104 protein-coding genes and 3 pseudogenes are annotated in these 114,437 nt (G+C 69.2%); 30 read left to right on the top strand and 77 right to left on the bottom strand.

Features of this window, described 5'->3' with window-relative positions; all coding sequences use genetic code 11:
- A partial coding sequence (locus tag OU415_RS06730) for a GNAT family N-acetyltransferase (protein ID WP_270947703.1) occupies positions 1–1,614 on the bottom strand: 1,614 nt, incomplete at its 3' end.
- A gap of 155 nt (positions 1,615–1,769) precedes the next feature.
- Here OU415_RS06730 and OU415_RS06735 point away from each other — a divergent pair.
- The 6 genes from OU415_RS06735 (at position 1,770) to OU415_RS06760 (ending at position 9,054) form a co-directional block, all read left to right on the top strand.
- On the top strand, positions 1,770–3,455 hold the full coding sequence (locus OU415_RS06735; RefSeq protein ID WP_270947704.1) for an NAD(P)H-dependent oxidoreductase subunit E: 1,686 nt from the start codon (positions 1,770–1,772) through the stop codon (positions 3,453–3,455).
- Positions 3,455–6,226, top strand: coding sequence for a formate dehydrogenase subunit alpha (fdhF, locus tag OU415_RS06740; RefSeq protein ID WP_270947705.1), 2,772 nt, complete (start codon positions 3,455–3,457; stop codon positions 6,224–6,226). The genes OU415_RS06735 and fdhF overlap by 1 nt, the downstream gene beginning before the upstream one ends.
- A gap of 14 nt (positions 6,227–6,240) precedes the next feature.
- Positions 6,241–6,849: a CBS domain-containing protein gene (locus OU415_RS06745; protein WP_270947706.1), complete on the top strand. Its 609-nt coding sequence runs from the start codon at positions 6,241–6,243 to the stop codon at positions 6,847–6,849.
- Positions 6,850–6,985: 136 nt separating this feature from the next.
- On the top strand, positions 6,986–7,963 hold the full coding sequence (locus tag OU415_RS06750; RefSeq protein ID WP_270947707.1) for a DUF6192 family protein: 978 nt from the start codon (positions 6,986–6,988) through the stop codon (positions 7,961–7,963).
- 59 nt (positions 7,964–8,022) lie between these two features.
- Complete coding sequence (locus OU415_RS06755; RefSeq protein ID WP_270947708.1) at positions 8,023–8,481, top strand: hypothetical protein; 459 nt, start codon at positions 8,023–8,025, stop codon at positions 8,479–8,481.
- Positions 8,482–8,526: 45 nt separating this feature from the next.
- Positions 8,527–9,054: a hypothetical protein gene (locus OU415_RS06760; RefSeq protein WP_270947709.1), complete on the top strand. Its 528-nt coding sequence runs from the start codon at positions 8,527–8,529 to the stop codon at positions 9,052–9,054.
- 20 nt (positions 9,055–9,074) lie between these two features.
- On the opposite strand, the gene OU415_RS06765 is transcribed toward OU415_RS06760, so the two are convergent.
- The 11 genes from OU415_RS06765 to OU415_RS06815 all read right to left on the bottom strand — a co-directional run bounded on the left by OU415_RS06765 (position 9,075) and on the right by OU415_RS06815 (position 20,145).
- Positions 9,075–9,671 carry an Rv1733c family protein gene (locus OU415_RS06765; RefSeq protein ID WP_270947710.1) on the bottom strand — a complete coding sequence of 199 codons (597 nt, stop codon included), beginning with the start codon at positions 9,669–9,671 and terminating at the stop codon, positions 9,075–9,077.
- A 79-nt stretch (positions 9,672–9,750) separates the two neighbouring features.
- On the bottom strand, positions 9,751–10,380 hold the full coding sequence (locus OU415_RS06770; RefSeq protein ID WP_270947711.1) for a V-type ATP synthase subunit D: 630 nt from the start codon (positions 10,378–10,380) through the stop codon (positions 9,751–9,753).
- Between the two features lie 5 nt (positions 10,381–10,385).
- The gene (locus OU415_RS06775; protein WP_270947712.1) at positions 10,386–11,753 is read right to left on the bottom strand and encodes a V-type ATP synthase subunit B; all 1,368 of its coding nucleotides are present in this window, start codon (positions 11,751–11,753) and stop codon (positions 10,386–10,388) included.
- Positions 11,750–13,465 carry a V-type ATP synthase subunit A gene (locus tag OU415_RS06780; protein ID WP_270947870.1) on the bottom strand — a complete coding sequence of 572 codons (1,716 nt, stop codon included), beginning with the start codon at positions 13,463–13,465 and terminating at the stop codon, positions 11,750–11,752. The genes OU415_RS06775 and OU415_RS06780 overlap by 4 nt, the downstream gene beginning before the upstream one ends.
- The gene (locus OU415_RS06785; protein ID WP_270947713.1) at positions 13,462–13,953 is read right to left on the bottom strand and encodes a hypothetical protein; all 492 of its coding nucleotides are present in this window, start codon (positions 13,951–13,953) and stop codon (positions 13,462–13,464) included. The genes OU415_RS06780 and OU415_RS06785 overlap by 4 nt, the downstream gene beginning before the upstream one ends.
- 8 nt (positions 13,954–13,961) lie before the next feature.
- Complete coding sequence (locus OU415_RS06790; RefSeq protein WP_270947714.1) at positions 13,962–14,192, bottom strand: hypothetical protein; 231 nt, start codon at positions 14,190–14,192, stop codon at positions 13,962–13,964.
- Positions 14,189–14,611: an ATP synthase subunit C gene (locus OU415_RS06795; protein WP_270947715.1), complete on the bottom strand. Its 423-nt coding sequence runs from the start codon at positions 14,609–14,611 to the stop codon at positions 14,189–14,191. Before OU415_RS06795 ends, OU415_RS06790 begins: the two co-directional genes overlap by 4 nt.
- On the bottom strand, positions 14,608–15,993 hold the full coding sequence (locus OU415_RS06800; RefSeq protein ID WP_270947716.1) for a V-type ATPase 116kDa subunit family protein: 1,386 nt from the start codon (positions 15,991–15,993) through the stop codon (positions 14,608–14,610). The genes OU415_RS06795 and OU415_RS06800 overlap by 4 nt, the downstream gene beginning before the upstream one ends.
- Positions 15,980–16,891, bottom strand: coding sequence for a hypothetical protein (locus tag OU415_RS06805; protein WP_270947717.1), 912 nt, complete (start codon positions 16,889–16,891; stop codon positions 15,980–15,982). Before OU415_RS06805 ends, OU415_RS06800 begins: the two co-directional genes overlap by 14 nt.
- Positions 16,888–17,334, bottom strand: coding sequence for a hypothetical protein (locus tag OU415_RS06810; protein WP_270947718.1), 447 nt, complete (start codon positions 17,332–17,334; stop codon positions 16,888–16,890). Before OU415_RS06810 ends, OU415_RS06805 begins: the two co-directional genes overlap by 4 nt.
- 69 nt (positions 17,335–17,403) lie before the next feature.
- The gene (locus OU415_RS06815) at positions 17,404–20,145 is read right to left on the bottom strand and encodes a cation-translocating P-type ATPase (protein ID WP_270947719.1); all 2,742 of its coding nucleotides are present in this window, start codon (positions 20,143–20,145) and stop codon (positions 17,404–17,406) included.
- Between the two features lie 160 nt (positions 20,146–20,305).
- Here OU415_RS06815 and OU415_RS06820 point away from each other — a divergent pair, with 160 nt between their 5' ends.
- The 4 genes from OU415_RS06820 (at position 20,306) to OU415_RS06835 (ending at position 24,626) form a co-directional block, all read left to right on the top strand.
- Positions 20,306–20,614 (top strand): hypothetical protein, encoded by a 309-nt coding sequence (locus OU415_RS06820; protein ID WP_270947720.1) that lies wholly within the window; start codon positions 20,306–20,308, stop codon positions 20,612–20,614.
- 9 nt (positions 20,615–20,623) lie between these two features.
- Positions 20,624–21,886 carry an MgtC/SapB family protein gene (locus tag OU415_RS06825; protein ID WP_270947721.1) on the top strand — a complete coding sequence of 421 codons (1,263 nt, stop codon included), beginning with the start codon at positions 20,624–20,626 and terminating at the stop codon, positions 21,884–21,886.
- 68 nt (positions 21,887–21,954) lie between these two features.
- On the top strand, positions 21,955–22,206 hold the full coding sequence (locus tag OU415_RS06830) for an HAD family hydrolase (RefSeq protein ID WP_270947722.1): 252 nt from the start codon (positions 21,955–21,957) through the stop codon (positions 22,204–22,206).
- Positions 22,203–24,626 carry a glycoside hydrolase family 65 protein gene (locus OU415_RS06835; protein ID WP_270947723.1) on the top strand — a complete coding sequence of 808 codons (2,424 nt, stop codon included), beginning with the start codon at positions 22,203–22,205 and terminating at the stop codon, positions 24,624–24,626. Before OU415_RS06830 ends, OU415_RS06835 begins: the two co-directional genes overlap by 4 nt.
- A gap of 296 nt (positions 24,627–24,922) precedes the next feature.
- Here OU415_RS06835 and OU415_RS06840 read toward each other — a convergent pair whose 3' ends face one another.
- From OU415_RS06840 to OU415_RS06850, 3 genes are all read right to left on the bottom strand, one after another.
- Positions 24,923–25,192: a DUF1876 domain-containing protein gene (locus OU415_RS06840; RefSeq protein ID WP_270947724.1), complete on the bottom strand. Its 270-nt coding sequence runs from the start codon at positions 25,190–25,192 to the stop codon at positions 24,923–24,925.
- A gap of 14 nt (positions 25,193–25,206) precedes the next feature.
- Positions 25,207–25,473, bottom strand: coding sequence for a DUF3040 domain-containing protein (locus OU415_RS06845; protein WP_270947725.1), 267 nt, complete (start codon positions 25,471–25,473; stop codon positions 25,207–25,209).
- Positions 25,474–25,566: 93 nt separating this feature from the next.
- A complete protein-coding gene (locus tag OU415_RS06850) occupies positions 25,567–26,616 on the bottom strand; it encodes a lysylphosphatidylglycerol synthase transmembrane domain-containing protein (RefSeq protein ID WP_270947726.1) in 1,050 nt (349 codons plus the stop codon).
- Between the two features lie 146 nt (positions 26,617–26,762).
- On the opposite strand from OU415_RS06850, the gene OU415_RS06855 reads away from it, so the two are divergent.
- Both OU415_RS06855 and OU415_RS06860 read left to right on the top strand, forming a co-directional pair.
- A complete protein-coding gene (locus OU415_RS06855; protein ID WP_270947727.1) occupies positions 26,763–27,587 on the top strand; it encodes a universal stress protein in 825 nt (274 codons plus the stop codon).
- Between the two features lie 10 nt (positions 27,588–27,597).
- On the top strand, positions 27,598–28,422 hold the full coding sequence (locus OU415_RS06860) for a universal stress protein (RefSeq protein ID WP_270947728.1): 825 nt from the start codon (positions 27,598–27,600) through the stop codon (positions 28,420–28,422).
- Between the two features lie 5 nt (positions 28,423–28,427).
- On the opposite strand, the gene OU415_RS06865 is transcribed toward OU415_RS06860, so the two are convergent.
- On the bottom strand, positions 28,428–29,306 hold the full coding sequence (locus OU415_RS06865; protein ID WP_270947729.1) for a universal stress protein: 879 nt from the start codon (positions 29,304–29,306) through the stop codon (positions 28,428–28,430).
- A gap of 166 nt (positions 29,307–29,472) precedes the next feature.
- Between OU415_RS06865 and OU415_RS06870 the strand changes: the two genes are divergently transcribed.
- Entirely contained in the window at positions 29,473–30,468 is a 996-nt protein-coding gene (locus tag OU415_RS06870; RefSeq protein WP_270947730.1) for an Acg family FMN-binding oxidoreductase, read from the top strand.
- 6 nt (positions 30,469–30,474) lie between these two features.
- Here OU415_RS06870 and OU415_RS06875 read toward each other — a convergent pair whose 3' ends face one another.
- The 6 genes from OU415_RS06875 to OU415_RS06900 all read right to left on the bottom strand — a co-directional run bounded on the left by OU415_RS06875 (position 30,475) and on the right by OU415_RS06900 (position 35,770).
- Positions 30,475–31,809 carry a nicotinate phosphoribosyltransferase gene (locus OU415_RS06875; protein WP_270947731.1) on the bottom strand — a complete coding sequence of 445 codons (1,335 nt, stop codon included), beginning with the start codon at positions 31,807–31,809 and terminating at the stop codon, positions 30,475–30,477.
- Positions 31,806–32,678: a universal stress protein gene (locus tag OU415_RS06880; protein WP_270947732.1), complete on the bottom strand. Its 873-nt coding sequence runs from the start codon at positions 32,676–32,678 to the stop codon at positions 31,806–31,808. Before OU415_RS06880 ends, OU415_RS06875 begins: the two co-directional genes overlap by 4 nt.
- A 31-nt stretch (positions 32,679–32,709) precedes the next feature.
- Entirely contained in the window at positions 32,710–33,639 is a 930-nt protein-coding gene (locus tag OU415_RS06885) for a nitroreductase family protein (protein ID WP_270947733.1), read from the bottom strand.
- Positions 33,636–34,055 carry a CBS domain-containing protein gene (locus tag OU415_RS06890; protein WP_270947734.1) on the bottom strand — a complete coding sequence of 140 codons (420 nt, stop codon included), beginning with the start codon at positions 34,053–34,055 and terminating at the stop codon, positions 33,636–33,638. Before OU415_RS06890 ends, OU415_RS06885 begins: the two co-directional genes overlap by 4 nt.
- Before the next feature lie 77 nt (positions 34,056–34,132).
- A complete protein-coding gene (gene ppk2, locus OU415_RS06895) occupies positions 34,133–34,951 on the bottom strand; it encodes a polyphosphate kinase 2 (protein ID WP_270947735.1) in 819 nt (272 codons plus the stop codon).
- 12 nt (positions 34,952–34,963) lie between these two features.
- Entirely contained in the window at positions 34,964–35,770 is an 807-nt protein-coding gene (locus OU415_RS06900) for a universal stress protein (RefSeq protein WP_270947736.1), read from the bottom strand.
- 517 nt (positions 35,771–36,287) lie between these two features.
- Between OU415_RS06900 and OU415_RS06905 the strand changes: the two genes are divergently transcribed.
- Positions 36,288–36,611, top strand: coding sequence for a hypothetical protein (locus OU415_RS06905; protein ID WP_270947737.1), 324 nt, complete (start codon positions 36,288–36,290; stop codon positions 36,609–36,611).
- On the opposite strand, the gene OU415_RS06910 is transcribed toward OU415_RS06905, so the two are convergent.
- The gene (locus OU415_RS06910) at positions 36,586–37,788 is read right to left on the bottom strand and encodes a hypothetical protein (protein ID WP_270947738.1); all 1,203 of its coding nucleotides are present in this window, start codon (positions 37,786–37,788) and stop codon (positions 36,586–36,588) included. The two genes, OU415_RS06905 and OU415_RS06910, sit on opposite strands and share 26 nt — an antisense overlap.
- Before the next feature lie 498 nt (positions 37,789–38,286).
- On the opposite strand from OU415_RS06910, the gene OU415_RS06915 reads away from it, so the two are divergent.
- A complete protein-coding gene (locus OU415_RS06915) occupies positions 38,287–39,060 on the top strand; it encodes a hypothetical protein (RefSeq protein WP_270947739.1) in 774 nt (257 codons plus the stop codon).
- A 13-nt stretch (positions 39,061–39,073) separates the two neighbouring features.
- Here the strand turns inward: OU415_RS06915 and OU415_RS06920 are convergent, their stop codons facing one another.
- The 4 genes from OU415_RS06920 to OU415_RS06935 form a co-directional block, all read right to left on the bottom strand.
- On the bottom strand, positions 39,074–41,290 hold the full coding sequence (locus OU415_RS06920; protein WP_270947740.1) for a tetratricopeptide repeat protein: 2,217 nt from the start codon (positions 41,288–41,290) through the stop codon (positions 39,074–39,076).
- A 166-nt stretch (positions 41,291–41,456) separates the two neighbouring features.
- Entirely contained in the window at positions 41,457–42,089 is a 633-nt protein-coding gene (locus tag OU415_RS06925) for a DUF6879 family protein (protein WP_270947741.1), read from the bottom strand.
- Positions 42,082–42,351, bottom strand: coding sequence for a hypothetical protein (locus tag OU415_RS06930; RefSeq protein ID WP_270947742.1), 270 nt, complete (start codon positions 42,349–42,351; stop codon positions 42,082–42,084). The genes OU415_RS06925 and OU415_RS06930 overlap by 8 nt, the downstream gene beginning before the upstream one ends.
- Before the next feature lie 218 nt (positions 42,352–42,569).
- Entirely contained in the window at positions 42,570–43,292 is a 723-nt protein-coding gene (locus OU415_RS06935; RefSeq protein ID WP_270947743.1) for a spermidine synthase family protein, read from the bottom strand.
- Positions 43,293–43,525: 233 nt separating this feature from the next.
- Between OU415_RS06935 and OU415_RS06940 the strand changes: the two genes are divergently transcribed.
- The 5 genes and pseudogenes from OU415_RS06940 (at position 43,526) to OU415_RS06955 (ending at position 48,752) form a co-directional block, all read left to right on the top strand.
- Positions 43,526–43,996 (top strand): carboxymuconolactone decarboxylase family protein, encoded by a 471-nt coding sequence (locus OU415_RS06940; protein WP_270947744.1) that lies wholly within the window; start codon positions 43,526–43,528, stop codon positions 43,994–43,996.
- Positions 43,997–44,110: 114 nt separating this feature from the next.
- Complete coding sequence (locus tag OU415_RS06945) at positions 44,111–45,034, top strand: RNA polymerase sigma-70 factor (protein WP_270947745.1); 924 nt, start codon at positions 44,111–44,113, stop codon at positions 45,032–45,034.
- Between the two features lie 139 nt (positions 45,035–45,173).
- A pseudogene (locus OU415_RS38295) lies at positions 45,174–45,689 on the top strand (WD40 repeat domain-containing protein); the annotation flags it as partial.
- 41 nt (positions 45,690–45,730) lie between these two features.
- Positions 45,731–46,234: pseudogene (locus tag OU415_RS06950) on the top strand (WD40 repeat domain-containing protein); the annotation flags it as partial.
- Positions 46,235–46,430: 196 nt separating this feature from the next.
- Entirely contained in the window at positions 46,431–48,752 is a 2,322-nt protein-coding gene (locus OU415_RS06955) for a transketolase-like TK C-terminal-containing protein (RefSeq protein ID WP_270947746.1), read from the top strand.
- An 11-nt stretch (positions 48,753–48,763) separates the two neighbouring features.
- Here OU415_RS06955 and OU415_RS06960 read toward each other — a convergent pair whose 3' ends face one another.
- From OU415_RS06960 to OU415_RS06975, 4 genes are read right to left on the bottom strand one after another with little or no spacing between them, the layout of a single operon-like run.
- Positions 48,764–49,528 (bottom strand): DUF3224 domain-containing protein, encoded by a 765-nt coding sequence (locus tag OU415_RS06960; protein WP_270947747.1) that lies wholly within the window; start codon positions 49,526–49,528, stop codon positions 48,764–48,766.
- A 13-nt stretch (positions 49,529–49,541) separates the two neighbouring features.
- A complete protein-coding gene (locus tag OU415_RS06965) occupies positions 49,542–50,408 on the bottom strand; it encodes a Vgb family protein (protein WP_270947748.1) in 867 nt (288 codons plus the stop codon).
- Positions 50,405–51,031 (bottom strand): CatB-related O-acetyltransferase, encoded by a 627-nt coding sequence (locus tag OU415_RS06970; protein ID WP_408641816.1) that lies wholly within the window; start codon positions 51,029–51,031, stop codon positions 50,405–50,407. Before OU415_RS06970 ends, OU415_RS06965 begins: the two co-directional genes overlap by 4 nt.
- A complete protein-coding gene (locus OU415_RS06975; protein WP_270947750.1) occupies positions 51,028–51,423 on the bottom strand; it encodes a nuclear transport factor 2 family protein in 396 nt (131 codons plus the stop codon). Before OU415_RS06975 ends, OU415_RS06970 begins: the two co-directional genes overlap by 4 nt.
- Positions 51,424–51,539: 116 nt before the next feature.
- Here OU415_RS06975 and OU415_RS06980 point away from each other — a divergent pair, with 116 nt between their 5' ends.
- Positions 51,540–54,239, top strand: a complete 2,700-nt coding sequence (locus OU415_RS06980) for an AAA family ATPase (RefSeq protein WP_270947751.1) — start codon at positions 51,540–51,542, stop codon at positions 54,237–54,239.
- A gap of 374 nt (positions 54,240–54,613) precedes the next feature.
- On the opposite strand, the gene OU415_RS06985 is transcribed toward OU415_RS06980, so the two are convergent.
- The gene (locus tag OU415_RS06985) at positions 54,614–55,192 is read right to left on the bottom strand and encodes a DUF4232 domain-containing protein (protein WP_270947752.1); all 579 of its coding nucleotides are present in this window, start codon (positions 55,190–55,192) and stop codon (positions 54,614–54,616) included.
- A gap of 186 nt (positions 55,193–55,378) precedes the next feature.
- Here OU415_RS06985 and OU415_RS06990 point away from each other — a divergent pair, with 186 nt between their 5' ends.
- Complete coding sequence (locus OU415_RS06990; protein ID WP_270947753.1) at positions 55,379–56,206, top strand: universal stress protein; 828 nt, start codon at positions 55,379–55,381, stop codon at positions 56,204–56,206.
- A gap of 5 nt (positions 56,207–56,211) precedes the next feature.
- On the opposite strand, the gene OU415_RS06995 is transcribed toward OU415_RS06990, so the two are convergent.
- Both OU415_RS06995 and OU415_RS07000 read right to left on the bottom strand, forming a co-directional pair.
- On the bottom strand, positions 56,212–57,111 hold the full coding sequence (locus OU415_RS06995; protein WP_270947754.1) for a universal stress protein: 900 nt from the start codon (positions 57,109–57,111) through the stop codon (positions 56,212–56,214).
- A gap of 101 nt (positions 57,112–57,212) precedes the next feature.
- Entirely contained in the window at positions 57,213–57,671 is a 459-nt protein-coding gene (locus tag OU415_RS07000; RefSeq protein ID WP_270947755.1) for a PPOX class F420-dependent oxidoreductase, read from the bottom strand.
- A 241-nt stretch (positions 57,672–57,912) separates the two neighbouring features.
- On the opposite strand from OU415_RS07000, the gene OU415_RS07005 reads away from it, so the two are divergent.
- Positions 57,913–58,461, top strand: a complete 549-nt coding sequence (locus tag OU415_RS07005) for a DUF1062 domain-containing protein (protein WP_270947756.1) — start codon at positions 57,913–57,915, stop codon at positions 58,459–58,461.
- A 69-nt stretch (positions 58,462–58,530) separates the two neighbouring features.
- Here OU415_RS07005 and OU415_RS07010 read toward each other — a convergent pair whose 3' ends face one another.
- A complete protein-coding gene (locus OU415_RS07010; RefSeq protein ID WP_270947757.1) occupies positions 58,531–58,776 on the bottom strand; it encodes an SHOCT domain-containing protein in 246 nt (81 codons plus the stop codon).
- A gap of 365 nt (positions 58,777–59,141) precedes the next feature.
- On the opposite strand from OU415_RS07010, the gene OU415_RS07015 reads away from it, so the two are divergent.
- Positions 59,142–60,374: a M20 metallopeptidase family protein gene (locus tag OU415_RS07015; protein WP_270947758.1), complete on the top strand. Its 1,233-nt coding sequence runs from the start codon at positions 59,142–59,144 to the stop codon at positions 60,372–60,374.
- A gap of 111 nt (positions 60,375–60,485) precedes the next feature.
- On the opposite strand, the gene OU415_RS07020 is transcribed toward OU415_RS07015, so the two are convergent.
- The 6 genes from OU415_RS07020 to OU415_RS07045 form a co-directional block, all read right to left on the bottom strand.
- Positions 60,486–61,454 (bottom strand): 3-hydroxyacyl-CoA dehydrogenase NAD-binding domain-containing protein, encoded by a 969-nt coding sequence (locus tag OU415_RS07020; protein WP_270947759.1) that lies wholly within the window; start codon positions 61,452–61,454, stop codon positions 60,486–60,488.
- Complete coding sequence (locus tag OU415_RS07025) at positions 61,451–62,557, bottom strand: NAD/NADP-dependent octopine/nopaline dehydrogenase family protein (protein WP_270947760.1); 1,107 nt, start codon at positions 62,555–62,557, stop codon at positions 61,451–61,453. The genes OU415_RS07020 and OU415_RS07025 overlap by 4 nt, the downstream gene beginning before the upstream one ends.
- Before the next feature lie 27 nt (positions 62,558–62,584).
- Complete coding sequence (locus OU415_RS07030) at positions 62,585–63,955, bottom strand: spinster family MFS transporter (protein ID WP_270947761.1); 1,371 nt, start codon at positions 63,953–63,955, stop codon at positions 62,585–62,587.
- A gap of 378 nt (positions 63,956–64,333) precedes the next feature.
- Complete coding sequence (locus tag OU415_RS07035) at positions 64,334–64,651, bottom strand: hypothetical protein (RefSeq protein WP_270947762.1); 318 nt, start codon at positions 64,649–64,651, stop codon at positions 64,334–64,336.
- A 609-nt stretch (positions 64,652–65,260) separates the two neighbouring features.
- Positions 65,261–67,378: an ATP-binding protein gene (locus tag OU415_RS07040; protein WP_270947763.1), complete on the bottom strand. Its 2,118-nt coding sequence runs from the start codon at positions 67,376–67,378 to the stop codon at positions 65,261–65,263.
- Between the two features lie 272 nt (positions 67,379–67,650).
- Positions 67,651–67,797: a hypothetical protein gene (locus OU415_RS07045; protein ID WP_270947764.1), complete on the bottom strand. Its 147-nt coding sequence runs from the start codon at positions 67,795–67,797 to the stop codon at positions 67,651–67,653.
- Positions 67,798–68,248: 451 nt separating this feature from the next.
- On the opposite strand from OU415_RS07045, the gene OU415_RS07050 reads away from it, so the two are divergent.
- On the top strand, positions 68,249–69,034 hold the full coding sequence (locus OU415_RS07050) for a hypothetical protein (RefSeq protein WP_270947765.1): 786 nt from the start codon (positions 68,249–68,251) through the stop codon (positions 69,032–69,034).
- Here OU415_RS07050 and OU415_RS07055 read toward each other — a convergent pair.
- Positions 69,028–69,675 (bottom strand): SEFIR domain-containing protein, encoded by a 648-nt coding sequence (locus tag OU415_RS07055; RefSeq protein WP_270947766.1) that lies wholly within the window; start codon positions 69,673–69,675, stop codon positions 69,028–69,030. The genes OU415_RS07050 and OU415_RS07055 overlap by 7 nt on opposite strands.
- A 102-nt stretch (positions 69,676–69,777) precedes the next feature.
- Between OU415_RS07055 and OU415_RS07060 the strand changes: the two genes are divergently transcribed.
- The 3 genes from OU415_RS07060 (at position 69,778) to OU415_RS07070 (ending at position 75,283) form a co-directional block, all read left to right on the top strand.
- A complete protein-coding gene (locus tag OU415_RS07060; protein WP_270947767.1) occupies positions 69,778–71,172 on the top strand; it encodes an SEFIR domain-containing protein in 1,395 nt (464 codons plus the stop codon).
- Positions 71,173–71,258: 86 nt separating this feature from the next.
- Complete coding sequence (locus tag OU415_RS07065) at positions 71,259–74,072, top strand: DEAD/DEAH box helicase (protein WP_270947768.1); 2,814 nt, start codon at positions 71,259–71,261, stop codon at positions 74,070–74,072.
- A 26-nt stretch (positions 74,073–74,098) separates the two neighbouring features.
- A complete protein-coding gene (locus OU415_RS07070) occupies positions 74,099–75,283 on the top strand; it encodes a hypothetical protein (protein WP_270947769.1) in 1,185 nt (394 codons plus the stop codon).
- Between the two features lie 52 nt (positions 75,284–75,335).
- Here OU415_RS07070 and OU415_RS07075 read toward each other — a convergent pair whose 3' ends face one another.
- From OU415_RS07075 to OU415_RS07120, 10 genes are all read right to left on the bottom strand, one after another.
- On the bottom strand, positions 75,336–75,833 hold the full coding sequence (locus OU415_RS07075; protein ID WP_270947770.1) for an acetone carboxylase subunit gamma: 498 nt from the start codon (positions 75,831–75,833) through the stop codon (positions 75,336–75,338).
- Positions 75,834–75,865: 32 nt separating this feature from the next.
- Complete coding sequence (locus OU415_RS07080) at positions 75,866–78,076, bottom strand: hydantoinase B/oxoprolinase family protein (protein ID WP_270947771.1); 2,211 nt, start codon at positions 78,074–78,076, stop codon at positions 75,866–75,868.
- A 32-nt stretch (positions 78,077–78,108) separates the two neighbouring features.
- Positions 78,109–80,247 (bottom strand): hydantoinase/oxoprolinase family protein, encoded by a 2,139-nt coding sequence (locus tag OU415_RS07085; protein ID WP_270947772.1) that lies wholly within the window; start codon positions 80,245–80,247, stop codon positions 78,109–78,111.
- Between the two features lie 392 nt (positions 80,248–80,639).
- Positions 80,640–81,161 carry an Lrp/AsnC family transcriptional regulator gene (locus OU415_RS07090; RefSeq protein ID WP_270947773.1) on the bottom strand — a complete coding sequence of 174 codons (522 nt, stop codon included), beginning with the start codon at positions 81,159–81,161 and terminating at the stop codon, positions 80,640–80,642.
- A 36-nt stretch (positions 81,162–81,197) separates the two neighbouring features.
- Positions 81,198–82,040: a mycofactocin-coupled SDR family oxidoreductase gene (locus tag OU415_RS07095; RefSeq protein ID WP_270947774.1), complete on the bottom strand. Its 843-nt coding sequence runs from the start codon at positions 82,038–82,040 to the stop codon at positions 81,198–81,200.
- 27 nt (positions 82,041–82,067) lie between these two features.
- The gene (locus OU415_RS07100; protein ID WP_270947775.1) at positions 82,068–83,525 is read right to left on the bottom strand and encodes an APC family permease; all 1,458 of its coding nucleotides are present in this window, start codon (positions 83,523–83,525) and stop codon (positions 82,068–82,070) included.
- A 192-nt stretch (positions 83,526–83,717) separates the two neighbouring features.
- On the bottom strand, positions 83,718–84,707 hold the full coding sequence (locus OU415_RS07105; RefSeq protein ID WP_270947776.1) for an ornithine cyclodeaminase family protein: 990 nt from the start codon (positions 84,705–84,707) through the stop codon (positions 83,718–83,720).
- Positions 84,708–84,765: 58 nt separating this feature from the next.
- A complete protein-coding gene (locus OU415_RS07110) occupies positions 84,766–86,727 on the bottom strand; it encodes an oxidoreductase (RefSeq protein WP_270947777.1) in 1,962 nt (653 codons plus the stop codon).
- Positions 86,728–86,769: 42 nt separating this feature from the next.
- Positions 86,770–88,140, bottom strand: a complete 1,371-nt coding sequence (locus tag OU415_RS07115; protein WP_270947778.1) for an MFS transporter — start codon at positions 88,138–88,140, stop codon at positions 86,770–86,772.
- Positions 88,141–88,225: 85 nt separating this feature from the next.
- Entirely contained in the window at positions 88,226–90,286 is a 2,061-nt protein-coding gene (locus OU415_RS07120) for an NADH:flavin oxidoreductase (RefSeq protein ID WP_270947779.1), read from the bottom strand.
- Positions 90,287–90,427: 141 nt separating this feature from the next.
- On the opposite strand from OU415_RS07120, the gene OU415_RS07125 reads away from it, so the two are divergent.
- Complete coding sequence (locus OU415_RS07125) at positions 90,428–92,101, top strand: GntR family transcriptional regulator (RefSeq protein ID WP_270947780.1); 1,674 nt, start codon at positions 90,428–90,430, stop codon at positions 92,099–92,101.
- Positions 92,102–92,128: 27 nt separating this feature from the next.
- Here the strand turns inward: OU415_RS07125 and OU415_RS07130 are convergent.
- Positions 92,129–92,388: pseudogene (locus tag OU415_RS07130) on the bottom strand (galactonate dehydratase); the annotation flags it as partial.
- Between the two features lie 49 nt (positions 92,389–92,437).
- Between OU415_RS07130 and hypF the strand changes: the two are divergent.
- Positions 92,438–94,705 carry a carbamoyltransferase HypF gene (gene hypF / locus OU415_RS07135; protein ID WP_270947781.1) on the top strand — a complete coding sequence of 756 codons (2,268 nt, stop codon included), beginning with the start codon at positions 92,438–92,440 and terminating at the stop codon, positions 94,703–94,705.
- A gap of 55 nt (positions 94,706–94,760) precedes the next feature.
- Here hypF and hypB read toward each other — a convergent pair whose 3' ends face one another.
- From hypB to lanL, 24 genes are all read right to left on the bottom strand, one after another.
- Positions 94,761–95,447, bottom strand: coding sequence for a hydrogenase nickel incorporation protein HypB (gene hypB, locus OU415_RS07140; protein ID WP_270947782.1), 687 nt, complete (start codon positions 95,445–95,447; stop codon positions 94,761–94,763).
- Complete coding sequence (locus OU415_RS07145; protein ID WP_270947783.1) at positions 95,448–95,777, bottom strand: hydrogenase maturation nickel metallochaperone HypA/HybF; 330 nt, start codon at positions 95,775–95,777, stop codon at positions 95,448–95,450. It lies immediately after the preceding gene.
- 2 nt (positions 95,778–95,779) lie between these two features.
- Positions 95,780–96,877, bottom strand: coding sequence for a hydrogenase expression/formation protein HypE (hypE, locus tag OU415_RS07150; protein ID WP_270947784.1), 1,098 nt, complete (start codon positions 96,875–96,877; stop codon positions 95,780–95,782).
- On the bottom strand, positions 96,874–98,001 hold the full coding sequence (gene hypD, locus OU415_RS07155) for a hydrogenase formation protein HypD (RefSeq protein WP_270947785.1): 1,128 nt from the start codon (positions 97,999–98,001) through the stop codon (positions 96,874–96,876). Before hypD ends, hypE begins: the two co-directional genes overlap by 4 nt.
- 11 nt (positions 98,002–98,012) lie before the next feature.
- Positions 98,013–98,282 carry a HypC/HybG/HupF family hydrogenase formation chaperone gene (locus OU415_RS07160; RefSeq protein ID WP_270947786.1) on the bottom strand — a complete coding sequence of 90 codons (270 nt, stop codon included), beginning with the start codon at positions 98,280–98,282 and terminating at the stop codon, positions 98,013–98,015.
- Complete coding sequence (locus OU415_RS07165; RefSeq protein ID WP_270947787.1) at positions 98,260–98,958, bottom strand: D-sedoheptulose-7-phosphate isomerase; 699 nt, start codon at positions 98,956–98,958, stop codon at positions 98,260–98,262. Before OU415_RS07165 ends, OU415_RS07160 begins: the two co-directional genes overlap by 23 nt.
- On the bottom strand, positions 98,955–99,170 hold the full coding sequence (locus OU415_RS07170; RefSeq protein ID WP_270947788.1) for a hydrogenase assembly protein HupF: 216 nt from the start codon (positions 99,168–99,170) through the stop codon (positions 98,955–98,957). Before OU415_RS07170 ends, OU415_RS07165 begins: the two co-directional genes overlap by 4 nt.
- On the bottom strand, positions 99,167–99,787 hold the full coding sequence (locus tag OU415_RS07175; protein ID WP_270947789.1) for a D-sedoheptulose-7-phosphate isomerase: 621 nt from the start codon (positions 99,785–99,787) through the stop codon (positions 99,167–99,169). Before OU415_RS07175 ends, OU415_RS07170 begins: the two co-directional genes overlap by 4 nt.
- Before the next feature lie 89 nt (positions 99,788–99,876).
- Complete coding sequence (locus OU415_RS07180) at positions 99,877–100,008, bottom strand: DUF6893 family small protein (protein ID WP_270947790.1); 132 nt, start codon at positions 100,006–100,008, stop codon at positions 99,877–99,879.
- Positions 99,998–100,609, bottom strand: a complete 612-nt coding sequence (locus OU415_RS07185; RefSeq protein WP_270947791.1) for a hypothetical protein — start codon at positions 100,607–100,609, stop codon at positions 99,998–100,000. Before OU415_RS07185 ends, OU415_RS07180 begins: the two co-directional genes overlap by 11 nt.
- The gene (locus tag OU415_RS07190; RefSeq protein WP_270947792.1) at positions 100,606–101,244 is read right to left on the bottom strand and encodes a DUF6084 family protein; all 639 of its coding nucleotides are present in this window, start codon (positions 101,242–101,244) and stop codon (positions 100,606–100,608) included. The genes OU415_RS07185 and OU415_RS07190 overlap by 4 nt, the downstream gene beginning before the upstream one ends.
- Positions 101,241–101,444, bottom strand: coding sequence for a hypothetical protein (locus OU415_RS07195; protein WP_270947793.1), 204 nt, complete (start codon positions 101,442–101,444; stop codon positions 101,241–101,243). The genes OU415_RS07190 and OU415_RS07195 overlap by 4 nt, the downstream gene beginning before the upstream one ends.
- Positions 101,428–102,063: a DUF5947 family protein gene (locus OU415_RS07200; RefSeq protein ID WP_270947872.1), complete on the bottom strand. Its 636-nt coding sequence runs from the start codon at positions 102,061–102,063 to the stop codon at positions 101,428–101,430. Before OU415_RS07200 ends, OU415_RS07195 begins: the two co-directional genes overlap by 17 nt.
- Positions 102,064–102,068: 5 nt before the next feature.
- Positions 102,069–102,587, bottom strand: a complete 519-nt coding sequence (locus OU415_RS07205; RefSeq protein WP_270947794.1) for a nitrogen fixation protein NifU — start codon at positions 102,585–102,587, stop codon at positions 102,069–102,071.
- A gap of 2 nt (positions 102,588–102,589) precedes the next feature.
- Positions 102,590–104,359 (bottom strand): nickel-dependent hydrogenase large subunit, encoded by a 1,770-nt coding sequence (locus tag OU415_RS07210; protein ID WP_270947795.1) that lies wholly within the window; start codon positions 104,357–104,359, stop codon positions 102,590–102,592.
- Between the two features lie 22 nt (positions 104,360–104,381).
- A complete protein-coding gene (locus tag OU415_RS07215) occupies positions 104,382–105,419 on the bottom strand; it encodes an NADH-quinone oxidoreductase subunit B family protein (protein ID WP_270947796.1) in 1,038 nt (345 codons plus the stop codon).
- A gap of 121 nt (positions 105,420–105,540) precedes the next feature.
- Positions 105,541–106,038: a hydrogenase maturation protease gene (locus tag OU415_RS07220; protein WP_270947797.1), complete on the bottom strand. Its 498-nt coding sequence runs from the start codon at positions 106,036–106,038 to the stop codon at positions 105,541–105,543.
- A complete protein-coding gene (locus OU415_RS07225) occupies positions 106,035–106,922 on the bottom strand; it encodes a hypothetical protein (RefSeq protein ID WP_270947798.1) in 888 nt (295 codons plus the stop codon). Before OU415_RS07225 ends, OU415_RS07220 begins: the two co-directional genes overlap by 4 nt.
- Before the next feature lie 373 nt (positions 106,923–107,295).
- Positions 107,296–108,033 (bottom strand): AfsR/SARP family transcriptional regulator, encoded by a 738-nt coding sequence (locus OU415_RS07230; protein WP_270947799.1) that lies wholly within the window; start codon positions 108,031–108,033, stop codon positions 107,296–107,298.
- Positions 108,034–108,401: 368 nt separating this feature from the next.
- The gene (locus OU415_RS07235) at positions 108,402–109,121 is read right to left on the bottom strand and encodes an AfsR/SARP family transcriptional regulator (protein WP_270947800.1); all 720 of its coding nucleotides are present in this window, start codon (positions 109,119–109,121) and stop codon (positions 108,402–108,404) included.
- 285 nt (positions 109,122–109,406) lie between these two features.
- Positions 109,407–109,643 (bottom strand): hypothetical protein, encoded by a 237-nt coding sequence (locus OU415_RS07240; RefSeq protein WP_270947801.1) that lies wholly within the window; start codon positions 109,641–109,643, stop codon positions 109,407–109,409.
- Positions 109,644–109,665: 22 nt separating this feature from the next.
- Positions 109,666–110,967, bottom strand: coding sequence for a S8 family serine peptidase (locus OU415_RS07245; protein ID WP_270947802.1), 1,302 nt, complete (start codon positions 110,965–110,967; stop codon positions 109,666–109,668).
- A gap of 142 nt (positions 110,968–111,109) precedes the next feature.
- Entirely contained in the window at positions 111,110–111,448 is a 339-nt protein-coding gene (locus tag OU415_RS07250) for a hypothetical protein (RefSeq protein WP_270947803.1), read from the bottom strand.
- Between the two features lie 106 nt (positions 111,449–111,554).
- Complete coding sequence (gene lanL, locus OU415_RS07255) at positions 111,555–114,320, bottom strand: class IV lanthionine synthetase LanL (protein WP_270947804.1); 2,766 nt, start codon at positions 114,318–114,320, stop codon at positions 111,555–111,557.
- Positions 114,321–114,437: the final 117 nt, after the last annotated feature.

Genomic DNA, 114,437 nt, shown 5'->3' on the forward strand with positions numbered 1-114,437 from the left:
CGCGCTGGCCTGCTCCGGCAGCAAGTCCTCGAGTTCTCGTTGCGCCTGCGGGAATTCCGCGAACTCGAGGCCGGCCCGCACGCAGGCGTCCGCGGCGAGCACGCCGAGCCCGCCCGCGTTGCTGACCACGGCCACCCGCGGCCCCGCGGGCAGCGGTTGCCAACTCAGCAGGCCGAGCACCGCGACGAGTTCTTCCAGGTCGTCCACCCCGATCGCACCTGTCTGCCGCAGCAGCGCATCCCGGGTGCTGCTGGGCGTGGCGGTCGCCGCGGTGTGCGAAAGGGCGGCGCGCTGCGCCACCGGACTGGTGCCGCTGCGCAGCACCACCAACGGCTTGGACCGGCCGATGCGCCGCGCCAGCCACGAGAACTTGCGGGGGTTCCCGAAGGACTCCAGGTAGAGGACACCGACCTCGGTGCGCTCGTCGCGCTCCCACCACAGCAGCGCGTCGTTGCCGCTCACGTCGTACTTGTCCCCTGTGGACACCAGGGTGGACACGCCCAGCCCAGCAGCGCTGAGCCGCTCCAGCAGCGCGATCCCCACGCCACCGGACTGCGTGACCACTCCCACCCCACCACCCGGGATCCCGGCTGCGCTGAACGTCGCGTCCAACCGGACCTGCGGGTCGGAGTTGACCAGCCCGAGGCAGTTCGGCCCCACCAGCCGCATTCCCCAGCGGCGCAAAGCGGTGAGCAGCCCGTTGGCGATCTCCGGCCGACCGGTGATCCCGGAAGCCACCACCACGAGCGCGCGCACTCCGCACCGACCGCACTCCTCGGCAACGGCGGGCACGCTCTCCGCGGGCACGCACAGCACGGCGAGTTCCGGGGGTTCCGAGATGTCGGCCACCGAGCGCACCGCGGTCACGCCGTGGACCTCGCCGCCGCTGCGGTTGACCGCGTGCACAGGTCCGGCGTATCCGCCGCGAATGATGTTGTGCAGCACGGCGTTACCGACCGATGTGGGCCGGTGCCCGGCGCCGATGACGACCACCGAGGCCGGGCTGAGCACTCGCCGCAGGCTGGCGACGTCCGCGATCCGCTCGCGGTCGCCGACCTTGGCCTGGTACGGCTCGCCGGCGTCCAGCTCGACCTCCACCTGGTAGGTCGAGCCGTCCAGGTGCGTCTTGTGCGGCAGGCCGCTGTCCCGCAACACCTGGAGCATGGCCGAGTTCTCCGCCAGCACCTCGGCGACGAACGTCCGGACGCCGCGCTGCCGACCCGCCGCGACCAGGTGCTCCAGCAGCAGGGTCGCCACTCCGCGCGCGTGGCGGGCGTGCTCGACCACGAACGCCACCTCGGCCGCTTCCGGGAGCAGGAGTTCGAAGTGGCCGACGCCGATCAGCCGCTCCCCCTCGAACGCACCCAACGCCACCACGTGCGCGCCACCGGGCTCCACCAGTCCACGCAGGAACTTGTTGATGCTGGTCTCCGACGGCGCACCGAAGAACCGCAGGTAGCGGTCCTCGGCCGGGAGCGCGGTGTGCAGGCGTTCGAGCTCGGCGAGATCGTCACGTGCCAGCGACCGAACGGTGACGACGCTGCCGTCGGCCAGCACCGCGCGCACGACCTGCGCGTCCGCCCGGGGGTTCGCCCCGCTTCCTGCCGTTGGCACCGGACCGGCTCCTCTCACCCGAGACCGCTCGGGGGAAGCACGCTCCACCTCGGTTGCGACGATAGGGCCCATTTGCCCTTCCAGCACGGTGGCGGAGTTGCCAGCGTGGTCGATGCCGGGGTGCACCCTGGTGCCCCGGCACCGAAGGGGGACCCGTGGGGCGAGACGCGTTCGCCGAATGGGGGCAGCGGTTCGGCCACGACGAGACCGACGTCCTCGGGCAGCTGCACGCGGCGGCGGGGCGGCACGAGCGGATCAGCCAGGACGACCTGCGCGGCATCGCCGACGAGTTCCGGCGCCCGGTCGCCGCCGTCACCGGTTCCGCCGGGTTCTACGCGGACTTCACCGGCCCGCGCGGTGCTCGCCACGTCAGGGTCTGCGCGGGCACCTCGTGCTTCGTCTCGTCCGGTGGCTCGCCCACGGCGGCTGCCGAAGCGGCGCTGGGCGTGCGAGCCGGGCAGGCCAGCGCCGACGGCTCGGTGTCGTTGGCCGAGGTCCGCTGCCTGGGCTGCTGCCACGCCTCACCGGCAGCCCTCGACGGAGACACCCCGGTCACCGGTCCCGGCCTGGGCGAGAAGTTGCGCGGCGACGGGCATCCGGCCAGTTCTGGCGCTGCGGTCCCCTTCCACGTTGCGAGCCGCACAGCCGTCGCGCTCGCGGGGCTGACCGAGGTGGAGGGCTCGTGGCAGGTGTGGCCGCGGGTCGTCAGCACCGGGATCCCGGCCTCGGTTCGCGCCGAAGTCGCACTCGCCGGCCTGCGCGGCAGGGGCGGTGCGGAGTTCCCGGTCGCGGACAAGTGGCGCGCCGCCTCCCGCGGTCCCGCACCGCGGTTCGTGGTGGCCAACGGCGACGAGGGCGATCCCGGCTCGTTCTGCGACCGGCTGCTGATGGAAAGCGATCCGGCCCGCGTCCTGGAAGGGCTCGCCATCGCCGGGTTCGCCATCGGTGCGAACCGCGGCGTGGTGTTCGTCCGGTCCGAGTACCCGCTCGCCGTGGTGCGGATGCGGGAAGCCGTCGAAACCGCCCGCGCCGCAGGGCATTTCGGGCTGGGCGTGCACGGCTCGCCGTTCGACTTCGACGTCGAGGTCGTGCAGGGCGCGGGCTCCTACGTCGCCGGCGAGGAAACGGCGCTGCTGCACGCCGTGCAGGGCTTCCGCGGCAGTGTCCGGCCCCGGCCGCCCTACCCGACCGAGTCCGGCCTCGGCGGGCATCCCACCGCGGTCAACAACGTCGAAACGCTCGCGGCGGTGCCGTGGGTGCTGCGGCACGGCGGCGCGGCGTACGCCCAGCTCGGCAGCGGGGTCGAGACCGGCACCAAGCTGGTGTGCCTGAGCCAGCGGTTCCGCCGCCCCGGCGTGTACGAGGTCGAGTTCGGCGTTCCGCTGCGCTACCTCGTCGAAGCCCTCGGCGGTGGCCTCGAGGACGGATATCGGCTGCGCGCCCTGCAGGTCGGCGGGCCGCTCGGCGGTTTCCTGTCCCCCGACGACCTGGACGTCCCGCTGCTCGCCGAGGCCCTCGCCGATGCCGGTGTGGCGCTGGGGCACGGGAGCCTCGTCGCCGTCGACGACCGGATCACCGCGCCGGAGCTGCTGCGCCACGTGTGGCGCTTCGCCGACGCCGAGAGCTGCGGAGCCTGCACCCCGTGCCGCGTCGGCACCCGCCGCGGCCGCGAGCTCGCCGAGCGCTTCCCGACCGGATCGGAGCAAGTCCTGTCGCAGCACGAGAACCTGCTGGACGTGATGGGCGTCGGAAGCCTGTGCGCGTTCGGCCGGAGCGTTCCCGGCGCGGTGCGCAGCCTGCTCCGCGTCTACCGCGATGAGCTCTGCTCGGGAGCACGCTGATGCGCGTGATGGTCGGGCGGACGGCTGTGGACGTCGCAGACGGTGCCACAGTCCTTGAAGCCGTGCGCGCCAGCGGCGTCGACCTGCCCAGCCTCTGCCACGACGACAGGTTGTCGCCGCGCGGTTCCTGCCGCACCTGCCTCGTGCGCGCAGCAAGCCGGATCGTCGCCTCCTGCACCACGCCCGCGGCCGAGGGGATGCACGTCGAGCTCGACGACCCCGCAGCTCAGCAGGCCGCCAAGGCCGCGGTCGAGCTGATGGTCTCCGAACTCCCCGCGAGAGCGCTGGAAATCCCGGCCGAACGCAGCGAACTGGTCCGGGCCTGCACGTACTTCGGCATCACCGCAGGCAGCTTCGCAGGCGCCGGGCACGACCGGGGCACCGACCATTCACACCCGTACGTCAAGCTCGACCGCGACCTGTGCATCGCCTGCGGGCGCTGCGTGGCGATGTGCGCCGAAGTCCAGGGCACCTTCGCACTGGAGCTCACCGGACGCGGCTTCGATACCGTCGTGGCAGCGGGTGACGGCGGGCCGTGGGTCTCCTCGCCCTGCGTGGGGTGCGGCGGCTGCGTCGACAGCTGCCCGACCGGCGCGCTGTCCGAACCCGGACTGCTCGACCTCACCCCCATCACCACGACGACAACGACCACCTGCGGTTACTGCGGCGTCGGCTGCACCCTCGACGTCCACACCCGCGACGGCACCATCGCCGCCATCACCCCCACGCACGGCGCCCCGGTCAACCGCGGACACGCCTGCATCAAGGGCCGCTTCGCGCACACCTTCACCAGGGCCGACGACCGCCTGATCGCACCGCTGGTGCGACGCGACGGCCACCTCGTCGAAACGAGCTGGCAGGAAGCCCTCACCGAGGTCGCCCGGCGGCTGGCGGGGATCCGGGACCGGCACGGCCCCGACTCCATCGCGATGATCTCCTCCGCACGCGCCACCAACGAGGAGAACTACCTGGCCCAGAAGTTCGTCCGCACGGTCATCGGCACCAACAACATCGACAACTGCTCGCGCCTGTGCCACGCCCCCTCCGCCGCCGGACTGACCGCCTCCTTCGGGCTCGCCGGCGGCACCAACCCGCTCGACGACCTCGACCGCGCGGACTGCGTGCTGCTCGCCGGCGCGAACCCCACCGAGGCGCACCCAGTCGTCGGCGCCCGGATCAAGCAGCAGGTTCTGGCCGGAGCCCGGCTCGTCGTGATCGACCCCCGCCGCACCGAGCTCGCCGCACTGGCCGACGTCCACCTGCAGGCCCGGCCCGGATCCAACGTCGCCGTCTTCAACGCGCTGGCGCACCAACTGATCGAAGACGACCTGCTGGCGCACGACTTCCTGACCGAACGCACCACCGGGCTCGACGACCTCACCGACCTGCTCCAGGACTACGCGCCGGGCACCGTCGCCAACCTCGCGGATGTTCGATCAGCTGATCTGATAGATGCCGCTAGGACTTTCGGCCGGGCAGAGCACCCCGTCATCATCTATGGACTAGGCGTCACCGAACACGCCCACGGCACCGACGGCGTGCGCACCCTAGCCAACCTCGCCATCCTGCGGGGCGCGGTCGGAACCCCCGGCTGCTGCGGAATCCTCCCGCTGCGCGGGCAGAACAACGTCCAAGGCGCATCGGACATGGGCGCGCTCCCGGACGTCCTACCCGGCTACCAGCCCGTCACCGATCCCGTGCTCCGCGACCGCTTCGGCGCGGCTTGGGGACGTCCGGTTCCGGAACGCCCCGGTCTGCGCATCCCGCAGATGTTCGACGCTGCGATCACGGGCGAGGTGCGTGCCCTGCACGTCATCGGCGAGGACATCGCAGCCAGCGACCCGAACGCCGGCCACGTCCGCGCCGCACTGCAAGCCTCTGAGCTCGTGGTCTGCCACGAGCTCTTCCGCTCCCAGACCGCCGAACACGCCGACGTCGTCCTGCCCGCGGCGTCGTTCCTGGAGAAGGACGGCACCTTCGTCAACTTCGACCGCCGCTTCCAACGGGTCCGGCCTGCCCTCGCACCACCTGGAAGCGCTGCCACCGACTTCGACATCTTGAACCGCCTCGCCAGCGCAATGGGCGCAGACCTCGGGTTGCCCGAACCTGCCGACGCGATGGCCGAATGCGCCTCCCTAACAGCGGTTTTCGCCGGTATCTCCCACGAACGACTCGACGCAGAAGGCCCGTTGCACTGGCCGTGCCGCGCATCCGACGAACCAGGCGAAGCCGTCCTCCACCTGAACGGGTTCGCCACCCCAGACGGCCGGGCCGCGCTCGCCGCGCGCCCCTACCTCCCACCAGGCGAACAACCCGATGCGCAGTTCCCGCACTTGCTGGTCACCGGCCGACGGCTGGTCCACTACAACACCGGATCCATGACCCGCCGCACCGACAACACCGCACTGGTACCAGCCGAAACCCTCGAAATCCACCCCGCCGACGCCGCGCAGCTGGGCGTGGCGGAAGGCGCGGCCGTGACCATCACCAGTCGCCGGGGCCGCACCACCCTGACCGCCCACCTCAGCCGGGACGTCGTACCAGGGCAGGTCTTCGCGGCGTTCCACTTCCCCGACGCAGCGCTGAACGACCTCACCTCGCACCACACCGACACCGTCACCGGCTGCCCCGAGTACAAGGTCACCGCAGTGCGCGTCCAACCCGCCGGGCAGCAGCCTTCCGCATCGTCCATCGAGGCCGATCGCCCCTCCCCATCACCCAGCGATACCGGCACAGTGGACATCGCAGGCTCCCGCAGCGGCGACCGTTGAGCGCGGGAGGGCAGATGCAAGCCCAGGACATCATGTCGCGGCCGGTGATCACCGTCCACGACTTCGGCTCGGTCCGGACCGCGGCCGCGGTTCTGGTAGAGCACGGCTTCACCGCGTTGCCGGTGACTGCTGAAGACAAGCGTCTCATCGGCATCGTCACCGAGGCCGACCTGATCCGAGGCGCGATTCCGCACGATGCCCGCAGCGCGGTCCACGACGAGCCGCGCGGCGCACCGCCAGCCGTCGTCGACCAAGTCATGACGCGGAAGGTCCGCACGGCTGCGCCGGACACCGACTGCGCCGACATCGCCGAGATGATGCTCAAACACGCCCTGCGCGCCGTACCCGTCGTGCAGAACCGCGTCGTCGTCGGCATCGTCACCAGACGCGACCTCATGCGTGGACTCACCCTGGACGACACCGAGATCGGCCGCATCATCCGCCGCAACCTCGATCGCTGCGGTGGGTTCGAAGACTGGGCAGTGAAGGTGCGCAACGGTGCGGTCGTGATCACGGACCCGGTCAACGCCCCGTCCCGCCACCACATCGCACGCGCGCTGGCGCTAGCAGCCCCGGGGGCACGCCAGGTAACTGTGCTCGAAGCCCCCGCTGCCAGTCCCTAACCACCGCATTCCGGGAGGTGACTGGAAAACCGAAGAGATCTGCTCGCTTGCATAGGGCCCTGACCTGCACATTTGCTTGTGCTCATGGGCTGAGCGCGACAGACTAGATACGCACGGGACTGCAACCCTTCCGGGCATGCTTGATCTTGCGTGCGCGGATTTTGATGCCTGGGGAGGCATCATGACGAAGCCGAAGATCACCAGCCCATTTCCCAAGCGCTTCACTGATCGCGACTGGGGTAGGTATGTCAGGCAGGGGAAAGAGCTGGTTCAGGAAGAGACCCGTATCCAGTTCCGCCTGGGTGACCTCACGCTGAAGATGGTCCCGTCCCGCGGCTCGGGCGGGAACCAGGGGGTCTTCGCCGTGATGGACCGCTACGCCGATGCCATCGGAATCAACGTCCACACGCTGCTGGAGTACCGGTCCATCGCGCTGCGATGGCCGCCGGAAAAGCGCAATCCCGATGTCTCCTGGGCGATCCACAGGTCGTTGGAAGCTCTCGACAACAGATTCGAACTGATCTACGAGCCGCCGGAAGGAATCCCGTACTGGACCGAGGACGCCGCGTTGCGGCAGGCTGGGCGCCTTCCGCACCGGCCGTTAACCAAGGACGAGAAGCTGGACCGCGTCCGGGTGCTGCTCGAACAGGACGAGTACGCCGCCGAGGCCGTCGGCAGCATCCTGCAGAACCGCAGCAACGTCGCCCACCAAGTGATGGCTGATCCCGCCACCCAGCGCGCCGTGTACCGGGCGCACCACGAGCAGCGCCGGCAAGCCGCCGAGGCAGCGCACGCCGCCGCACATGAACACGAACACGACGACTCCGACGACATCGCCCGGCAGGTCCGCAGACGGGAGTCTGCTGTGGACTACACCCGGGCCTCCCACGAGGTTCTTGAACTGATCGGAATCGGCACCACTTACCTCGTCGAGCTGCAGCGCCTCATCCCGTACATGCATGTCTCCGAGTTCACCGAGCAGGAAGTCCGGGCCATCCTGGACAACCACCGTCGCATCCGCGTGGCTCTGGACTGGGCCGACAGCGCGGTCACCACCGGCGACACGTCGATGGACGAAGCACTGGAGCGACTGCTTTCCCAAGGCGATGACTAGTCATGACCCGCCCTACAACCCGCTCGAACACCACAAAGAAGCACTCACGGGCCGCACCAGTGCCCACTCAGCACCTGGCAGGGCTGGCTTGGCAGGTCTGCGAGGCTGCGGGGGAAGACGTCCTGGTTCCGCGCGAGAAGATCATGGGTGATATCGGCGCGACCTACAACCAGTTCACCCGCCTGAAGGCCTACATCTGGGATTTCATCGCACGCGAGAAGGGCAAAGTCTTCATCGCCTTCCGCGGTGCCTACATCGTCACCACCGACCCGGCCAAGGTCGCCGAGAACATCAAGTGGAAGCTGACCCGGATCCGCACCGAGCTCAAACGGATGCTCACAGGGTCGATTGAGCCGTTCGGCGACCAGGTCGCCCAGTACGAGGTGCTCAAGCTCTACCAGGACGACATCAGCTACATGCTGCGGCAAGCCGAGCGAATGGAACTGGCAGCCCGCGGCCTGCCTGAGCCCGTCAAGATCCCCCAACGCAAGCGCCCGACCAAGAGCCGACGTCGATAAGGCTCGACAGCCGCTGACTGAGCCGAAGGAGAAGAACTCGATCTCATGGCCGCTTCGCGCCGTGCGGGCCCAGCCAGTGCACGGGCGGTGCACCGGGCACTGGCTGAACTGGGTGCTGCCCCGATCGCCGATCCCGTAGCACGCCCGCACGGCCCACGGCCCCGTGACGCTGCCCTGCTGCTGGGTGTGTTGGCGGCCAAGATCGACCTCGATGCGTCCGTGCGCGCCGACCCCAATGACGACCCACCTGATGGGTTCACCGACTTCCTGATGGGCTACCACAATCTGATCGGAGATGTTCAGGGCGGCGACACGCGGCTACGACTGCTCGCACTTCGCTCGGTCCGCACTGCCTTCGACCTGACCATGGCCGGAGAAAACGACCCACTGGAATGCATGGCCTCGGATGCGGCGATGCTGACCGCCAACCTCATCAACGCCTACCGGCTCCAGCAGCGCACGGCGAACGACCCCGCCCTGTCCTCAATCCTGGATTCAGCCGGCCACTTCCTGCATGACCTCACCTGTGCCCTCGACGACTACCGAGGCTCGCAGGCGGCAGGGCTTGGGTAGCTGATCAAGACGTCCGCGGCTCAGAACTGCTGGCGGCGGGTCCACTTCGGTCCGACGACTTCCCACTCCCTGCCCCAGGAACGGGATGCCAGTGCCTCTCCTACAGCTCGGACGCAGGTGACGAGCACGATGCACAGCACCTCTCCCGACACCAAAGCTCCGAATGCCGACATGGTGGCCGCCCCGCGGATCTGCCGTTCGCTCAGCGGAGGTGCCGAGAGCCGATCCGAGGTGTCGACCCACAGCTGGACCGCGCTGCCCACGTCGGCGCTCGGTGCCACCGCGGCCGTCGCGAAGTGCGGAGTTCCGTCCGCCCCCGTCCAGCGCACCTCGGCCGAGTAGTGCTGGGGCTTGACGTCGGGGGCGGTCCCGACTGCGTCGGCAATGTGAGGTTTGAGCACGGTCGCGTTGACCGGGTGCCGCGTGGCAGCGGCGGCTGCGGCAGCGCGCGAGGCCGCGTCGTACGACGTCTCCCCCACTACGACCGCCACCACCGGGACACCGAAGATGGCGAAGAGGACCAGTCCGAGAACCAACGTGGCGACGACCTTGTCCAAGCGGCGCCGCAACGGATTCGACGTCAGCCCCATCGACCGCGCACACCGGCGAAGATTCATCGGATGCTCCTGGAACGGACTGATTCCAGGCTGTTCGATTCGCGGTTCCCGCTTAAGAGTCCTTCGGCCCAGCAAACCGTCAGCTCGGCTCAGAACCGGGCGGTCGCCCTTCGTCGCGTGCCCACCTCCGCAACAAGACTTCCGACCGTTCCTGCTCTTCGAGTGCGAAGTCCGCGGCGATCAGGGCGGTTCGCAGCTTCGGGATCCAGTGCCGCCGCAGCATGCGCACCCGCTGCCGGGTCGTGGCGATCTCGGCGCGGACGAGCCGCAGCGCCGTGCGGTCGGCGGCGTGCCGCAGCGCGACGTCGAGCGCGGTGTCGTGCGCTTCTGCCGCTTCGATCATCGCCGGACCGCACGGGACCGAGGTGCGCTCGTGGGACGGCGGGGTGCGGCTGACGCCGACCGGGTAGCGCACCCCCATCGACGCCGTCCAGTGCACGGACACGTCCACCGGCGATCCCGGATCCGCCAGGCGCAGCCCGCCTTGGCCACCGAGCAGGACTGCGCGGAGCAACCAGTCTTCGGCCGCCGCAGCCGACCGCGCCCAGTCCCGGCCGCTGGCTTCCGCGCGGGCCGCCAACTGGTGCTCCTCCTGCTGCAGGGCCCGCAACTTCTGGTCCAGCAGGGCAGCGCCGCGTTCGGCGACCTCCAGCCGGCGGCGCAGCCGCAAGCGGCCTGCGCGCCCCGGCGGAATCCTGATCTCGGCCATCCCGATCACCCGGCTCGGTGGAGGTCGACGAGTTCGCGCGGCAGCATGGTCAGCTCGCGGACCGGGAGGTGCAGGAGCACCCGCCAGGCGCGGTCGAGCGTGTCGTCGAAGCTGCGGGACTCGTCCGGGCGCTGGGCGACCAGGTCGCGCCGGAACGCCTCCTCGAACTCGAGGTAGGCCCGGTCGGTCCGGCTCAACGCCGTCGCTCCGATCAGGTCGGAGAGCTCCCGCACCTGCCGGGCCCGCGCGAGCGCCGCGACGAGCTGCGCGGCCACCGGCAGGTGGTCCGCGCGGGTCCGGTCCGGGCCCGCTCCAGCGCGCATGAGCCGGGACAGCGAGGACAGCGGGTCGACCGGCGGGTAACCGCTCCGCTCTCGCGACAGCACGACCTGGCCTTCGGTGATGTAGCCGGTCAGGTCGGGCACGGGGTGGGTGATGTCGCCGCCCGGCATGGTGAGCACGGGCAGCACCGTGACCGACCCCGCCCGGCCCCGGATCCGGCCGCACCGCTCGTAGATCGCGGCCAGGTCGCTGTAGAGGTAACCGGGGTAGGCGCGGCGCCCCGGGATCTCGCCCCGCGCCGCGGAGATCTCGCGGAGGGCCTCGGCGTAGCTGGTCATGTCGCTGAGCACGACGAGCACGTGCCGGCCCGCGTCGAAGGCCAGTTCCTCGGCGATGGTCAGCGCCAGCCTCGGGGTGAGGATCCGCTCGATCACCGGCTCGTCGGCGGTGTTGACCAGCAGCACGAGCTCACCGGCGGCGGACCGGCGGGCCAGGGAGTCTCGGACGTGCGCGACGTCGCCGTGGGTCAGGCCCATGCCTGCGAACACCACCGAGAACGGCTCGCCCACGGCGGTGGCCTGCGCCGCGATCTGCGTCGCCAGCTCCAGGTGCGGCAGGCCCGGCGGGGAGAACACCGGCAGCTTCTGCCCGCGCACCAGCGTGGTCAAGGCGTCCACTGCGGACAGACCGGTGAGCACGGGTTCGGCCGGGGGTTCGCGGTGCACCGGGTTGATCGGCGCTCCCGACACCTCGGCCAGCCGTGCGCCGAACACCGGCGGTCCGCCGTCGACGGGGTCGCCGCGGCCGTTGCAGACGCGCCCCAGCCAGCCCGGCCCGACCGGGATGCGCAGCGGTTCACCGGTGAACTCCACCTGGGTTCCGGCGGTGTCCATCCCGGCGGTGCCCTCCAGCACCTCGACGACGGCCAGGTCCCGGTCGGCCTCCAGCACGAGGCCGTGCCGGACCTCCCCGGTGGCCAGCCGGATCCGCGCGAACTCGTCCCAGCCGACGCCGCGCACCCCGGTGACGACCACCAGCGGGCCGCGCAGCTCGCGGATCCCGGTGTACTCGACGCGCGGCCCGGCGGTCACGGCGCCAACTCCTGCAGCTGGGCGAGCACCGCACCGCACCGGCGCTCGGCTTCCGCCGCGTCGTGCGGGCCGACCTCTTCCCGCACGCGCGCCAGGGGCGTGAAGTCGAACTCCTCGACCGATTCGGCGGTGACCCCCGCCCCCACCAGGTGCTGGCACTCGTCGGCGACCGCCAGCACACCTTCCACCAGCGCCACCGCCTTCTCCGGCGGGCAGAACGAGTCCGATGTGGACAATGCGTTCTGCTGCAGGACCGCTTCGCGCAGCAACCGCCCGCCGAGCAGCACCACCCGCTCCCGCTCCGGCAGCGCACCGACCCCGACGAGCTCGGCGAACTCGGCCAGCCGATCGGACTCGGCGAGCAGGTCCACCACCCGGGCGCGGCGCCGGGACCAGCCCGGATCACCGGACCGCTCCTGGTGGCGCGCCACGAGTTCGGCATCCCGGGAGAACGACTCCGACCACGACACCGCCGGGTAGTGCCGCGCGTAGGCCAGATCCCGGTCGAGCGCCCACCGGCACCGCACGAACCGCTCGGTGTGGACGGTCACCGGCTCCGTGACGTCCCCGCCCGGCGGGGACACCGCGCCCAGGATGGTCACCGACCCCGCCGATCCGCCGAGCGCATCGACGGCTCCGGCCCGCTCGTAGAACGCCGCCAGCGCCGACGCCAGATCGGCGGGGTACCCCTCCTCCGCGGGTAGCGCCCCGGTGCGGGAGGCGAACTCGCGCAGCGCTTCGGCCCAGCGGGAGGTGGAGTCGGCGATGACCACGACGTCGTGGCCCATGTCGCGGAAGTGCTCGGCGACGGTGACCCCGGTGTAGATGCTGGCTTCCCGAGCCATCATCGGCATGTTCGAGGTGTTGGCGATGACCACCGTGCGATCGGCGAGCCGCCCGCCGGTGCGCGGATCGTCGAGCGCGAACAGCTCGGCGACGATCTCGGCCATCTCGTTGCCGCGCTCCCCGCAACCGACGTAGACGATCACGTCGGCGTCGCACCACTTGGCCACCTGCTGCAGCAGCACGGTCTTGCCGGTGCCGAAACCTCCCGGAACCCCAGCTGTGCTGCCACGCGCGACGGGGAACAGCACGTCCAGCACGCGCTGTCCCGTGTGCAGGGGCCCGACCTCCTCACGCCTCCCCCGGTGCGGGCGCGGACGGCGCACCGGCCAGTCGGTCCACAAGCCCACCGGTGTCTCGTCGACCTTCGCGATCACAGCGTCCTGCGGCTGCTCGCCCTCAGCCAGTTCCTGCACCGCGCCGGCGATGCCCGGCGGCACAAGCACTCGGTACTCCGGCGGCCCGACGTCCCGCACGACGCCGAGCACATCTCCCGCTGCCACGTGGTCGCCCACCGCCGTTCGCGGCTCGAACTGCCACGTTCTCGTCGCCTCCGGCTGGCCTGCTCCCGCGACCAGGAACGTAGGTGCTGTGGATAGGGGGCGCAGCAGGCCGTCGAAGACGTTGCCGAGCAAGCCGGGGCCGAGGTGGGCGACCAGCGGGGTTCCCCTCGGCAGCACCGGTCCGCCGGGTGCGAGCCCACCGGTGTACTCGTAGGCCTGCACGGTGACGACGCCGTCGCGGACCGCCACGACCTCGCCCGGCAGGCCTGCGGGGCCGAGCGCGACCAGCTCCGACATCGCGACCGGCCCCAGCCCGTCGACCTCCACCAGGGGCCCGGCGACCCGCCTGACCCGCCCGGCGCTCATGGCGTCCACAGCCGTTCCACGTCGGCCCCCAGTTCCTCGACCGCGCGCGCCGCGGCCGTCCGGAAGCTGAGATCCACCAGTCGCCCCGGCACCCGCCCGATCACGCCGCCACCGGGTGCGTCGACCACCTCCGCCTCGCTGCCGAGAGCCGATCGCACCCTGCCCCGCAACCGATCCCGCAGCGCCTGGTCGTCCAGCTGGGAGAGCCGGGCGGTGACCTCACCGATCAGTTCCTCGAAGACCTCGCGCTGCGCGGCCAGCTCGACCGCACGCTCGGACCGACGGCGCCGGGCCTCTTCCGCGCTGCGTGCGGCTGCGGCGTCCTCGCGACCCCGCGCAACCGCTTCGTCGACGGCGGCGCTGCTGGCCTCCCGAGCCTCGGCGATCAAGGTTTCGGCTTCCCGGCGTGCGACACGCAGTTCCGCGTCGGCCTCGCGCTGGGCTCGCGCGATCACGCCATCGCGCAGCGGAACCAGTGCATTCCGCATCGGGGCGGTCATGGCGGCAGCACCACGACGAGGGGTGATGCGCGCCCGTCCAGCCGCTCGCTGAGGGCCTCGGCAGCGGTCGGCGTCAAGATCACCACCGCGACGCCGGCGTCCAGCTCCTCCCACGACCGCTGCACCGCCCTCGCGTCGTCCGCCGCCAGGACGACGACTCCGGCGAGGCACCAGCCCTGCACCCTGAGCCGCTCCCCGATCGCCACCACGGTGCCCACGGCGGTCACGCCTTGCCGATGAGGATGACCGACACGATCAACCCGTAGATGGCGATCCCCTCGGCCAGCCCGACGATGACCATGGCCCTGCCGAACAGCTCGGGCCGTTCGCTGAGCGCGGCCAACGCCGCCGCACCGGTGTAGGCCACGGCGATCGACGCGCCGATCGACGAACCCGCGACCGAGATCGCCGCGCCGAGCAGTGCCGCCCAGTTCCCGCCCGCAGGATCCGGCGGAACCGCGGCGGGAACGGCCTCCGCGGCACCGCCCGTCACCACCGCGATCAGCACCACGAGGGCCGCCAACAGCAGAACCACGTCCAGTGCGAGGAAGACCCCCAGCACCGCACGACCCTTGCGCCGCAGCAGGAGCAGCGCCCCCAGCACCGCCACCAGGAACACGGGCAACCCCAGCAACCAGGCGATCACGGCTCCTCCTCCGGAAACTCCACCACCGGCACGTGCCAGGGCTGGAAAGGCCTGCCCTCGACGGCGAAAACGCGCGAGAACAGCTCGTAGAACTCCAGCCGCAGGGCCTGGATCCCGGCCACCAGCGCCTCCAGCGCGAAGGCGAGGGCGTTTCCCGCCGCGAAGAGACCGATCGCCGCCAACACCCCCAGCGGACCCGCTCCGAACAACGCGGTGGTGCCCTGCCACACCAACCAGCCCAGCGCGGCGTGGGTGAGCCCGAAAGCGGCCAGCCGCGCGAAGGAAACCAGGTTCGAACCGACGCGGACAACGGCGTCGAACGCCTGCACACCCGATTGGAGCGCGCCCGCTGCCCCGCCGCTCGTCGTCGCGTAGTACCCGGCACCGGCCAGCAGAACTCCCACGACCGCAACACCTCCCCCCACCGCAGCCAGCACGCCGCTGGACAGGTAGAGCCCGCCTGCCACGCACCCGATGCCGAGGAGCAGCGCCGCTCCAGCGATCCCCGACGAGGCGTAGACAGCGAGCTGCGGACCGCCCTCGCGCCACCGGTTGACGATCGCGACCGCGTACGCCGCTGCGAGCAGCACCGCGCCGACAGCGACCGCCGAGGTCAGCAACCGGATCGGCTCGGCCAGCGGTGCCAGCCACAGCACGGGCACCACTCCGGTCGGGCCGAAGAACTCCCCGTACAGCAGGCCGAACACGGCACCGGTGGCACCGGCACCGGTCACGAACGGCCACACGTGACGCCACTTCGCCAGCCGACTCGGCCGCCCGAACGCCAGCAGCACTCCGGCCAGCACCAGCAGTAGGCCGTGCCCGAGATCGCCGAACATCATCCCGAACATCAGCACGTAGGCGACCCCGGCCGGCAACGTCGGATCAACGTCGGGATACGCCACGGTGCCGTAGGTCCGCACCACGCCGGAGAACGACCGCCGCACCGCACCGCCCGCGCGCAGCGACGTCGGTGGATCAACACCGCGCGGAGCGGGAAGCGGCACCACCGCGCCACCGATCGCCGCCAGGTCTTCGGCCAGTCCGGGCAGATCCGGGCGCGCGCACCACCCGGCCAGCCCAGCCACCGAGCCACGTCGAACCGCGATAGCCGAGTGGCCTTCGAGCTCTGCCTCACCGGCCAGGAGATCCGCCCTGCCAGTCCGTTCCAGGAGGTCCAGGTCGGGCCGCTGCGCCGCCAACTTCGGCGCGACCTCGCCCCCTCCCGCGCGATGCAGCCGCTGCTCCGCCTCCCCGCCCGGCTCGAACTGGACCACCCCGGCTCCAGCCACGCGCACCAGCACCTCGCGGAGCGAATCAGCCGGCGCGAGAACGGCCACTCGCTGCATCCGGACCGGCAGCACCGCCTCACGCCAGGACATCGAAGGCCTCCAACGGTCGACCACCTCGAGCCGAGATCTCCAGCGCAGCCCGCACCTTCCGGGCATCCACCCCCAGCAACACCGCGCACCCGACCACAACGTCCGGCCCGAACCCGGTCGTCCGCAACAGCTTGAGGGCGTCCCGGGCCACTCGGTCCCACCAGCGGACCTCCGCCCGCCACAGCTCACCCGGACCGTCCACATCGGACAGAACCCATCGCGCGTCGCCGCGCAGCCGGGCCCGCAGGTCGGCGAACGAAGCGGATCCGACGGCATCGGCGCCGAGCAGGACGGCAGCTCGGCGGACGGCCGGTTCCGCCAGCGGCTGTTCGGCGAGGAAGCGCTCGCGGGCGAAAAGCAGCGCGGCGCCACCAGCTGCCCAGTCCTGCGCTCGCGGCACGCGCTCGGCCACCCGCACCGCCCACGCGAACTGCACTCCCACGGCGATCGTCCGGGGATCCGATCCACCGGGATCACCCCACGGCGACGCGGCGAGCTCCTCCCGCATCTGCTCCGGGCTCGCCGCCCGAGCCAACCTCGGCCACGACACGGCCAGCGAACCCAGCAGGTACGGCGGAGTCCCCGGCTGCTGGACCTGCTCCACGACGTTGGCCACCTCGAACCAGCCCGCCAGCGCCCGCACCGACTCCGCACCTTCGCGGGGCAACCAACCCGCCAGCACGCGCAGGTGCCACAGCACCGTCGCAGCCACTGCCCGCTGGGCGTCCTCCAGCGATTGGCCGGGACGAATCCCGCGCTGGTACGGCCCTGCCGCGAGCTGCTGCAACACCTCCTCCAACGAAGCGCGCGACGCCAGTTCCCGCGCACCACCCGCTCCCACGCGGCGGCTGAGCATCGACCTGGCCCGCACGCACCCGGCGCTCCACGCCGCACTCATGGCGTGGTCTCCGGCGATTCGCCGAGAGCCGTCAGCGCCACGGCCACGGCTCGATCGGCCATCGCCGGCATGCGTTCACGGGCAAGCGCCTTCAACTCGTCCGCAGCGCGGTCCGCCGATGCGGCAGTGCGCACCGATTCCGCCGCGGACTGCCGGTACGCCTCGGACACGACCGCTGCACGCGCCTCGGCCGCCCGCATCCCGGAATCGGCGACGATCGCGTCCGCCTGCTCCCGCGCCCGCTGCCGAACCAGCTCGGCCTCCTGCCGCCCCGCCGCGCGGATCCGCTCCGCCTCGGCCTCGGTGTCCGCCAGCAGTTCGAACACCGGTGCCAGCTCAGCGGCCAACTCCGCCACGCGATCGGCAGGCACTCCTCTACGGGCCGCAGCGCCGGGCGTGCCCGCTGGGCGGAAGCGCTCGAAGAACCGGCGAAGTCGCAGCATCCCGCGTCCCCCTCACACGCGGTCTGAATGCACCGATGGTCGCGCAGACCACCCACCCGCGCACACCGTTCATCCACCTCGGCCGGCGCCTTCGTCCACGGGCCGGTTGCGGCGCAGGAAGTACTTGCGCAGCTCGTCGGCTCCCCAGACCACAACGGGGAAGGCGATCAGCAGCAGGAGGTCCTCAGGTGGGAGCGGTGCGGTGCCGAGCAGCGCCTGCAGCGGCGGGGCGTAGACGAACACGGCGACGATGACGATCTCCCCCGCGATCGCGGCCAGCAGGTAGGGGTTGGACAGCACACCGACCGAACGCAGCGAGGCGCTCTGGGTGCGAACGGCGAACGCGGTGCCGATCTGACCGGCGACCATGCCGAGGAAGGCCATCGTCGTCGCCTGCTGGTACGCGTGGTGCAGCGGTCGTCCCGGGTCGACGGCGGCACCGGGATGCCAACCCGCTTTTACCAGCACGTAGAAGAAGCCGCCCAGCTGCAGGACCGCGACGACGAGCCCGAGGAACAGCCACGCGCGCAGGAGCATCGGAGGGCGGATCACCCCTTCCACCCGGGGTCGGGGCGCCCGCTGCATGATCCCCGGCTCAGCGGGCTCGCGGCTGAGCGCCAGCGCTGGCAGCGTCTCGCTGCCCACGTCGAAGGCGAGTATCTGCAGGATCGTCAGGGGAAGCGGGATCGCACCGCCGCTGAGCGCGAAGACCAGGAACGGCACGGTCTCCGGTGTGGCGTGGGCGAAGATGTAAATGATGAACTTGCGGACGTTGTCGTAGATCCTCCGCCCAGCCCGGACCGCAGCGACGATCGACGCGAAGTTGTCGTCGGTCAGCACCATCGTCGCGGCCTCCCGCGCGACGTCGGTGCCGGAACGCCCCATCGCCACTCCGATGTCGGCCCGGCGCAGCGCCGGGGCGTCGTTGACCCCGTCACCGGTCATGGCGACCACGTGCCCTTGTTCGCGCAACGCGTTGGCGACGTGCAACTTCGCTTCCGGGGATGCGCGGGCGAAGATGACCTCCGGTTCGCCGCGCAGCAAGGAGTCCAGCTCGACGTCGTGCAGCTCGGCGCTGACGACCGCGGGGTGCTCGCCGGTGATGCCCACGCGTCGGGCGATCGCCGCAGCCGTCTTCGGGTGGTCGCCGGTGATCACGATGATGCGGATACCGGCCGTGCGGCAGTGCGCGACCGCCTCGGCGACACCGGCGCGCGGTGGATCCAGCATGGCGACCAGGCCGACGAAGCAGAGCTCGCGCTCGGCGTCCCCGCGCCGGTGCGGCGGTCGCTTCCCCGCCGGTAGCGCGCGTTGCGCCAGCGCCAGGACCCGGAGCCCGCCGGAGGCGAAACGATCGACCTGACCGGTGATGCGGGATCGCTCGGCAGCATCGAGCGGGGCTTCGCTCCCCCGTTCGTCCAGCCACGAAGTGCACAGCGGGACGAGTGCTTCCGGTGCGCCCTTGGCGTGCACGGCCAGGCCGCCGTCGTGCACGTCGATGGTCGACATGAGCTTCAGCTCGGGGTCGAAGTGGAACTGCCAGCGGCGCATCGCTTCGCGCTCGGCCACCTCGGTGTTCACCCCCACCTCGTGTGCCGCCTCGAGGAGCGCGACCTCGGTCGGATCCCCGCTCGGCTGCTCGCCGTCGGACAACCGGGCGTTGTTGCACGCCGCAGCGACGCGGCCGAGGGCACGCACCGCGGAGTCGGGCTCCCGCCGGCCCGCGTCGAGGTCGACCTGACCGGCAGCCGTCCAGACCGCGGTGGGGTGCATCCGGTTCTCGGTCAGCGTTCCGGTCTTGTCGGTGCAGATGACATCGGTCGAGCCCAGGGTTTCCACCGCGGACAGCCGCTTCACCAACGCCCCGTACGACGACGCCAAAGCACGCACCGCGACAGCCAGAGCGAGCGTGATGACCGGCAGCAGGCCCTCCGGCACCATCCCGGCCAGCAGCCCCGCAGCGAAGACGAGCGAATTGACCAGCGACAGGTGCGCACCGAGCGTGGCCAACGGGATGAACGCCAGGACCAGCGCCACCGACACCGCCGCGATCAACCACGCCACCCGGCGGACCTGCCGCTCCAGCGGACTCAGCTCCTGCTCCACGCGCTCGGACAGCGCGGCGATCCGCCCCAGCTCGGTGTGCGCGCCGGTCGCGTAGACCACGCCGTGCGCCTCGCCCCCGGTGCAGTTGGTCCCGCTGAAGACCAGATCGTGCGCCGCGAGCACCGGAACGTCGACGTCGAGCATGGACGCCGAGCGCAACGCGGGCACCGATTCGCCCGTCAACGCCGCCATGTCCACCTCGACAGCGCCCGCCAGCAGCCGGATGTCGGCGGCGACGCGATCCCCTTCCGCGATGACCACGATGTCGCCCGGCACCAGTTCCGCGGCGTCGACCTCCCGGGGCGAACCGTCGCGCACCGCCCGGGCCTGCAACGGCAAGTACTTCGCCAGGGCTTCGACGGCCCGCTCGGCCTCCACCTCCTGCACGAAGGCGAACGCGGCGTTGAGCACGATGATCAGGAGCACCGCCACCGCGACGACCTGCGAACCCACGACCCAGAGCAGAACCGCAGCGAGCCACAGCAGCAGCGCCAGCGGGTGGGTGAACTGGCGCGCCAGCTCCCCCGGCCACCGCAGCCCGCCCCGCCGTTGCAGCTCGTTCCGCCCGTACTGCACGAGGCGGCGCTGCGCTTCCGCGCTCGTCAGCCCCCTGCGCGAACTGCGCAAGTCACGCAGGAGCAACTGCGCGGCCTCCTCCGGATCCAAATCAGGTGGCCGCACCCACGAATCGCGTTGGCTCCTCATCAATCCCCGACCAACCGCTCTCGACGAACCGAGCTCCGTGTCCATGCTCACCACGAGCCCTCCCCGGGCCCAGAGCCGAACGCCACCACACCGCCTGGCGCATCCACCGTGCTGGGCGAGACTGGAAAGGCTCGTTGGACCGCACACCGGGGTGTCCTCGATGGCTGGATTCGAATCTCTGTACCGGCACGGTTTCGCACGGGTCGCCGCAGGCGTGCCCGTGGTCGGCGGTGCCGACCCCGAGCTCAACGCCGACCGCACCATCGAGCTGGCACGACGCGCGGCCGCCGACCACGCGGTGCTCGCGCTCTTCCCCGCCCAGAGCAGCCAGTTCAAGCGCTCGGCACTGCCCAACGGCCCCAAGATCGGCTCCGGTGGCGCGCTGTCACCGCGCGGCGACTGGCGCGCCCCCAGCGACGCCACCGCCCGCGCGTGGCTCGACGAACTGGACCGCGACGTCCCCGGCTGACGGTGCCCGGTGGACACCACGACCGCCCTGCTGCACTTCGCCACCGCGCTGGCGATCGGGCTGATGCTGGGCTTGGAGCGCGAGCACAGCACCGCCGGTCAGCCGGTGCGCCCGGCGGGATCGCGGACGTTCTCGCTGCTGGGCGTGGCCGGTGCGGTGGCCGCAGCCATCGGCCCGGCGGCGCTGATCACCACTCTCGCCGCGGCGAGCGCGCTGGTCATCGCCTGGTACCTGCTGGCCGCGCGGGCCGAAGGCGCGGACCTGGGTGCGACGACCGAAGTCGCGGCCATCGCCACCGTGCTGCTCGGCGCGCTGGCCTGGACCCGGCCGACCTGGGCGGTGCCGATCGCCGTCGGCGTCGTCGCACTGCTGGCCGCCAAGCGCCCGCTGCACCGGTTCGCGACGCGGCTGGTCAGCGACCAGGACATCGGCGACGCGATCCGGTTGTTCGTGGTGGCGTTCGTGATCTACCCGCTGCTGCCGGACCAGCCGCTCGGCCCCTACGGCGCGCTCAACCCGTCCCGGATCTGGTTGCTGGTCATCGCGATCACCGTCATCGGCTGGGCCGGGTACGTGGCCGTGCGCGAACTCGGCGAACGCCACGGGCTGCTGGTCGTCGGCTTCCTCGGCGGGTTCGTGTCCGCCTCGGCCACCACCGTCGTGCTGGCCAGGCGCACCGAGAGCGGGGTGCGGACGGCGGTCCTGCCCGCGGTGCTCGCCGCGAGCGTGGCCACGCTGGTGCAGCTCGTGCTGCTGACCGCCGTGGCCAACCCCCAGGTCGCCGTCCGGCTCATCCCCGCGACGATCGCCGGTTCCGCAGTCCTGCTCGCCGAGGTCGGCCTGCTGCTGCGCTTCGCTCGACCCGCCGAGCAGGGCTCCAGCCAGGACAAGAGCGGGGAACAACCCCGCTCCGCGTTCCAGCGACCGCTCTCGCTGCGGATCACCCTGTCGCTGACCCTGCTGCTGGTGCTGCTCCTGCTGGCCACGCGCGCGGCCGCCGACCTGATCGGTCCGCAGGGCGTGATCGCCGCAGCGTTCGTGGGCGGGCTCGCCGACACCCACACCGCAGCGGTCGCCGCGGCGTCGCTGGCCGGCACCGTCATCCCGGTGCACACCGCAGTGCTCGGCGTCAGCGCAGCGCTGCTGAGCAACACGCTGATCAAACTCGTCCTCGCCGCAGTTGCCGGCGGTCCGCGCTTCGCGCTCCGGTTGGCCGCGCTGCTCCTGCTGCCCGCCGCCGCGGTGGCCACGGGGATCGTCGTGACCGGTTGACCGCTCGGTGGGAGCGGGAGCGGAAGTGGGTACTCCGCGAGCACGCCGATTCCAGGTGTGGAGCAGTCATGGTCGCAACCAGCATCGATCCGAACCTCCACCGCGCCGTGCTGTTCGGCATGGACGGGGTGCTGACCGACACCGCGCGGCTGCACTCCGCAGCGTGGAAGGGCCTGTTCGACCAATACCTGGCCGAGCGCGCCCCGAACCCGGCGGAGGACCACCACCCGTTCACCGACGACGACTACCTCCACCACGTCCACGGCACGCCCCCGCTGCTGGAGCTGCTCTCCCGCATCGCGCCCCCGGAAGCGCGATGAACTCCTGGCAGTTCGGCTTCCAGGACTTCGACCCCGACGACGAGGGACGTCGCGAAGCCCTGTGCACGCTGGGCAACGGCTACTTCGCCACCCGCGGCGCCGCACCGGAATCCACCGCCGACGACGTGCACTACCCAGGGACCTACATCGCAGGCTGCTACGACCGGCTCACCACCGACGTCGCCGACCGGGAAGTGGAGGACGAATCGCTGGTCAACATGCCGAACTGGCTGCTCCTGACCTTCCGGATCGACGACGGCCCCTGGTTCGACCTGACGCACGTCGACGTGCTCGACCACGAGCAGGAACTCGACCTCGAACGCGCGATCCTGGTGCGCCGCTTGCGCTTCCGCGACGAGCGCGGTCGCACCACGAGGTACGTGCAGCGCCGGTTCGTGCACATGGCCGAGCAGCACCTCGCCGGACTGGACACCACGCTGGTCGCCGAGGACTGGTCCGGCAGCGTCACGTTCCGCAGCGGCATCGACGGGCACGTGACCAACAGCGGTGTCGCCCGCTACCGCACGCTCAACACCCAGCACCTCACCGACCACCACTCGTACGAGTCCACATCGGACACCGTGGTGCTGCACGCGCGGACGTCCCAGTCGCGCGTCCGCGTCGCCGAAGCCGGGCGCGCGCGGGTGTTCGTGGACGGCGAACCGGTCGACGCCGAACGCTCGCTGATCCAGCAGAACGACCTGATCGCCCACTCCGTCACCGTCCACGTCGAGCGGGGATCCGAGGTCCGCGTCGAGAAGATCGCCTCGGTGCACACCTCCCGGGACGCGGCCTCGACCGAACCCGTCGTCGAAGCCGTGGACGAGGTGCGCTGCGCTCCGGGCTTCGACGAGCTGTGCCGGTCGCACGCCCTGGCGTGGTCCCGGCTGCACCGGGAATTCCACTGCGGACTGTCGATGAGCGAGGACGCGCAGCGGTCGGTGCGGCTGCACCTGTTCCACCTGCTGCAGACGATCTCGCCCCACAGCAGCGATCTCGACGTCGGCGTGCCCGCGCGCGGACTGCACGGCGAGGCCTACCGCGGGCACGTGTTCTGGGACGAGCTGTTCGTGCTGCCCACCCTCACCCTGCGCCGTCCGCTGCTGGCCCGATCGCTGCTGATGTACCGCTACCGCAGGCTCGACCGGGCGCGCCGAGCCGCCGCCGCAGCCGGGCTGCCCGGCGCGATGTTCCCGTGGCAGAGCGGCAGCAACGGCCGGGAGGAGAGCCAGCGGGTGCACCTCAACCCGCGTTCCGGGCGCTGGCTGCCCGACCGCACTTACCTGCAGCGGCACGTCGGCATCGCCATCGCGCACAACATCCACCACTACCACCGGGCCACCGGCGACGACGAGTTCCTCGGCGAGTTCGGCGCGGAGGTGCTGCTGGAGATCACCCGGTTCTTCGCCGCGCTGACCCACTACGACCGCAGCCGGGACCGCTACGTCATCCGCGGCGTGGTCGGCCCGGACGAGTACCACACGGGCTACCCGGACCACGAGCGTCCCGGCATCGACAACAACGCCTACACCAACATCATGACGGCCTGGCTGTGCCGCACCGCCGCGCAGGTCCTGCGCGAGCTGCCCGCCGAGCGGCGCCACGAGCTCATCGAGCAGCTCGAGCTGCGCCACGGCGAGGTCGACCGGTGGAAGCGGATCGCGCAGCGGATGTTCGTGCCGTTCCACGGCGACGGCATCATCAGCCAGTTCGAGGGCTACGACCGGCTCGCCGAGCTCGACTGGGACGGCTACCGGCAGCGCTACGGCGACATCCAGCGCCTGGACCGCATCCTCGAGGCGGAGGGCGACGACCCCAACCGCTACCAGGCGTCCAAGCAGGCCGACGTGCTGATGCTGTTCTACCTGCTGTCGGCCGACGAGCTGGCCGAACTGCTCGGCGGACTCGGATACCCGATGCCCGCCGACACGATCCCGAACAACATCCAGTACTACTTGCAGCGCACCAGCCACGGCTCGACCTTGAGCGCCGTCGTGCACGCCTGGGTGCTCGCCCGCAGCCGCCGGCACCAGGCGCTGGAGTTCTTCGACCACGTGCTCGCCGCCGACATCCACGACACCCAGCGCGGCACCACCAGCGAGGGCATCCACCTCGCCGCCATGGCCGGAAGCGTCGACCTGCTTCAGCGCTGCTTCGCCGGCATCGAAGTCCTCGACGGCGCGCTGCGCCTCAACCCGCTGTGGCCGACCGAACTCGGCGACCTGGAGCTGACCATCCGCTACCGCGGTCAACCCCTGAACATCACCGTCACCGGCCGCACCGCAACCGTGCGCACCGCCCCCGGCCCCGCCCAGCAACCCATCACCTGCGCCTGCGGCCCCCGAACCGTCCAACTCGGCCCCGGCGAAACAGCACACTTCTCCCTGGAACAACACCCCTGGAAACCCGATTCCTCCTGACACCCCGCCCTCGAACGCAGGACGAAAAATGCCCACCACAACCGCAGGTTTCAGTCGCGACTGATAACAGTTTCAATTGAAACTGCGGACCCACCCGGACACGGCACCGGCGTGTCAGACCCCGACATGCCGGGACCTGTGGACAGGTTCCGGGTCCTGTGGAGAACTTCCGCAAATTCAATGGAAATCGGAGGTCCAATTTCCATTGAATTTGCACGAGTACGGCCGGTGACCGCGGAGCACGACCGGCACGCACGACGAGGCCGGAGGTAGTTCTGAGCGAGTTCGAGCTGGCGTCAGCTGTGCAGGTGCGCTGGTTCGCCGGTCAGCTGCTCCACGTCGTCCGTCGCTGCTCGCAGCAGGTGGTGGGCCAGCTCGAACAACGCACGCGCCGCAGCCAGTTCAGCCCCGATCTCCGGCACGTTGGTGTCGTCGGGATTGCGCTTGGCCACGCCCCTGCCCTGCAGATCGGTCGCGTCCCGCGTGCGCAACCGAGCTTTCGCGACCGTGCGGTCGTCCCCCTCGGTGAGGTCGATGTCGACCGTCCAGCGCTCCGTCTCGAGCATCGCGCACCGCCCCCTCACTCCGAGCGAACTCGTCGACCGGAGCACGCGAACAGCACTGCGGCGAGAGCCCCGGCGATCAGGAACGCCGCACCTTCGCCCAGGAGGAGGGCGATCAGCGCGAGGAAGGCCGCCACCGCTCCGAGCGCCCGGGCCAGCGTCAACCACGCCAGGACGCGCGTCAGCAGGTGGGATCGGGTCATCCTGCGCGAGAACTCCGGGTCCTCCGAGGACAACCGCTGCTCGATCGCGTCGAAGAGCCGCCGTTCGTGGCGCCGCAGCATGGGACACCTCCAGGCCGACGAGCACGAGAACCTTGCGTCACCAGCATCCCCGGCCGGCGAGCACGCCGACCAGAGCCGATGTGCCCGGACGGCTCAGCCGCCGATGCGGTGCGGCACCGGATCATCGACCCGGTGCCGCGCGCCGCTGTCGGGCGCGAGGTGGATCTGGACCCCGTAGACGCCCCAGCCCAGCGCGGCGAGCAGGAGCCAGTTGATGGACCGGTAGACCAGGACCGTCGCCAGCGCCGGGGCGATCGGTGTTCCCGACGCGAGCAGCACGCCCAGCAGCCCCGCCTCGGCGAGTCCCGCACCACCGGGGAAGACCTGGAGCGCGATCGCTCCCTGCACCGCGAGGTAGCCCGCCACCAGCGTCGACCACGGCACCGGATGCCCCAGCGCCGCAACGCTCGCGCACAGGCTGAGGTAGTCCACGATCCAGCTCAGCGCGGCGAACGAGACGATGGCCGCCCACTGCCGCCCGCTCGGGCGCAGCATCGCGATCCGGTCCGACAACCGCCGCGCGACCGCGTCCGGATCCTTCGCCCAAGAAGTCGTCCGCCCGGGCATCGCGCGAACCAGCCGGGCGCAGCCCCGCAAGCAGCGGTGCAGCGCGGACGAGCGCACGAGCACCACCCAGCACGCGCAGGAAGTGATCAACAGCCCTGCGGCCAGCAAGCCGGCGAGCAGCGGCGACATCACCCCGGTTCCCCCGGCGCCGGCGAGGCCGAGCAGCGCCAGCACCGCCGTCGCGACGACTCCGCAGAGCACCACCGACCAGGTGCCCAGCGCGAGGTCGACGCCGCGTTTTCGCAGCTGGACCGCTGCGTAGGCGAAACCCGCCGCATTGCCGACCGCGGGCAGGGTCGTCGACAGCGCGTTCTCCGCGAAGTTGATCGCCTGCACGGTCCGGACCGGCAGCACGACACCGCCCGCCAGCAGCAGTCGGCGGTGCAGTTCTCCGTAGGCCACCAGGGAAGCGACGGACAACGCGATCGCCACGCCGAACCAGATCCAGCTCAGGTGTGCGAGCTCCCCGCCCAGCCGGCCGGCTTCCGCGGCGAGGGCCGGGAACTGCCACCCCAGCACACCCAACCCGCACAGCACCACGGTCCACTGCGCGATCGTGCGAATCCGGTTCCGCATCCGCGCTCCCCGTGCCCCGGTGCCGCCACATCGACATCCCACGGTGAACTGCGGGCGGTTCTCGACGTCAGAGTCCAACGGCCCGTGTGCCGACGCCGGTCCGGGTACCCGAGGTGGCACCGGTTCGTCGGCAGCAGGGGGACGGCATGCATTCGCGTGGACAGGTGGTCGTCGGGGTGGACGGATCCCCGGAATCGCTGATCGCTGCCGCGTGGGCAGCCGACGAGGCCGAGCTGGGGCGCACCGGGCAGGTGCAGTTCGTGATGGTGAGCGGCGATCGGCTGGCCGACGACGAAGCGTGGGAGACCGTCGGCCCGATCGCGAACCGCTTCACGCCGCAGCTGCCGGGGCTGGAGGTGACGGCGAGGGTCGCGCACGGCGACCCAGCGGACGTGCTGGTCCAGCTCTCCGATGACGCGCAGCTGATCGCGGTCGGCTCGCGCGGGCGCAGCGCCCTGGCCGCGACGCTGCTCGGATCGGTCAGCGCCAAGGTGGCCACGCACTCCCGGTGCCCGGTAGTGGTCGTCCGCAAGCACCGCCGCAACGGGCCGGTGGTGGTCGGTCTGGACAACTCCCCGCACAGCCAGGCCGCACTGCGGTACGCGTTCGACGCCGCGGCCAGGTACGAGTGCGAACTCGTGGCCGTGCAGGTGTGGGAGCACGCTGAGCCCGCACCGATCGTGCCGCCCTTGGAGCACGAGCTGGTCGACCTGCGCGACGAAGCGCTGCGCGGCCTGGCCGAACAGCTGTCCGGTTGCACCGAGGCCTATCCGAACGTGCCGGTCCGCAAGGTCGCGCAACGAGGGCACCCGGTGGCTGAACTCGCTGCCGCCGCTGAGGAAGCGCGTCTGCTGGTCGTCGGGCACCGCGGTCGCGGCGGCTTCGCCGGGCTCCTGCTGGGCTCGGTGGCGATGGGCGCGCTGCACCACGCGCAATGCCCGGTCGCCATCGTCCGAGACGCGAAAGAGTGAGGAGTTCACCATGTCCGCTGCTGTCGTGGTGGGCGTCGACGGTTCCGAGAGCTCCGATCGCGCAGCCGAATGGGCTGCCGCGGAAGCGGATCGCCGACGCGCCCCGCTGCACGTCGTGATCGCCAACGACGACCCGGTGCGCGCGGAGCACGCCGAGGACGCCGTGCGCCGAGCCGAGGCGAAGTGCCGCACCACCCACCCAAGCTTGGAAGTGACCTCGGAAGTCGTGGCGGGACACCCGGTGGAGGTGCTGTTGCGCCAAAGCTCCGCAGCGCAGCTCATGGTTCTGGGAGCCCGTGGGCTGGGTGGTTTCGCCGACGCACTGCTGGGCGGGGTCAGCCTCGGCGTCGCCACCCGCGCGTCCTGCCCGGTCGTCGTCGTGCGCAAGGACGTCCCGGTGACCGTCGGCCCGGTGGTGGTCGGTGTGGACAGCTCGTCGTGCGGCCGCGTCGCGCTGGAATTCGCCTTCGCCGCCGCGGCCCGGCTCGGGGCGGATCTGGTCGTGCTGCAGGCGTGGCACGAGGAAAGCCTGCTCGCCGCGCCGCTCTCACCGACCGACCGCGACGAAGTGGAGCGCAACATCCGCCTGTCGCTGAACCGCGAAACCGCGCACCTCCGCGAAGAACACCCGGAAGTCGCGATCCGCGAAGTCGTGCAGCACGGGCACCCGGTGGCAGCGCTGACCAACGCCGCCCGCGACGCGCGCTTGCTCGTCGTGGGGCACCGCGGCGGCGGTGGCTTCGACGGGCTGTTCCTCGGTTCGGTGGCGGCGGGCGTGCTGCACCACGCTCCGTGCCCGGTAGCGATCGTCCGCAACGCAGCAGCGGATTCCTGAAGCGCTCACCCGGCGTGCACGACCGCGACCGGGCACCGGGCCCGGTTGACGACCGCGTGGCTCACCGAGCCCAGCAGCACGCGGCGGACGAACCCCCTGCCGTGGCTGCCCACGACCACCAGCGCCGCATCCTGCCCTTCCCGGAGCAGGGCATCAGCAGGCTTCTCCGGGCTCACCGCGCGCCGCACCTTCACGTCGGGATAGTGCTCGCGCCACCCGGCCAGACATGAGGCGAGCACCTCCATGGCTTCCTCGCGAATCTCGCTCCACGGCAGCTCCCAGTGCTCCACCCGCGCGAACGGATCCAACGGCAGATCGCTCCACGCGTGCACCGCGACCAGGACGTTTCCGTGCCGCGAGGCGAAGTCGTAGGCGAACCCGATGGCCTCGCGGCTCGCCGCCGACCCGTCCACACCCACCACGACGGGCTGGGAATCCGGCTGCGCGCGCACGCCTCGGACCACCACCACGGGAGCCCCAGTCCGGCGGGTCAACAGCTCCGCCGACGTCGAGCCCAGCACCCCCATCTCCACCTCGATGCGCGGGCCGCCCAGCACCAGCAGTTCGGCACCACCGGCCAGCTCCGCCAACGTCTCGGCCGGATCCCCGAACCGCAGGTCGTCGCGCACCTCGAGGCCCGCGTCGATCTCCCTGCAGTCGGCGACCAGCTCGCCGAGCTCCCGCCGCAGCAGGTCCTGCAACGGCTCCAGCACATCGCCCTCGCCCGGCACGACGATCGGAACGTGGTCCTCGAACGGCCAGGTCAGCACGTGCACCAGCTGCAACGGCAAGCGGCGGCCGGACGCCTCGCGGGCCGCCCACCGCACCGCGCGGCGGGACGATTCCGTCAGGTCGTACCCCACCACCACCGGTTTGCGGACCATCCCGAACACCCCCTCCCCCACACTGTCCAGGCTGCGCCGACAGCCCGGTGCCGGATCCAGAGCCCTTGGTCACCCGTGCAGCTCCAGCGGAGGTCGTTGGGCCCTCCCGGCACGCGTGCGCAACAGGCATGGTGACGACATGGAGCCCTCGGACCAGGATGTGCGGATGCCGGCGTTCCCCGCCGCTTTCGGTCTGACGTCCGGTCAGGTCGAGCAGGCGGTCCGGCTGGCCGGGATGGCACCGTCGCTGCACAACAGCCAGCCGTGGCGGTTCCGGATCATGCCGCACCTGATCGAGCTGCACGCGGACCCGAAGTACCGGCTGCCCGCAGCCGACCCCGAGGAGCGGGAGCTGCGGTTGGCGTGCGGGGCCGCCCTGTTCAACTTCCGGCTCGCCTTGGCGCAGGCGGGAATCCGGCCGCTGGTGACCTTGCTGCCGCACCTGCGCGCCGCTACCGCGCTGGCGGAGATCCGCAGCGGCGGGCACGAGGAGCCGCGACCCGCCGACGTCCAGCTGTGCGAAGCGATCCCCCGGCGGCACAGCCACCGGCAACCGTTCCGGAACACCCCGGTCTCGGCTGAGGACAAGCACCTGCTCGTCCGCGCCGCGCAGGGCGAGCACACCTGGTTGCACGTGATGCGGGCGGACCAGCTGGACGTGCTCGAAGGGCTGGTGCACCGGGCCAACCGCGCGCAGATGGCCGACGAGCGGTTCCGGGCCGAGCTGGCGACGTGGGTCGGTCGCGGCGATGACAGCGCCGAAGGCGTGCCGCTGTCGGCAGCCGGGCCCAAGCCCGAACCCCAGGACCAGTGGGTGCACCGCGATTTCACCGGCGGGCTGACCGCGCGCGAGCCGGGGACGAAGTTCGAATCGCACCCGCTGCTGGTGCTGCTGTGCAGCCGCACCGGCGGTCCGGAAGCCGAGCTGCGGTCCGGGCAGGCCCTGCAGCGGTTGTGGTTGACCGCGACCGCACGAGGACTGGCCGCTTCGATGATCTCGCAGGTCCTCGAAGTGCCGGAAACCCGCCAGTCGGTCCAAGAACTGCTGGGCGAGCAGGCCGCACCGCAGGCACTGCTGCGGATCGGGCACGGGGCCGCCACTGCTGCCTCGCCCCGGCGCGAACCCGCCGACCTGCTCATCGACAGCGCTTCGGAGCGTTGACCACCGTCAAAGCACGCTGCTGAGCCCGTACTTCGCCTTGAGCGAGCCCTGCACCTCCCCGGCGAGCCTCACCAGCGCCGGGGACCAGCGCACCTCGACGGGCGCGGGATCGGTGAGCGACCGGGCCGCTTCGGGCAGCCACCGCAGGTCGCGCTCGAACCGACCGCGAGCCGCCGAGACCGGCTCGGTCTCGCCCATCCGCTCACCACCGCGCATGACCGGGACGAGGAGCGGTTCGCGACCGGCCGGGGGATCTTCCGCGCGCAGGGCGAGCAGGTCGGGCTGGCCGGTCTCGCCGCGGTAGACCTGCTTGGCGGCGGGCGCGGTCCGCTTGCCCGCGGACAGCTTCATCACCGGAGATCCCTCGTACTCCACCAGTTTGAACGCGCTGTCCAGCGACGGCGCGTCCGCGGAAACGCCCATGCGGGTGCCGACACCGAACACGTCGATCGGCGCCGCCGCGAGGTCGGCCAACTCGTGTTCGTCCAGCCCGCCGCTGGCCATGATCCGGGCGTGCGTCATCCCCGCCTCGTCGAACATCCGGCGGGCTTCCACGGCCAGCGCACCGAGATCCCCGGAGTCCAACCGGATCCCGATGTCGCTGCCCGCGGGCAGTTCCCGGGCGACTTCGATCGCGGTGCGCACCCCGTGAGGGGTGTCGTAGGTGTCGACCAAGAACACCGCTGTGTCGGGGAAATCAGCCGCGAACGCGCGAAAAGCGGTGCGTTCGTCGGGGAATGCCTCGACGTAGGAGTGCGCCATCGTGCCTGCGGCCAGGATCCCGAACTCGCGTGCCGCCGCCACGTAGCTTGTGCCTGCGAACCCGGCGATGGCCGAAGCGCGCGCGACCGCCCGCGCCGCTTCCAGACCGTGCGTGCGCCGCGCGGCGAAGTCGATCAAATCCGCCTCCGGGGCGGCAAGGTGGCACCTCGCGGCTTTCGCCGCCACCGCCGTCTGGAACGTGGTGAAGTTCAGCAGCGCGGTCTCCACCAACTGCGCCTCCGGAAGTGGCGCGGTGACCTCCAGCAGCGGTTCATCAGCGAAGACCACCCGGCCTTCCGGGACCGCCCGCACGTCGCCGGTGAACCGCAGCCGCCCCAGCGCGGCCAGATCGGCCTCCGGCAGGCGCGTGACATCTCCCAGGTAGGCCAGCTCCGCGTCGTCGAAGTGCAGGTCCTGCAAGAAGTCCAGGCAGTCGGCCAGCCCCGCGGCCACCAGGAAACCCCGCTGGGGCGGCAGCTTCCGGGCGAACAGGCTGAACGTGGCCGGGCCGAGCATGCCCCGGCGCAGGTAGCTGGCCGCCATCCGGATCTCGTAGAGATCGGCGCACGAACCCGTCATGAGCTCGCCTCGCGCTCACCGCGGTTCCGGGGCTCGTCGGCCGCCCGCCCCTCGGGGAAGGCGAGGTCCTCGCCGTGGTGGGTTTCGCCGACGACGGCCACCGGGCAGTCCGCGTGGTGCAGGGTGCCGTGCGCGACGGTCCCGAACCCCAGCGCCGTGCTGCGGTGCCCGAGGACCAGCATCTGGGCCGAAGCGGACGCACGGCTCAGCTCGCCGGCGGGGTCGCCGTAGCGCACGTCGACGGCCAGCGGTACCGCCGGGTACTTGGTCGACCAATCGGCCAGGGACGCCGCCAGGTCATCGCGCATCTTGTCCACTGTGGATGGTGACGGGGGCTCGGGCTGCTGGTGCCGCCCGAGGATCGGCGGCCACACGTGCACCGCGAGCAGCGAGGTCTGCCGGATCACGGCCTCCGCGAAGGCGAACTGGACGGCACCGTCCTTCTCGGCACAACCCGCGACGCCGAGCACCACCGGGCCGAACGCGAAGCTGGTCCGGTGCCGCGGAACGACCACGACCGGGCAACTGGCCCGTTCCGCCACCGCCCGGCTCACCGAGCCGAGCAGCGTCTCGGCCACCGCGCCGCGGCCGCGCGAGCCCACGACCAGCAACTGCGCGTCGGCGGACTGCCGGATCAACGCGTCCGGGGCGAACCCGGCCAGCACCTCCTCGGTCACGTCCATGCCGGGGTGCGAGCGGCGGCACTCCTCGACGACGCTGCGCACCATCGCCCAGTCCGCCGAGGTCGCCGCGCCCGACGCAGCGACGACCCACAACGGCGCATCGCGCAGCACCGCTTCGGTCGCCGCCCACATCGCGGCGCTCACCGATTCCTCGGACCCGTCGATTCCCACGAGCACGCGTCGCATTCGCCCTCCCCGCCCGTCGGCCGCGCGGCCGTCACCGTCTGGCGGGACGCCCGACCCTCATCAGCACCTGCGGCGCCTCGGCGAACCCGAGCCCGGCCGCCAGCTCGGACCGCACTTCCGCCAGGTGCAGCGGTTGAGTCATCACGGAAGCGACCAGTCCGCGGCCGGTCGCCTCCAGCCACGCTTGTTCCACGGCCGCACCCGCGCGGACCTGGTCCACCGGCCCGTCGGTCTGGACGCCCACGACGAGCACCGCTTCCCGCTGCATGCGCGCCGCCAGCGCGGACTCGTCGGGCAGGTGGGTGCGGCCGGTGGTCAGCCCCACCGCCGCCAACCCCCGCTCCCCGAACGCGTCGCGGCGCAGGCCGTCACCGGCCTCCGTCGTCCACGACGACAGCTCCCGCTGGTACTCGGCGTTGCCCCGGAAGACGCGTGCCGCGTAGGTCAGCAACCTCGCGACGGCCAGGGTCTCGTCCGCGCCGGAGATCCAACGCCCGGTGACGCCGGGTGCCGCGACCGCCTCCAGCAGCGCATCCCGGGTGCTCTCCGGGAGCTCCGAGCCGTCGAAGGCCTCCCGGTAGCTCCGGCGTTCCAGGACCGCCTCGCTCCGGCGGCGCTCCACCTCGCTCGGCTCGGCGCGCCCGGTCGCGGTGACCGCGGCCAGCACCAAGCCCGCGTCGGAGCCGAGCTTCTCCTCGACGGCCCAGCCCAGACCACGCACCGCCAGCACCAGGTTCGCCAACGCCGCGCCGCAGGAGATCCGGCGATCCCGGCCGCCGGGATCGTGCTGTGCCAGCAGGGTTGGGCGTTCGCGCAGCTCAGCGGTCCGGTCGCGCAGCTCGAGCGACCACGGGCGGCTGTTGTGCACCGAGGGCGCGTTGTGGACCGCACGGTTGATGACCGCCGACTCCTCCGCCGACCACCCGCGGTGTCCTCCGGCGTCGCCTGGAACAGCACTCATCTGCCTCCCCCTTCGACTTCCACCGGCGCTGCGCGGCCCTGCGCGATGCTCCGGACGAGGTCGACAGCGGTGAGCACTCCGCAGACGTGCCCGTCCCGCACCACCAGGACCGCGTCGGTGCGCGCATCGATCATGCGCTGCGCAGCCACTTCGATGCCGTCGGTCGCCTCCACCCTCGGACCGGGTACCACGCACAACGAGCCGACGGTCGCCGCCGCCTTCGGGTACCGGGCGGCGATGCCCTGCAGCAGCTCGGCCGCGCTGACCAGCCCCACCACGTCGTCGTCGGCCACCACGGCGAGGTGGTGGACCTCCCGCGCGTACATCTCGTACAGCGCCGCCATCGCGTCCAGCTCGGGCCGAACAGCGACGACGGGGGTGCTCGCGAGGTCCGATGAGCTCGTTCGATCGATCATGTCCCACCTCGAAGGCCTCGCCTTGACCATCCCGCGCCCACCCCGGCCACGACCAGGGAAGTTGGTCACGAACGCGCTCAGAGCGAGGCGGCGTGGTCCGGGACGTAGCGGTACGTCTCGCGGGCCGGCCGCCGGTACCCGGTGGGAGGCGGCCGGGGCGGGAGCTCCAGCGCAGGGACCGGCACCTCCCGGAAGGGGATGCTCGACACCAGGTGCGCGATCATGTTGATCCGGGCGCGCCGCTTGTCCTCGCTCTCCACCAGGAACCACGGGGCCTCGGCGGTGTCGGTGGCGGCGAGCATCTGGTCCCTGGCCCGCGAGTACTCCTCCCACCGCACGACCGATTCCAGGTCCACCCGGGAGAGCTTCCACCGCCGCATCGGGTCCGCCACCCGCTTGTGCAGGCGCCGCTCCTGCTCGGCCTGGCTGATCGAGAACCAGTACTTGCGCAGCAGCATCCCGTCCTCGACGAGCATCCGCTCGAAGATCGGGCACTGCCGCAGGAACCGCTGGTGCTCCTCGTCGGTGCAGAAGCCCATCACGTGCTCGACGCCGGCGCGGTTGTACCAGCTGCGGTCGAACAGCACGATCTCACCGGCGGCCGGCAGCTCGGCGACGTACCGCTGGAAGTACCACTGGGTCCGCTCCCGCTCCGTCGGCACCGGCAGCGCGGCGATCCGCGCAACCCGCGGGTTGAGGTACTCCGCGACGCGCTTGACCGTGCTGCCCTTCCCCGCCGCGTCGCGCCCCTCGAATAGCACGACCAGGCGCGCACCTTCCGCCCGAACCCACTCCTGCACTTTCACCAGTTCCGCTTGCAGCCGGAACAGCTCGCGCTCGTAGCTGGCCCGCGGCAAGCGCTTCAGCTCCGCAGATCCACCACCGGCCGTGCTCATCCTCGTGCGCCCTCAAGCCGCTGGATTCCTGGCGATGAGCACCGGGCACGGCGCTATGTGCAGCAGGGCTCGGCTGGTCGAACCGAGCAGCATCCCGGTCATGCCGCCCCTGCCCCGGCTGCCCACCACGATCAGCTGCGCCGCCTTGGCGTGCTCGACCAGGTACCGCACCGGCCGGTTGCGCTCGACGACCCGCCGCACCTCGACGTCCGGATGCTCCGCCTGCCACCCGGCCAGGCGTTCGGCGAGCACTTCCCGCTCGGACTCGGCGATGACGGCCCAAGCCCGGTCGTCGACCGCCGCCCAGGGCGCGGGTTCTACGTCCATCCACACGTGCACCGCTACCAGCGGAACCCGACGCACGGCTGCCTCGGCGAAAGCCACGGCCACCGCCGCCTCCCCCACCCGGGACCCGTCGACGCCGAGCAGGATCGGCTTCCCCGGATCAGGCACCGGACCTCGCACGACGACCACCGGGCACTCCGCGCGCATCGCGACCGCATCAGCGGTGGACCCCACCGGCAACCCGCTCCGCCCACCAACACCCCGGATCCCCACTGCGACCCGCCGAGCTCGCGCGGACTCCTCGACGAGCACGGCTTGCGGAACCCCGCGCCGCAATTCCGGGATCACCTCGACATCAGCGGCCCCGGTAGCGACCCGGCAGGCCGCGGGCAGCGGATCCTCCCCCACCGAGCCGGATTCGACGTGGATCAACCGGAGCGGCACCCGGTGCAGCGCGGAATCCACCGCGGCCCACTGAACCGCGGCCAACGCGGAGTCCGAACCGTCCACTCCCACCACATTGGCCTCGCGCATGCACACCTCTCCCCGGCACGGCGCGAACGCACCAGCGCCCCCACCCACTCTTCGACGCCCCGCAGCACCGGTCCAGAGGCAATGGTCACCGGACAGCCCGTTGACCGGGTTCGGGTCACCTGCCGAGGCCCGTGGGAGTAGGTTGTTGCGAGCAACGCGGTGCGGTCGGGTCGTGCCTCCACCCGTACTCGGCTCCCGCCATGAACGGACCAACAGGCCAATGCGGTCGAACGAGGTTAGTTACGTGACGAGTGGCCAGCCGAGCTTGTTCCCGTCGAACGTCGGTGCGCCGACGGGCCTCGCTCCGACCCTCATCTCCTCCTCCGATGCGCAGAAGGCTGCCGAGCTGCTCGGCTGGGGGCAGTGTGTAGCGCCGCGGATGACGTTGCTCGGCGTTCAGGCATACCCCGTGGTCGAGATCAGCGAGCGAGCTCACGATCTTCGTCAACGGTCGGGGCAACCCCCAGTGCTCGACCACGATGTACTCGCGATGTGGCAATGGCCTGAAGCAGCGCCGATGCGCGCCCCCGAAGTCGTCAAGCTGTGCGGGGTGCTCAGCAGCGCTCGATCCTGGCGGTCGGCCCTGTCCGGAGCTTCCAGGCTGCGGGGGTTCTGCAGCACAGCGGTGATCGCGACGTCTCCCCTGGCCCAGGAAGAAGAATGCCAGCTCGAGTGCAAGCTCCAGGGTGTCGGCATGCTGGCCGCAGATTCCGGCGGGCAGCTGCGCGTGGTGGAACCGGCTCGGCGTGGGCGGAGCCCGCAGGCCCGGCGGCGAACGTTGGACCGGTGGGTCGAAGAGCTCGTCTACCAGGAGCTCATCCGCGCGGGAGCTCTTGCATAGCCCCCTCCGGCTCTAGGAACTCGGCACCCACGGCCCGCCAGGACTCCAAGAACCTGGGAATGGTCCAGTTGCCATTCACGCTTCTTCCGATGTCGAGGTGGTAGAAGCCCGCCACGCTGCACTGCTCGATCCAGCTGTTCCGGCGCTGGTTCGGAGTCAAGGAGGAGAACCGCAACCTCTCGTGGACGTTGATGAGGATCTCCAGCGAGTGGCTGTAGGCCGCAGCTTGCTTCTCTCCGCGGTCGAGGATCGTCGCGAAGTGGTCCATCATCCGCCCGTTGCACGTGTGGCAGTCGCACTCCCACCGTTCCACCTGGTCAGGAGTGAGCTGCACCGCGGTGGCCACCTTGTCCGCCCCCACGTAGGAAAGGCAGTGCTCGATCAGCACCGAAACCTGCGCAGGACGAAATCGGCCGTTCTCGTTCGAGACGGGGTAGAGGTGGCGAAGCCCTGACGTCGTTCCCGCGGCTGCCGCCAGCGCACCGAAGCACAACGCCCCCACAGCCGAGACATCACTGCGCAGCAGGAGCACCGGGCTTCCGGACGCCAGCAATGTCAGCAAGCCGCGCAGAACTTTCTGCACGCCGAGCGGGTCGCCCGGGTGCTCCAGCACGAGCGCGACCGCAACACCCGATGTCCGGATCTCTTCCTCGAGCAGGGTCAACCAGGCGCGCTCCCCCAACCAGCTCCTGTGCAGCGGCAAGCAAGCGATGACAGCTTCACCCAGCTCTCGGGAACGCGCCAGTATGCTGCGCAACCCGGTCACGTCACCTTCGCCGACATAACCGGAGTCGGTGAGCACCGGCAGGTCCAGCTTCCGCTGTGACAAGATCCACTGATTGTCGAACGGCTCACTGGCCGGATATCGCCCGTTGCCCTTGTAGCGGGCCGCATCGCACAACAGCGGTTTCTCGAACCCGTGTTTCCGGAGAGCACGAGCGGCCACCGGCGCATCGGAACCCGTGAGAACGAGCCCCGCCCCGCGCCTGTCTGCAACAAGACTGGATGCTTCCCGGGCTTCGGCCGTGTCGCACTGGATCAGCAGCGTGTCTCGGAAGGCGTCCATCCAGTCGGACTTCTCGGTCGAGATGGCTGCGCCGGCCCGCTCGTCCAGCAGCGGTAAGCGTTGCGGAGAAGTCGTGGAATCCTGCGCCGATCCTCCATCCGTGCCCGACATGGATCCCCTCCCACAGTCACGCTGCAGGGCGCCCCCGCAAGAAGACCGCCGATGGCTGCCACGCTTCTCGCTGCACGGAGACCTGCGGAAACCCAGAACTCGCCGCGCCAGCCTTCAGCCGACCAGGACGAACCGCCAAGCTTCCATCTCCGCATCTGACCGCAGAGTACCGGTTATCCACAACGCAATCCGGTGTTGAATCTGGGAAATCCCAGCCACAGCCCGACAAGGATCTCGGGATGAAAACGCCGTCTTCCCAGCTAGACGAACGGATCAGAACTCGAGCGCCCAGCGCTGTAGCCGCCAACGCGACAGGCAGGAAGAAACCCCATAACGCCCGTTCGGCCTAGAACCGAACTGCATTTCAACCAAGTCCCGCAACACGAGCGTCAGCGCTGTTCCCTCCGCTCGTCAGCGACAACATCCGCACCAAACCCTTGAAAGATCTGCTTGACTCGAATGGCCGAACTTCACGCGAACTGGTTGAGACCCTCCTCCATGACCTCCAAGCTGGGCTGCTGTCAGCTCATGCGTGTCAGCGCGGGAAGGAGACGCGTGGCGGGTCGTCGAATCGGCGGCGCGGGCGGAGGTTCGGATCCAGCTCCGCGCAAGGGAAATGCCGCAAGCCTCGTAGTTGCCGGCACGCTCGCTTTCGCTGTCGCGTCGGGAAGCGGCGCGCTGAGCACAGGCTCGGCCGTCACAGCGGAGTCTGCGGCCGGCGAATCGGCGGTAGGCGAATCGACGAATGCGGTGACGCGGAACACCGCGTCGCGAAATCTCAAGGCGCGCAAGACAGATGCCAAGCGATCGGTTCGCCGGGGACAGGCGGAAGACGCATGGCGACGAATGGGATTGCGCAGGTTGCGGCAGTCCGACAAGGTTCCGGCAGCCGATTGCATTGCGCACTCGTTCGGGGAGGTCCGTGAGTTTCTGGTCCGCAATCCGTGCAGATCGCTGGACAGGATCGTCTTCGCCGTCGGCGATGATCGGGGAAACGCAGCGGTCGTTTCCGTGGCATGGGTCGAGTTCCGCAATCGCAGTACGGTTCGGAAGTTTCAACGACTGGAGGATCGCCACGGCACGGGCGACATCAAGGCGTTGGGCAGTTCTCTTCTCGCGATGAGAGATATCGAGTTCACCGGCCACCACTACAGCACAGAACCGAGGGGAACCGCCCTCACCATCGCGGAAGCTGAAACGATCTCCGGTACCTACAGCGCCGACGACCTCGACGCCATTGCCGAAGTCGCAGCCTTGCTCCCCAGGCCGTGACAGCGACTGCCTCTCACATGAGGCGCTGAAGGCGATTTCGCAGCGCGATGGATCGCGGGTCGCCGAACTCAGCCAGAGAGCCGAAAGCCTCCCGCGCATGTTGCTCGCAAGTTCTGCTATCGGCTCCAGCGCTGATGAGCGCGTTCGTCAAGTGGAAAAGCGACACTGCGAGCCTCCACCGGTGACCGGTTTGCCGGTTCAGCGAGACAGCGCGCCGATGGAAGTTCACGGCTTCCTCCGGCTGCCCGAGTTCCTGGTAGGTTTTGCCTGCCTCGTCGAGCGCCTGTGCTTCCCTGCCCCGGTCGCCGAGCCGTTGCTGGATCGTCGCAGCACGTTGGCACGGCACGAGTGCGTCTCCGAGCTTTCCAGAAGCACGTTGGACACGGCAGTATTCCAGGAGCCAGTGCGCCTCGGCCGCCTCGTTTCCGTGATCGCGAGCCAAACCGAGCGCGCGATCGATGTTCTCCGCAGCCCGATCAGTCCTGCCCTGTTCACGTTCCAGCCGGCTGGTCAGGTAGTGCGCGTTGCCCTCACCCGCGTAGTCCCGTTCCCGCCGGAGGATCTCCAAAGCCGCACCCAGCAGGTCCGACGCTGCACCGTATTCGGTCAGTTCGAGGCACACTTCAGCAAGATTGCCCAGCACGAGTGCCCGCCAGTACGCGTTCTCGGGTTGTGTCAGCAGCGCAAGCGCATCGCTGAACGTCAAACGGGCATCGGCTAGTTTCCAGCGTCTCAGGTGCAGCAGGCCCAAGCCGTTGAGCGCGATCGCCTCTCCCAGTGAATCGCCGAGTTCTCGCCGGAGGGACAGCGTTGCGACGTGGTACTCCTCGGCCTCGTCGGGTCGCTGCGACTGCGTGTAGGCCATGGCCAGGCTGTCGAGCAGCTCGACCTCACCCGCCTTCTCACCCGCAGCCCGCGCCGAGGCCAGGCCAACGTGTCCCGTCGACAGCCAGTCCCCGAACGGGTTGAAGTTCATGTACACGCCGCGCAGCGTCGCTGGCAGCTGCCACGCGATCCGATGCAGTCCTGCTTCGGCCGCTGCGGAGGTCGCCGCCACGAGGTTCGACCGTTCTGCTTCGTACCAGCGCAAAGCATCGTCGGCATTCGCCAGCACGGGGAGATCGATGTCAGGTACCTGCCCCAGCGGCATCTGCGGCTCGTGCGGACTGAGCAGCGCACGCACCCGGTCAGCGGTGAACAAATACCAGTCCAGTGCCCGCCGAAGTGCTTCCGCGCGAGCTTCAGCGGTTTCTTCCTGCCTCGCCTGTTCAGTCGCGTAGCTCCTCAGCAGATCGTGCACCTGATAGCGATCATGGGCGATCTGCTCCACGAGGTGAGCATCAGCGAGCACCTCGAGCCTCTGCCGTGCTTGGCTGAACGTCATGGCGGCCAAAGCTGCTGCGGAGGAGACGCTGAACTCAGGTGCCGGATGCACTCCCAGCAGTCTGAACAGCGCAGCAGCATCCTCGGGCAAGGCTCTGTAGGACCAGGCGAAAACACTGCGGACAGCATCTGCCTCGTCCTCGTCATCGGTCGACAGAGCATCCCACAGCCCCGACTCATCACGGAGATCCTCGATCAGCTCATGCATCGCCATGCGCGGGCGCCGCGCAGCCCGCTCCGCAGCGATCCGCAACGCCAGAGGCAAACGGGCGCAAAGTCCGGCCAACTCGGTCAGCTCGGCCTCGGAAACCGCGGGCCGGTATTCCGCTGTGATACCACGCAGCAACGCCACGGCCTCGTCTTCTGCCAGCACACCAAGAGTCACGCGGTGCGCTCCTTCGCGAAAAACCAGCCCTGACAAGTGATTCCGACTTGTCACGACAACCAGGCACCCCGCTGTTCCAGGAAGCAGCGGACGCACCTGACCAGCAGTGGCGGCATTGTCCAAAATGATCAACACTTGCCGCCCCGCCAGCAAGGACCGGTACAGCGCAGCCCTGTCGTCCAGTTCCGGCGGAATCTCACCAGCCGGGACTCCCAGGGCCCGCAAGAACCGATCGAGCACCTGCTCCGCAGTGGCCCGCGGCCCGGGATCATAACCGCGGAGATTCGCGTACAACTGACCATCGGGGAACTGCCCACTCACCTGATGCGCCCAGTGCAAAGCCAGCGACGTCTTGCCGACCCCAGCTGTCCCAGCGATCACGCACACGGCCACCACCAGCGGTTCCGCGGAATTCCCGGCCAAAGCTCTGTCGAGCCGACGCAACTCCTCCGTGCGATTCACGAACGTACGCACATCGGCGGGGAGTTGCCGCGGTCTGATCTGACCAGGTCTCGACGCAGCACCGTGGAAATGAACCCCGCCATGCACGCTGCCGGCTTGAACGACATCGCCTGCCGAACCGGACAGCTCTGACGACGTACGACCAGGCTGTTCGTCCTCACCACCGCTAGCGGCTCTGGCAGACATCTGAGAACTCCAGAACAGGAGGTGGCAGCGCAACGACCTCTCGCTGGAAGAACCGACCGATATCCTCGCCCCGGTGAAAGAGTTCTCGGAAAATCTTCTTGCAGCGCAATGCGACTGCCTCATCCTCGTACCGGACCGCACCGGCCAGCACGCCACCATCGGTGTAGACGATCTCGTAAACTGTTTCCTGACCAACCGTCAGGATTTCCGGTAGCGGCGCCTCGCTTTCGAGCGAGGCCACCTGATCAGAACCGACGACGCGGATCTGCTCCCCGCACTCGGCGCGGACAACCAGACTATGCAACTCCCACTGGAGATATGGCGTCAGCGGTACTTCAACGACCCTTATCCGAAGAAGCTCCACACCGAGCTGATCAGCCTCCCGGACCTCTTCGGCGAACTCGTCCCGCTGACTCTCCACGATCCGGAGCGACTCGCGCCAACCGTGCTCGACCAGGGCATCCCAGCTGGGATTTCCAGGTTCGCGAAAGCTCTGCCGACGCTCCAGCTTCCACGATGCGTACCCGCCGGACGCAGCGAATCTCGTACCGAAATCACGCTGGTACTCAGACAGGCCGAGCCGCACACCCAGCCCTGAAGCCCCCTCAAGCATCCGGAATATCTTCCTTCGCCGCTACGACCATGTTGCGCGGGAGCACAACAAGCCGCTCATCCTCGGCGATCGTCACGCCCTCAGGCAATCGTGACGCATAAGACGACGTCAGATCACGCCCTATGAACGCCACATCACCGTTGTCGAGCTCCCAGATGTCAGGGCATCCGGTACGCCCGGTCGTGTCCCCGAGCTCCGCCGCCGACTTGCCCAACCTGCGCGAGAACGACGCGGACGAATCCGCCTCCCATGGCCTGCTCACAGCCACACCCCCACATCTCGATCCCGAGATCAAGAGTTCAACTATATCGAACCCGCGCCTTCCGAACATGCCCTTACCGGGCGAAGCATCAACGGGAAATCCTGGGCACACGCCACTCGGCATTGCTCCGGTCAGCGTGAGGATTTCACCCTTTCAAGCGAAGGCGAACGCGACACAAGGAGCTGTTCACAGCAACCTCAGTCCTCTCGGAGAGCTGGTCAGGGCGCGGTGAGTCGGGCGACGTAGACCGTGTTGGCGGACGTTCCGCCGCCGTAGGGGTTGTCGAAGGGGACCACGTGGGCTTCTGCCGTTTCGAAGACCTCGGCGAGCGCTGCGGTGAAGTCCTCGTCCGGCGAGTCGTCCGACCACAGCGCGAACACCCCGCCCGGGTGGAGGTGGCCTGCGAGGCGCCGGAGTCCTGCGGGCGTGTAGAAATCGGCGTGGCCGGAGTCCAGGGTGTGGCGCGGCGAGTGGTCGATGTCGACCAGGATCGCGTGGAACCGCCTTCCGGGTTCCTCCGGGTCGAACCCGGAATCCGCAGCGGCCATGGCGAAGAAATCACCCTCCACGAAGCGGTTCCGCGGGTCCGCGGTCAACGACTCGGCCAGCGGCAGCAAGCCGCGCTGATGCCATCCGATGACCTCGCCAAGCCTTTCGACGACGGTCGACGAGCGCACCCGCGGATCGTCGAGAACGGCGCGCGCGGTGCAACCGAGCCCGAGCCCACCGACCACGACGTCGAAATCGCCGCCGGACAGCTCGGCCAGGCCCAGCTGCGCGAGCTCCTCCTCGGCAACGGAGAACAGGCTCGACATCAAGTACTCGTCGTCGAGTTTGACCTCGTAGACGTCCACGTCGAGCAGCGGATCCCGCCGGCGGCGCAGGCTGATCACACCGATCGGCGTCTCCTGCCAATCGATCTCCTCGAACCGAACGCCCATCTCGCCCACTCCATCCCAGATCCACCCGCAACAGCGCCGGGTGCCGTTCAGCCGGCTCGCTCCGCCGGAACCGATCCCGGAAGCACATCACACCTGCGAGCCCCCGGCCGGAACCGGGCCGACACGCTCGCCCGCGCGGCGGGGAGACGCGGGTCACGTTCGGTGATGTCACAAGGCGTCCGGTCATCTCGTCTCGGGTGGTGTACGCACCGGATTCCGCGGAGGAGCACACCATGGACGCTCGACTCGACTACCTCTCCAGCCCGACCGCCGGGAAGATCATCAAGTACGTAATGTCGGCGGGCAAGGCGCTCAAGGAATCGCCGCTGCCGACCACGACCATGGAGCTCGTCGCGCTGCGGGTCAGCCAGATCAACGGCTGCGCCGTCTGCATCGACATGCACACCAAGGACGCCGCCGCGGCCGGGGAGAGCGCGGTGCGGTTGAGCCTGGTCGCGGCGTGGCGGGAGGCCACCGTGTTCACCGGACCCGAGCGCGCCGCGCTGGAGCTGGCGGAGGCGGGCACCCGCATCGCGGACGGAGCCGGGGTCAGCGACGAGGTGTGGGCTCGCGCCGCCGAGCACTACGACGAGGAGCAGTTGACCGCACTCGTCATCACGATCTCCTTCATGAGCATGGTGAACCGGCTGAACGTCATCACCCAGCAGCCCGCCGGTTCCTACGAACCCGGCCAGTTCCACTGACCGGCACGGCCAGCGGTCCGACTGCCGGCGGGCGTTGCCCGTCCCGCCGGCAGTGCGGATGATCAGCACCTGCCCCGGCGAGCGCGGCCGGGGCTTCGAGCGAACGGAGTCGTGGTGACCAAGGTCGAGGAATTCGAGGAGCTGCGGCCGCTGCTGTTCTCGATCGCCTACCGGATCCTGGGCAGCGTGGGCGAAGCCGAGGACGCCGTGCAGGAGACGTGGCTGCGCTTCGACGCCTCGTCGACGAAGCCCACGTCGACCAAGGCGTTCCTGTCGGCCGCGGTCACCCGGATCTCGATCGACGTGCTGCGCTCCGCGCGGGTGCGGCGGGAGGAGTACGTCGGACCGTGGTTCCCTGAGCCGCTGCTCGACGAGCCGTACCAGGATCCGGGCCGGTCGGCGGAGCTGGCCGACTCGGTGTCGATGGCGGCGCTGCTGCTCCTGGAGCGGCTCAGCCCGCTGGAGCGAGCCGTGTTCGTGCTGCGGGAGGTGTTCGCCTTCGGGTTCGACGAGATCGCCGAGGCGGTCGGGCGGTCGGAGGCCGCGTGCCGACAACTGCTGGTGCGGGCACGGCGGCACATGCAGGACGGCCGACCGCGGTTCGCCGCGGACCGCAGGCAGCGGCAGGAACTGGCGGCGCGCTTCTTCGCCGCGCTGGAGAACGGCGACATCGACGAGCTGCAGGACCTGCTGGCCGCCGACGCGCAACTGGTCGGCGACGGCGGTGGGAAGACCCCGCAGCTGGCCCGGACCATCGTGAGCGCGGCGAAGGTGGCCCGGTTGCTGGGGACCGCCTTCCCCCTGCTCGCCCAGATCGACGTGACCTCCGAGCTGCACGAGATCAACGGCCAGCCCGGTGCCGTCTTCCGCGACCGGGACGGCAAGGTCCTCAACGCCATGGTCCTCGACGTGCTCGACGGCAAGATCCAGACCATCCGCAGCGTGAGCAACCCCGACAAGCTCGACCACATCGGGCCGGTCGCGGACGCGTGGGCGCTCGACCGGGAACTGCGGCAGACGCGCAGGCACTGGAGCTGACCCGGCACGGACCGGTTCGCGCTATGGTGCGGCAGTCCGCTGTTGATGTCGGGGGCTAGGACGTGGCGCCGCTGCACGCACGACGTTCTCGGCGCCGACGTGCCGGGCTCTCCGCTCTGGGAGGAGGTCTGGTTCCACCGTGGTCGATGAGCGGGCCAGCACGCCACCAGACACCCGGAGCCCGGCTCTTCTGCGAGTCCTCACCGGCCACACCGACTGGGTCGGATCCGTGGCGATCAGCCCCGATGGAACCTGGCTCGCCGGCGCTGGCGGAGACCACGCGGTGCGGCTCTGGAACACCGACGGAACCGAACGCACCATCCTCACCGGACACACCGATTCGGTCTACACCGTGGCGATCAGCCCCGACGGAACTTGGCTAGCCACCGCCAGTTTCGACGGGACAGTGCGGCTCTGGAGCGCCAACGGCACCGAACGCGCCAGCTTCCCCGGCCGCACCGACCAGGTCCGGCCGGTGGCGATCAGCCCAGACAGCACCTGGCTCGCCACCACCGGCTCGGATCACGCCGTCCGGCTCTGGAACGCCGACGGCACCGAACGCGCCGTTCTCACCGGCCATACCGGGGCCGTGACGTCCGCGGCGATCAGCCCGGACGGAACCTGGCTGGCCACCACCAGCGAGGACGAGACAACGCGACTTTGGAACGCCGACGGAACTGAACGGCCACCCTCCCCGACCACGCAGATCAGGTCGTCGGAGAAGTTGCGATCAGTCCTGACGGCACCTGGCTCGCCACCACCAGTTCCGACCAGACCGTCCGGCTCTGCAACGCCGACGGAACCGAACGCGCCGTCCTCACCGGCCACACCGGCTGGGTCGACTCCGTGGCGATCAGCCCCGACGGAACTTGGCTCGTCACCACCAGTTCCGACCAGACCGTCCGGCTCTGCAACGCCGACGGAACCGAACCCGCCGTCCTCACCGGCCATGCGGATCTGGTCGACTCCGTGGCCATCAGCCCAGACAGCACCTGGCTGGCCACCACCAGCAGGGACCGAACCGTCCGGCTCTGGAACACCGACGGAACCGAACGCACCACCCTCACCGGCCACGCGGACTGGGTCGGGGAAGTGGCGATCAGCCCCGACGGAACCTGGCTCGCCACCGCCAGCGGAGACCACACGGTGCGACGCTGGAATGCTGAAACCCGGTCGTCGACACCAAGCGATGGGCGCTGATCGCTCCGATGGCCCGCCGTGGTCATCCATCGCGTTGTTCCGGGTCAGCCTTCGACTTCCGACCAGCAACGACGCGTCGAGGACTCCCGAACGGTGGTAGTCGCCGGTTATGCTCGGCGCGCCTGGGTCCGCCCTGGTTCGCGTCGTCAGCATCGCCGCTGGTGAGCGGTGCTCGTGTTGGGAGGCTTGCCACATCATGACCCGTGCGGAATCCACTGCGACGACGTCGACCGAGTTCGGTGTGCTGCGGGAGATCGAGCAGAACGTGCTGTGGCTGTCGAGCGCGCTCGTGCACCACGCCAACCGCGTGCGGCCGAACCCGTCCGGCTTGAAGGTCGGCGGCCACCAGGCGTCGTGCGCGTCGATGGTGTCGATCATGACGGCGCTGTGGTTCCGCCACCTGCGCCGGCAGGACCGGGTTTCGGTGAAGCCGCACGCCTCCCCCGTCCTGCACGGCATCAACTACCTGCTGGGCGAGCTGGACGAGTCCTACTTGACGACGCTGCGCGAATTCGGCGGCCTGCAGAGCTATCCGAGCCGGACCAAGGACCCGGACCCCGTCGACTACTCGACGGGTTCGGTGGGAATCGGTGCCACCGCGACGATCTGGGGAGCGCTCGCCCGGCGTTACGTCGACAGCAACGTCGCTCCCGTCGACAGCGGTCGCCAGTACGCCCTCGTCGGCGACGCCGAACTGGACGAGGGGGCGGTGTGGGAGGCGATCCTCGATCCGGGCACCGCCGAGCTGGGCGAGCTGGTGTGGATCGTGGACCTCAACCGCCAGTCGCTGGACCGCGTGGTGCCCAACATCGCGGCCGGTCGTCTGGCCGGCATGTTCGACGCCGCGGGATGGCAGGTCCTCACCCTGAAGTACGGCCAACTGCTGGAGTCGCTGTTCGCCCGCGCGGGCGGGGACGCATTGCGCGAGCGCATCGACTCGATGCCCAACCCCGAGTACCAGCGGCTCCTGCGCTGCTCCGCCGAGCAGCTCCGGGAACGACTGCCGGGTCGGGGAGCCGGGGCCGACCGGATCGCCGCGCTGATCGACGAGATCGACGACCAGACGCTGGCGGCGGCGATCCGCAACCTCGGCGGCCACGACCTCGAAGCGCTCGACGGAGCGCTTTCGTCCATTGAGGACCATCGGCCCACGGTCATCTTCGCCTACACGGTCAAGGGTTACGGCCTGCCCACGCAGGGACATCCGCAGAACCACTCGTCGCTGCTGACCACCGAGCAGATGCAGGAACTCGCCGATCGCATCGGCACGGACCTGGAGCACCCGTGGCAGCGCTTCGCCGAGGACTCCGAGGCGGGTTTGCTCTGCGCCCGCACCAGCGCACGCCTGCGGCGGGAGAACCCGCCCCTGACCGAGGTTCCCGAGCTCCCGGCCGACATCGGGCGGACTCCCAGCGGCGTCGCCACGACCCAGGCGGCGCTGGGCCGCGTCCTGCTCGACCTGACCCGGGAGGCACCGGAGGCAGCGGGGCGGATCGTGACCGTCAGCCCGGACGTCAGTTCCACCACGAACCTCGGTGGCTGGGTGAACAAGGCGGGCGTCTGGTCGGCCGCCGAGCGGGTGAACTGGTTCGCCGACGACGCGGAGACGATCCTGCACTGGCGCGAACGGCCGGGCGGCCAGCACGTCGAGCTCGGCATCGCGGAGACGAACCTGGTCGGACTGCTCGGCGAGCTCGGCGCGACCTGGAGCCGGTGGGGACAGCCGCTGCTGCCGATCGGCGTGATGTACGACCCGTTCGTCGAACGCGCCCTGGAACCGTGGTCGTTCGGCATCTACGCGGGCGGGCAGTCGATCCTGATCGGCACCCCCTCCGGGGTCACGCTCGCCCCCGAAGGCGGCGCGCACCAGTCCATCACCACTCCGTCCATCGGCGTCGAGCAGCCGGGATGCGTCACCTACGAACCGGCGTTCGCCATCGACGTCGAGTGGTCGCTGCTGGCGAGCCTGGCCCTGCTGGGCAAGCCGGGTGGGAGCTCGGCGTACCTGCGGCTGTCCACCCGGCCCGTCGAGCAGTCCCTCGCCGCTGTTCCGACCGACCCGGCGGCCCGGGAGCGCCGACGCAAGCAGGTCGTCGCCGGCGGGTACGTGCTGCGTCGCTCCCCCGAGGCGCGCGTGACCATCGCGTCGATGGGCGCGACGATGACCGAAGCGCTCGCCGCGGCCGACCGCCTGCGCCAGATCGGCATCGAAGCCGACGTCGTGTGCGTGACCAGCCCGGGCTTGCTCTTCGAAGCCCTGCGCGCACGGCAGGGGCGCTCGGAGCACCCGAGCTGGATCCTCGACCAGATCTTCCCGGCGTCCGCGGCGAAACCGCTGGTCACCGTGCTCGACGGCCACCCGCACACGCTCGCCTTCCTGGCGACGATCAACCAGGTGCCCAGCCGCACCCTCGGTGTGACCGGCTTCGGCCAGTCCGGAAGCCTCGAAGACGTCTACCGCCACCACGGCATCGACACCGACAGCATCATCCACGCAGCCCTCGACCTCGTGGACTGACCACCGAACGCTCAGGAGAAGGCGTAGGTGAGGGTCAGGACTTCGGGGCGGGCTTCGGTGGCGCGACCGGACAGTCCGGCGAGTTCGCCCGTGCCCGAGTGCGGGACCACGGTGCCGAAGGTGCTCTGGTCGTCGCCGTCGGCCAGACCTCCGTGCTGGATCACGAAAGTGCCCTGGCGGCCTTCGAGGGTCCCGGTGATGAGCTCGGATGCGACGTAGCCGGCACCTGCGGTGCCCTGCGCGGTGAGCACCTCGGCGACCCCGGTTCCTTCCAGCGCTCCCCGGTAGGTCTTGCGGATGAGGATCCTGGTCAGCTTCGGGCCCTCGTCCGGCTCGTGGTGCGGTTGCTCGTCCCAGCTGTCGATGTCGAACTCCGCCTGGATCGTTCGGGGAGCGGGTTCGGTGCTCCACTCGACCAGTTGCAGCACGACGCCGTTGGGGTCGGTGACCTGGAAGAGCCGTTCGCCCCAGGGTTCCTCGCGCAGCGGCATGGTGATGTTGGCGCCTGCGGTGCGCAAGCGTTCCTGCTCTTCCTCGATCCCGGTCACCGTGAAGGCCAGGATCAGGCCGGACGCGCGCTGGTCGCGCTGGGCTTCGGGCAGGACGTCGGTCCCGCGTTGCAGCAGCACTACGTCGGCTGCTGCGCCGTCGCGGGTCAGCGAGACGAATCCCTCGGCGGCGTGCGCTTGTTCGTAGCCGAAGTGGGTGGTGAGGAAGTCGCGGGAAGCGGCCACGTCGTCGACGGTGAGCGAGGTGGTGGTTGCGGTGATGTTCAAGGTCGTTCCTCCGTCAGGGGGTGATGCGGGCGAGGGCACCGTGTTCCAGTGCCGTCCACAGTGCACTGTCGGGGCCGAGGGCGATGCCGTGCGGCTCGGAGCCGGGGGTGGGCAGGTCGTGGGTGGCGATCGCGCCGTCGGTGGTGATGGAGCCGACCCGGTTGCCGCCCCACTCGGTGAACCACAGCGCGCTGTCGCCGCCGGGAGCGATGGCGTGCGGGCGGCTGGTCCGGTCCGGCAGCGGGAATTCCGTCACCTGGCCGTCGACGGTGATCCGGCCGATCTGCCCGGCGGCGATCTCGACGAACCACAGCGCTCCGTCCGGCCCGGCGGCGATCCCGACCGGTGCAGCCGCTTCGGTCGGGATCGGGTGGACGGTGACCGCGCCGTCCTGGCCGATCCGGCCGATCGCGTTGGCCTGGTTCAGGGTGAACCCCATCCCGCCGTCCGGTCCGGCGGTGATCGCGGACGGGAACGCACCGGTCGTCGGGAGCGGGAACTCCGCCACCTCGCCGTCGGTGGTGATCCGCCCGATGCGGTCGGCGGCGGTCTCGGTGAACCACAACGCGCCGTCGGGGCCTGCTGCGATGCCGTACGGCCCGCACTCCGGCAGCGGGAACTCGGTGACCGCACCGCCGGTGGTGATCCGGCCGATCCGGTGTGCCTTGTACTCGGTGAACCACAACGCGTCGTCCGGCCCGGCGACGATGATCGTCGGCCCGGACTCCGGATCCAGCTGGTAGCTGGTCGGCTGCTCGCCGGGGACGAGCCGCCCGATCTGACCACTGTGGACGAGCGTGTACCACAGGGCGCCGTCGGGGCCGGTGGTGATCGCGTACGGGCCGTTGCCGGGCACGGCGTGTTCCTCAACTGCGGTCATCGGATCCCCTCCGCGATGCGGGCGATGTCGGCCGGGGTCCCGGCCATGATGGTGCGGGCGTGTTCGGTGACCAGCTCGACCGGCCAGTCCCACCAGGCGGCGCGCAACAGCCGGTCGATGTCGGCGTCGGTGAAGCGCTGCCGGATCACGCGCGCCGGGTTGCCGCCGACGATCGCGTACGGCGGCACGTCGGCGGTGACCACCGCTCCCGCGGCGATGATGGCGCCGTCCCCGATCGTCACGCCGGGCATCACCGTGGCCCGGTAGCCGAACCAGACGTCGTTGCCGACCGCGGTGTCGCCCCGGCTGGGCATGCCGGTGACGATGTCGAGCGTCTTCTCCGCCCACTCGCCGCCGAACATGGTGAACGGGAAGGTCGACACGCCCATCGTCGGATGCTCGGCGCCCGCCATCAGGAACCGGGTGCCGGCGGCGATCGCGCAGTACTTGCCGATGATCAGCCGTTCCGGCCCGTAGGCGTAGAGCACGTTGCGGTGCTCGAACTCGGTCGCACCGTCCGGATCGTCGTAGTAGGTGTACTCGCCCACCGCGATCGTCGGTGAGCTGATCAGCGGTTTGAGGAACACCACCCGCTCGTGCGCGGGCAGCGGGTGGCGGGTCATCGGGTCAGGTGCCAACGTGCAACTCCTGGTTCGGGTGCGGGAACGGGGTCGAGGAAGCCGTAGACGCGGCGCAGGCGGGCGTGCTCGGTGACCAGGACGGCGAACCCGATGATCACGGGCAGACCGTCGACCGGCGCGAGCTCCCAGGTGAGGCGCGCGATGTGGTGGTGGCCGTCGACGCTGCCGGCCAGCCGGTACACCAGGTCCGGGAACTGCCGTTGGGCCGTGGCCACCACGTCCTCGACGGCACCGCGGCCCTCGGCCGTCACGATCGGGTCGACGTAGCCGGCGTCCTCGGCCCAGAGCTCCCGGACGAGCGCCCGGCGTCTGACCGGATCGCGCTCGTTCCACGTGGCCAGGTACCGCCTGGCCAACTCGTCGAGATCGGACATCGCCCCTCCTGCCGCTGTGCTCGGTGATCACGCTACGGCCGGGGACGCGGTGCGGAATCCGTCACAGCCAGGCAATCCGGCCCGGGATCGCCGGTCGGGTTAAGTACTGTCACCGGGTGTTGCGCGGACGGGATGCCGAGATATCGGTCATCGACCGGCTGCTGGCGGACTGCCGGGCCGGTCGCAGCGGGAGCCTGCTCATCACCGGGGAACCGGGCATCGGCAAGACCGCACTGCTGGAGCACGCGGCGTCGGCCGCCGACGGGCTGCGGATCGTGCGCAGCACCGGGATCGAATCCGAGGCGCACCTGCCGTTCGCCGGCCTGCACCTGCTGCTGCGACCGGCCCTCGACGGCACCGACGCGCTCCCCTCGCCGCAAGCGCGTGCCCTGCGCGGGGCGTTCGGGCTCTCTCCGGCCGAGCCCGGCGACCGCATGCTCGTCGGTCTCGCCGTGCTCTCCCTGCTCGCCGAATTCGCCGACGGCGGGCCCGTCCTGTGCCTCGTCGACGACGCGCAGTGGCTGGACCGGGCGTCGGCCGAGGCCCTGCTGTTCGCCGCACGGCGGCTCGACGCCGAGGGAATCGCGCTGGTCATCGCGGCCCGGCCGGGATTCGCCGCGCCCGGACTCGCCCAGCTGCCGCTGACCGGGCTCGACGCGCCCGCCGCCGCCGAGCTGCTGGCCGAGCACGCCGCCGCGCTTTCCCCCACCGACCGGTACCGGGTGCTGGCCGAGGCACAGGGCAATCCGCTCGCTCTCCTCGAGCTACCGGCCGCGCTCGCCACCGATCGACCGGTCAGCGGTCAGGCCCTGCCCATGACCGACGCGGTCCAGGCGGCGTTCCTCGACCAGGTGCGGCAGCTCCCCGAACCCAGCCAGCACCTGCTGCTCGTCGCGGCCGCCGAGGACACCGGTGATCGCGACGTCGTCCTGCGCGCGGCCACCGCGCTCAGCTGCCGACCGGCGGACCTGGTGCCCGCGGAGGCGGCAGGACTGATCCGGGTGGACAACCGCACCGTGCACTTCCGCCACCCCCTGGTGCGGTCCGCCGTCTACCAGTCGGCGCCGGTGAGCCTCCGCCTCGTCGTGCACACCGCCCTCGCCAAAGCCCTGACCGAGCCGGACGACGCCGACCGGCGCGCCTGGCACCACGCCGTGGTGGCCACGGGGCCTGACGAGCAGGTCGCTGCGGAGCTGGAGCGCACCGCTCAGCGGGCCGCCGCGCGCAGCGGTTACGCGGCCGCGTCGGCGGCCTACGAGCGGGCCGCGCAGCTGACGCCCTCCGGTGCGGACCACTCCCGCCGGCTAGTGCTCGCCGCCGAAGCGGCCGCCGAGGAAGGTGCCGTCGAGCGCATGGCCGAACTCGCCGGTGCGAGCACCGACGACCCGACCCTGACCGTCCGCGCCATCCGGGTCCGCGCTGCGGCGGCGTTCCACCGCAGCTCGCTCCGCACGGCCCGCGAGCTGCTGACCGAAGCAGCCGCACTCGCGCAAGCCGACGACCTGGCGCTGGCCACCCACCTGATGCTCGACGCAGTGCACACCGCCTGGTACCTCGGAGAAAACGAGATCGCGGACAGCGCTGACCGGCTGGTCGCTCTACCGCTGCCGCCCGACGACCCGCTCACCCACGTCGCCAGGCTGCTGACCTGGGTTGTGCGGACCTCGATCGGGCAGGCAGACCCGGGCTCCCTCGCGGAGCGGATCGCGGACGCCCGGCGGACCGGGTTCGGCGGTCCGCACGACACGATCCTGGTCGGCGCCACCAGCCTGCAGGCCGCCGGCCAGGACACCGAGGCGTACCAGGTGACCCTCGAACTCCTCGCCCAGTGCCGCGACCAGGGCTGGATCGGCCGGACACCGCCGGTGCTGGTGTGCCTCGCCCGGGCTTCGACGTTCCTGAGCCGGCACACCGACGCCTGGGACGAGGCGACGCAGGCGCTGCAGATCGCGCAGGAGCTCGGACATCGCCAGTGGATCGCCGAGACCAGCGGTGTGCTGGCCTACCTGGCCGCGGTCGCAGGTGACGAGCAGCGCTGCCACTCCTTCGCCGACGAGGCGCTCACCGCACCCGAACCCGGCGCACCCCCGCCCGGCATGTCCTGGGCGCAGTGGGCGCTGGCGCTGCTCGACCTCGGCAACGCCCGGTGGGAATCCGCCCTCACCCGGCTGACCGCCCTGCACACCGGGCCGGTGCGGCACCAGCTTCCCGGCCTGCGCAGCATCCCCGACCTGATCGAGGCGGCAGCGCGGCTCGGTCGAACGGCCGACGCCCGCGAGCCGCTCGCCCGGCTCACCGACTGGGCGCACCACGCCGAACAGCCGTGGATCGACGCGCACGTCCAGCGCTGCCGCGCGCTGCTCGCACCCGACGCGAATGCGGCGGAGCTGTACGAGACCGCGCTGCGGTCCCACCCCGACGACCGGCAGTTCGAACGCGCGCGAACCGCCCTGCTCTACGGCGAATGGCTGCGCCGCGCTCGCCGCAAGTCCGAAGCCAGGACCCAGCTCCGCAGCGCGTTCGAGACGTTCCGCAGGCTCGGCGCCGCACCGTGGGCGGAACGAGCCCGCGCCGAACTCGATGCGACCGGAGACGTCGTGCCGGCAACCGAGGACGGAGCGCTGGCGGCGCTCACCCCGCAGGAGCGCAAGATCATCCGGTTGGCCGCGCGCGGACTGTCCAATAGGGACATCGCCGCGCAGCTGTTCCTCAGCCCCCGCACCGTCGGATACCACCTGTACAAGGCATTTCCCAAGCTCGGCGTCACCGCGCGGACCGAGCTCGCCGCCCTCGAACTCGCCGACACCTCACCATGACCGGAGCTCCTGACACGCCAGCTGGGTGCCTGCAACGAGCAAGCACCCAGCTGGCGCAGATCCTTCGCGCATCGATCTGAACTGCTACGTCAGGACTCCGAAACTCCAGTCTTCACAACGGTTTCATTGAGTTCTTTTCGTCCTGTCCGGACTGCGAGTGCGAAGCACGACCGGCACCGCGCGACGAGGGCCGCATGCGCCGTCAGGCGCATAACCCACCCTCGCAACCGGCACCGCCGCGGGTTCTCAGCGTTCGCCTGGCGAGGACGGCCCGACTGCCGTGTATTGGCATACATAAAGTCGGGCACCCGGAGACCAGGCGGGCGCTGAGGTTCCGCCACCCGCACCGCCACGCAAAACGAGGATGGAAAACCTCACTTCATCAGGTCGTCCGGGTTGGTCGCCAGCGAGGTGACCTGCAGCTGCTTCCCGGTGATCTCCACCGGTCCGTCGCCGACGATGTTCACGTTCTGCTCCTCTGACATGTCCGGCAGCGAGGACTGGAACCCGGTCAGCACGTACGAGTTCGGGTCACCCTTGTCACCCGGGACCACGAAGATGCCCGCGTACACCACGTCACCCGGCTTGAGCGTGAACTCCTTGGGCACGTCGGGAATCCGCACGTCCTCCACCGGCAGCTGCTCGATCGGCGAATTCGTCATGTCCACCCCGTGCAGGTTGGGCACACCGCCGTTGATCGTGCACACCTTGTCCGACCGATTCCCGTAGGTCACCAGGAAACTGCCGGGCCAACCCTCCACAGGGGACGCCGAAGCGATGAAATCGGCCTCCGAGCAGTTCGACGTACCGATGTCCCCGGTCAAAGCCGTGCCGGCATTGCCCGCGTCCGGCGCCGACGGCAGCGCCGAGGCAGCTCCGCAACCGGTGATCAGCAACGCTCCCCCGAGGACACCGGCGGCGGCCATGGCAATGCGGTGGTGCTTGAGCATCATGCTCCCCTTTTCCCCAGTCGTACCAGCGGTTCCCTCACCGCTTCCTCACTGGCAAAGACGCACCGCGGCCAACGGGGTTGCTCCCCCGGCCGAATTCTTCGGAAACCGCCCCTGCACGGGGCTCATGCACCGGGCTCGATCCGGGTACCCGGAGTGGACTGGTACGTCCGCGGCGAGGGGGCCGGCATGGGATCGAGTGGACGGGTGGTCGTCGGCGTGGACGGTTCTCCGACGTCGCTGGCGGTCGCCATGTGGGCTGTTGACGAGGCCGAGCTCCGCAACGCCGAGCAGGTGCGGTTCGTGGTGGTGATCGGCGACCGGCGCGCTGCCGACGAGGCGTGGCAAGCCGTCGGGGCTGTCGAGGACCGCTTCGCCAGCAACCGGTCGGACCTGGAGATCACCTCGGAGGTCGCGCACGGCGCCCCCGCTGACGTGCTGATCGAGCGCTCCGACGACGCGGAGCTGATCGTGGTCGGCTCGCGCGGGCGCAGCGCCCTGGCCGCGACGCTGCTGGGTTCGGTCAGCGCCAAGGTGGCTGCGCACGCGCGGTGCCCGGTCGTCGTGGTCCGGGAGCACCGCAGCAGCGGGCCGGTGGTGGTCGGCCTGGACAACTCCCCGCACAGCCAGGCCGCTCTGCGGTACGCGTTCGACTCCGCGGCCCGGTACGGGTGCGAGCTCGTGGCCGTGCAGGTGTGGGAGTTCCCGGAGTCCGCACCGGTCGTGCCGCCCATGGGGCACGAGCTGGCCGAACTGCGGGACGAAGCGCTGCGGGCCCTGTCCGAGCAGCTGGCGGGCTGGGCCGACTCCCACCCGAACGTGCCGGTTCGCAAGGTCGCGCCACGCGGACACCCGGTGGAGGAGCTGGCCGCTGCTGCGGGAGACGCCCGCCTGCTGGTCGTCGGGCACCGCGGTCGCGGCGGCTTCACCGGGCTCCTGCTGGGCTCAGTCGCGGCGGGCGTGCTGCACCACGCGCAGTGCCCGGTGGCCGTCGTCCGCAACGCGACGGGTTCGTGAACGGCTCACACGGCGCGCAGCACTGCAGCCGGGCACTGCGCCCGGTTGACGACCGCGTGGCTCACCGAACCCAGCAGCGCGCGGCGAACAGGTCCCCTGCCGTGGCTGCCGACCACCACCAACGCCGCGTCCTGCGCCTCCCGGAGCAGTGCATCCGCAGGCTTCTCCGGGCTCACCACGCGCCGCACCTTCACGTCGGGATAGTGCTCGCTCCACCCGGCCAGGCACGAAGCAAGCACTTCCATGGCTTCCTCCCGCACCTCGCCCCACGGCAGTTCCCAGTGCTCGATCCACGTGAACGGGTCCAGCGGCAGGTCGCTCCACGCGTGCACCGCGACCAGCTCCTCACCGTGGCGCGCGGCGAAGTCGTAGGCGAACGCGATGGCCTCCCGGCTGTGCGCCGACCCGTCGACGCCCACCACCACCGCCCCGGAGTTCGGTTCCTCGCGAACACCGCGGACCACCACCACGGGGGCTCCGGTGCGACGCGTCAGCAGCTCCGCCGATGTCGAGCCCAGCGCGCCCAGCTCCACCTCGATGCGCGGGCCGCCGAGCACCAGCAGCTCGGCGTCCTCCGCCAGCTCGGCCAGGTCCTCGGCGGGATCCCCGTACTTCATCTCGTCGCGCACCTCGAGCTCCGGGGCGATCTCCCGGCAGCCTTCCACCAGCGCACCCAGCTCCCGCCGCAGGACGTCCTGCAACGGCGGCCCCTCGCCCGGCACGACGATCCGAACGTGCTCGTCGCCCTCCACGACGACCCGCACGTGCTCCTCGAGCGGCCAGGTGAGCACGAGCGCCAGGAGCAGCGGCAGACGGCGGCTGGAGGCTTCCCGCGCCGCCCACCACACCGCCCGGCGGGACGATTCCGTCAGGTCGTACCCCACCACCACCGGCTTGCGGACCATCCCGACCGCCCCCTCCCCCGTACCGGATCTCGTCCAGCCTGCGGCATGCGCCGCACCCGGGATCAGGGCACTTCGTCACCAAGGACGTTCGAACGGTCGCCCTAGCTGTCGATGTCGAGTGCCGTGCCGTACAGCCGGTCCACCTTCAACCGGATGACCACCCGGCGCTCGGCAACGAGCTGCTCCAGGAACGCGTCTTCGTCCTCCGGCTTGGCGGCTGCCGGGATCATCTCGAGCAGTTCCCGCCCGACTGCGTCGCCGGGAGCGGTAGTGGGCTCGGAAACCTCGGCGTCACCTTCGGCGACGGCGAACGACCACACGTCGCCGCCCCGCACATGCAGCGCCACACGCGGGTCGCGCCGCAGATGCCCGACCTTGACCCGGTCCGCCGTCGTCGAGAACCGCGCGATGCGGGCCTCGGGATCCCAGCTGTACGCCATGGTGGTCAGATGGGGGTGGCCACTGCGCTTGACGGTGGCGAGCGTGCCGAACTGCTGCTCGCCGAGCAGGCCCGAGAGGGCTGCGTCGGACAGCTTGCGAGGCGTCGGTCCTTGAGTCATGCCGTGATCAACCTCGACGGCCGCCCAGCAATTCCCCGGCTGCAGAGCGAGGAGCCGCACGGAAAAACCAGTGGACCACCTCCGCTGCGCGCCGCTACAGTGCCGCCGGACCGAGTCGTCGAGCCGAGGACGTGCCGTTGTACATCGCGTGAGACCTCCCGAGAGCTGATTTGTCGCGCGTCGCGCAAGTGCGCCGCGCTTCTCCTTGCTGCGGATTTCTCACGGAAAAAGGTGTACTCCTGTGCTCACCAATTGGGTGGTGGCCCCCACCTGCCTGCCGCTCGTCCGCCGTCGTTGCCACGCGTGCGCGTTCGAGCGCTTCCGGGCGAACGGAAAGTTCCGCGTCAACGCGAACCAGAAGCTCCTCGATGCCTGGCTCCTGGTGCTCTGCACCGCTTGCGGGGACACGGCGAAGCTGACGGTCCTGGAGCGGGTGAACGTGCGCTCCGTACGACCTGAGCTGCTGGACCGGATGCACGACAACGATCCCGGTCTGGCCGCCGAGCTGCTCCAGGATCCGGTCGTGCAGCGCCGCAATCGCGTCGGCCTCGACTGGGACGGCGCCTGGCGCCTCGACACCAGCGGCGCGGATCAGCCGGAGGACGAGGCGATCGACGTCGCGGTCCGCTTCGCGGCGCGGATCCCCGTCCGGCCGGTGCGGCTGATCGCCGAAGGTTTCGGCTTCTCGCGAACCGAGGTCGAGAGGCTGATCGACGAGGGGAATCTCGTTTCGGCAACCCGCCTGAGCGGAAAGCGCTCCGGCGACTTCACCTTCCTGCTCAAGCGCTGACCCCTCCGCGGGCTGGGGTCCGTCCGACAGGGCGGGCCCCAGCCCGAACGCGCGGTCGGACCCCGCCGGTCATCTCTTGCGCCGGTGCTCGACCAACGTCTCCAGCCGGCGCCGGTACTCCTCCTCGTCGATCTCCCCACGAGCGAACCGCTCGGCCAGCACCTCCTCGGCGCGCGTGGAACCCGACTCGGACCGCGCAGTGCGCTGCAAATAACGCACCAACGCGACGATCGCAACGATCAGCAGCACCCAGAACAGCACCATGCCGATGATCGACATCAGCCCCCAGAGCGCCCAACCGCCTCCGTAATGCATCGCAACCTCTCCCCACACCCCGGCTGTCCCATCGCATTCTCCACCCGCACCACACCACCACCCCAGAGCAAATGGTCACCACCGAGCAACAACTGCGGCCTCCGCGGCAGAAGCGGGATCGACCGCTGCCCTTCTCAGGCTCCCGACGCTGACGATCCGCCTGTGCGGGCTGCGGCTCAAGCGCGTCGACCGTCGCAGGACGATCGGCTCCACAATGGACTTCGAGCGGCGAGAACGCACAAGACAAGCCCGTGATCGCGCTCCGAGCGGTGTCACGGGGGTTGAGCTGGGTTCCGATGCTAAAAAGACACGTCCTCCCCCACGTCCCCGAACGCCCCACCCCGACCGACCTGGAAGATGCTGGAATGACCGCACTCGCGCACCAGGAGCCGCAGAGCTCCGACCGCCTCACCGCCGACCTGATCGCGCTGCGCCGCGAGCTCCACCAGGTTCCCGAGATCGGCCTCGACCTGCCCCGGACGCAGGGTCTCGTCCTCGAAGCGCTCCGCGGGCTCGATCTCGAGATCTCCACCGGCACGAACGCAACCTCGGTCACCGCAGTGCTGCGCGGAGGCTCCGGCACATCCCAGCGCCCTTCCGTGCTGCTGCGCGGTGACATGGACGCGCTGCCGCTGTCCGAGCGGACGGGCCTGCCGTTCGCCTCCCGCAACGGCGCCATGCACGCGTGCGGGCACGACCTCCACGTGGCGGGCCTCGTCGGCGCGGCCAGGCTGCTGTCGGCCGCGCGAGCGCAGCTCGAAGGGGACGTGATCTTCATGTTCCAGCCCGGAGAGGAGGGTTTCGACGGCGCCCAGCTCATGATCGACGAGGGCGTCCTGGACGCCGCCGGTTCCCGGCCGTGCGGCGCGTACGGCCTCCACGTCACCTCCGACGCACCGGCCGGGCTGTTCACCAACCGCCCGGGCTCCTACATGGCCGCGTTCTGCCAGCTCGACGTCGTCGTCAACGGCCGCGGCGGCCACGGCTCCCGCCCGTTCCAGACCCGTGACCCGATCCAGGTCGGGGCCGAGATCATCGGAGCGGTCCAGACCTACATCACGCGCCGCTTCAACGTCTTCGACCCGGTCGTCCTCACCGTCGGCGAGTTCCACGGCGGCACGGCACCGAACGTGATCCCGGACAGCGCCGAGTTCAAGGCGGGCATCCGCTGCTTCAGCCCGGAGGTCGAGGACCGCCTGGAGCGCGAGCTGCCCGACCTCGTCAACGGCATCGCCGAAGCCCACGGTCTCAGCGCGACCGCGAAGTTCCAGCGCGTGCTCCCGGCCACGATCAACGACCCCCACCACGCCGAGTTCTGGGCATCGACGGCGAAGGACCTCTTCGGCGATAACCGCTTCGAAACCCTGCCCCACCCGAAGACGGGTTCCGAGGACTTCTCCCGAGTCCTCGACGAAATCCCGGGCTCCTACGGCCACCTCGGCGTCGGTCCAACGGACATCGCCCCCGAGGACTGGGCCCCGCTCCACTCATCACGAGCCGTCTTCGACGACACCGTCCTCCCGGACCACGCCCGCTTCCTCGCCACCCTCGCCGAACGACGCCTCGCAACCGAGGCAGCGGAACGGCCGATCTCCTAGCGTCGTGCTGCATCAGCGCTGGTCCAGGGCCGTGAGCACTTCTTGGTGCTATGGCGCCAGAAAGTGCTCACGGCACCCCAACCTCGACTGCCGCACCTGGCCCGTCGTTGGTCAGTCCTCCGGTCGGGTCGGGATCGGGGTTCCGTTGCGGAGTTCTGGTTCTCGGAGGCGGAAGATCTCTTCGAACTCGCGCATTCGGGCTGTTCGGTAGTCCGGGACTCCGTCGGGGTCGTAGTGGTAGAAGCCGGTGCCGTCCTGGAGGCCTCGGCGGTGGGCCGTCATGTTCTGCTCGATCACGTCCGGGTGCTGGAACCGGTCTCCGAGCTGCGACTTCAGGTAGCGGGACGCGTAGTAGAGGATGTCGCCGCCGCCCCAGTCGATGAACTCCAGGGGCCCGAGCACCGAGAAGCGCGGGCCGAGGCCCGCTCGGACCGCCAGGTCGATGTCCGCCGCGGTGGCCACGCCCTCCTCGACCATGCGGGCGGCCTCGTTCATCACCAGCGCCTGCAGGCGGGGCACGATGTAGCCCGCCGAGGCACCGCACACCACCGGGACCTTGCCGATGCGCTCGAGCAGCCCGGTCAGCGTCGCTACCGCGTCCGGGTCGGTGTCGTCGCTGCGGCTGACCTCGACCAGCGGCATCAGGTCGGCGGGGTTGAGCCAGTGGGCGTTGACCACGCGGCCCGGTCGGTCGACCAGCTCGGCGATCTCGGTGACCAGGAACGTCGAGGTGGTGGAGGCGATCACCGCGGACTCGCCGACCTGGGTGCAGACCCAGGCCAGCGCGTCGCGCTTGACCTCGATGACCTCCGGCACCGCCTCGAACACCACGGTCGCGTCGGCCAGCTTCGCCGACTCCCGGTCGCACACCGTCAGCCCCGCCAGCGCCGCGTCGTCGCCGAGCTTGGTGCGCAGCTGCTCCGCCAACCGCTCGCGGACGCGTTCGCCGTAGGCGCGGCGCTCGTCGTCGGTGCGTTCCTTGACGTCGGCCAGCACCACCGGCATGCCGACCGCCAGGCAGGCCAGCGCGATGCCCTCGCCCATCCGGCCGGCACCGACCACCGCGATCTCGTCGGTCACGACTTGAACCCCTCCTCCAGCAGCTGCGCCAGGTCGTCGCGGGACAGCTCCGCCAGCCCCAAGCCCTCCAGCGTGCGGCCCTCCGCGTAGAGGTCGCGGCCGGTGATCGCCGAGGCCATGCTCAGCAGGCCTTGCGCGACCGGGGTCGGCACCCCCGCCCACCGGCCGACCGACACCAGCAGGGACAGGCCCAGCCGGGTGTCCTCCAGCATGTAACGGTGGCTGAGCAGGTCGATCTTCTCCCGCCAGTCGCCGCTGTCGGTCAGCTTCTCGTGCGCGGCGCGGCCGTACATCCACTCCTCGCCGTCGACCGCGTAGTGGTCGGCCAGCGGGAAGTGCGGGGCGCCGTAGCCGAGCGCCTCGCGCAGCGCGATGCGCTCGGCGTCCAGCGCGTCGGTGACCCGGCGGATCGAGGGCTGGGTGCCTTCGTTGTGGATGTCCCAGGCGTCGAAGTGCTCCAGCGGACCGGCGTTCATCATGATCAGCGGCGGGTGGATGATCGGCCCGGCGTTCATCAGGGCTCCGCTGAGCCCGTCCTCCGAGGTCTCCACGCTCGGGTAGGCCTCGCGCAGCACGCCGAACGCCTCTTCGGCCAGCCGGCTCGGGAACACCCCGGTCGGCAGGCGGGTCGCGTACCCGCTGACCACCACTTCGGTGCTGCCGTGCTTGCGGGCCAGGTACGGCAGCGTGCCCGTTTCGGCGAAGGCGACGTCGGCGGAGTTGCCCGCGTCGACCATCGCCTTGCCGAACAGCACGGAACCGAGGGTTCCCGGCGGCAGGAAGACCACCTGGCCGTCGCTGAGCAGCGGAGCGAGCCGCTCGACCAGGTCCTCGTGGGTGGTGGAGGGCAGCGGGATGACGATCAGCGCGGCGCCGCGCACCGCCTCGGCGAGGTCGGTGACCGGCCGGATCGCGCCGTCCGCGTCGCCCACCGGCACCTGCCGGGTGCCGCGGTGGTCGCGGACGGTGATGGCGCCTGCCGCGCTGAGGGCCTGGTGCGCCGCTGCGTCGCGTCGCCACCACTGCACGTCGTGGCCGTTCTCGGCGAGTTCCGCTGCTGCGGCCCAGCAACCGTGCCCGCCTCCGAGGACTGCGATTCTCAACTCGTCGGACCCTTCTCGTGTCGGAATTCAGCTGGCTGCCACGACGTCGCGCTGCTCCGCGAGCAGCTTTTCACGCGAGAGGCTGCGCCGGAAGTGCTTGCACCCGCGCCACAGGAGCAGGACGGTCACCACCGATGCCAGGCCGTAGACGAGGGACAGCGACGAACCGACCATCTTCTCGTCCCCGAAGACCCGGTCGGTGACCAGCGCGACCAGGGCGGTGCCCAGCGCGAGGCCGATCAGGTTGGAGATCAGCAGGAACATCGCCGACACCTGGGCGCGCATCTGGTTGGGGCTGAGCACCTGCATGGCGGCGGTCGAGGCGGGCATCGGGAACGAGGCGAAGAACATCGCCACCGCCAGCAGCACCAGCGACGCCCACAGGTTCCCCACCTGCGTGAACGCGATGACCGGAACCGTCATGCCCACCGCGCCGATCACCCCGGCGCGCATCGCGGCGTCCGAGTGCCCGCGCTTGGACAGCAGGTCGACCAGGTAGCCGCCGAAGAGCACCCCGCTGCCGTTGGCCACCAGCACGACGACACCCAGCAGGTAGCCGGTCTCGGTCGGGCTCAGCCCGAAGGCGCGCATGTAGAACGCGGGGGTCCACGCCATCATCCCCAGCAGCACCAGGGCGTAGAGGGAGAATCCCAGGTAGTGCATCGCGAAGGTCTTGCGGTGGCTCCACAGGAACGCGAACACGTTGCGCAGCGCGACCTTCTGCACGCCGCCGTCGGCGTTGTGCTTGAGCCCCCTGCGCCCCGGGTCGCGCACGGTCAGGAACACCAGCAGCGCCAGCAGGAGCCCGGGCAGCCCGACGATCAGGAACGTCAGCTGCCAGGCCCGCACCTCGCCGACCAGCGGCAGCGCGACGGCGTCGACCGACTTGAGCAGGTTGATGACGTAACCGCCGATGATGAACGCGGCCGCACCGCCGATGAACGAGCCCAGCGAGTAGATGCCGTAGGCCCGTCCGAGCTTGCTCTTCGGGAACATGTCGCTGAACATCGAGTACGCCGCGGGGGACAGCGCGGCTTCGCCGACGCCCACTCCGATCCGCGCCAGGAACATGTGCACGAATCCCTTGCTGAGGCCGGAAAGCGCGGTGGCCAGGCTCCAGAAGGCGACACCGATCGAGATGATCAGCGGGCGGGAGCGCTTGTCGGCGAGGAGCGCGATCGGCAACCCCATGAACGAGTACAGCAGGGAGAACGCCAGCCCGTTGAGCAGGCTGAACTGGGTGTCGGTGAGGTCCAGGTCGCGCTTGATCGGCTCGATCATCAGCGACAGGATCTGCCGGTCGACGAAGGAGAAGACGTAGGCGATCATGCAGACCACCACCACGTACCACTGGTAGCGGTACGATTTTCGCGTCTCGGGCAACAATTCGTCGGTCATCGGCAATGCGCCCTCTGCAATCCAGTGGTCTCGTCAGGCCTGCCGAAATCGGCGAACACCCGAGCCGGCGAACGGCGGCGTGCCGGGTACGCTAATTTTCGGGTGACCCCGACAACAACTGGTGCTTCCCTGCCCGAGACGCAGGAACTCCCCCACTCGGCTAAGGAAATCCCCTACCCCGGCCGGCGGAGGAATCGGAGAGCGAATCGCTGGATGTGCAGAACAACCGAGCAACGCGAAGCCGCGGTTCAGGACGAGGACTGAACCGCGGCTTCGCTTCGGTGGGCTGCACCTGGATGAGCTGCCCGGTCCGGCGATCTGGTCGCCGGGCCGAGCAGCCGCTGCCACTGTGCTGACTCAGTGGCGGTCAGTGCGACCTCAGTCGTCGAATTCCCAAGCACCGGCGTTCAGCTCGGTGGAGCTGGTGTTGTCCTGGTCGACCCAGTTCACCGCGTTCTGCTCGCCCTTGCTGCCCACGCTCCACTGGTAGATCGGCGAAACGTTGGAGTTCGACTGCTCGGTGCTGGCGTCCTGGTCCTGCACCTGGCTCTGGCTCTCGCCGTGACACTTCTTGGAGTGGCAGGGCTTGCCGCCGTCCCCGTTGTGGCCGCCGTCGGCAAAAGCCATGGCAGGAGCACCGAACAGAAGCGGCAGGCCCAGGGCGGTGACGGCGATGACGCGCTTGGCAGAACGCATTCGAAAAACCCTTTCATAAATAATTTTTCGAGCAGCAGAATCCGCGCCGCAATGCAGCACGCATCGACCACGCGGACTCCTACCTGGGAATCGAGAAATCCCGCAGCAGCGGAACCAGGTCAAAACCTATCGCGCCCAGAACGACGCGCAAATCGGAAATGCCCGTTCTCACCTCATGTGGTGACCACCAATCCCTGAATATTCCAAAGGGCATTTCGCTGTGGTGACCGTCGGCCGGGTCAGTTCGCTCGCGGTCCGCAGTTGCAACCCTGCAGCCCGGTGCGACGCGTTCCGACGATCGGAGTGCGTTCGCCGTAGCGGTGGACGGGTTGATCACTATGAGTCAGCCGGGAAGCGGATGTGTCCGATCTGCGCGCGAACCACGCCAACGCGGCTGGTCGACCGGATCAGACCTGCACAGCTAGCGTCCCCCGCACAGGTAGGTCCAGGTCCTGTCCAGCGAGGTGGAGGTGCGGCAGTGGTCGAGGCCAAGCCGGTCAGGTCGAGAACTCGGCCCAACCTGGACACGGGTTGGAACGCCGCACCACGGGCGCAGGTGATATCAGCGTGTTCGGTTAGTTCGCGGGCCGGGATACTGTCGAACGCGCTTTAGCGGGGGGCTTCGCTGCGTTGCTGTGGGACTGCTGTCGCATGCAACGCTGCCCTCTCGTCATCGAGCAGGCGAGCCTCCGATGCCCCCAAAGCGGTGTAACGAGCGAACGCCTCTTCCCAATGCTCTTCAGCCTCCGAGATTCGGCCCCGACCGGCGGCGATGCGGCCTAGGCCGTGGTGAGCGCGGGCGCACTCGAAGCGGCTGCCGCACTCGTCGCTGAGCACCGCGGCCCTTTCGTGCGCCTGTTTGGCCTCAACTTGGTTGCCAACCTGGTGGTGTGCCTCGCCGAGGCAGTTGAACGCTATCGCCGAATCCAACGGCAACCCGAGATCACCGAACAGGTCCAACGCGCGCCCCAGCCTCGAGACGGCAGCACCGAAGCGCTCCAAATCGATCTCGATGCGAGCCATCCTGCGCAGGGTGATCGCAACGTTCCTCCTTGCCCCGGTCTGCTCGTAGCAGGCCAGCGCACGCTCGAGCTCCTGCAGGGCCGACTCGTTGTCACCGAGGTGGTGCAGGACTCCTGCACGGTTGGCGAGCGCATTGCTCACACCGTGGATGTCACCAACGGACTCGAAGAGCTTGCGCGCCTTCTCGTAGTGGTCGGCTGCAGCATCAAGCTGTCCTTGCTCCAGTAGCGCCAGTCCGAGGTTGTTCCGGGTTTGCGCCTCGGCGTAGTGGTGACCGTTACGTTGGGTGGCTTCAAGAGCCAGCTCATGCGTTTCTGTCCAGTCCTTCCACTGCTTGCTGAGGAAGTAGTAGCCGCGCAGCGTGTAGGCCAGCAGCCACAGGCGCGAATCCAGAACCGGATCCGCCACCCGGAATATCGCCGTCGTGTTGGGTCGTTCGGCATCCAGCCACGCCAGGGCCTTGTCGTGGTCATCGAACGCCGGCGAGGCACGCACCGCGCCCTCCAGCGGAATCCGGTAACGATGCGGTGTGATGACCCGGTCCGCCTTGTCAGCAGTGTGCAAGTAGTAGTCGAACAGCCGCTGCACGGCAGAGCGGCGATCGTTGTCGCTGTCATGCTGCTCCGCGATCTCCTCAGCGTACGACCGCAAGAGGTCGTGCACATCGAACCGACCGCTGCCCGGATCCTGAACGAGGTGCGCTCGGACCAAGGAATCAATCGCGCGCCCGGCTGCTCGGGGCGTGATGTCCAGCAATGCGGCCAACGCATAAGCGTCAAAGTCATGCCCCGGATACACGCCCAACGAACGAAAAGCCCTTGCAGCATCACCAGGAAGCTGCTCGTAGGACCAGGAGAACACCGTCCGCGCGGACGTCGACGGATCATCATCGCCCAAGACATCCAGCTGGATCTCCCGGTCCGTCAGATCCGCGGCGAGGTCAGCCAGCGACATCGAAGGCCGCAGACGCGCTGCTTGCCCCGCCACCCGCAAGGCCAACGGCAACCGTGCGCAAGACCTGATCACGGAATCAGCAGCGGCCGGCTCCTCATCAACACGCGCGCCGACCAGCGTGCGAAACAGCTCCAACGCCGCCGCGGCGGTCAACAGATCGACCCGGACGAGGGCAGCACCCTCGCCAACGATCAGACCCGACAACACACGACGACTCGTGACCAACGCGCAGCAAGACGACGAGCCCGGCAACAAGGGACGTACCTGGTTCTCAGCGCACGCGTTGTCCAGCACCACGAGAACGCGCCGCCCAGCAAGGAGGCTCCGATACAGCGCAGCGCGTTCAGTCAGCCCATCTGGGATCTCCTCCGCCGGTGTTCCCAGGGCACGCAGGAATCCGGCCAGCACCTCGCCAGGATCCAACGGACGATTCGGGCCATAGCCGCGCAAGTCGACGTACAGCTGGCCGTCCGGGAAGTCCGCACTCACCTGATGGGCCCAGTGCACCGCGAGCGCCGTCTTCCCGACACCCGCAGTTCCACACACCAACGTGATCCGCGGACCCGCCTGCGATGTACCTGACTGCCCGGAAAAACCAGCGCTCAACTCCTCCAACTGCTCGCTGCGCCCCACGAAACCACCCGGGGCAGGTGGCAGCTGCTGCGGAACCGGCAAGCTGGGAAACGTCTGAAAGTGCACGTCACCGACTATGGTGCCCGCCTGAACCACAGTGCCGACCGAACCCGACACCTCATTGCGTGCTCCCCCGGCGACGACTGAGCGGTCCGCCGTCCCATGCATGCGTCCCCCACCCCTCGAACATGATCATCCATGTCCATGACAACACACCGAGCCTGCCCTGGATACCGCTTAACGAAGAATCCAAACCTCGTCACAAACCAGTTGCGCCCAGCTAAAGGAACCTACTGGATGATCATTTAGGACCGCTGATCGCCCGGAGCAGTGAAAACCCTCGAATGTGACGAGGAGCTGCTCTATCCGAGTGAAGATCGCAGAAAACCTTAGCCGAGCCCGGGTGAACCGCAGACCATCACCCACGTGGCAACAACACCGAAGCCCGTGCCGTGCAGCGCAGTCGGGTCCTCGCCCGAGCCGCCGCAGGCCTGCGACACCAGCGCCCCGGTCAGCACTCCGGCGTTGCAGGTCAAGCAGGTTTCCTGCCCCGCCATTGCGCCGCCAACGTCTTTAGGTGTCGTTGATTCGGTCATCTAGAACCGGGAGATGGGCTAACTGATCGAGAGTCTGGATCAGTTGATCAGTTCACCCTGCGCCGAAATCGGCCCGCAGCTGAATGACCGCCACTGCACAGCACTCGGGCTGCTCTCCTCATTGCTGCCTGGATGAAATTCACCCCCTCGGCGCATTCCGTTTCCGAGAGCAGTTCCGCCGTGTGCCAAGACGAAACCTGCATTGGGATTTGCCGACATCATCAGCAACCCGTGATCACTGGGAGGGATAGTGGGAAGCGCTGAGGACTGCGAAGCGGAGCTGAAGCGGCTTCGCAGGAATCGCGGGCTGTGCCTGGCACGAGCGGGTGAGATCGGCGACGCTCTCCGCGCTGCATGCGGAGTGACCCCCGACGACACACCGGCAAGTACCGTGCAGAAGGTCATCGAGGCAATATCTCGACAGGCCCTGTTGCTGGGGCGTGAACAACGGCAGGCCGCGCTAACGGCGTTAGGGCTCAGTGGCCCCGGATCCCGTTTCCTCAAGGACCGGCAAGCCTGGATCGCGCAGAACATCGACCGTGACATTCGCACCGCTCGACGCCGTATCGACGAAGGATGCGCAGAGCTGGCATTGCTGCTCGCCGAAGGCGGCGAGACGGCGACAACACCGACAGGTTCTTGGCACACCGAGCGGATGCGAGTGCTGCTCGCGCTCGACCAACCGAGGCCCGAGGCATTCGTGTTCCGCAGAGTGGTGGCCTGCAATGAATCTCTCGACGAACTCGACCTCGCAACCACGCTGACCGCTTCGGGCCAGCTGGCTGTCCACGGCGCGGATGATGTCAACGTCGATGTGTTCGCCGGTGGGACACTACTGCGCACGCGGAACGGATCAAGCAAGCAGACCGGGCTTGCGCTCCGCCCGCCCGAACCGTTGCGGCGCGGGCAGAAGCACGAGATCGCGTTACGGGTTCGCACGGCGGAAATGCTGCCCCACTACGTGTGCGTACCGAAGAGCGCCTGCGCGGAGTTCACTCTCACGGTTCGCTTCGGCACACGGACTCCGCGCACAGTCGCGCTGTTGGAGAAGGTCTTCCAGAACGACCTGCGATCGGTGACCGGCACACCGCTCGAAACGGATGCCGCCGGCGAGGTGCACGTGCGCTTCCGGAACCTCCAGCCGGAGTTCGCCTACGGCATCCGGTGGGATCAGTAGCGCTGCTCCCAGGACTCCCAGCCCGGGGAGCCGGGACCGGACTTTGGCCGCAACACCACCGGCTTCCCCAGTTCCGGCTTGACGTGCTTCTGTTGCCCGGTCAACGTGCGGTACAGCTTGTCGACGCCTTCTCTCGTGATCTCCGGGACGCGGTAGTGGTGCGCACCGGACGGTTGGAGGAAGTCGGGGATCTCCTCCATCGTGTGCCCGGGAAGCAGGACCGGGAGGATGCGTCGGGTCCACTCACTCCGGGCTTGCTGGAGCTTTTCCCGCAAGAGAGCGATTTCCCACTGCCCGCCCCGATTCTCATCGTCAGTGCCATACCCGTCGCCGATGAGCCGGAACCGCGGCGAAGCGATCACCAGCGTGTAGTCCGAGTTCCTGATGTAGTGCTCGGCCCACTCGCCGAGCTTGTGGCGGTACGGCTCGATCCAGAAGTCGTTCACCGAGTCGATCCCCATACCTGCCAGCAACTGCGCGAACTCCAACACCTGTTCGCGGTGTTCTTCGTCCTCGTGGATGTACGAGATGAAGACGGTGGGTGTGGGTATCTGCATTTCTCCCTCGTCACGCGACTCGCCTGGGACCTTGACCAGCCACCATGACAGCACGGTCAATGACCATTCAGCCACCCTCTGCACTGGCCAAATCCTGGACAATCCGGCCTCTTCTACACCACTGCTGGATCCGGTGTGGCACGTTCTTCACCGGTATCCGGTCATGGAAGTGGGGGATGGCGGTTCGTGCCAAATCCGGAGGAATCCGCGCGAAGTCCTCGCGTCTACGTCTTCCACGCGAACGACTCGGAGCAGCACGTCGCCCGGGTAATCGAATTCGCCACGATGCTGCGCGTGCGCGCGGGTATCGACGCGAACTTGCCGGAATGGAGCCCACCGCAGCGGACCGATCAGGTCATCGCCGAGAAGAGGCGGTTCGACGAAGCGGAATTCGTCCTGATCGTGGCATCGCCCGAGATGAGGCGTCTCATGGACTCCACGCAGCCGGGAAATCCCAGGGTGACGACCGGAGCCTTCCTCACCCGGGACGACCTCGCGAGAGACCTCTCCACATCGCTCAAGCAGAAGTTGCCGGTCGTCCTGCCCGGCACGACCACTACCGACATCCCGCGCATGCTGGCCTCGTACTCCACGGACAAATACCAGATCAGCACTATCGACATCGCCGACAACGAAGTGCAGAAACTCCTGCGCGCGTTGCGCGACAGCCCCCTGCACGACAAGCCGCCTCTAGGACCGCGCTACCCGATTGCCCGGGATCCGGAGCAACACACCAGCACGAGCGCGGACCCGCCTGCGGCGGAGGTGTTGCTCCTCGCCGGGGAAAAGATCGTTCTGGACGGCCGGACGTTCATCGTGCACGACGGGGTTGAAAACCCCGGCGGCAAGGGCGGTCCGGAAATCCTGCGCCAAGCGCGGGCCCTGCTCATCGGCGAGCCGAACGAACCAGTTTGGCTGCGGCAGGCCGAGCGGAAGACCCATTGCGCAGGTGAGATCTGCGCAGCGCTGGCCGAAGAACATGATCTGCTCGCCGAAATCAGCCAGGAGCAGCAAGCCGTGCCGCGCCCGCTCGCCCTCCTCGACGAAGGCCGGACGCGGACCCTCGTGCACTCCTGGCCCCGTTCATGGCGCCGGCGCTTCGAGACCCTCGCCGAGTACATCCCGAATCCAGACGAGCTCGACGCGATCACAGTGCGCCGGACGCTGGCTGCCCTGGCCGGGCTCGCTGCCCCGTTGGAGTCGCTGCACCACCGCGGGCGCAACCACCGCGAACTGGCTCCGGGAAGCATCGTCCGGATCGACGACGTGCACCTCGCACTGCGTGATCTCGGCGGCGCGGCGCGCCCACCGGTTCCGGGCGAACCCGCCCCTTACCCCGCCCCCGAGCAGACGCTCCGCGCACACGGCGCCATCGGCCCCTGGACCGACGTCTTCCAGCTGGCTGCCGTCGCCTACCACCAGATCAGCGGACACCGCCCTCACGACAGCAATCCCCTGCCAGCGCGGGTGGTCTGCCCGGTCGCACCGGAGGACGCTCGTGCGTCGATCGACGCAGCCCTCGATCCCGTTCCAGCCAACCGCCCGACGGTCGCCGAACTGGCCGCCGCCTTCCGGAAGTGATCAGCATGCTGCGAGAAGTCCCGATCGGGTCGATCCACTTGGTCCCCAGCAACTGGTTGGAGATCGACAGGTCGAAATCCCCGCTCATGCCAGCGGGTCCCGAGCAGATCTCCAAGGACCTGTCCCGCCGCACTGATGGTGTTCCCGCCACCGTGTCGATGAAGCAGGGCAAGAAGGAATACCTGCACCTGTACACCTACGGCTACGTCCTGAAGCTCCGCCCGGACGACAGAGGCGACTTCTTCTGGATCAGCTACGTCGATCCGTTCAAGCTCCCGGACCATTCGAAACTCGCCCGGGCCTGCCTGCTAGTGCACTCCCGCTGGCGGGTTGTGACGCACAAGAGCGAACTCCCGGACAAGCGCATCAAGTCCTGGCCGGTACTGCGCGACGAGTGGCAGCGGCTCCAGCACGAACTGGCCGACCAGGAGGACATAGCCCGCTTGGACCCCCAGCACTCGCAGTACCTCGACACGATCGACGCCTTCAACGAGATCTCCCGCGACGTCGATGCCCAGAGCAACTCGGGCCGGGGCGGATTCGCCTACCAGAGCGTGCGTTCAGCCGACGAGGGCGGTTCCACCACTGGGAGCACCTACGCCTTCACCATCGTCGGGCGTGCTCCGAAGCAGAACGACTACGTGCAGATCGGCGATGACTCCGACCAGCGCGGACGGGTGTTGCGGGTGGCCCGCCGCGAGGCGGTCGTGCGATTCGACGGGTTGCTCGATTGGAATCGGCTGCCCGAGGAAGGCGAGCTGTTTCCAGCGCCCTCGGACATCGTGCACGCCAAGCGCCACGATGCGGCGAAAGCGCTGCGCAATCGGCAAACGCAACACCGCTCCCTGCTGAAAGTGCTGGTCGAGCACCAGATGCGTCCGATGCGCAAGGTTGATTACCAGCCCGCGCAGAAACTCGACCCGTCCCAGGAACGCGCCTTCCGCAGCGCCCTGAGCGTCGACGACCTAATGATCGTTCTCGGGCCACCCGGCACGGGGAAGACCCGCGTCATCACGGAGATGGCCGGCGCCCTCGGACGATCCGGCGGCGGGAAGACCCTGGTCACCTCGTACTCGAACAAGGCAGTGGACAACGTTCTGCACCGGATCCCGGGCGATGTGATCGCGATCCGCCTCGGCGACCCGTTGAAGGTCGATGCGAACGTCCAGGACCGTCTGCTGGACGTCTATGCGAACGATCTGCGGGGCGAGCTCGAGATGCGCAGCCAGCTGCTCCTGGAACGGTACGAGGAGCTTCCTATTGCGCTCGGTCGGCACCAGGTGCTGGGCGAGCAGATCGAGCGCTGGGGGCAGTCCCGGGGAGAGCTCGCATCGTGCAAGGCGGAACTGGACCGGTGCCGCCGCTCGGCCGGTGGTCCTGCGCACGCCCGCGTGCACCAGCTGTCCCAGCAGGCCCGCAGCCAGCAGCAACGGGCTGGCCACGTGCAGCGCCAGCTGAACGAGCTCGTCCAGCGCGCGGAGCACACCCGGTCCGGGACAGGCTGGTGGTCCCGAGTGGTCGGCGGCTTCCGCGAACGCCGGATCGCGAAGCGGCGGCGTCGCCTCGATGCCGTGTCCCAGCACCTGGGCGAGACCCGCGAACAGCTCCGGCTCGCCCACGACGAGCTCGAGGCGGTGCTCCGGGATGTTCCTGAAGTGCAAGCAGCGCAACGGAAGTACGCGGCGACTGCGGAGCAGAACTCCCAGAACCGGACCGCCGCGCTGAAGGAGTACTCCACGCTGCGACACGCACTGCTCGACATCGAACCGCTGCCGGTGGTATCCGATAGCGGGGAGGACGCGACGATGTACCGGCAGGTCGGAGAGCTGCACACGGGCGTGCACAAGCGCATCGGGATCTTGCAATCCCGCGCTCGGTTGGTCACCGAGTGGCACGAGGCGGTCTCCTCCTGCCCGACCCAGCAGATCCGGCCGGAGCTGATCCGCTATGCCGACGTCATCGGTACGACCTGCATCGGCGCCGCCACCCAGAAGGACATCTCCGCGGAGGAGTTCGACCTGGTCATCGTCGACGAGGCCGGTCAGGCGCAGACCTCTGACGTGCTGATCCCGCTGATCCGCGGTCGGCGCGCCGTTCTGGTCGGCGACCACATGCAGTTGCCCCCGGTGAGCGATAAGAAGGTGGAGGCGGCGATCGAACAGCACGAGAACTCCGAGACGCTGCTCACGTTGTCCCAGAAGAGCCTCCTGGAAACCCTAGTAAAGGCACTGCCTGCCGAGCACGTGGTGCAACTGCGGACACAACGCCGGATGCCGGTGGAGATCGCGAAGTTCATCTCCGGGTTCTTCTACGACGGAACCCTGCAATCTGCAGTGGAGCCACGCCGGGAAGACGCGCTCTTCCGCACACCGCTGGTGTTCGTGGACACCTCGGCGCTGCCCGAACAAAGGCGCCACGAGCGGCCGGTTAACGACGAGGAGAAGGGATGCGTCAACCACGCCGAAGCGGAGATGCTCAATAGGCTAGCCGAGCACTACCAGACGAGCGAAGCCGAGTGGGCGCTGATCGTGCCGTACCGGGCCCAGCTTAGCCGCCTCAAAGAGTTGGCGGAGTGGGCTCCGAACCAGGAGACGGTGGACACTAACCTGGGTACGGTCGACGCGTTCCAGGGCGGCGAGCGCGACGTGGTGCTGTACGGGTTCACGCGCAGCAACAAGCATGGCGAGATCGGGTTCCTCGACGAACTCCGGCGGCTGAACGTCGCGTTCACCCGCGCCAAGCAACGCCTCATCCTCGTGGGAGACCTGAAGATGCTGCTTGCCAGCAGGGACCCCGGCTTCCGCGCCCTGATGGCCGAGTTGCACGGCGCACTGGGCAGCGGCGGAGAAATCATCAGCTACCAAGCCATGGCCGACCGACTCACCGCACTGGGATCATGACTCGACGAGACCGCACGCAGCACAGGATGAACATCGCGAAGCGCCGCGCGCTGGAGAAAGCGGCATACCGCGAGGGCGTCTACCCCACCCGTGTATTCCCCGTCCTGTTCCCGGTGCACGAGATCGAGGTCCGGGCAACCATCAGGACAGGACGTGACTACGCGCTCATCGACAAGTTCCTCGAGCGGTCCATCGCCGAGGGAGGGATCACAACGATCCCCCACCTCGCTGAGTTCCTTCGCCTGGACCCCGTTCTCGTGGACCGCGCCGTCCGGGTGCTGCGCCGCATCGGGCACCTGGATCCGCACGGCGACCAGCTCGTGCTCACCGACCTCGCCCGCGAGTCGTTGAAGGCCAACACCTGCTACGAGATCCGTCACGAAGATCGGCGCAAGATCTACTTCGACGGGTACACCTCGCAACCGATGCACCGCCGCTACTACCAGAGCTCCAGCCCCTTCTTGGCTCCGGCGGAGGCCACGGCCCTGCGCGACATGCGGTTTACCCAGTTGAGCTCGTTCAGACCGTTCCGGCGGGAGGCGCTGACCGCTCTGGCGCGCAACCCCGACCGCGAGAAGTTCAACCTCCCGATGGCGGTGGAGAACCCGCAGGAGGTCCAGCCGGAGTGCGTTTTCCTCCCGCTCTACCTCGTGCGCGCGGTCACGCGCGGTGGGCACGAGCGCTACCTGGCCTACAGCGAAACCAACGGGAGCGAACTCGACGAGGAGCTCAGCGCTTTGTGCACCGAGCTGCCGGAGATCGATTCCACGCTGCAGAACGAGAGACGCCCGGTTTCTGAGCAACGAGCGCTCGTCGAGAGCTGGCTGGCCCGGAAAGCCCCCGCCGGGCGGGTTCCCTTCCAGCATCCGGACGGATCCTGGCAGGCCGATTTCGAAGCCGGGGACTTCCAACCGGACGGTTCGCGCAGAGTCGGGGATGTAGGCTCGTTCGTCGATCTCGGCGACGTCGTGGTCCGGGTGTGGTGCCAGGACCACGCTGTACGACGACGCGCCGTGCTGGAACGCGCCAAATCCCTGCTCGGGAATTTCCGGTACCGATCGCAGAACCGCGCGGACCGGCTCCGCCTGATCGGAGATCAGCTGGAGTTCCCCGGACTCGACGAAAGCAGGCTGCGCGCACTGGCCGTCGAGGACGGCCAGCACGACTTGGTCCAGCAACTCGAGCGGCTGCTCGACCACCCAGACCGCTGACACCCGGGCAGCACCCGAGCCCCCGCCCGTGCCGGGCGGGGGTCTGCCGGTGTCAGCGTTGTTCGGGTAGTGGGCGGTTGAGCCAGTCGGTGTAGAAGGTTTCGAGGTCCGGGAGGAAGTCGAAGACGATCGGGAAGCCCGGGGGTGCTGCTTCCACCTCGAGCAGGGTCGTGCAGCCCGGGCAGAGGAACTCCCGGATCTCCATCCACTCCGGGTCGCAGGCGAGGCGGCCCGGGTAGATCTCCTCGATGCTCTCCCGGTCGCCGCGGACCCGGATCAGCGCGTCGAGCTTCCAGTTCTGCCGGTAGTCGCCGAATTCCTGGCCGCAGTCGCACTTGACGATCCGGCCGTGCTCGGCCTGCACGATGTAGAGGTGCTCGCCGATCGGCAGCAGGATCTCCTCGGGCCAGTCGACGCGTTCCTGCAGGATCGCGCGGTAGACCTCGAAGCGGTCGTCGTCCTTGTAGGAACTCATGATCGTCCTGGTCGCCGGCCAGGGCAGGCTTCCGTCGATGAGGTCCGCGACAGTGGTCTTGTCGTAGCTGGGCATGAGCTCTCCCAATCCGGTGGGGCGGGCGCGGGTCAGCGGTCGGAGCGCGGGGCGAACTCGAAATCCGCTGGTAGTGACCAGAACTCGCGCATCTCGGCGGCGAACCGGTCGGACATCGTCATGCTGTCCCGGTACATCTCGCGCACCTCGACGGCGAAGTCCTGGTCCACGACCCGCTGGCGCTGCTGCGCGATCCAGTCCCGCGCCGGCACCGCGTTCGCCGACCGGTCCTCGCGGATCCGGCGGCGCCGGGCCGCGGTCCGCTCCGCGTCCACCTCGCAGCTGCGCGCACCGGACTGCACTACGACGCCGTACACCGCTTCTGCCGACTGCGCCGTCACGTAGCCGTTGGCGACATCGCGGGCCACCGAGTCCGCGTCCCGTTCGAGCGGGTCGCCGTAGCCGCCACCGCCGTTGTAGGAGTGGGCGAACACGTCGCCGTCGCGCAGGGGTTCGGCCAGGTACGGCCCCTCCACCACGTTCGGCGACCCCGGGAGCAGCTTCTCGATGTCCGTCTCATGTGGATCGTCGCCCAGCGAGTGCGGCAGCGGGGCGCGGTTCGCGGCCAGGTCCTTGATGTTCGCGTCGTGCGAGGCGTAGTGCAGCTGCACGGTCGGCGCCGGGTAGCCGCCGCACATGCCCGCGTTGTCGAACACCCGGCTGGAGTGCTCGGAGGTGGCGATGATGAGCTGCGGCGTCTGGTTCACCACCCACAGCGACTCGAACCCGGTGCCGCCGCGATACCGCCCGTAGCCACCGGAGTTCGGGCTGATGGTCCGTCCCAAGTAGACCATCGGCATGTCCTGCTCCCAGATCTCCATGTTGCCCATGTCGGATTCCGGGTTCCAGCCCACGTAGGCGGTGTCCAGGCCGTCCTTGATCGCCAGCGCCCCGCTGCCCGCGGCAGCGCACTCGAACAGGGCGATGCCGAACATGCTGCCGTACTGGCTCTGCCCGCCCATCTCGATCATCGGGCTGTTGACCTGGCCGACGAACACCTCCTCCTTGAAGCCGCGGCCCAGGAACCCGCGGCTGAGCATCCGCTGGAAGCAGCCGAAGGCGGGCAGCAGCAGCGCCCACGAGGTGGCCGTCGCCGCCGTCTCCACCTGCGGATTCGTCCAGGTCCCCGGTGGCAGGTTCATGCCGGTGGCCAGCCACGCCCCGTCGTTGACCTTGCCGTCGAAGTTCATGTGCTGGGTCAGCGTCACGAACAGCCCGCCGTCCATCCCGGCCGGCGTGCAGTTCATCGAGTGGTAGCCCCAGGAGTTGGTGCCGTCGAAGTCCAGGTGCAGCTCGCCGGCGGCGGAGATCTCCATCTCCATCGGGATCGCGTACAGCCAGTTCTTGTTGCCCAGCGGCAGCACGCCCTGCTTGCCCTCGGTGACGTGGCCGAAGAACGTGTGCCCGCGGTAGCGGCCGGGGACGGTGAGCTGGCGGACCCGGGCGAGCTGCGCGCGGCGGCCCTCCTCGATGAACTCCTTGGTGGCCTGCTTGTAGTAGTCCACCCCGATCTGGTCGACCAGCTCCAGGAGCTGCTCGCGGACCTCCAGGCAGGCCGCCACCTTCGCCTTCTCGTCGAGCACCCAGTAGATCGGCATCCGCAGGTTGCGCTCGAGGCGGATCAGGTAGTCGCGGCGCAGCTCGTCGTTCTCGCCGACCTTCTCCGCGCAGACCATCAGGCCCTCGGTGAAGCGCTCCTGGGACAGCGCGACGTCACCGCCCGGGGTGATGCCGCCGACCTCCAGCTCGTGGCAGACCGCCGCGACCCAGCCGATCAGCTCGTCCTCGTGGAAGATCGGGATCACGTCGATCACGTCCGGCGCCTGCACGGTGCCGATGAACGCGTCGTTGTTGGCGAAGATGTCGCCGGGCCGGATCTTCGGCGAGTCCTCGTAGTCGTTCTGGATCATCCACTTGATGAACCGGCTCGCGGTGTGGACGTGCACCATGATCCCGGTGGACAGCGCGATCGCATCGCCTTCCGGCGTGTAGATGGCGACCACGCTCTCGCCGACCTCGCGCACCCCCGGTGAGGCGGAGATCCGCCGGGCCATCTCCCGGGCGGAGACCACCATCGAGCGGAGCTTGATGTGCAGGCTCTCGTACTTCATCGGGTCCTGGTCGCGGAGCTCCAGCTTCTCCACGCCCGAGTAGCAGCCGGTCTCCTCGAACAGCCGCTCGCCGTCGAGCAGCTTGTCCTTCAACGTCTTCGCAGCGGTCTCGGTCTTCTCAGCAGCAGACATCGAGTCTTCCTCGTTCTCGCCGAAGGGTTCGCTCACGCGTGCTCGTAGTGCAGGATCGTCCACTCGTCGACCCGCACCCGGTCCCCGGCGGGGATGACGAGGGTGGTCGCGGGGTGCTCGATCACGGCCGGGCCGGCGATCTCGTTGCCGGGGCGCAGCAGGTCCATCTCCCACAGCGCCGCGTCGTGCCACTGCCGCCCGTAGTACATGGACCGGGTGCCCTTGGACGCCTCGCTCGGCGGGGTCTTGCCCTCCAGGGGCTTCCGGGTCAGCTGCGGCTTGATCTTGTCGACCTTCGCCAGCAGGCCGAGCTCGGTGATGCTGTGCCCGGCTTCGCTGTACTGCGCGACCGGCCGGTTGATCGCGGTGTAGAGCCGCTCGAACTCCGCGACCATCGCGTCGAGATCGCCGTCCGAGCCGATCTCCTGCAGCTTCAGCGGAACTTCGACGTCCTCCAGCTGGCCGGTGTAGCGCATCATCGCGAACATCTGCAGCTCCACGTCGGCGGGATCGTGGCCTTCCTCGGCCATCTCCCGCCGGGCCGCGTCCTGCAGCGCCTGCCACACGGCGTTGATCTCGGCGGCCACTCCCCCGCGGTGCTGCTCGTCGCCGTCGGGCGGCAGCGCCAGCTGCACCGAGCGGCTGTAGCGCCGCAGGTAGTCCGCGGTGGTGCAGCCGAACGCCGAGAACGCGGCGGCGAACGGGAAGGTGAGGATGCTCTTGAAGCCCAGCCCGCGGCTGTACTCGGCCATGTGCAGCGGCCCGGAGCCGCCGTAGGCCATCAGCGAGTACTCGGTGGGGTCGACGGCGCGGGCCGAGACCATCTGCCGGATGGCTTCCCTGGCGTCCATCTCCAGGAGGTTCGCCATGCCTTCGGCGGCCTCGTACAAGTCGATGCCGAGCGGGTCCGCGACCTTCTCCTTCAGCACCTGCTTGGCCTTCTCGACGTTGAGCTTGACCTTGCCGCCGAGGAAGTAGTCGGGGTTGAGCCGCCCCATCACGACGTCGCAGTCGCAGACGGTGGGCTCGGTGCCGCCCATGTCGAAGGCGACCGGGCCGGGTGTGGAACCGGCGCTCTCCGGGCCGAGGCTGACCTTCTTGGTCAGCGGGTCGACCTTGATGATGGTGCCCGCGCCCGCGCCGATGGTGTCCATCGCGATGGTCGGCAGGTTCAGCTTGAACCGGGCGAGCGTGGGCTCGTTGTCGATCGGGACGTTGCCCCTGGTGATGGCGCTGATGTCGAAGCTGGTGCCGCCCATGTCGCTGACCACCACGGAGTCCGCGCCGATGATGTCGCCGACGTACTTGGCGCCCAGGATTCCGCCCACCGGGCCGGAGATCATGGTTTCGTGCAGCCTCGGGTAGCGCACGCCGGCCAGCCCGCCGTAGGACAGCACGGTCTGCACGCCGTAGCGGAAACCCTGGTCCTGGCAGGCCTTTTCCACGCCGATCAGCTGCTCGCGGCTGCGGTCGGCGGCGTAGGCCTCGATGACGACGCTGTTGAGCCGGGACTGCTCGCGGACCACCGGCCGCACCGCCGAGGAGAGGTAGATCGGCAGCTCCGCCCCGTGCTCGGCGAGCGCGGTTCGCGCGATCTCCGCGATCTTCCGCTCGTGGGCATCGTCCACATAGGAGAACACGCAGCACACGCAGATCGCCTCGACGCCCTGCTCGAGCAGGTCTTCGACGGCGCTGACCACTTCGTGCTCGTAGACCGGCGCGACTTCGTTGCCGAACTGGTCGATGCGTTCGGTCACGCCGTGGACGAGGTTGCGCGGTACAAGCGGTTCCGGGTGCTCGTGGGTGACCGCGTGCAGCCGGTCCGGGTAGGAGTACCCGGCCCAGGCCTGCAGGCCGCGCCCCATCAGCACGGCGTCTTCCATGCCGCGGGTGACCAGCAGCCCGACGCGCCGCCCGGTGCGGGACAGCAGCGAGTTGAGCATGCCGGTCCCGGAGTACAGCACGACCGCCAGCTGCTCGAAGGTCTCGCGGGAGGCCAGGCTCCACTGCTCGGCGGCGTCGGCGGCGGATTCCAGGAAACCGATGGATTCGTCGTGCGGTGTGGTGGAGGCCTTGCCCACCGCGAAGTGCCCGTGCTCGTCGACGAGGAGGGTGTCGGTCATGGTCCCGCCCGCATCGATGCCCAGCACGAGAGGTCGGAATTCGTTCACAGGCTTTCCCCTTCAGGTGTGCGCCGACCCGGCAACCCCAAGATCTACGCACTGCGCAGTCGATTAAAGGTTCAGCTATGCAACGCGTAGAAGCGTCCCCAAATCCCTACGCATAGTCAACCCCCACGCCCCCGCCGCCCCCACACCCGCACACCACGGCCGGGTTCCGTCGCCAGGGTGATCCGCCGGTCCGCAGTTTCAATTGAAACTGTGATCCGCCGTGGCTGGGATTTGCAGTTTCAATTGAAACTGCGGTTCCCGGTCACCCGATCGGGCCGGTACCGGCGACCAGGTACGAGCTGGGGGCGGGCGGGAGTTCGAACGGGTGCGAAAAAAAGGGGCACCTCCGACCGGGTTGTCCGGTCGGAGGTGCCCCCTGGTTCCGGGGTGGGTCAGTCGGTGGGGGTTGCCGGGGTGCCGCCCGCGAAGTTCGGGTACACATAGGACACCTTGTGCATCTTGATCTCCTGGAAGGTCTCCGCGCTGGTCACACCGTCGACCTCGGGCAGCCGCTCGTGCAGGATCTGCCACAGGTGCTCGTGGTCGCGGCAGACCAGCTGGACGTAGAGATCCGCGTGGCCGGTGCAGGAGGAGATGTAGGTGATCTCGTCCCACGGCATGAGCGCGTCGATGACCGCCTGCTGCCGTCCGATCTGCACCTTGAGCAGGGTGAACGCCATGACGCTGTAGCCGAGCTTGGCCGGGTCGGCGATCGCGGCGATGGTCAGCACGCCGTCGGCCTGCATGCGGTTGGCGCGACCGCGCACGGTGCCCTCGGACACCCCGAGCTCCCGGGCGATCTCGCGGTAGGACGCCCGGCCGTTGAGCTGCAGCAGACTCAGGATCTTGCTGTCGGTCGAGTCCAGCAGCCGCTGGCGGGGCTTGCGCGGAGGAGCGTCGTTTTCCTGTCCCACAAGCGGATCGTAGCTCAACGCGACCACCGGGCGCTGTCACAGCGCGGCGGATCCTCCGTCCACCGGGAAGTTCACGCCGGTGACGAACCTTCCTTCGTCGGAGGACAGGAAGAGCACCGCGTTGGACACGTCGACCGGTTCCACCCACGGTTGCGGCAGCGCCAGCAGGGTCGAGGACGCCTCGGCGAACTCCGCTCCGGTCGGGTTCTCCAGGTCCGGCCGGAAAAGCCGCCACACCGCGTCGTTCTGGATCATGTCGGTGTTGCAGTTCGTCGGCGACACCGCGTTCACCCGCACCGAGTGCGGCGCCAGTTCCATCGCCAGCGTCCGCATCAGGCCGATGACCCCGTGCTTGGACGCCACGTAGTGCCCGAACCGCGCGAAGCCCTTGACCCCGGCGTCCGACGAGGTGATCACGATGGAGCCGCCGCGACCACCCGCCACCAGGTGCGGGATGCTCGCCTTGCACGTGTTGAACACCCCGGTGAGGTTCACGTCGATCACGTCGCGCCAATCTGCTTCGGCGATGTCGCGGACCTCGTCGCCGAACTGGAAGATCCCCGCGTTGGCCGCGACGATGTCCAGCCGCCCGAACTCCTCCACCGCCGCGGACAGCCCGCGCTCCAAAGCCGCGTAGTCGCGCACATCGGCGTGGAAGGTGATGATCCGGCGGCCGAGCTTTTCCACCAGGCGAACGGTTTCCGCGAGGTCGTCCTCGGTCGCGGGACGGTAGAAGTCGGAGGTCCGGCCGACCTCGCCGCAGACGTCGGCCGCGACGACGTCCGCGCCCTCTTCGGCGAGCCGCACGGCGTGGCTGCGCCCCTGCCCGCGCGCCGCCCCGGTGATGAACGCGACCTTGCCCTCGACTCGACCAGCCATCTCGGCTCCCCTCTCGTGCGGTTGCGGTCAATCCCGGACCCGCCACTCGATCCGCGACTTGTCCTGCACGCGCTGGCGGTAGTACCAGAGCACGCAGGCGATCATCAGGATGCCGATCCCGACGAGCGTTTCGGTCGCGCCGCCGTAGCCGGTCAGGCTCGGGTTCAGGGTGCCGACGGCGATCGCGAACACGTTGACGACGAACAGCACGACGGCAATCACCGTCCACGGTGCGCCGAGCCGGATCGGCCGCGGCAGGTCCGGCTGGTCCCGGCGCAGGAGGACGAAGGCGCCGACCGCCAGCGTGACCGCGGCGAGGTAGCCGAGGTTGCTGGCCAGCAGGATCGCGATGGGTTCACCGAGCAGGATCAGCACCGCGATGTTGATCAGCATGTCGGTGGTCAGCGCGCGGCCGGGCACCCCGTAGCGGTTGAGCACGCCGAGCTGCCTGATCGTGCCCCCGGAGCGCGAGATGCCGTACAACGACCGGCCGCCGTCGGCGGTGGCGGTCATCATCGCGATGACGAACGCGGCCATGATCGGCAGCTGGCCGATCCACGAGTACTCGCCCAGGATGCGGTCGAACGCGATTCCGATGTAGTTGACCGGGTTCTCGGCGATCACCCCTTCGCCCAGCACGCCCACCGTCACGTACGGCACGACGAAGTAGAGGCCGAGGATGAAAGCTCCGGAGATCCGCAGGGCTTTCGCGGTGTCGCGCACCGGATTCCGGTACTCGGCGGCGAAACTGGCGCACACCTCGGTGCCGTAGGTGGTCCAGGCGGTGATGAAGAACCAGACCACGATCTCCTTCCACCCGAACGGCGAGCTCGTCCCGGAGAAGGTCAGCCGAGTGGTGTCGAAACCCGCGCCGCCGACCAGGAACGGGCCGATCACCAGCACCAGCAGCCCGCCGACCAGCAGCGTCCCGGTCACCTTGGCCACCCCGGCGGCGACCTTGATGCCGAAGTAGTTCAGCGCCCACGCGGCCAGGATCGCGCCGATCGCGATCAGGTAGGGCAGCCCGAGCTCGTGGCCGATCGGCAGCTGGATCGCGAAGTCCACGTCCGGGAAGAACGCCTGCGTGATCATCTTGCCGAGCACGACGCCCTCCACCGACAGCGAGAGCGACCAGCCCATCCAGTAGCCGAACGCCGCGATCGCGCCCAGCGGGGCGAAGTGCCGCTTCCAGCCCTCGTAGGCGTAGACGGAGATCCCGCCGGCGCGGTCCGGGAACATCGCGGCCATCTCGGCGAAGAGGTTGTTCTGCAACCAGGCCAGCAGGCAGGCCACCACCCAGATGGCGATGGCGGTCCACCCGCCGATGGCGCCGATCGTGTAGCCGAGCGTCAGGAAGAGCCCGATCACCATGTTGAGCGAGAAGGTGACGCCGTCGCGCCAGGTCAACCGGCGCACCATCGAAGGCGCTTTGCCCGGTTCCTGCTGCAGGCCGTCGTCCAAGCTGGGGCTACCCGCCGAACTCATCGGAATTCTCCTCCAGAGTTACTGCGGCCAGGACGAGGTGTCGAATCCCCGCCCCTCTTGCGGCGTTGCGCAAGCAGCCTGGGCGCTCGTCTACGCAAAGTCAAGGTCTAATCGGCATTACACTACGCAAAACAAATCAAATCTCCTGCACATTGCGCATTTACGCACACATGCGCGGAACGCCGGGCGGCTCTACCACCGCAGCCGGGTGCCCGTACCCGTCTGGCGGGCGCGATCGAGCACGGCCCATGCCGCCGCAGCGTCCTGCACCCCGATGCCGACGCTGTTGTAGAACACGATGTCCTCGGGCCCGCTTCGAGCGGTGGCCCGGCCGACGAGGACGTCCCCGAGCGCGATGACATCGGCGCTGGTGCAGTACCCCGCGCGCACCGCCTCGATGACCGGACCTCCGTAGGCGACTCCGGTCTCCGGCTCGTCGAGGACGATCGCGTTCGCCCGCCGGAGCACTGCTCGGTCGACCTCGATCCTGGTCGGTTCGAAGGACCCGACGCCGAGCACGGTGCAGCCCGGAGCGAGCCAGTCACCGCGCACGACAGGTTCCGTGCTGAGCGTGCAAGTGGCGACGATGCGCGCGCCGGTCACGGCGTCCTCGGCGGTGGGTACCGCTTCGACCGGCAAGCTCAGCTCGTCGCTCAACTGCTCGGCCGCCGCGGTGCAGCGCTCCAGCGACGGGCTCCACATGCGGACCGTCCGCAAGGGACGGACGCGGGCTATCGCTCGCACATGCGCCTGCCCCTGGACTCCGCTCCCCAGCACCGCGAGCTCGCCCGCGTCGTCGACGGCCAGCGCATCCGCGGCGACCGCGCTCGCCCCGGCTGTCCGGTTCGTCGTCACCGCCCTGCCGTCCATGATCGCGACCGGCTGCCCGGTTTCGGGATCGAGGGCGGTCAGCATCGCGGAAACGCTGGGCAGTCCGCGCTGCTGGTTTCCGGGATTGAGACTGCCGAACTTGCACACCGCCCCGGTGCTCGCGGACATCCTCGACGCGTAGCAGAAGACGACGGAGTCGTCGTGCCGGCTCGGATCCATGACCTTGCCCGGCACGTCGGCCAGTCCGTTGCCGAGCGCGGTGAAGGCGGCGCGCTGCGACTCGATCGCCGTGCCGACGTCGAACAGCGCGTCCACCTCGTCGGCCGACAGGTGCAGGACCTCGTGTGGCACAGCTAATCTCCTTGACTGGCGAGAAGAACGTTCAGCCGGGCACAGGATCAGGAGTGCATCACCGGAGCGCAGCGGGGAGGGCGCGAACGGCTTCGGCTGCCTCGGTGACGGCATCCGCGATGCGCCGCGGCCGCAGCGCATCGCCGACCACGATAGGCGCGACCCCCGCACTTCGGAGCGCGCTCTCCAGCGCGTTGTTCCCCGCGGAGCCAGCAAGGCCGACCAGCGCGTCGACCCCGTCCACGGCATTGCGGCGCTCACCGAAGGTTCCGAGTAGTTCGAGCCGCCGTCCGACAACACGCACCGGGCGAGCCCGCTCGATGATCTCGACGCCGAGTTCTCCGAGCTGCCGCAACATGGGGTAGAGCGTGGTGATGCCTTCTCCTTCGCCCGCGTGGACGCAACTGGTCACCAGGACGACGCGCGGGCAGCTTTCGGCAAGCCGCTCGGCGACCAGCATCGCGTCCAGCTTCCCGAGATCGTCGTGGACGACGACGGTGCCCGCGGTGATCCCGTCCAGTGCCGCGAACGCATCGAGCTGCGGGACCCCGGAGTCGCCCGGGACAGTCGTCACCACGGGAAGTGATCCGGTGGCCACCAGGACGTGATCTGGCTGGTCGGCGAGGATGCTCGGCGCGTCGGCCTCAACACCCAGCCGCACGGTGACTCCGAGCCGGTCGAGTTCCCGCTCCCACCACTCGAGCAACCGCCGGAATTCCTGCCGGCTGGGCGTGGTGGACCATCGGCGCAGCTGCCCGCCAAGCAGGTGCTCCCGCTCGTAGAGCGTCACTTCGCAACCACGCAACGCCAGTCTTCTGGCTGCCTCCAGCCCTGCGGGACCGCCGCCGACGACGACCGCGGATCGTCCAGCACCAGTGTCGGGCGGTGGCGGGACGGCCTCGAGGCCGATGTCGGGATTTGCCACGCAAGCCACGGGTTGGTGGTCGAGGAGGCGATTGATGCAGAGGTTCGCGCCCACGCAAGGTCGGATCGTCTCGGTCTTCCCGGCGCGGGCTTTCGCGAGGAGGTCCGGATCGGCGACGTGCGCGCGGACCATGCCGACCAGGTCCGCGTCGCCGTCGGCCAAGATGTCTTCCGCGAGTTCGGGAGTGGTGATCCTGCCCACGGCGGCGACCGGGATGTCGACCGCTGCCCGGACGGCGCGGGCGAGGTGCCGGAAGAGCCCGTGCGGTGCAGGAGTCGGCGGCCAGTGGTCGACCCTGGCGAGGCGTCGGGTGTTGTTTCCCGCGATGACGCTGAGGTAGTCGACTTGTCCGGTCGCCGCCAGGCCCGCTGCGATCGACGCGGCTCGGTCCGGTCCGATGCCGCCTTCGACGAGTTCGTCGCCGGAGATCCGGACTCCGACGATCAGGTCGGGTCCGCAGGCTTCTCGCACCGCAGCGAGCACGAGCAGCGCGAGCCGGAGCCGGCCCTGCGGATCACCGCCGAACTCGTCGGATCGGGTGTTGGTGTACGGGGACAGGAAGTTCCCGAGCAGAAGACCGTGTGCCATCGTGATCTCGACGCCGTCGAGGCCACCGGTGCGGCACCGTGCTGCTGCCGCGCCGAACTGGCCGACGATCTCGTGCAGGTCTTCGGATGTCGCCGGGCGGGCGATCTCGCCGGTGAGCTCGGAGCGATACCAATCGGGCGCCACGACGTCGCCTCCGGAAAGCTCGGTCGCCCCGGCATGGGCGAGTTGCGCGAGGATCGTCCCGCCCTCGTCGTGGACTGCTGCGGCCAGCCGCTGGTATCCGGGGATGATCCGGTCGTCGTAGTTGGACAACACGTTGTCCGCGCCCCACAACGGCGACGGACTCACCGGAGTGGCACCGGTGATCTGCATCCCGACGCCCGCGTGAGCCCGCGCGCGGTGATAGCCGACGTAGCGATCGCCGGGGACTTGGCCCAGGGCGAGTCCTGGTTGGTGCGCCGGGACGTAGACGCGGCTGCGCAGCCGGCGGCTTCCAAGATCGATCGGTTCGAAGATGCGGCTCAGCGTTCGCCTACCCGTGGGCATGGAGCTCTCCTCGCCGTGGAGTCGGATGGTGGTCGGTGCGCGTCAGCTGGCTCGAGTCGTTTCAGCTGGCTGCGGGACTGCCGCGCCCCCGCTGACATCCACCAGGCGCCGGCCGCGCGTCTCGGGTGCCATTGCGGCCGACACCACGAACCCGACGAGCGTGATCGCGGCCATGATCAGCATGGTGGCTCCCACGCCGATCCGGTCCAAGCCGATGGGCAGCAGGTAGGTGCCGATCGCGGCCCCCACGCGACTGACCGCCGTGCCGATTCCCACTGCCGTAGCGCGGATCTCGGTCGGGAACAGTTCCGTGGGGTAGATGAACTCGAGGATGCTGGGCCCGCCGGAGAACAGCGCGTAAGCGCAGAAGCAGACCAGCACCACACCCACCGGAGCAGACGGCGCGAATCCCAGCACCGCGAGCGGCACGGTCATGAGCGCGAAGGACCACACCACCAGCGGCCGACGCCCCCGCGTCTCGATCAACCGCAGTGCCGGTACGCACCCGAGCAGGAAGAGAAGGCTGATCAAGGCCGACCCGATGATCGACGCGTTGCCGCCGGACAGCTTGAAAGCCTCCAGGATCGTGGGGCCGAAGCTGTAGATGGCGAACAGGGGCACGATCTGCAGCAGCCAGAACAAGCAGACGAACACCATGCGCTTGAGGTAGTCACCGCGGAAGACGTCGAACACGCCGATTCCGCGCGCCTGCTCGTCGGAGGCCAACTCCCCGATGGCTTCGGGGGTCGCGGCATCCCCGTAGACGCGGCGCAGCACGGCGTGCGCTTCGTCCGCTCGGCCGCGGTTGATCAGCCAGCGCGGGGATTCCGGCGTGCCGATGCGGGCGAGGGTGAAGATGATCGCCGGCACCGCCGCACTTCCCAGCGCCCAGCGCCACGCTTCGTCACCGAGCAGGCTGATCAGCGCGTAGCCGACGAGGTACGCGGCGGTGGCCCCGACGAACCAGGCCATGATGAGCATGCCCATCACCCGGCCTCGTTGCGTCCGCGGCAACCACTCGGAGAGCAGCGAGCTGCCGATGGCGTAGTCGGCGCCCAAAGCGATTCCGATGACCACCCGCAGCAGCACCACTTGGGTCGGGTCGGTGACGAACGTCGAGGCGATCGACGCCACGGCGATCGCGATGAAGTGCAGGGTGAACAGGAGCTGCCGCCCGATCCGGTCGGTGAGACGGCCGAAGATGAGACCACCGATGAAGAGTCCGACCAGGGCGGCCGCGCCGACCAGACCTTCCTCGCTCGCCGTCATGCCCAGGTCCTTGCTCATCCCGAGCACGACCACGCCGATGATGCTGAGCAGATAGCCGTCGATGAACTGACCGCCGGAGGTCAGCAGGAACATCTTCTTGTGGAACCGACCGAACGGGGCATCGTCGATGATCGCGGTGCTCATGGAACTTCTCCTTGCTGCCGAACGACGAGTCCGGCTGGTGCAGGGAATTTCGCGCCTGACCGGAGGTGGATCGCGAGCTTGGGGTTCAGAGGGCGAAGCACAACCGGAACGCGTCGAGCACGGCGGAGTGCACGTTCCTGCTGTTGACGGCATCGCCGATCCGGAAGAGCTGGAACCGGCCGTCCGCGTTGGGCCCCAGCGGCTGTTCGGCGAGTTCCAGCAGGTCGTGGAGGGCGATTTCGCCGAGGTTCGAGGAATGCGGCAGGAGTTCGTGGTAGAGCTCGGCATTCGGCAGGGTGCCGTGCTCGACCACCACGTGATCCACGACCCGCGTGCACGTTCGATCCGCCGAGTCGCTGACGAAAGTGGCTTTCAGCCTGCCGTTTTCGCGTTCCACCCCGACCAGTCGGCGCATCAGGGTGATGCGCACGTCGTTGCTCGCCATGGTCCGCAGGTAGGGCGGGGCGTTCACGCTGCCGACGTCGACTGCCACCGTCCGCTCCGGACTCGCCCACTCCACGTCGGCTCCGGCCTGCACGAGTGCCTCCACGGCGTCCAGGCCGGGGTGCGCACCGTGGTCGTCGTAGACCAGCACGGAACCTCCCGGCCGCACCGCACCGGAGAGCACGTCCCAGGTGTCGTGCACGAGCTCGCTCCCGAACCGCAGGAACGAGGTGTTCGGCAACCCACCGGTCGCCACCAGCACGACGTCCGGATCCGCGTCGAGCACTTCGCGAGCCTCGACCAGGTGGTTGAGCTTGATCTGCACGCCCAGCCGCTCGCACTCGGCGACCCGCCAGTCGACGATGCCGATCAGGTTCTCCCGCCGAGGCGCCATCGCTGCCAGCCGCAACTGCCCGCCCGGCTGGTCGGCGGCCTCGTAGAGCGTCACGTCGTGCCCGCGCTCGGCGAGCACCCGTGCGGCCTCCAGCCCCGCCACGCCCGCGCCGATCACGACGGCCGCCTTGCGGTTCTCGGCGACCGGAACGTCGTGCGGCAAGCGGAGTTCCCGCCCGGTGGAAGCGTTGTGCACGCAGTACGAGGGCTCCCCCGTGTACAGCGAGTCGATGCACACGCTCGCACCGACGCACGGCCTGATCCGGTCCTCCTCCCCTCGCCGCAGCTTGGCGACGAGGTGCGGGTCGGCCAGCTGCGCGCGGGTCATCCCGACCAGGTCGAGCTGCCCGTCGGCGATGGCGTGCCGGGCGGTCGCCACGTCGGAGATCCCGGCGGCGTGCATCACCGGCACCGCCACCTGCTGCCGGACGAGACCGGCGAAGGACAGGTGGGGAGCGGACGGCTCGCCCATCGGCGGAATGACTCGGGACAGACCGGCTTCGGTGACGATGTGCCCCCGGATGACGCTGATGAAGTCGATACCCGCTTCGGTGATGCGACGGGCGATCTCCAGCGCCTCGTCCAGCTCCAGGCCGCCGGGACGCAGCTCGTCGAAGGACATCCGGATGCCCAGGACGTAGTCCGGGCCCACCGCCTCGCGGATGGCCGTGATCACCTCGATCGGGAAGCGGAGCCGGTTGTCCAACGAGCCGCCGTAGGAATCCGTCCGCTTGTTCAGGTCCGGCGACCAGAAGCTGTCCAGCAGGTGCCCGTAGGCCTCCAGCTCGACGCCGTCGAGGCCACCGGCCTGGCTGCGGACCGCCGCAGCCGCGAAGTCGGCCGCGATCCGGCGGAGGTCGTGCGGTTCGGCTTCCTTGGTGAACGACCGGTGCGCGGGTTCGCGGAGATTGCTGACCGAGACCGTGGGCAGCCACGGCCCGGAGAAGTGGCTGGTGCGGTGACCGAGGTGGGTCAGCTGCGTCATGACGGCCGCCCCCTCGGCGTGCACCTCGTCGGACAGCCGCCGCAGCCAGGGCACGATTCCGTCGTCGTACATGCTCAGATTGCCGAACGACGGCGGACTGTCAACGCTGACGGCGGCACTCCCGCCGATCATCGTGAGCGCTACTCCGCCGCGGGCCTTCTCCACGTGGTAGGCGCGATACCGGTCGGTCGGCATACCGCCCTCGCCGTACGCGGGTTCGTGCGAGGTGCTGACGATCCGGTTGCGCAGCGTCAGGTTCTTGAGCCGGAACGTGGTTAGCAGGGGGTCGTCCGAGTTCGTCTCGCCATCGCTGATCGGGTGCATGCAGGCCAGCTCCTCCACGTCCGCCGCGTCAAGCGCAGATGGCGAGCAAGTATGCGAACAAGCGAAATTGTTGACAACAGTCTGTCGAACAATCGGCTCAAATAGCCGATTCTGAGTCATGGTGAGCCCTACACTTGGGCGATGGCTGGTCGTCCTCGGTGCCGGCTGACGGTGACCGCAGCTGAGCGCGCAACACTCGTCCAGTGGACGCAGGGCAGGAACACGCCCCAGGCACTGGCTCTGCGCGCGCGAATCGTGCTGGCCTGCGAGAAGTACCCGACGATCTCCGAGGCCGCGCGCAGCCTCGGCCTGTCCCGCGATGCGGTCGGGTTGTGGCGATCCCGTTTCCTCGAATGCCGCCTGGACGGCCTGCACGACCAGGTCCGCACCGGACGACCGAAGGCGGATGGCGCGGACCTGGTCGTGCAAACCCTGCTGACCCGCCCGCTCTCGGCAACGGCCTGGTCGACCCGGTCCCTGGCGGCGGCAACCGGTTTGAGCCAGAGCTCCGTGAGCCGGATCTGCCGCTCGCTCTGGCCCAGGCCCACCGCGCCGATTCCTGCTGCCGCGGAACCGTTCCGCCATCTCGCCGGGGTGCACCTCGATCCGGTCGTCCGCGTGCTCGCCCTGTGCCCCGGCAGCGATTCCCCGGCCCCCGCCCGCACGGACGAGGTGCCGAGCAGGGCCGCGATCGTGCGGAACAGCGTGCAGACCATGTTCGCCGCGACCACGACCATCGCCTCCGGCCAGACCGGCGCGACGAGCGGGCTGTCGCGGTTCCTGACCGCGCTCGACCGCGCCGTTCCAGCAGGTCACGCCATCGTTCTGATCATCGGCTCCAGTGACGCGGGGCTGGCGACCGAACGGTTGCTCCGGCGGCGGTCCCGGTGCCGAATCGTCCGGGCGGCTGCGGAATCCGACTGGCGCGCCTACGTCGAGCAGGCACTCGATTCCCCCACCCTCGCACTCGACGACATCGCCGGGCTGCGGTCGGAGCTGCACGCCTGGGCCCACCGCAAGGACCAGCAATTCACCTGGATCACCGAATGGGGGTGGATTAATGGGTCACATGCGCAGAAGGTCCGTGGCGGGGACGAGCCGCACGCAGGAAGCGGGCAACGGCTAGCGGATCAGGTCGCTCAAGCGCTGCGCGAGGCGATCGTGGGCGGCCAGTTCCAACCGGGCGAGCGAATCAAGGAAGCGCCGCTGGCGGATCGGCTCGGAATCTCTCGCGGACCGATTCGGGACGCGTTGCGGGTGCTGGCCGAGGACGGACTCCTGGAGCTGTTGCCCAACCGCGGCGCCGCGATCCCGCAGATGCAGGCGACCGACGTGCTGGAGACCTACGCGGCGCGCACCGCGCTGGGAGGGCTGCTGGTGCGGCGGTTGGCGACCCGCGAACCCGCTGCTCTGATCCCGCTCGCGACCGCGCTGGCGAACGTCCGCGCAACGGCGCGCGGCGGCAGCTTGGACGAGGCAGCGGAGGCCGATCTGGCGTTCCAGGACGCCATGGCCGATGCCGCTGGGCTGCCGCGCACGGCATTGCACTTCAACCGGCTCGCGATGCAGCTGCGCATGTTCATCTCGATCCTCGGCCTGGACTACGCGTACTCCCCCGATCGCATCGTCCGCGACAACACCGCGATCTTCGAGGCGCTGCGGAACCGGTCGCCGGAGGACGCCGCCCTGCTGTGGCGGGCCAAGCTGGAACACGCCGTCCGATACATGGTCGCCCAGCTGCCCGAGGAGGACTTCGATCTGGAGCTGTGGCTGACCATCAGCGCGCCAGCAGCGCCCGCCAGCAGACGAACCTGAGAGGTCACCGCCGCCCGCGTTCATCTACGCCTGGTCGATGCCGGCCACCGCGCTGGACAGGACCGGACCACCCCGGTAGAAGCCGCCCCTGGTCAGGACCTGCCAGTGGTCCTCGATCCGCGGCGGGTCCCGACCGATCAGGTAGTCCGACAGCTCCTGCACTCAGGTGGCGACCGTGGCAGCGCGGCCTTCGACGACGGGTTCACCCAGCCGGTGATGCCCTCGTCCGTTTCGATCTTCAGGAACAGCCAGCGGGGCGGGACGGCGCTTGTCGAGCTGCCAGGCATCGGGGAAACAGCGAATGCGACTGGGGATTCGCCGGTCGAGACTGGTGCGGTGGACGACTCCGTCAGGAAACGCGTTCGGGTTGCGGGAATCGTGCAGGGCGTCGGTTTCCGCCCCTTCGTCTACTCGCTGGCGACCGACCTGGGTTTGAGCGGACACGTCGGCAACGACGTGCACGGCGTGTTCATCGAGGTGGCGGGCGCGGCGCCGGAGGTGCGGCAATTCCTCCGCAGGCTCCGGGAGGAGGCCCCGCCGCTGGCCGACGTCGCGCGGATCTCGGTCACCGATGCCGCCGGCCCGCCGGAAGCGGGGTTTCGGATCGTCGAGAGCGACGCTGCCGGGCAGCGGGCGACCATGATCGCCAGCGACGCCGCGACGTGCGCCGACTGCGCGGACGAGATCGCCGATCCCGGGGACCGGCGGTTCGGCTACCCGTTCACCAACTGCACCAACTGCGGACCGCGGTTCACCATCGTGCGGGACGTGCCGTACGACCGCCCGAACACCACGATGTCCGGATTCGCGTTGTGCCCCCGATGCGAAGAGGAGTACCACGATCCGGCGAACCGCCGTTTCCACGCCCAGCCGGTGTGCTGCCCCGACTGCGGTCCGCGGCTGCGGTTCACCGACCGCGATGGCCTGCCCCGGCAGGGTGATCCCCTGGAAGAAGCGGCAGCGGCCTTGACGCGCGGCGAAGTGATCGCGGTGAAGGGGCTGGGCGGCTACCACCTGGCCGTCGACGCGACCAGCGGTGATGCGGCGGCGATGCTGCGCAAGCGCAAGCACCGCGAGGACAAGCCCTTCGCGGTCATGGTCGCATCGGTCGACCAGGCGCGTGCGCTGTGCTCGATCGACGACGCCGAGCAGGCGTTGCTCACCTCCAGGCACCGGCCCATCGTGCTGCTCGACCGGCTACCCGGGGCCCCGATCGCACCGGGCGTCGCGCCCGGGAACCGCCAGCTCGGCGTCCTGCTGCCCTACACCCCGCTGCACCACCTGCTGCTCCGCCGATTCCCCCACCCCATCGTCCTGACCAGCGGGAACATCTCCGATGAGCCGATCGCCTACCTGGACGACGACGCGTTGGAGCAGCTGGGCGAGGTCGCCACCGCCTTCCTGGCGCACGACCGGCCGATCCACATCCGCACCGACGACTCCGTGACCCGGGTCTTCGACGGGCGCCCGATGCTGGTGCGGCGGTCCCGGGGCTACGTCCCGGAACCGGTGGTGCTGCCGTGGTCGTTCCCCCGACCGGTGCTGGCCTGCGGCGCCGAGCTGAAGAACACCTTCGCCGTCGGCAAGGACGAACACGTCATCCCGTCCCACCACATCGGCGACCTGGAGAACTACGCGACGCTGCGGTCGTTCACCAGCGGAATCGCGCACTTCCAGCAGCTCTTCGACATCGAGCCGCAGGTCGTCGCCCACGACCTGCACCCGGAGTACCTGTCGACGAAGTACGCCGTGGCGCTCGACGACGTCGAGCTGATCGGAGTGCAGCACCACCACGCCCACATCGCGTCCTGCCTGGCCGACAACGGCGAGCAGGGCCCGGTGCTCGGGGTGGCGTTCGACGGGACTGGCTACGGCACCGACGGCTCGATCTGGGGCGGGGAGTTCCTGGTCGCAGACCTGACCGGCTTCCGGCGGCTGGGCCACCTGGAGGCGGTTCCGCTGCCGGGGGCGACGACGGCCATCAAGCAGCCCTGGCGGACAGCGGTCTCCTACCTGGCCGAGAGCGACCTCCTGCGCGCTGACCTCGAAGTGCTGCAGCGCAATCCGAAGTGGACGGAAGTGGCCGCGCTGGCGCGCGACGGCCACCACGCGCCGCCGGCCTCCAGCGCCGGGCGGCTGTTCGACGCCGTGGCGGCGATCGTCGGAGTGCGGGATGCGATCAACTACGAGGGCCAGGCGGCGATCGAGTTGGAACAGCTGGCCGCCGACGGCGAACCGGGGTGCTACCCGGTGTCGATCAGCGGCGGTCCGGTGCTGCGGGTGCGCGGGGCGGACCTGGTCCGTTCGGTCGTGGAGGACCTTCGCGCCGCGACGCCGGTGCCGGTGATCGCGGCGAGATTCCACAACGGCCTGGCGGCCGCCGTGGTGGAGGTCTGCGTCCGGCTCCGGCAGTCGACCGGAATCGGCACCGCTGCGCTCTCCGGCGGCGTCTTCCAGAACGTGCTGCTGCTGCGCCGCGTTGTGGAAATGCTGCGCCGCAAGGACTTCCGAGTGCTGCTGCACTCCCAGGTCCCGGCCAACGACGGCGGCATCAGCCTGGGACAAGCCGCCATCGCAGGGGCCCTGTGCCGACAACGGCTTTAGCGCTTGGCCCCGGACGCCCGTGAGTACTTTGGGCTGCTATGGCAACCCAAAGTACTCACGGTCCCGAGACGTCCTGGGTGGTGAGCCAGGCGTACCAGTCGTCGACGCCCCTCCCGGTCGATACCGACAGCTGCCGCACCTGGGCGCGCGGGTTGACCTCCGCCGCCGCCTCGACGAAGCGGTCCACGTCGAAGTCGAGGTGCGGCAGGAGGTCGATCTTGTTCAGCAGCACCAGATCCGCCGAGCGGAACATGTGCGGGTACTTCAGCGGCTTGTCCTCCCCCTCCGCCACCGAGGCGAGGACCACCCGGGCGCTCTCGCCGAGGTCGAACAGCGCCGGGCACACCAGGTTCCCGACGTTCTCGACGAACACCACCGATCCGTCCGGCGGCTCCAGCGCACGCAGCCCGTCGGCCACCGTGGTGGCGTCCAGGTGGCAGCCGGTGCCGGTGTTGATCTGCACCACCGGGCAACCGCTCTCGCGCAGGCGGGCCGCGTCGAGCCCGGTCTCCTGATCGCCCCCGATGACCGCCACCGGCGCTCCGCCGAACTCGCGCGCGGTGCGGGCCAGCAGGCTCGTCTTGCCGGAGCCGGGCGAGCTCATCAGGTTGATCAAGGTGATGCGCTTGGCCCGCAGGAGGTCCCGGTTCCCGGTGGCGAGACCGTCGTTCTTGGCCAACACCCGTTGTTCGAGGACGACCGTTCGGGACGTGTCCTCATCGCAGCCGCACGTGCCGCACATCTAAGCCACCTCCACTGCCTTGATCCGGAGTTCCTGCCCGGCGACCACCGCGAGGTCCACGCTGCCGCACGAGCAGCGCGCGAGCAGGTCGTCCATTTCGACCTCCGCCCCGCACGAACGGCATTCACCGCGCCCGGCGGGCTCGACGACGTCCAGGCGCGCGCCCGCCAGCCGGGTTCCGTCGGCCACCAGCTCGAAGCAGAACCGGATCGCATCCGGCACCACGCCGGAAAGCCGCCCGATCTCCAGGTGGACGGACGTGATCACCGGGTCTTCGACCGCCTCCAGCACCGCGTCCACGATGCTCTCGGTGATGCCGAGTTCGTGCACGGCTAGCAGATCCGCGGCAGCGGATCGCCCACCAGCAGATCAACGATCCGGGTGCCGCCGAACGTCGTGTTCAGCAGCACCAGGCCCGGTGGATCGTCCCCGACCCGCCCGATCAGCGCGGCTTGCTCCCCCAGCGGGTGCGAGCGCATCGCCGCCAGCGCCGCCTCCGCGTGCTCCCCGGGGACGACCGCGACGATGCGCCCTTCGCAGGCCACGTACAGCGGATCGATCCCCAGCAGCTCGGACGCACCGCGGACTTCGGCCCGCACCGGGACCGCGGCCTCGTCCACGACCACGGCCACCTCCGCAGCCCGGGCGATCTCGTTGAGCACCGTCGCGACACCGCCGCGGGTGGCGTCGCGCAGCGCCCGGACCTCCGGCACCGCCGCGAGCAGGTCCGCGACCAGCCCGTGCACCGGTGCGGTGTCGGAGACCACGTCGGAGTCGATGTCCAGCTCACCGCGGGCGAGCATCACGGTCACCCCGTGATCGCCGATCGGCCCGGAGACCAGGACGGCGTCGCCCGGGCGCGGCGTGCCGATCCCGAGACGGTGGCCGGTGGCCAGCACACCGACGCCCGAGGTGTTGATGTAGCAGCCGTCCGCCTTGCCCTTCTGCACGACCTTGGTGTCGCCGGTCACCACCTGCACGCCGGCCGCCCGCGCAGCGGCCGCCATCGATTCGACGATTCGGGTCAGGTCGGCGACCGGGAAACCCTCCTCCAGCAGGAAACCCGCCGACAGGTAACGCGGCGTCGCACCGGAGACCGCGAGGTCGTTGACCGTGCCGTTGACGGCCAGGTCGCCGATGTCGCCACCGGGGAAGAACAGCGGGGACACCACGAACGAGTCGGTGGTGAAGGCCAACCGGTGGCCGTCCACCGGCAGTTCCGCGCCGTCTTCGAGCGGTTCCAGCAGTTCGTTGCGGAACGCCTCCAGGAACACCGCCTCGACGAGGGTCTGCGTGGCCTTCCCGCCGGAGCCGTGCGCGAGGGTGATCCGCTCCTCCCGCACCTTCGGCTTGCGGCGGCGGGCCCGCTCGATGCGGTCGAGCACCTGCTGCTCGGGATCGCTCAGGCCCGCCTGGTGTTCGGTGCTCACGTCCGGCTCGCCTCCTTGACCCGTTCCCGGCTGAACCGCCCGAAGTTGTAGTAGGCCGCGCAAGCGCCTTCCGGCGAGACCATGCAGGTGCCGATCGGCGTCTCCGGGGTGCAGGCGGTGCCGAACACCTTGCACTCCCAAGGTTTGAGGACGCCCTTGAGCACCTCACCGCACTGGCAGGACTTGGGATCGGCCACCCGCACGCCCGGCAGGTCGAAGCGGCGCTCGGCGTCGAACTCCGCGTAAGAGTCGCGCAGCCGCAGCGCGGAGTGGGAGATGAAGCCCAGCCCGCGCCACTCGAAGTACGGGCGCAGCTCCATCGTCTTGGCGATCGCCGCCAACGCGGTCTTGTTGCCCTCCCAGGGCACCACGCGCTTGTACTGGTTCTCGACCTCGCAGCGCCCCTCCGCCAACTGCTTGAGCAGCAGGTATATCGACTGCATGATGTCCAGCGGTTCGAAACCCGCGACCACCACGGGCTTGCCGTAGTCGCGGGCGATGAACTCGTAGGGCCGGCAGCCGATGACCGTGGACACGTGCCCCGGCCCGAGGAACCCGTCCAGCCGAAGGTCCGGGGAGTCCAGGATCGCCTTGATGGCCGGGATGATCGTCACGTGGTTGCCGAAGACGGAGAAGTTCTCCAAGCCCTCCTGCTCGGCGCGCAGCAGCGTCATCGCCGTCGACGGCGCGGTGGTTTCGAACCCGATGGCCATGAACACCACGTGCCGGTCGGGGTCCTGCCGGGCGAGCTTCAGCGCGTCCAACGGCGAGTACACCATGCGGATGTTGGTGTCCTCGGCGTTGGAGTCGAAGAAGTTCCCGGCGCTGCCCGGAACTCGCATCATGTCGCCGAAGGAGGTCATGAGCACGTCGGGTTGGCGCGCGATGTGGATGGCGTCGTCCACCCGCCCCATCGGGATCACGCACACCGGGCACCCCGGCCCGTGGACCAACGACACGTTCTCCGGCAGGTAGTCCTCGATGCCGTGCTTGTAGATGGTGTGGGTGTGCCCGCCGCAGACCTCCATGAACTTGTACTGGCGTCCCGGCTCGCACAGCGCGGCGATCTCGGCCGCCAGCGCCCGCGCCTTGTCCGCGTCCCGGTACTCGTCGACGAATCGCATCGGTCCCCCAGTCACTCGATGCGCGAATCGTGCAGCGCGTCGATCTCGTCGGTGTAGGTCTGCCCCAGTCCCTCCAGGAACTCCAGCACCGCACGGGCTTCATGCTCATCCACTGTGGACAAGGCGAAGCCGACGTGGATCAGGATCCACTCGCCCGGCTCCGGCGGCGGGTCGAGCAGGCTGATGTTGATGTTGCGGCGCACGCCGCTGACCTCGACCTTGGCCAGGTCCGGCCGGTCCGGGAGGATCTCCAGGACCTCACCGGGGATCGCCAGGCACATCGGCGGCTCCTCCCGATCCCAATGCCATCAGGGTCATCTCCCACAGGGCGTGGTACAGCGTCGTCTGCGCTTCCTGGATGCGGTGCACCGACGCCGACGGCACCACGAAGAGGTGGTCGACGTGCTCGGATTCCGCCATCCGCCCGCCCTTGTCACCGGCGATGCCCACGGTGAGCAGGCCGCGCTGCGCGGCCTCCGCGAAGGCGCCCAGCAGGTTCGCGGAATTGCCGCTGGTGGACAGGCCGACCGCGATGTCGCCCCGGCGGCCGAAGGCACCGATCTGGCGGGCGAACACCACGTCGAAGCCGATGTCGTTGGACAGGGCGGTGACCACTGCGATGTCGCTGGTCAACCCGATCGCTGGGAGGGGGCGCGCCGACCGCCCCGGGCTGAGGAACAGGCTGGCCAGGTCCTGGGCATCGGTGGAACTGCCGCCGTTGCCGAAGGTCAGCAGTCTCCCGCCGGCGGCGAAGCGCGCGGCCATCGCCGAGGCGCAAGCGACGATCTCGGCGCGATAGCGGCTCTTGACCTGCTCGCGCAGGCCCATGATCTCGCGCGCCTTGTCCTCCGTGGATTTGCGCACCTCGTCCAGCACCGCGTCGACGTCACCGTCCGAGGTCGACAGGAACGGGTAGAGCGATGCGACGGCATCGGTGTCCGCATCCAAGGTGCTCACCCCTCCACGATCGCGATCGACTCACCGGCGTGGACCAGCACCACGTCACCAGGACCAGCGGGGACCAGGGCGATGCTGACCACTTCCTCACCGGTTTCGGTGGCCACCGCGGCGAACTCGTCGTCCAGCAGCCGCAGCACCCGGACCTGCACGGCCTCGTCCGAGCAGGTCACGCAGGAGTCCCCGGAGCAGGCCCGCTCCTCGGCGTTCATGCGCTCACCGCCTGCCGCAGGGCTCCCGGGTGCTCGAAGAACACGTGCACCAGCTCCCACAGGACGTGGTACGTGGTCACGTGCACTTCCTTGACCACGCGGGGATCCCGGGACCGCGCGATCAGCACGTGGTCGACCGCGTCGTCGGCCATGCCGCCGCCGTCGCCGCCCGCCAGACCGACGGTGAGCAGCCCCAACCGCCGGGCTTCGGCCAGGCCGCGGCGGACGTTCCCGCAGTTCCCGTCGGTGGACAGGCCCAGCGCGATGTCCTGCGGGTCGGCGAGGCAGCGGAGCTGGTGGGCGAACACCTCGTCCATGCCTTCGCCGATGGCCACCCCGGTCACGGTCGCGACATCGGCGGTCAGCGACATCGCCGGCAGGGCCCGCTTGCCCACGATCACCGGGTGCACGAACTCCACGGACACGTGCTGGGCGTCCGTGCTCGGCCCGCCGTTGCCGAAGACGATGAGCTTGCCGCCCGCGTGGAACCGGGTGGCCATCGCGTGGCACGCCCGCGCGACCCGCTCGGCGTCACCCACCAGCGCCTGCAGCGGTGGCACCCGTCGCTCGAAGATCTCGTCGACGGCGCGCGCCGCGACTTCTTCGGACCACGGCATCGAGGTCACATCCTCACTAGCAGTCGTGCGGGCGCACCCACGCTAAGGGCGTCCCGATGTCGCAACAACTCGATCTGCTTGTCCGGCAATCACATTCGGGTCATCTTCAGGTATCGGGCCAGTGCGGGACATTCCCGCACGAGCACCACCAGCGCGACCACGGCGAGCGCTCCGAACACCGCGCAGACCGCCTTGCGCGAAGTGCACTTCTCATCCTTCATCGCCGACCCCTTCCCTCGATCCGGCGTTCTCCACGAGATCGTCCACAACGGACATCACGACGCCGAGCACGCGGTCCTCGATCTCCGCACCGCAACCGACCGCGGTGATCTGCGCGCAACCCGGCTCCAACCACGCGGGCGGTGGACCGAGTTCACCCGGCCCCAGTTCTGCGGACAGCAGGACCGCGGCGTCGTAGTCCTCCAGCGCGCGCAGCAGATCGTGCCGCCGGAGGCCGAAGTCCGCGACGCGGACGCCCGGCGGGAGATCGCGTCCGCGAAGGGCTTCGACGACCGCGCCCACGCCTCGCTCAGCGGGCTTGAAGCCGTCGCCCGCACCAGCGACCAGCACCCGGCGCGCGCTGCCTCCCGGCAGCGGTTCGAGTTCTTCCGGGTCGAAGAAGAAGCGGTGGCCGAGTTGGCTCATCGGGCCGAGGTCCACCGCGGTGTCGCCGAGCAGCGACACGGCCACGTAGACCCGGCCGTCGGCGCCGTGTTCGACGCCGTCTACCTCGGCTAGCTTGCCCGCGAGCGCGAGGTCGACGATGTCGGCCCGCCGGGACGGCCGCAGCCTGACCCGCGTCCCGACGTCCGGCACGGTCACGACGCGTCCTGCTCGGCGTCGCGCAACAGCGAGGCGATCGCCTCGTCCCAGGTGCCGAAGGCGCGGGCACGCCGGTAGTCGTGCAGGCGTGAGAAGCTGCTGCGCGTGATCCGCACCCAACGGGTGTCGCCGAGGGCCTCGTGCCACCGCTGCGCCGCGAGCTCGAAGGTGGCCTCCTGGGACCAGTCGATCTGCGTGGTCCGCAGCCGTTCGTCCGGCCCCAGGTGGAAGATCGTGCCGCTGAACAGGAAGTCCAGCGGTACCGGACCGCTTCGCACCGCGTGGAAGTACTTCGCGACGGCGAGTTCGACATCATCGGTGCAGGCGACCGGCAGCGGCACCGCGACGCGGTCGGTGAACGGGCCGACGACCGTGGTCAGCCGCGTCCAGGGCAGCGGGCGCAGCGTCGTCGCCCAGCGCTGCGGGGCGCCGAACAGCTCGGCGAGTTCGTCCCGCTCCGCACGCTCGTAGCGGCGGCGGGCCGGGGCGATGCGGATCGCCGTGGTCAGCGTGATGGAGCGCACCGGGCCGCCGCTGGTCCGGTGGATGTCGAGCTCGAAGTGCAGCGCGGGCACCGCGGTCAGGCGTGCCGGTTCCGCCCCGGTGATGGCGAAGGACAGCTCCGGTGCGGTCATGCCGGCGACAGGTTCGGCATCGACGACAGGATCGGGTCCCGCCGGCCCGCGCAGATCCCGGTGGACCTGCGAGCCGTCGAAGTTCCGTCCGGCCGATGACCCGGCTGGCGCTCGTAGTTCCCGACGCTGTTGCCCTGCGGAACGCCCCGGAGGTGCGCCGGAGCGTCGCGGCGCACCTGCGGTTCACCGACTTCGATCATGCGTGCCTCCTCGGGATCCGCCTTCTCGCAGGCGTGCGAAGTACTCGTCGACCTGACGCCAGACCTCGCTGCCACCGCTGAAGCCGCGCCAGTGCGTGCGCAGGAGGGCCACCAGCCGGTAGCACTCGTCCAGCGGGAGCAGCCACGCCGACGTCACGTCGTGCAGCCGGTCGATCAGCAGCGCCTCGACATCGCTGTCCATTGCGGACAGTCGTGGATTCGCTGCGACCAGCCGCCGCCAGCTGTCGGCATCGACGTCGGACCGCATGGTGCCGACCGGGTTCGGGTAGAACGCGGTGACCCGGTCGTCCGCGTCGCGGTGCACGAAGAACGCCAGCCCGACGGGAATGCCGAAGCTCGCCCACTGCACGTCGTCCAGCTCGAACTCCGCGAGCAGCCGCGGGCGCGACCGGATGAGCCGGTAGTGGCCGCCGCCGGCGGCGTGGTGGTCGAACAGCACACCGCACGCCGGGCAGGCGCACGACAGCGCCCCGGTCTCGGTGTTGAGCACGTGGCGGTGCTGGTCCGCCAGCTCGTCCGAGCAGAGGTCGCAGCGCTGCGCCGATCCGGTCGGTGTCCGGGTCCGGCGGTGGGCGAACTCGCGCAGCGTCGAGGGCATCGCGCTCACCGCTCCCCGACCGGGAACAGGTCCTCGACGGGGATCACGGTCGACGGCTCCGGTGCCACGGCCCGGATCTCGACGTCGTCGAGTTCGGGCGCCGCCGCCAGCACCACCTCCCGCGCGGATCCGCGCAGCTGCGCCGCCGTGGACTGGCAACCCCGGACCGCCACCTCGAGCACCGCCACACCCGCCTGCACGTCGAGCAGCCGGAGCGACTCGGCGCCGAACGCCGTCCGCACCTCGGCCAAGGCCTCGCCGATCCGGTCCTCGACACCGACCGGGTGAAGGTCGTGCACCAGCAGCAGGTGCGACACGAGCTCGTCGCGGGCGAACTCGCGCACCAGGTCGGGACCGGCGCGCTCCACCATCCGCGCCAGGCACTCCCCGTACAGGCCCACGACGGCCTGCACCGCCTCGATCGCGTGCGCCCCGGCGACCGGTTCGTTCCCGGGCCCCAGGTCGGACAGCAAGGTCTCAGCGCGCTCGATCTCGTCGCGGACCTGCTCGTCGTCGCGAGGCATGGTCAGGCACCCGCGCCGAACATCGGTGAATGCGTGCGCTCCAGCACGCGCCCGCCACCCAGGTACATGTGCACGCCGCAAGGCAGGCACGGGTCGAAACTGCGCACCGTGCGCATGATGTCGATGCCCTTGAAGTCCTCGCGCCCGTTCTCCTCGAAGATCGGCATCCCCTGCACCGCGTCCTCGTACGGCCCCGGCGTGCCGTAGCTGTCGCGCGGGCTGGCGTTCCACGGCGTCGGCGGGTACGGGTGGTAGTTGGCGATCTTCCCGTCCTTGATCACCAGGTGGTGCGACAGCACACCTCGAACCGCCTCGTGGAAACCGACCCCGATCGCCTCGTCGGGGACGTCGAAGTCCTCGAACACCTTGGTGTTGCCGCTGCGCACCTCCGCCAGCGCGCGGTCCAGGAAGTACTGCGCCATCGCGGCCGCGTAGGCGACGAAGTAGATCCGGGCCCGGTTGCGCTCCAGCGTGTTGGGGAACCGCGGCGGGGTCCACTCCAGCTGCATCTCGGACGTCGACTGCCCCTTTCCCAGGTCGATCTGCACGCTGTGCCCGGTGGACCGCACGTATGGCGTGTTGACCTGCCCGGCCAGCGCGGTCGCCCACAGCCGCGCGATCGCGCCGCCCCCGGTGTCCAGCGCCAGGTGGTCCCCGGTGCGCTTGTCGAACCAGCGCGGGCTCATCACCCAGCTGTACCGGCCGCCGTCGAGGTCCCGCTTCTGCGGCTGGGGCAGCGTCGTCTGGTTCCAGGGATGGCGCTGGTCGACGGGGTTGCCCAGCGAGTCCTGCTGGACGAAGGTCTGCTCGTTCACCCAGTCCTCGTAGTAGGAGCTGCCCAGCAGGATGCGCATGCCCAGGTTGATCTCGACGAGGTCGGTGGTGAGCAGCTCGTTGTCGAGCACGATCCCCGGGCTCACGTACATCGCGCGGCCCCACTCGGTCATGTTCCGGTAGTCGTAGTCGACGACGTCCGGGTCCTGGAAGGATCCCCAGCAGCCGAGCATCGTGCGGCGCCGGCCGACCTCCTCGTAGCCGGGCAGCGCCTCGTAGAAGAAGTCGAACACGTCGTCGTTCATCGCGACCGCGCGCTTGATGAAGTCCAGCACCCGCACCAACCGCACCTGGTAGTCGGTGAACAGCTGCGGGGTGGCGACCGTGCCGACCCCGCCCGGGTAGAGCGTCGAGGGGTGCACGTGCCTGCCCTCCATGAGGCAGCACATCTCCCGGGTCACGCGCGACACCGCGAGCGCGGCCTTGTACGTCTCGCCCTCGAACGGGTTGTACGACCGCATGATGTCGGCGATCGTCCGGTACCCGTGGATGTGCCCGCGCGGCGCTTCGGTCTGCTCGGCCCGCCGCAACATCGACGGGTTGGTCTCCGACACCATCTTCTCGCAGTAGTCGACGAAGACCATGTTGTCCTGGAAGATGGTGTGGTCGAACATGAACTCCGCGGCCTCGCCCAGGTTCACGATCCACTCGGCCAGCGGCGGGCTCTTCACGCCGTAGGCCATGTTCTGCGCGTAGATCGAGCACACCGCGTGGTTGTCCCCGCAGATCCCGCAGATCCGGCTGGTGATGAAGTGGGAGTCGCGCGGGTCCTTGCCCTTCATGAACACGCTGTAGCCGCGGAACACCGACGAGGTGCTGCGGCACTCGACGACCTCGTCGTTGTCGAAGTCCACTTTGGTGTAGATGCCGAGGTTGCCGACGATCCGCGTGATCGGATCGAACTCCACCTCGACGAGGTTCCGCTGCTCCGCACTCATCCGGCCGTTACCTCCGCTTCGATCAACGCGGCTCGTAGCCGCTGGTCAGCTTCGCCCGGTTGTGCCGCCACTTCGGTTCCCGGTTCGCACTGCGGTTGGTGATCCCGCGCATGGTCCGGACAAACGGGCCGTACGCGCCCAGCAACTTCGACGAGAGACCGCCGCCCGGCGGCTCGTCCATGAACGGCATGAACTTGTCCGGGAATCCGGGCATCGTGCAGCCGATGCAGATCCCGCCCACGTTCGGGCAGCCGCCGATGCCGTCCATCCAGCCGCGCTTGGTCACGTTGCAGTTGACCACCGGACCCCAGCACCCGATCTTCACCTGGCACTTCGGCGAGTTGTAGTCGTGGGCGAAGTCGGCCTGCTCGTAGTAGCCGGCGCGGTCGCAGCCCTCGTGCACGGTCTTGCCGAACAGCCACGTCGGACGCAGTTGCTCGTCCAGCGGGATCGTGGGCGCCAGCCCGGCGGCCTGGTGCAGCAGCCACAGCAGCGTCTCCATGAAGTTGTCCGGCTGCACCGGGCACCCGGGCACGTTGACGATCGGCAGCCCACCGGCGGAGCGGAAGTCCGCCCCCAGGTAGTCGGCCAGCCCCATGCAGCCCGTCGCGTTGCCCGCCATGGCGTGGATTCCGCCGTAGGTGGCGCAGGTTCCGGCCGCCAGCACGGCCCACGCCTTGTGCGCCAGCCGGTCGAGCCACTCGTTGAGGGTGCGCGGCTCGCCGGTCTCCGGATCGTTGCCCATGGACGTCCAGTAGCCCTTGCCGTTGATCCGCTCGTTCGGGATCGAACCCTCCACCACCAGGATGAACGGCCCCAGCTCGCCGCGGTCGGCCTGGTGGAACGCGGCCATGAAGTCCGCACCGGTCTCGTAGGCCAGGACCTTGTTGTGCAGGTGCACCTTCGGTATCCCCGGAACCGTGCCCAGCACCACGTCCTCGATGCTGGGCAGCGTCGCGTTGGTCACCGACACAGTGTCGCCGTCGCAGCTCATTCCCTCCGAGGTCCAGAGGATGTGGACCTCGTCGAGGTTCGACGGCGCGGACGCAGTGCTGCTCATACGTCACCCCGGATCTTCGGTTCCCGCCGGCCGCCCTGTGACACCGGCTCCCCCTGACGGCCGACAGCGGCGGCGAGGCCCGTCGCCACCGTAAGGCCGATGGCGTTGTGCAGCAGCAGGATCATGCCCGGCCGGCCGGCTTCTGCCACGTCTCGACCAAACCGGCGACGAGCTCGCGCACGGTGCTCGCACCCGCGTCCACCGACGCCGCGATCCGGTCGGTGAGTCCCCACCGGTACGAGCAGTCCTCCGGCTCGCAGCCGACCACCAGCACCCGGTTCAGCCGCACGCCGAGTCCCTTGCAGCAGGCGAGCACCTGATCCGGGTTCATCGCGTGGGCCTCCACCCCGGACGAGGGCTCGATCGCGTCGAGGTCGGGTTCGACCACCGAAACGGTTCCCGGTGCCGCACCCCGCGCCATCGCATCGACGAGGATCAGCACGTCGTAGCCGTTCATCAGCTCGTAGGCCAGGTGCACGCCCCGGATTCCGAAGTCCTCGACCCGCACTCCCGCGGGCGGGTCCAGGGCCAGCCGGTCGGCGACCGCGACCCCGAAACCGTCGTCGCCCAGGAACACGTTGCCCACTCCTGCGACCAGGATCCGCAGCGGCCTCGTCATTTCCGGTCTCCTCGGTAGCGGATCGCGCCGTGCAGCCGGGAGAGCTCCTCGGCGGAAAGCCGCTCGGCGCGGTCGATGATCGCGGCGGCCTTCGGGTCGGTTTCCCTCGCTTCCCGCTTCTCGTCGTCGGTGAGGGTCATCGTGCGCAGGGTGAGGATTTCGTCGATCTCCGTGGCATCGAACAGATCCCCCGGGCTCTGCGGCGCGATGGCCGGGTAGTCGTAGAGGATGATCGGGGCGGACAGCACCACGTCGCGCTCCCCCGGTTCGCCTACCAGAACCGGCCAGGTGTGCTCGTTCCGGCACCTCCGCGCGGCCTCGCGGGCGTGCTCGGGCGGGTCGAGCAGTGAAACGAACTGCCCTCCGCGCAGGGCGAGCACGACGTGGGTCGAAACCAGGGAGCACCGCAACATCTCCGCACGCGTGGTCGACCCGGGATGCCAGGACGTCCTGTTCTCGACCACCACCGCCAGGCGCCGCAGGCCGTGTCCGACGGGAGTCGTGCTGATCCGGATCGTCCCCCGCAGCGGCAGCCAGCTCTCCCGTTCGTCCTCCCCGCCCGGCAGTTCGAACGGGACTTCCCCGGTCGCATCCGCCGCCACCGTCGCGCCGATCTCCTGGAGATCGCCTTCATCCCAGTCCGGGTCGGCCTTGCGGGTGCGCAGGTGCAAGCAGCGCACCAGGACGTCCAGTTCCGCACCGGGTTCCGCGGCGAACAGGCATTCCGTTCGAGCGCTGGACGGCTCGGACTGCTCGCCCGGCGGTGCCAGCACGCCGAACTGCCAGCGCATCCGGTTCTTCACCGCCGACGCCCGGTAGGGGTACAGCAGATAGCCTTCGAACAACACCGCGTCGGCTACCGCGCGCGCCGCGTCCACGCCCATGGGTCCACTCCGTCCGGCACCGGTACGTCAATCCGCTTGCAGTGTCAGCCGATCCGCACCGATCTGCGCGATCAAAAACCCGCACGCGTGGCACCGCCTGCGGCTCGCCGGCCGACCATCGGATCGACGGGATCACGCGTTGAGCGCAGTGCCGGGGAACCAGCGCTGATCACCCCTTTTTTCTGGATGAGCGTTTCGACTCGTGCTATGCCGAAATTTCAAACGGACGACCCTTTTCCTCATCCGATGTGAAATTCCAACGGCGATAGCGACCTGGCAAAATGTCAGCGAAACGATCTGGCACATCATCCGTGCTGACGAGAACGGGTTTCGGTCGAGCGCGCCCGCTCGGTGAGCGCATCGCGTTCTCCGTTCACGGGCGTCGGGACGGGAAGAGTCCGCTGACCAGCCGGGTGATCCTCGGCGACGGTGAAAGGCCGAGCTCGCGTTGGAGGGAGGCGCGGTAGCGGCGGTAGTGCGCTACTGCGTCGGCGGGGTTGCCTTCGGCGAGGTAGATCTCGATCAGCACCCGGTGCGCGGTTTCCCGCATCGATGCGATCGCGATGGCCGAGAGCGCAGCGTGCATGGCCCCCAGAAAGTGCTCGCTGGCAAGGAGTTCGCGCGCGAAGGTCTCGAGCGTGTGCAACCGGACCTGGTCCCACCGCTGGCGTTCCAGCGCGAGCCAGTCGTCGGTCCAGGAGGGCAGCAGTTCGCTGCCCAGCATCGCGATCAGCCTTTCCCGTTCGGAGTTGTTCGGCCCGCACCACCCTTCGTCGTTGATTCGCTGGCTGCAGTCCAGGATTTCACGGAGGTCCACGCTGACCGACGGTTCCAAGCCGAGGCGCGCACCGTCGCGCTCGATGATCGTCGTGTCGCCGCAACGGTGTCCCTGGCACAAGGCGGACCTGACGTTGGCCAGGGCCCGGCGCAGCGAGTTGTCCGGCCACAGCTCCTCGGCCACCCGAATCCGAGGAACCCGCACGTTGTCGTGCAGCGCGAGGAAGGCGATTAATCGCTCGGCACCGCGCGGAAGCTTGATCCGCTCCCCGTGGACGGCCAACTCGAAGTCTCCGAGCAGCGTGACGTGCGCACCGTTGGGCGTCGGACCCATAGCCACCCCCAGAACCGGTGTTCGGCGGCTGCCGCTTGGCAGACCGCCACAATGTTGCCCGCACGGTTCCAAGATCGCCCATGCCGACGTGCCTGCCACGTCCTTCGTGTGTCGCGGCAGCGTCCGGTGCGCATCGTCGCGACGTTGCGTCACGAGGAAGCCGGTGCTGCACGGTGTTCGTGGAAACCGGAGTCACCGGTCCCGCTGAAAGCGCTTGGGGCACGCCATAAGAACGCTTCCGTCACACCCACGTGACGGACGAGTCCTCGCTCAGCAGGCGCCGATCAGTGCACCAGCACCGGCCACCGAACCAGCTGGACAGACACCCCGGATTTGCCGGCCAGAACAACGGAAAGATCGCCGCACGTTCAGTTCTGCATCAGATCGCGTGCCAGTTCAGTAATCCGCCGCGAGGGCGCGGCTCCGATTTCCCGGTGCAACACCGACCGGTAGCTTTGGAAGTGCTTGAGCGCGTTGCCCAAATTTCCTTCCGCAATGTATATTTCCATCACGATGCAATGCGCGGTCTCCCGGATCGGATCGATGGTGACCGCCGTCAAGGCTGTTTGCAGCGCGGCCGAGTACTCCTCCCTTTCAAGGGAGTGCCGGGCCAAGACCTCGAGCGCATGCATGCGCAACTGGTCCCAACGATCGCGGTGGGCGAGCACCCAGTCATCCGACCAGTCCGGGAGCAGCTCCCGGCACAAATCGTTGACGATTCCGTTGCTGCTATTCGGCAGGTGGGTAGCGGTGTCGGGTTCGAAGAGCCGATTCGCTCGCTGCCACACCTCATTCAGGTCCACGCGGACTGCGGGTGAGAGTTGCAGCCGCGGGCCGATCCTGTCGATCAGCTGTCCACCCGCTTGCTTGGCGTGGTGAAGGGCTGACCGCACGTTGCTCGCCGCGCGATCAGGCGAGCAGTCCGGCCAAAGGCGTTCAGCGGCTGTCACCCGGGGTGCGCCATCGTCCTGCAGCGCGAGGAACGCCAACAGGCGTTGCGCACCTCTGGGCAGCAAGACCCCGTTTCCGCAGGCCAGCTTGAAGCCTCCCAGCAGCCCAAGGGTGATGTCATTCCGCGGTTCTCCCATATCGGCACTGTGGAGTCCAATCCTGTCCCACGCAGCCGGAAGCGCGTTTCCGCTCAGTCGGGTCGACGTTCCATTCGCATATCTCATGCGTTGCCGTCGCGTCGCTCCGACATGACGAGCACCTTTCTTCGCTGCTCCTCCTCCGCGGGAAGCCGAATGTCGGCCGTGGTCGACGTCGCGGGGAAGAACAAGCAGGCGACGGTTCAGCAGCGCGCCGGCGACATTTCCGAAAACACCATCAGAACAGGTTCCACGGTAGCTCGCGGGCCGTTTGGACCAGCTGGCCTACCAGCTGGTCGGTGCGTCGAAAGGACCTGCATCAACTTGCCCCTCAGGGGAAACGTCCACGACACCGTCCATCTCACGTACGTCGTCCACGACGTTCTCCGGAGCAGTACCGACGAGCACGCCGATTCGATCGTGCACCTGGATGTCGGTGAACCCGAGCGCAGCAAGAGCCGCGGCGATCTCCGCCAGATCCCGGTCGATCGAAGCGGTGATGACCCACCCGCGTCTTGTCAACGTCCATCCCCCTTCAGCTCGATCACGGGGCCTGGACCAGCCCGGCCCCGACGCGTGACGCTGGTTGCGGAAGTGACTTCGCAGTGCTCACGAGCTTCCGCCACAGGTCCATCCCGCGCAGGTTCGGCGATGTTTGCGCCCAGAGGGACGCGCAACCTGCCACGTGCGGTGTGGCCATGCTCGTTCCGCTCATCGTGGCGTAGCGCGCCGGCATCGGCACCGACGAAAACACGTCCCGGCCGGGCGCGGCGATATCGATCTTCCCGAAGTTGGAGAAGCTCGATGGCGTTAACGTGTCCTGATCCAGCGAAGCGACCGACATGATGCTCGGTGAGTTGGCGGGAGCACCGGTCTGAGCACCATCGTTTCCGGCAGCCGCGACGATCAGCAGACCGCTGTTGAGCGCAGCCTCGCCCGCCGCGCTGTAGGCGGCCTGCACCGAAGACCTCCCGCCGAGGGACATCGAGATGACCTCGCATCCGTTGGCGATGGCCCAGTTGATCCCAGCCAGAATGCTGCCGGTGGCGCCGGTTCCGGAATTCGACAGGACCTTGCCGGGGAAGATGGAGGCCTGGTCGCCGATCCCGTATCGCGGAGTGCTGTCGGGCGGATCTACCGGACCGCACGCGGTACCGGTGCAGTGCGTTCCGTGACTGTACAAGTCCTGCACCGGCTGCCCGACGAAGGTCTCGCTCGTGACCTGGCGGCCGGCGAAGTCCGGGTGGGCGAGGTCCAGGCCGGTGTCGAGGACCGCCACCGAGATGCCACCGCCGGTCTGCGCGCTCTGCGGGACTTGGCAGGTGAGCAGGCCCCACGTCGCGCCGAGAACCTGCACCTGCGCCTCATCGACCTGCGGCGAGGTGCCGCGGAAACCTCGGGCGATCGTCTCCGCCGCTTGGACGAAACCGCGCAGGTACTCCGAAAAAGTGCCGTCAGCCGCCGCCTGCGTGACGGACGCGAACCGCTCCGGTTGGGACACCGCGATCGGGCTTTCCTGGGCGTAGTCCGACTGAGCCGAGATACCGCTGGCCGCAGCTGCCGTACCGGTCACTATTGCGGCTCCGACCAGCGGGAGCGCGAGAGCGTCTGCCTGTTCGAGCTCGGCAGCCGCGACGACTTGGCCGGCGAAATCTCGCGCGTCGACGACCCGCAAACCAGCGGCGCGGAGCGAGTGAACTCCTTCGTCGAAGGCTCCTGCCCTGAACGTTGCGATCATTCGGCCCGTCTCGAAGCTCCCGTCGCCGCGCTCGCGATTGGCCTCCAGCAGTTCATCAGGCGTTGCGTCGAGCTTGTTCTCGGCCGGATCTCCGGATGTGTTCGTCATGGCGTGTCCTCAGCTTTTCCTGCGCCGACAGCGGTGAAGCTGTCGACGGCGTGGCTGCCGGATCAGGTGCGTGATGAGGGGGCACGGGTCCCGCGTCCGCCCGAGCGCCTCTGGGCGAACGCGGGTCATTCGCACACCTCCGTTAGAAGACCGAGAAGATGTGGCAGTCGCTACCCGGTTGTTGGCACACTCCGGGGATGGCGGGAATGCTGACGACGCAGGTGGGCGGGCAAATGCTCACGGCACAGGTCGTGTCGAAGCACGTGCCGAGGACGCCTGCCGGATCGTCGGCCGCCGCCGCGTGCGCTGTGCTCAGGGCCGAGGCCTCGGTGTCGGCGAACCCCGCCGCGCGCATGGCGGCGGCCGGGTCGGCGTGCACCTCAGCCGCGTAAGCGGCGTCGAGTTCGGCGCGGCCCTTGATCGCTGCCAATCGCTGACGTGCTGTGTAGGCATCGTGGGGGCCCGGCGTTGCAGTTGCCATGGTCTTGTTCCTTCTCTCGTTCCGGTGCTTGGTTCCTCATGCCTTCCTGGTAGTTCGGATCACCCCCTCCTGTCCGCACTTCCAGTCGTGGGGCGCACGTGCAGCGTCACTTCGACCGGAAGCGGTCTGCTGCGAGCGCGTGGGACCGCGTACCCGGCTCCGCCAAGCGAAGTAGCGCTAGTGCCACGCCGGCATAGCCCAGCATGTAATCGGGACTGCGAACCCACGGCGAGTCCGAAGGCCAGCGGAGCGTCCCGTCGTCGTCCGATCGGAACGCCATCAGGAGCTCGCCGAGCACGTAAGCCTCCGCGAGGTAGGTGGTGTCGCCGGTGGCTTGATGGGCATCGAGGAGGAACTCGATGCTGCCGGCCAGGCCATGGCACTGCGTCGGACCTGCCCAGCGCGTGCCGTGTGCGGTTGCTCGCGCAGCACCGGTCCACATGGCGCAGGACTCGGGTAGGAGGTCCAGGGCGTCAGCATGCAGGAAGAACCGTCCGATGCCCGCCGCACCGTGGCACCAGTAGGCGGGCATCGGGTCTCCACCCGCGCACATGGGCCAGGCAAGTCCGCTACCGTCGTTGAGCGCGGGGATGGCGTGCCGGGCGATCCAGCGGCCAGCAGACCCCGCGGCGCGCTGGTACCGGTCGTCCCGAGTCACCTCGAAGAGGTCGAGAAGCGCATCCGCGATACCGGCGGCACCATGCGCGTATCCGAGGGGGGCCGTGCCGCTCATGCTCTTGTAGCCGGGCGGGATGACCCAGCAAAGCTCGCGATCGCCGGCTTCACTGCACGTTTCCAGCAAGTGTTCCGCAGCGCTGATTGCGTGTTCAAGATGCTCCGCCACACCTGTTGCATGCCACAGCAGGAGGTGGAAGCGCAGGCGCCCGGCGGTTCCGTTCATCAAGTCCGGAGAGGCGAACGGAAGGGTGGACAGCCAAGCCCCGCGGGATGAAGCCTCCGCGACGAGCTCGTCGCTGGCGAGGACCTGTCCGGCGCGCAGCAGCGCGGCCGCAACCCCCGCTTCTCCGACGTACAGGCTGGCGACGGGGTCGCCTGCCGGGCGGGGAGCGCAAGCGAGCCAGCGCGCCCCGCCCTCCAGAATGCGGCGGTGGTCGGGCTTTTCGAAGCTGGCCACGAGTTCGGCCAGCGCCAGCAGCGTGCCGCCGCTGCCGACGTAGAGGTCCCTCGACCACAGCCCGCTCGCAAACTTGTGCGGGCTCATCCAGGCCACGCCTGCACCATCGAGCACCGGGTGCGCGTCAGCGCAAAGCGCGCTGGCGAGGCGGCCGGCGGCATCCCGGTAGGAGGCCCGGCGAGCGTCGTCGGTCAGCTCTTCCGGAGCCTCCGGGCCGTGCCTGGACATCACGACGGAGGAAGTCCTGCCAATGGCCCTCAAAGCCGCTTCGACGGCGGCCATCGTGGGAGGTCGCGAGCCCGGGTCCGGGTCGAGGCACCGTTGGACGAGCGCGGCGACGCCAGCATCGATCGACGGTTTCAGCCGGCGAAGCGGTCGTTCCAGCAGGTCGAACGGATGAGGCGCGCGCGAGGGCTCAGCGCCCGTGGCCATCAAGAACAGCAGCGCCCCCAGGCTGTACACGTCGTCGGTGATGGCGGGAAGCTCACCCCTCGCCTGCTGCGGAGACATGTATCCGCGCGTGCCGACGCCGAACCTTCCGGTGCCGGGCAAGGGGTTGACGTTCCCATCGAGCTCACGCGCCATCTCGAAATCGACGAGGCGGAGCCGACCGTCTGGCGCGATGATGACGTTCGTGGGCTTCAGGTCCCGATAGGCATAGCCCGATGCGTGGATTTGCCCCAGCACCGAGGTCAGCTCCAATGCGTAACCGACGATCTGAGCGGTTGACAACGTCACGCCTCGACGGGACTCCCGCGCAACGCGGTCTTCCAACGTCTCTCCTGCCACGTCCTCCATCGCGAGGAAGAGGTCGCTGTCGTGTTCGACCAACTCGATCACCTCGGGCAGGCGGCCGTCCAGGTCGAGGGATTCGAGAACAGCTGCTTCGCGCCGCAGCCGATCGCGTGCGTCGCTTCCGTCGGGGGCGGGCTGCGCGCCGCAGCATGCCTGCTTGAGGATGCAGCTGCCTGCGGTGCGGGCATCGAGAGCGAGGTGAACGGCGCCTCGTGGCGAGTGGTGAAGTGGCAAGGCGATCGCGTATCGGCCGGCGATCACGAGAGAAGGAGGCGGCAAGGCCTCGGCTGCACCGGCTTTCACGAACGGGTCGACAGCCCAGTCCGGAGGCGCGAAGGCAGTGGAGCGGATGTCGGGTACGAGCTCGCCTGCCGGCGTCCGCACTGCCGGAGTGATCTCGCCGATCGGCGATTGAACGTGCAGCCCGCCGAACCCGCCGTAGCGGTAGTGGACCAAGCTGCCCCGCTCGAGCGGTTGATCGGAGGGGACGCGTGGGCCGCAGAGCCCCCGGGTCTGTTCGTGCAGAGCAACTGCCAGGCGGACGGCTTGCTCGTCATCGCTGGGATAGACCGTGATGAACTTCCCGATCTGGCTGAGCGTCCCGCTGGTGCCATCGTTGAGTCCGGCAAGGACGTCGGGAGCGGCGGCGACTTTCAGGCAGACCGGCTCGGAGAACAGGACGGGAAGCGCGCGCCGGAGCACCGATTCGGCCGACCACGGGCTCGCGGAGACGTGCAACTTCCAGCCCTGCTCGGGGAGGTGGATTCGGTCATGAGCGACCTTGATCCACGCGGTCGGGAGGTCCGCATCAGCCTCGATGTGCCATCGAGCCGGCTCGCTCGCGTACGTCGTGCGCATTTCCTCGGTCACCGCGAGATAGGAAACGCCGTAGGCGGCGTCAGGCGGAAGCGGTATCTGGCTGTCCTTGTGCAGTGCGAGCATCGCTCGTCCCCTCCGTCGAACCGGCTGTCTGCAACGGCACGCATGCGGTTCAGCGGTACTGTCCACCAGCTCTGTGCTGCCGCCGTTCCCCGAATGTCCTGTCCGCGCGCTCCCTGC

Source organism: Saccharopolyspora oryzae (assembly GCF_027853915.1).
GTDB lineage: Bacteria > Actinomycetota > Actinomycetes > Mycobacteriales > Pseudonocardiaceae > Saccharopolyspora > Saccharopolyspora oryzae.

Excerpts from the sequence above, each read along its gene's own strand:
- fdhF (WP_270947705.1), top strand. The coding sequence starts at position 3,455 with ATGCGCGTGATGGTCGGGCGGACGGCTGTGGACGTCGCAGACGGTGCC.
- OU415_RS06745 (WP_270947706.1), top strand. The coding sequence starts at position 6,241 with ATGCAAGCCCAGGACATCATGTCGCGGCCGGTGATCACCGTCCACGAC.
- OU415_RS06750 (WP_270947707.1), top strand. The coding sequence starts at position 6,986 with ATGCTTGATCTTGCGTGCGCGGATTTTGATGCCTGGGGAGGCATCATG.
- OU415_RS06760 (WP_270947709.1), top strand. The coding sequence starts at position 8,527 with ATGGCCGCTTCGCGCCGTGCGGGCCCAGCCAGTGCACGGGCGGTGCAC.
- OU415_RS06765 (WP_270947710.1), bottom strand. The coding sequence starts at position 9,671 with ATGAATCTTCGCCGGTGTGCGCGGTCGATGGGGCTGACGTCGAATCCG.
- OU415_RS06770 (WP_270947711.1), bottom strand. The coding sequence starts at position 10,380 with ATGGCCGAGATCAGGATTCCGCCGGGGCGCGCAGGCCGCTTGCGGCTG.
- OU415_RS06780 (WP_270947870.1), bottom strand. The coding sequence starts at position 13,465 with ATGAGCGCCGGGCGGGTCAGGCGGGTCGCCGGGCCCCTGGTGGAGGTC.
- OU415_RS06785 (WP_270947713.1), bottom strand. The coding sequence starts at position 13,953 with ATGCGGAATGCACTGGTTCCGCTGCGCGATGGCGTGATCGCGCGAGCC.
- OU415_RS06800 (WP_270947716.1), bottom strand. The coding sequence starts at position 15,993 with ATGTCCTGGCGTGAGGCGGTGCTGCCGGTCCGGATGCAGCGAGTGGCC.
- OU415_RS06805 (WP_270947717.1), bottom strand. The coding sequence starts at position 16,891 with ATGAGTGCGGCGTGGAGCGCCGGGTGCGTGCGGGCCAGGTCGATGCTC.
- OU415_RS06810 (WP_270947718.1), bottom strand. The coding sequence starts at position 17,334 with ATGCTGCGACTTCGCCGGTTCTTCGAGCGCTTCCGCCCAGCGGGCACG.
- OU415_RS06815 (WP_270947719.1), bottom strand. The coding sequence starts at position 20,145 with ATGAGGAGCCAACGCGATTCGTGGGTGCGGCCACCTGATTTGGATCCG.
- OU415_RS06820 (WP_270947720.1), top strand. The coding sequence starts at position 20,306 with ATGGCTGGATTCGAATCTCTGTACCGGCACGGTTTCGCACGGGTCGCC.
- OU415_RS06830 (WP_270947722.1), top strand. The coding sequence starts at position 21,955 with ATGGTCGCAACCAGCATCGATCCGAACCTCCACCGCGCCGTGCTGTTC.
- OU415_RS06835 (WP_270947723.1), top strand. The coding sequence starts at position 22,203 with ATGAACTCCTGGCAGTTCGGCTTCCAGGACTTCGACCCCGACGACGAG.
- OU415_RS06840 (WP_270947724.1), bottom strand. The coding sequence starts at position 25,192 with ATGCTCGAGACGGAGCGCTGGACGGTCGACATCGACCTCACCGAGGGG.
- OU415_RS06845 (WP_270947725.1), bottom strand. The coding sequence starts at position 25,473 with ATGCTGCGGCGCCACGAACGGCGGCTCTTCGACGCGATCGAGCAGCGG.
- OU415_RS06850 (WP_270947726.1), bottom strand. The coding sequence starts at position 26,616 with ATGCGGAACCGGATTCGCACGATCGCGCAGTGGACCGTGGTGCTGTGC.
- OU415_RS06855 (WP_270947727.1), top strand. The coding sequence starts at position 26,763 with ATGCATTCGCGTGGACAGGTGGTCGTCGGGGTGGACGGATCCCCGGAA.
- OU415_RS06860 (WP_270947728.1), top strand. The coding sequence starts at position 27,598 with ATGTCCGCTGCTGTCGTGGTGGGCGTCGACGGTTCCGAGAGCTCCGAT.
- OU415_RS06865 (WP_270947729.1), bottom strand. The coding sequence starts at position 29,306 with ATGGTCCGCAAACCGGTGGTGGTGGGGTACGACCTGACGGAATCGTCC.
- OU415_RS06870 (WP_270947730.1), top strand. The coding sequence starts at position 29,473 with ATGCCGGCGTTCCCCGCCGCTTTCGGTCTGACGTCCGGTCAGGTCGAG.
- OU415_RS06875 (WP_270947731.1), bottom strand. The coding sequence starts at position 31,809 with ATGACGGGTTCGTGCGCCGATCTCTACGAGATCCGGATGGCGGCCAGC.
- OU415_RS06880 (WP_270947732.1), bottom strand. The coding sequence starts at position 32,678 with ATGCGACGCGTGCTCGTGGGAATCGACGGGTCCGAGGAATCGGTGAGC.
- OU415_RS06885 (WP_270947733.1), bottom strand. The coding sequence starts at position 33,639 with ATGAGTGCTGTTCCAGGCGACGCCGGAGGACACCGCGGGTGGTCGGCG.
- OU415_RS06890 (WP_270947734.1), bottom strand. The coding sequence starts at position 34,055 with ATGATCGATCGAACGAGCTCATCGGACCTCGCGAGCACCCCCGTCGTC.
- ppk2 (WP_270947735.1), bottom strand. The coding sequence starts at position 34,951 with ATGAGCACGGCCGGTGGTGGATCTGCGGAGCTGAAGCGCTTGCCGCGG.
- OU415_RS06900 (WP_270947736.1), bottom strand. The coding sequence starts at position 35,770 with ATGCGCGAGGCCAATGTGGTGGGAGTGGACGGTTCGGACTCCGCGTTG.
- OU415_RS06905 (WP_270947737.1), top strand. The coding sequence starts at position 36,288 with ATGCGCGCCCCCGAAGTCGTCAAGCTGTGCGGGGTGCTCAGCAGCGCT.
- OU415_RS06910 (WP_270947738.1), bottom strand. The coding sequence starts at position 37,788 with ATGTCGGGCACGGATGGAGGATCGGCGCAGGATTCCACGACTTCTCCG.
- OU415_RS06915 (WP_270947739.1), top strand. The coding sequence starts at position 38,287 with ATGACCTCCAAGCTGGGCTGCTGTCAGCTCATGCGTGTCAGCGCGGGA.
- OU415_RS06925 (WP_270947741.1), bottom strand. The coding sequence starts at position 42,089 with ATGCTTGAGGGGGCTTCAGGGCTGGGTGTGCGGCTCGGCCTGTCTGAG.
- OU415_RS06935 (WP_270947743.1), bottom strand. The coding sequence starts at position 43,292 with ATGGGCGTTCGGTTCGAGGAGATCGATTGGCAGGAGACGCCGATCGGT.
- OU415_RS06940 (WP_270947744.1), top strand. The coding sequence starts at position 43,526 with ATGGACGCTCGACTCGACTACCTCTCCAGCCCGACCGCCGGGAAGATC.
- OU415_RS06955 (WP_270947746.1), top strand. The coding sequence starts at position 46,431 with ATGACCCGTGCGGAATCCACTGCGACGACGTCGACCGAGTTCGGTGTG.
- OU415_RS06965 (WP_270947748.1), bottom strand. The coding sequence starts at position 50,408 with ATGACCGCAGTTGAGGAACACGCCGTGCCCGGCAACGGCCCGTACGCG.
- OU415_RS06970 (WP_408641816.1), bottom strand. The coding sequence starts at position 51,031 with ATGACCCGCCACCCGCTGCCCGCGCACGAGCGGGTGGTGTTCCTCAAA.
- OU415_RS06975 (WP_270947750.1), bottom strand. The coding sequence starts at position 51,423 with ATGTCCGATCTCGACGAGTTGGCCAGGCGGTACCTGGCCACGTGGAAC.
- OU415_RS06985 (WP_270947752.1), bottom strand. The coding sequence starts at position 55,192 with ATGATGCTCAAGCACCACCGCATTGCCATGGCCGCCGCCGGTGTCCTC.
- OU415_RS06990 (WP_270947753.1), top strand. The coding sequence starts at position 55,379 with ATGGGATCGAGTGGACGGGTGGTCGTCGGCGTGGACGGTTCTCCGACG.
- OU415_RS06995 (WP_270947754.1), bottom strand. The coding sequence starts at position 57,111 with ATGGTCCGCAAGCCGGTGGTGGTGGGGTACGACCTGACGGAATCGTCC.
- OU415_RS07000 (WP_270947755.1), bottom strand. The coding sequence starts at position 57,671 with ATGACTCAAGGACCGACGCCTCGCAAGCTGTCCGACGCAGCCCTCTCG.
- OU415_RS07010 (WP_270947757.1), bottom strand. The coding sequence starts at position 58,776 with ATGCATTACGGAGGCGGTTGGGCGCTCTGGGGGCTGATGTCGATCATC.
- OU415_RS07015 (WP_270947758.1), top strand. The coding sequence starts at position 59,142 with ATGACCGCACTCGCGCACCAGGAGCCGCAGAGCTCCGACCGCCTCACC.
- OU415_RS07030 (WP_270947761.1), bottom strand. The coding sequence starts at position 63,955 with ATGACCGACGAATTGTTGCCCGAGACGCGAAAATCGTACCGCTACCAG.
- OU415_RS07035 (WP_270947762.1), bottom strand. The coding sequence starts at position 64,651 with ATGCGTTCTGCCAAGCGCGTCATCGCCGTCACCGCCCTGGGCCTGCCG.
- OU415_RS07065 (WP_270947768.1), top strand. The coding sequence starts at position 71,259 with ATGCCAGCGGGTCCCGAGCAGATCTCCAAGGACCTGTCCCGCCGCACT.
- OU415_RS07070 (WP_270947769.1), top strand. The coding sequence starts at position 74,099 with ATGAACATCGCGAAGCGCCGCGCGCTGGAGAAAGCGGCATACCGCGAG.
- OU415_RS07075 (WP_270947770.1), bottom strand. The coding sequence starts at position 75,833 with ATGCCCAGCTACGACAAGACCACTGTCGCGGACCTCATCGACGGAAGC.
- OU415_RS07080 (WP_270947771.1), bottom strand. The coding sequence starts at position 78,076 with ATGTCTGCTGCTGAGAAGACCGAGACCGCTGCGAAGACGTTGAAGGAC.
- OU415_RS07095 (WP_270947774.1), bottom strand. The coding sequence starts at position 82,040 with ATGGCTGGTCGAGTCGAGGGCAAGGTCGCGTTCATCACCGGGGCGGCG.
- OU415_RS07100 (WP_270947775.1), bottom strand. The coding sequence starts at position 83,525 with ATGAGTTCGGCGGGTAGCCCCAGCTTGGACGACGGCCTGCAGCAGGAA.
- OU415_RS07110 (WP_270947777.1), bottom strand. The coding sequence starts at position 86,727 with ATGCCCACGGGTAGGCGAACGCTGAGCCGCATCTTCGAACCGATCGAT.
- OU415_RS07115 (WP_270947778.1), bottom strand. The coding sequence starts at position 88,140 with ATGAGCACCGCGATCATCGACGATGCCCCGTTCGGTCGGTTCCACAAG.
- OU415_RS07120 (WP_270947779.1), bottom strand. The coding sequence starts at position 90,286 with ATGCACCCGATCAGCGATGGCGAGACGAACTCGGACGACCCCCTGCTA.
- OU415_RS07125 (WP_270947780.1), top strand. The coding sequence starts at position 90,428 with ATGGCTGGTCGTCCTCGGTGCCGGCTGACGGTGACCGCAGCTGAGCGC.
- hypB (WP_270947782.1), bottom strand. The coding sequence starts at position 95,447 with ATGTGCGGCACGTGCGGCTGCGATGAGGACACGTCCCGAACGGTCGTC.
- hypD (WP_270947785.1), bottom strand. The coding sequence starts at position 98,001 with ATGCGATTCGTCGACGAGTACCGGGACGCGGACAAGGCGCGGGCGCTG.
- OU415_RS07160 (WP_270947786.1), bottom strand. The coding sequence starts at position 98,282 with ATGTGCCTGGCGATCCCCGGTGAGGTCCTGGAGATCCTCCCGGACCGG.
- OU415_RS07170 (WP_270947788.1), bottom strand. The coding sequence starts at position 99,170 with ATGAACGCCGAGGAGCGGGCCTGCTCCGGGGACTCCTGCGTGACCTGC.
- OU415_RS07175 (WP_270947789.1), bottom strand. The coding sequence starts at position 99,787 with ATGCCGTGGTCCGAAGAAGTCGCGGCGCGCGCCGTCGACGAGATCTTC.
- OU415_RS07180 (WP_270947790.1), bottom strand. The coding sequence starts at position 100,008 with ATGAAGGATGAGAAGTGCACTTCGCGCAAGGCGGTCTGCGCGGTGTTC.
- OU415_RS07190 (WP_270947792.1), bottom strand. The coding sequence starts at position 101,244 with ATGACCGCACCGGAGCTGTCCTTCGCCATCACCGGGGCGGAACCGGCA.
- OU415_RS07195 (WP_270947793.1), bottom strand. The coding sequence starts at position 101,444 with ATGATCGAAGTCGGTGAACCGCAGGTGCGCCGCGACGCTCCGGCGCAC.
- OU415_RS07200 (WP_270947872.1), bottom strand. The coding sequence starts at position 102,063 with ATGCCCTCGACGCTGCGCGAGTTCGCCCACCGCCGGACCCGGACACCG.
- OU415_RS07205 (WP_270947794.1), bottom strand. The coding sequence starts at position 102,587 with ATGCCTCGCGACGACGAGCAGGTCCGCGACGAGATCGAGCGCGCTGAG.
- OU415_RS07210 (WP_270947795.1), bottom strand. The coding sequence starts at position 104,359 with ATGAGTGCGGAGCAGCGGAACCTCGTCGAGGTGGAGTTCGATCCGATC.
- OU415_RS07215 (WP_270947796.1), bottom strand. The coding sequence starts at position 105,419 with ATGAGCAGCACTGCGTCCGCGCCGTCGAACCTCGACGAGGTCCACATC.
- OU415_RS07220 (WP_270947797.1), bottom strand. The coding sequence starts at position 106,038 with ATGACGAGGCCGCTGCGGATCCTGGTCGCAGGAGTGGGCAACGTGTTC.
- OU415_RS07225 (WP_270947798.1), bottom strand. The coding sequence starts at position 106,922 with ATGGGCGTGGACGCGGCGCGCGCGGTAGCCGACGCGGTGTTGTTCGAA.
- OU415_RS07230 (WP_270947799.1), bottom strand. The coding sequence starts at position 108,033 with ATGGGTCCGACGCCCAACGGTGCGCACGTCACGCTGCTCGGAGACTTC.
- OU415_RS07235 (WP_270947800.1), bottom strand. The coding sequence starts at position 109,121 with ATGGGAGAACCGCGGAATGACATCACCCTTGGGCTGCTGGGAGGCTTC.
- OU415_RS07245 (WP_270947802.1), bottom strand. The coding sequence starts at position 110,967 with ATGACGAACACATCCGGAGATCCGGCCGAGAACAAGCTCGACGCAACG.
- OU415_RS07250 (WP_270947803.1), bottom strand. The coding sequence starts at position 111,448 with ATGGCAACTGCAACGCCGGGCCCCCACGATGCCTACACAGCACGTCAG.
- lanL (WP_270947804.1), bottom strand. The coding sequence starts at position 114,320 with ATGCTCGCACTGCACAAGGACAGCCAGATACCGCTTCCGCCTGACGCC.